This is a genomic window from Pseudomonas kermanshahensis, from assembly GCF_014269205.2.
Classification (GTDB): domain Bacteria; phylum Pseudomonadota; class Gammaproteobacteria; order Pseudomonadales; family Pseudomonadaceae; genus Aquipseudomonas; species Aquipseudomonas kermanshahensis.
In genome coordinates this window covers 4,621,392-4,735,497 of record NZ_JABWRY020000001.1, presented here as the reverse complement: position 1 = coordinate 4,735,497, position 114,106 = coordinate 4,621,392, and the positions used below count along the sequence as shown (strand labels likewise).

The 114,106-nt window shown below is 62.8% G+C and carries 102 protein-coding genes and 3 pseudogenes (2 of these 105 only partly in view); 55 read left to right on the top strand and 50 right to left on the bottom strand.

Annotated elements, in window-relative coordinates; genetic code table 11:
* The 3 genes from ftsA to lpxC form a co-directional block, all read left to right on the top strand.
* On the top strand, positions 1-344 hold the end of the coding sequence (gene ftsA / locus HU764_RS21195) for a cell division protein FtsA (RefSeq protein ID WP_027594020.1). The gene continues 919 nt to the left of window position 1, outside the view; only the last 344 of its 1,263 coding nucleotides appear in the window; the start codon falls outside the window, past its left edge; the stop codon is at positions 342-344.
* A 55-nt stretch (positions 345-399) separates the two neighbouring features.
* Entirely contained in the window at positions 400-1,596 is a 1,197-nt protein-coding gene (gene ftsZ / locus HU764_RS21190) for a cell division protein FtsZ (protein WP_003251871.1), read from the top strand.
* A 112-nt stretch (positions 1,597-1,708) separates the two neighbouring features.
* Positions 1,709-2,620 carry a UDP-3-O-acyl-N-acetylglucosamine deacetylase gene (gene lpxC / locus HU764_RS21185; protein ID WP_027594021.1) on the top strand — a complete coding sequence of 304 codons (912 nt, stop codon included), beginning with the start codon at positions 1,709-1,711 and terminating at the stop codon, positions 2,618-2,620.
* 52 nt (positions 2,621-2,672) lie between these two features.
* On the opposite strand, the gene HU764_RS21180 is transcribed toward lpxC, so the two are convergent.
* A complete protein-coding gene (locus HU764_RS21180; protein ID WP_027594022.1) occupies positions 2,673-3,128 on the bottom strand; it encodes a DUF721 domain-containing protein in 456 nt (151 codons plus the stop codon).
* A 308-nt stretch (positions 3,129-3,436) separates the two neighbouring features.
* Here HU764_RS21180 and secA point away from each other — a divergent pair, with 308 nt between their 5' ends.
* From secA to HU764_RS21160, 4 genes are all read left to right on the top strand, one after another.
* Positions 3,437-6,172 (top strand): preprotein translocase subunit SecA, encoded by a 2,736-nt coding sequence (gene secA / locus HU764_RS21175; protein ID WP_085273642.1) that lies wholly within the window; start codon positions 3,437-3,439, stop codon positions 6,170-6,172.
* 193 nt (positions 6,173-6,365) lie between these two features.
* Positions 6,366-7,583, top strand: a complete 1,218-nt coding sequence (gene argJ, locus HU764_RS21170) for a bifunctional glutamate N-acetyltransferase/amino-acid acetyltransferase ArgJ (protein ID WP_027594024.1) — start codon at positions 6,366-6,368, stop codon at positions 7,581-7,583.
* Positions 7,584-7,719: 136 nt separating this feature from the next.
* The gene (locus tag HU764_RS21165; RefSeq protein WP_186702507.1) at positions 7,720-8,352 is read left to right on the top strand and encodes a glutathione S-transferase family protein; all 633 of its coding nucleotides are present in this window, start codon (positions 7,720-7,722) and stop codon (positions 8,350-8,352) included.
* On the top strand, positions 8,349-9,293 hold the full coding sequence (locus HU764_RS21160; protein ID WP_186702508.1) for a Nudix family hydrolase: 945 nt from the start codon (positions 8,349-8,351) through the stop codon (positions 9,291-9,293). The genes HU764_RS21165 and HU764_RS21160 overlap by 4 nt, the downstream gene beginning before the upstream one ends.
* Positions 9,294-9,433: 140 nt before the next feature.
* On the opposite strand, the gene HU764_RS21155 is transcribed toward HU764_RS21160, so the two are convergent.
* Genes HU764_RS21155 through HU764_RS21145 form a run of 3 tightly spaced genes read right to left on the bottom strand, consistent with a single transcriptional unit; the run spans position 9,434 to position 12,989 of the window.
* Complete coding sequence (locus HU764_RS21155; protein WP_186677728.1) at positions 9,434-10,000, bottom strand: cob(I)yrinic acid a,c-diamide adenosyltransferase; 567 nt, start codon at positions 9,998-10,000, stop codon at positions 9,434-9,436.
* A 1-nt stretch (position 10,001) separates the two neighbouring features.
* Positions 10,002-12,032 carry an ATP-binding protein gene (locus tag HU764_RS21150; protein WP_186702580.1) on the bottom strand — a complete coding sequence of 677 codons (2,031 nt, stop codon included), beginning with the start codon at positions 12,030-12,032 and terminating at the stop codon, positions 10,002-10,004.
* A 39-nt stretch (positions 12,033-12,071) separates the two neighbouring features.
* Positions 12,072-12,989 carry a putative 2-dehydropantoate 2-reductase gene (locus HU764_RS21145; protein ID WP_186677725.1) on the bottom strand — a complete coding sequence of 306 codons (918 nt, stop codon included), beginning with the start codon at positions 12,987-12,989 and terminating at the stop codon, positions 12,072-12,074.
* 100 nt (positions 12,990-13,089) lie between these two features.
* On the opposite strand from HU764_RS21145, the gene HU764_RS21140 reads away from it, so the two are divergent.
* The 3 genes from HU764_RS21140 (at position 13,090) to HU764_RS21130 (ending at position 15,995) form a co-directional block, all read left to right on the top strand.
* On the top strand, positions 13,090-13,575 hold the full coding sequence (locus HU764_RS21140; protein WP_027594030.1) for a YajQ family cyclic di-GMP-binding protein: 486 nt from the start codon (positions 13,090-13,092) through the stop codon (positions 13,573-13,575).
* A 114-nt stretch (positions 13,576-13,689) separates the two neighbouring features.
* Positions 13,690-14,532: a mechanosensitive ion channel family protein gene (locus tag HU764_RS21135; RefSeq protein WP_027594031.1), complete on the top strand. Its 843-nt coding sequence runs from the start codon at positions 13,690-13,692 to the stop codon at positions 14,530-14,532.
* Positions 14,533-14,750: 218 nt separating this feature from the next.
* On the top strand, positions 14,751-15,995 hold the full coding sequence (locus HU764_RS21130) for an MFS transporter (protein ID WP_085273635.1): 1,245 nt from the start codon (positions 14,751-14,753) through the stop codon (positions 15,993-15,995).
* 147 nt (positions 15,996-16,142) lie between these two features.
* Here HU764_RS21130 and HU764_RS21125 read toward each other — a convergent pair whose 3' ends face one another.
* Complete coding sequence (locus tag HU764_RS21125; protein ID WP_186677718.1) at positions 16,143-17,690, bottom strand: AmpG family muropeptide MFS transporter; 1,548 nt, start codon at positions 17,688-17,690, stop codon at positions 16,143-16,145.
* Between the two features lie 43 nt (positions 17,691-17,733).
* Entirely contained in the window at positions 17,734-18,087 is a 354-nt protein-coding gene (locus HU764_RS21120; RefSeq protein ID WP_099430360.1) for an MGMT family protein, read from the bottom strand.
* A gap of 153 nt (positions 18,088-18,240) precedes the next feature.
* Here HU764_RS21120 and HU764_RS21115 point away from each other — a divergent pair, with 153 nt between their 5' ends.
* The 5 genes from HU764_RS21115 to groL all read left to right on the top strand — a co-directional run bounded on the left by HU764_RS21115 (position 18,241) and on the right by groL (position 22,953).
* A complete protein-coding gene (locus HU764_RS21115; RefSeq protein ID WP_027594035.1) occupies positions 18,241-19,251 on the top strand; it encodes a DUF481 domain-containing protein in 1,011 nt (336 codons plus the stop codon).
* A 210-nt stretch (positions 19,252-19,461) separates the two neighbouring features.
* Positions 19,462-20,193, top strand: a complete 732-nt coding sequence (locus tag HU764_RS21110; RefSeq protein WP_027594036.1) for a HugZ family pyridoxamine 5'-phosphate oxidase — start codon at positions 19,462-19,464, stop codon at positions 20,191-20,193.
* A 64-nt stretch (positions 20,194-20,257) separates the two neighbouring features.
* Positions 20,258-20,722, top strand: a complete 465-nt coding sequence (locus tag HU764_RS21105) for an FxsA family protein (RefSeq protein WP_027594037.1) — start codon at positions 20,258-20,260, stop codon at positions 20,720-20,722.
* Positions 20,723-20,967: 245 nt separating this feature from the next.
* Positions 20,968-21,261 (top strand): co-chaperone GroES, encoded by a 294-nt coding sequence (locus HU764_RS21100; RefSeq protein WP_012274036.1) that lies wholly within the window; start codon positions 20,968-20,970, stop codon positions 21,259-21,261.
* 48 nt (positions 21,262-21,309) lie between these two features.
* Entirely contained in the window at positions 21,310-22,953 is a 1,644-nt protein-coding gene (groL, locus tag HU764_RS21095) for a chaperonin GroEL (protein ID WP_085273632.1), read from the top strand.
* A 182-nt stretch (positions 22,954-23,135) separates the two neighbouring features.
* Here the strand turns inward: groL and HU764_RS21090 are convergent, their stop codons facing one another.
* The gene (locus HU764_RS21090) at positions 23,136-23,864 is read right to left on the bottom strand and encodes a phosphatase PAP2 family protein (protein WP_186677716.1); all 729 of its coding nucleotides are present in this window, start codon (positions 23,862-23,864) and stop codon (positions 23,136-23,138) included.
* Between the two features lie 181 nt (positions 23,865-24,045).
* Between HU764_RS21090 and colR the strand changes: the two genes are divergently transcribed.
* From colR to HU764_RS21065, 5 genes are all read left to right on the top strand, one after another.
* The gene (gene colR, locus HU764_RS21085; protein WP_003255215.1) at positions 24,046-24,729 is read left to right on the top strand and encodes a two-component system response regulator ColR; all 684 of its coding nucleotides are present in this window, start codon (positions 24,046-24,048) and stop codon (positions 24,727-24,729) included.
* The gene (locus HU764_RS21080) at positions 24,719-26,029 is read left to right on the top strand and encodes a sensor histidine kinase (RefSeq protein WP_186677699.1); all 1,311 of its coding nucleotides are present in this window, start codon (positions 24,719-24,721) and stop codon (positions 26,027-26,029) included. The genes colR and HU764_RS21080 overlap by 11 nt, the downstream gene beginning before the upstream one ends.
* Positions 26,030-26,136: 107 nt before the next feature.
* Complete coding sequence (locus tag HU764_RS21075; RefSeq protein ID WP_027594041.1) at positions 26,137-26,817, top strand: class I SAM-dependent methyltransferase; 681 nt, start codon at positions 26,137-26,139, stop codon at positions 26,815-26,817.
* A 6-nt stretch (positions 26,818-26,823) separates the two neighbouring features.
* Positions 26,824-27,525, top strand: coding sequence for a lipopolysaccharide kinase InaA family protein (locus HU764_RS21070; protein WP_027594042.1), 702 nt, complete (start codon positions 26,824-26,826; stop codon positions 27,523-27,525).
* Positions 27,522-27,749 carry a hypothetical protein gene (locus tag HU764_RS21065; protein ID WP_099455225.1) on the top strand — a complete coding sequence of 76 codons (228 nt, stop codon included), beginning with the start codon at positions 27,522-27,524 and terminating at the stop codon, positions 27,747-27,749. Before HU764_RS21070 ends, HU764_RS21065 begins: the two co-directional genes overlap by 4 nt.
* Positions 27,750-27,928: 179 nt before the next feature.
* Here HU764_RS21065 and HU764_RS21060 read toward each other — a convergent pair whose 3' ends face one another.
* The 9 genes from HU764_RS21060 to HU764_RS21020 all read right to left on the bottom strand — a co-directional run bounded on the left by HU764_RS21060 (position 27,929) and on the right by HU764_RS21020 (position 41,668).
* Entirely contained in the window at positions 27,929-30,985 is a 3,057-nt protein-coding gene (locus HU764_RS21060; RefSeq protein WP_186677688.1) for a multidrug efflux RND transporter permease subunit, read from the bottom strand.
* 12 nt (positions 30,986-30,997) lie between these two features.
* The gene (locus HU764_RS21055) at positions 30,998-32,176 is read right to left on the bottom strand and encodes an efflux RND transporter periplasmic adaptor subunit (protein WP_186702509.1); all 1,179 of its coding nucleotides are present in this window, start codon (positions 32,174-32,176) and stop codon (positions 30,998-31,000) included.
* Between the two features lie 270 nt (positions 32,177-32,446).
* The gene (locus HU764_RS21050; protein WP_186702510.1) at positions 32,447-33,544 is read right to left on the bottom strand and encodes a DUF1513 domain-containing protein; all 1,098 of its coding nucleotides are present in this window, start codon (positions 33,542-33,544) and stop codon (positions 32,447-32,449) included.
* A 2-nt stretch (positions 33,545-33,546) separates the two neighbouring features.
* Positions 33,547-34,611, bottom strand: a complete 1,065-nt coding sequence (locus tag HU764_RS21045) for an imelysin family protein (RefSeq protein ID WP_099430352.1) — start codon at positions 34,609-34,611, stop codon at positions 33,547-33,549.
* A 19-nt stretch (positions 34,612-34,630) separates the two neighbouring features.
* Positions 34,631-36,058 (bottom strand): di-heme oxidoreductase family protein, encoded by a 1,428-nt coding sequence (locus tag HU764_RS21040; RefSeq protein ID WP_186702511.1) that lies wholly within the window; start codon positions 36,056-36,058, stop codon positions 34,631-34,633.
* Between the two features lie 260 nt (positions 36,059-36,318).
* Complete coding sequence (locus HU764_RS21035) at positions 36,319-37,653, bottom strand: imelysin family protein (RefSeq protein ID WP_027594049.1); 1,335 nt, start codon at positions 37,651-37,653, stop codon at positions 36,319-36,321.
* A 147-nt stretch (positions 37,654-37,800) separates the two neighbouring features.
* Positions 37,801-39,852 (bottom strand): putative bifunctional diguanylate cyclase/phosphodiesterase, encoded by a 2,052-nt coding sequence (locus HU764_RS21030; RefSeq protein WP_027594050.1) that lies wholly within the window; start codon positions 39,850-39,852, stop codon positions 37,801-37,803.
* A gap of 266 nt (positions 39,853-40,118) precedes the next feature.
* Positions 40,119-40,715 (bottom strand): superoxide dismutase, encoded by a 597-nt coding sequence (locus HU764_RS21025; protein ID WP_027594051.1) that lies wholly within the window; start codon positions 40,713-40,715, stop codon positions 40,119-40,121.
* Between the two features lie 353 nt (positions 40,716-41,068).
* Entirely contained in the window at positions 41,069-41,668 is a 600-nt protein-coding gene (locus tag HU764_RS21020; protein WP_027594052.1) for a LysE/ArgO family amino acid transporter, read from the bottom strand.
* A gap of 97 nt (positions 41,669-41,765) precedes the next feature.
* Between HU764_RS21020 and HU764_RS21015 the strand changes: the two genes are divergently transcribed.
* The 3 genes from HU764_RS21015 to HU764_RS21005 all read left to right on the top strand — a co-directional run bounded on the left by HU764_RS21015 (position 41,766) and on the right by HU764_RS21005 (position 44,661).
* Positions 41,766-42,662, top strand: coding sequence for a LysR family transcriptional regulator ArgP (locus tag HU764_RS21015; RefSeq protein WP_172960427.1), 897 nt, complete (start codon positions 41,766-41,768; stop codon positions 42,660-42,662).
* A 49-nt stretch (positions 42,663-42,711) separates the two neighbouring features.
* Positions 42,712-43,716, top strand: coding sequence for an NAD-dependent epimerase/dehydratase family protein (locus HU764_RS21010; protein ID WP_186677680.1), 1,005 nt, complete (start codon positions 42,712-42,714; stop codon positions 43,714-43,716).
* A gap of 78 nt (positions 43,717-43,794) precedes the next feature.
* Positions 43,795-44,661: an ATPase gene (locus HU764_RS21005; protein WP_099455217.1), complete on the top strand. Its 867-nt coding sequence runs from the start codon at positions 43,795-43,797 to the stop codon at positions 44,659-44,661.
* A gap of 115 nt (positions 44,662-44,776) precedes the next feature.
* Here HU764_RS21005 and HU764_RS21000 read toward each other — a convergent pair whose 3' ends face one another.
* Positions 44,777-45,826 carry an alkene reductase gene (locus tag HU764_RS21000; protein ID WP_186702512.1) on the bottom strand — a complete coding sequence of 350 codons (1,050 nt, stop codon included), beginning with the start codon at positions 45,824-45,826 and terminating at the stop codon, positions 44,777-44,779.
* A 12-nt stretch (positions 45,827-45,838) separates the two neighbouring features.
* Positions 45,839-46,141 (bottom strand): ArsR/SmtB family transcription factor, encoded by a 303-nt coding sequence (locus HU764_RS20995; protein WP_099430348.1) that lies wholly within the window; start codon positions 46,139-46,141, stop codon positions 45,839-45,841.
* A 152-nt stretch (positions 46,142-46,293) separates the two neighbouring features.
* Here HU764_RS20995 and HU764_RS20990 point away from each other — a divergent pair, with 152 nt between their 5' ends.
* Positions 46,294-46,875, top strand: coding sequence for an acyl carrier protein phosphodiesterase (locus HU764_RS20990; protein WP_186702513.1), 582 nt, complete (start codon positions 46,294-46,296; stop codon positions 46,873-46,875).
* 132 nt (positions 46,876-47,007) lie between these two features.
* On the opposite strand, the gene HU764_RS20985 is transcribed toward HU764_RS20990, so the two are convergent.
* Together HU764_RS20985 and olsB are read right to left on the bottom strand one after the other, a co-directional pair.
* Positions 47,008-47,796, bottom strand: coding sequence for a lysophospholipid acyltransferase family protein (locus HU764_RS20985; protein WP_186702514.1), 789 nt, complete (start codon positions 47,794-47,796; stop codon positions 47,008-47,010).
* On the bottom strand, positions 47,796-48,551 hold the full coding sequence (gene olsB, locus HU764_RS20980; protein WP_186677671.1) for an L-ornithine N(alpha)-acyltransferase: 756 nt from the start codon (positions 48,549-48,551) through the stop codon (positions 47,796-47,798). The genes HU764_RS20985 and olsB overlap by 1 nt, the downstream gene beginning before the upstream one ends.
* A gap of 149 nt (positions 48,552-48,700) precedes the next feature.
* On the opposite strand from olsB, the gene HU764_RS20975 reads away from it, so the two are divergent.
* The 6 genes from HU764_RS20975 (at position 48,701) to HU764_RS20950 (ending at position 53,431) form a co-directional block, all read left to right on the top strand.
* Positions 48,701-49,588, top strand: coding sequence for an acyl-CoA dehydrogenase middle domain-containing protein (locus HU764_RS20975; RefSeq protein WP_099455213.1), 888 nt, complete (start codon positions 48,701-48,703; stop codon positions 49,586-49,588).
* Between the two features lie 71 nt (positions 49,589-49,659).
* Positions 49,660-50,712: a serine hydrolase domain-containing protein gene (locus HU764_RS20970; protein ID WP_186702515.1), complete on the top strand. Its 1,053-nt coding sequence runs from the start codon at positions 49,660-49,662 to the stop codon at positions 50,710-50,712.
* The gene (locus HU764_RS20965) at positions 50,709-51,017 is read left to right on the top strand and encodes a hypothetical protein (RefSeq protein WP_027594063.1); all 309 of its coding nucleotides are present in this window, start codon (positions 50,709-50,711) and stop codon (positions 51,015-51,017) included. Before HU764_RS20970 ends, HU764_RS20965 begins: the two co-directional genes overlap by 4 nt.
* Positions 51,018-51,060: 43 nt before the next feature.
* Positions 51,061-51,642 (top strand): YceI family protein, encoded by a 582-nt coding sequence (locus HU764_RS20960; RefSeq protein ID WP_027594064.1) that lies wholly within the window; start codon positions 51,061-51,063, stop codon positions 51,640-51,642.
* 1 nt (position 51,643) lies between these two features.
* Positions 51,644-52,801: a phospholipase D-like domain-containing protein gene (locus tag HU764_RS20955; protein ID WP_027594065.1), complete on the top strand. Its 1,158-nt coding sequence runs from the start codon at positions 51,644-51,646 to the stop codon at positions 52,799-52,801.
* Between the two features lie 48 nt (positions 52,802-52,849).
* Positions 52,850-53,431, top strand: coding sequence for a DJ-1/PfpI/YhbO family deglycase/protease (locus tag HU764_RS20950; RefSeq protein WP_172961378.1), 582 nt, complete (start codon positions 52,850-52,852; stop codon positions 53,429-53,431).
* Between the two features lie 124 nt (positions 53,432-53,555).
* Here HU764_RS20950 and HU764_RS20945 read toward each other — a convergent pair whose 3' ends face one another.
* The gene (locus HU764_RS20945; protein WP_027594067.1) at positions 53,556-53,954 is read right to left on the bottom strand and encodes a nuclear transport factor 2 family protein; all 399 of its coding nucleotides are present in this window, start codon (positions 53,952-53,954) and stop codon (positions 53,556-53,558) included.
* 115 nt (positions 53,955-54,069) lie between these two features.
* Here HU764_RS20945 and HU764_RS20940 point away from each other — a divergent pair, with 115 nt between their 5' ends.
* Entirely contained in the window at positions 54,070-54,660 is a 591-nt protein-coding gene (locus HU764_RS20940) for a GNAT family N-acetyltransferase (protein WP_027594068.1), read from the top strand.
* The gene (locus HU764_RS20935) at positions 54,657-55,529 is read left to right on the top strand and encodes a carbon-nitrogen hydrolase family protein (protein WP_186677667.1); all 873 of its coding nucleotides are present in this window, start codon (positions 54,657-54,659) and stop codon (positions 55,527-55,529) included. Before HU764_RS20940 ends, HU764_RS20935 begins: the two co-directional genes overlap by 4 nt.
* Before the next feature lie 229 nt (positions 55,530-55,758).
* Here HU764_RS20935 and HU764_RS20930 read toward each other — a convergent pair whose 3' ends face one another.
* On the bottom strand, positions 55,759-57,282 hold the full coding sequence (locus HU764_RS20930) for a fumarate hydratase (protein ID WP_027594070.1): 1,524 nt from the start codon (positions 57,280-57,282) through the stop codon (positions 55,759-55,761).
* Between the two features lie 249 nt (positions 57,283-57,531).
* Between HU764_RS20930 and HU764_RS20925 the strand changes: the two genes are divergently transcribed.
* On the top strand, positions 57,532-58,452 hold the full coding sequence (locus tag HU764_RS20925; RefSeq protein WP_186702516.1) for an iron-sulfur-binding ferredoxin reductase: 921 nt from the start codon (positions 57,532-57,534) through the stop codon (positions 58,450-58,452).
* Between the two features lie 74 nt (positions 58,453-58,526).
* Here HU764_RS20925 and HU764_RS20920 read toward each other — a convergent pair whose 3' ends face one another.
* On the bottom strand, positions 58,527-59,747 hold the full coding sequence (locus HU764_RS20920; RefSeq protein ID WP_186702517.1) for an NHL repeat-containing protein: 1,221 nt from the start codon (positions 59,745-59,747) through the stop codon (positions 58,527-58,529).
* 160 nt (positions 59,748-59,907) lie between these two features.
* Positions 59,908-61,359 carry a pyruvate kinase gene (pyk, locus tag HU764_RS20915; protein WP_027594073.1) on the bottom strand — a complete coding sequence of 484 codons (1,452 nt, stop codon included), beginning with the start codon at positions 61,357-61,359 and terminating at the stop codon, positions 59,908-59,910.
* 180 nt (positions 61,360-61,539) lie between these two features.
* Here pyk and HU764_RS20910 point away from each other — a divergent pair, with 180 nt between their 5' ends.
* The 3 genes from HU764_RS20910 to sbcB all read left to right on the top strand — a co-directional run bounded on the left by HU764_RS20910 (position 61,540) and on the right by sbcB (position 63,891).
* On the top strand, positions 61,540-61,926 hold the full coding sequence (locus tag HU764_RS20910) for a tetratricopeptide repeat protein (RefSeq protein ID WP_027594074.1): 387 nt from the start codon (positions 61,540-61,542) through the stop codon (positions 61,924-61,926).
* Between the two features lie 123 nt (positions 61,927-62,049).
* Positions 62,050-62,418, top strand: coding sequence for a PilZ domain-containing protein (locus tag HU764_RS20905; RefSeq protein ID WP_027594075.1), 369 nt, complete (start codon positions 62,050-62,052; stop codon positions 62,416-62,418).
* 36 nt (positions 62,419-62,454) lie between these two features.
* Positions 62,455-63,891 carry an exodeoxyribonuclease I gene (gene sbcB / locus HU764_RS20900; RefSeq protein ID WP_186702518.1) on the top strand — a complete coding sequence of 479 codons (1,437 nt, stop codon included), beginning with the start codon at positions 62,455-62,457 and terminating at the stop codon, positions 63,889-63,891.
* A gap of 73 nt (positions 63,892-63,964) precedes the next feature.
* Here sbcB and mvaT read toward each other — a convergent pair whose 3' ends face one another.
* Positions 63,965-64,342 (bottom strand): histone-like nucleoid-structuring protein MvaT, encoded by a 378-nt coding sequence (mvaT, locus tag HU764_RS20895; RefSeq protein WP_027594077.1) that lies wholly within the window; start codon positions 64,340-64,342, stop codon positions 63,965-63,967.
* A 283-nt stretch (positions 64,343-64,625) separates the two neighbouring features.
* On the opposite strand from mvaT, the gene purU reads away from it, so the two are divergent.
* Complete coding sequence (gene purU, locus HU764_RS20890; RefSeq protein WP_027594078.1) at positions 64,626-65,477, top strand: formyltetrahydrofolate deformylase; 852 nt, start codon at positions 64,626-64,628, stop codon at positions 65,475-65,477.
* A 299-nt stretch (positions 65,478-65,776) separates the two neighbouring features.
* Here the strand turns inward: purU and HU764_RS20885 are convergent, their stop codons facing one another.
* From HU764_RS20885 to HU764_RS28170, 5 genes and pseudogenes are all read right to left on the bottom strand, one after another.
* On the bottom strand, positions 65,777-66,769 hold the full coding sequence (locus HU764_RS20885) for a glucosaminyl phosphatidylglycerol flippase (protein ID WP_186702519.1): 993 nt from the start codon (positions 66,767-66,769) through the stop codon (positions 65,777-65,779).
* The gene (locus HU764_RS20880) at positions 66,766-67,530 is read right to left on the bottom strand and encodes an N-acetylglucosaminyl phosphatidylglycerol deacetylase (RefSeq protein ID WP_099430333.1); all 765 of its coding nucleotides are present in this window, start codon (positions 67,528-67,530) and stop codon (positions 66,766-66,768) included. Before HU764_RS20880 ends, HU764_RS20885 begins: the two co-directional genes overlap by 4 nt.
* Positions 67,523-68,644, bottom strand: a complete 1,122-nt coding sequence (locus HU764_RS20875) for an N-acetylglucosaminyl phosphatidylglycerol synthase (RefSeq protein WP_186677657.1) — start codon at positions 68,642-68,644, stop codon at positions 67,523-67,525. Before HU764_RS20875 ends, HU764_RS20880 begins: the two co-directional genes overlap by 8 nt.
* A gap of 234 nt (positions 68,645-68,878) precedes the next feature.
* Positions 68,879-69,475, bottom strand: a pseudogene (locus HU764_RS28175) (methyl-accepting chemotaxis protein); the annotation flags it as partial.
* 261 nt (positions 69,476-69,736) lie between these two features.
* Positions 69,737-70,609 (bottom strand): annotated as a pseudogene (locus HU764_RS28170) (HAMP domain-containing protein); the annotation flags it as partial.
* Between the two features lie 311 nt (positions 70,610-70,920).
* Here HU764_RS28170 and HU764_RS20865 point away from each other — a divergent pair.
* A complete protein-coding gene (locus HU764_RS20865) occupies positions 70,921-72,396 on the top strand; it encodes a helicase HerA-like domain-containing protein (RefSeq protein WP_186702521.1) in 1,476 nt (491 codons plus the stop codon).
* 164 nt (positions 72,397-72,560) lie between these two features.
* Here the strand turns inward: HU764_RS20865 and HU764_RS20860 are convergent, their stop codons facing one another.
* Positions 72,561-74,033: an inorganic phosphate transporter gene (locus HU764_RS20860; protein ID WP_027594084.1), complete on the bottom strand. Its 1,473-nt coding sequence runs from the start codon at positions 74,031-74,033 to the stop codon at positions 72,561-72,563.
* Positions 74,034-74,346: 313 nt separating this feature from the next.
* Positions 74,347-74,547, bottom strand: a complete 201-nt coding sequence (locus HU764_RS20855) for a hypothetical protein (RefSeq protein ID WP_027594085.1) — start codon at positions 74,545-74,547, stop codon at positions 74,347-74,349.
* 533 nt (positions 74,548-75,080) lie between these two features.
* Between HU764_RS20855 and pcaR the strand changes: the two genes are divergently transcribed.
* The 8 genes and pseudogenes from pcaR to pcaC all read left to right on the top strand — a co-directional run bounded on the left by pcaR (position 75,081) and on the right by pcaC (position 83,290).
* Complete coding sequence (pcaR, locus tag HU764_RS20850; protein WP_050580745.1) at positions 75,081-75,956, top strand: pca regulon transcriptional regulator PcaR; 876 nt, start codon at positions 75,081-75,083, stop codon at positions 75,954-75,956.
* Between the two features lie 333 nt (positions 75,957-76,289).
* Positions 76,290-77,636 (top strand): 4-hydroxybenzoate transporter PcaK, encoded by a 1,347-nt coding sequence (pcaK, locus tag HU764_RS20845; protein ID WP_099430330.1) that lies wholly within the window; start codon positions 76,290-76,292, stop codon positions 77,634-77,636.
* 197 nt (positions 77,637-77,833) lie between these two features.
* Positions 77,834-78,029, top strand: a pseudogene (locus HU764_RS27770) (CoA-transferase subunit beta); the annotation flags it as partial.
* 2 nt (positions 78,030-78,031) lie between these two features.
* On the top strand, positions 78,032-79,234 hold the full coding sequence (gene pcaF, locus HU764_RS20835) for a 3-oxoadipyl-CoA thiolase (RefSeq protein ID WP_099430329.1): 1,203 nt from the start codon (positions 78,032-78,034) through the stop codon (positions 79,232-79,234).
* A 186-nt stretch (positions 79,235-79,420) separates the two neighbouring features.
* On the top strand, positions 79,421-80,710 hold the full coding sequence (locus HU764_RS20830) for an MFS family transporter (protein WP_027594089.1): 1,290 nt from the start codon (positions 79,421-79,423) through the stop codon (positions 80,708-80,710).
* Positions 80,711-80,719: 9 nt separating this feature from the next.
* A complete protein-coding gene (locus HU764_RS20825) occupies positions 80,720-82,084 on the top strand; it encodes a 3-carboxy-cis,cis-muconate cycloisomerase (RefSeq protein ID WP_085273604.1) in 1,365 nt (454 codons plus the stop codon).
* 11 nt (positions 82,085-82,095) lie between these two features.
* The gene (gene pcaD / locus HU764_RS20820) at positions 82,096-82,887 is read left to right on the top strand and encodes a 3-oxoadipate enol-lactonase (RefSeq protein ID WP_027594091.1); all 792 of its coding nucleotides are present in this window, start codon (positions 82,096-82,098) and stop codon (positions 82,885-82,887) included.
* A 10-nt stretch (positions 82,888-82,897) separates the two neighbouring features.
* Positions 82,898-83,290, top strand: coding sequence for a 4-carboxymuconolactone decarboxylase (pcaC, locus tag HU764_RS20815; RefSeq protein ID WP_027594092.1), 393 nt, complete (start codon positions 82,898-82,900; stop codon positions 83,288-83,290).
* Between the two features lie 124 nt (positions 83,291-83,414).
* On the opposite strand, the gene HU764_RS20810 is transcribed toward pcaC, so the two are convergent.
* The 6 genes from HU764_RS20810 to ttgA form a co-directional block, all read right to left on the bottom strand.
* Positions 83,415-83,927, bottom strand: coding sequence for an Mpo1 family 2-hydroxy fatty acid dioxygenase (locus HU764_RS20810; protein ID WP_186702522.1), 513 nt, complete (start codon positions 83,925-83,927; stop codon positions 83,415-83,417).
* Positions 83,928-84,040: 113 nt separating this feature from the next.
* Positions 84,041-84,964 carry a LysR family transcriptional regulator gene (locus HU764_RS20805; RefSeq protein ID WP_099455199.1) on the bottom strand — a complete coding sequence of 308 codons (924 nt, stop codon included), beginning with the start codon at positions 84,962-84,964 and terminating at the stop codon, positions 84,041-84,043.
* A gap of 182 nt (positions 84,965-85,146) precedes the next feature.
* A complete protein-coding gene (locus HU764_RS20800; protein WP_186702523.1) occupies positions 85,147-86,400 on the bottom strand; it encodes an OprD family porin in 1,254 nt (417 codons plus the stop codon).
* Between the two features lie 269 nt (positions 86,401-86,669).
* Positions 86,670-88,124, bottom strand: coding sequence for an AdeC/AdeK/OprM family multidrug efflux complex outer membrane factor (locus HU764_RS20795; protein WP_186677646.1), 1,455 nt, complete (start codon positions 88,122-88,124; stop codon positions 86,670-86,672).
* Positions 88,121-91,273, bottom strand: a complete 3,153-nt coding sequence (ttgB, locus tag HU764_RS20790) for a multidrug efflux RND transporter permease subunit TtgB (protein ID WP_186677644.1) — start codon at positions 91,271-91,273, stop codon at positions 88,121-88,123. The genes HU764_RS20795 and ttgB overlap by 4 nt, the downstream gene beginning before the upstream one ends.
* Before the next feature lie 3 nt (positions 91,274-91,276).
* Entirely contained in the window at positions 91,277-92,431 is a 1,155-nt protein-coding gene (gene ttgA, locus HU764_RS20785; RefSeq protein WP_099455197.1) for a toluene efflux RND transporter periplasmic adaptor subunit TtgA, read from the bottom strand.
* 254 nt (positions 92,432-92,685) lie between these two features.
* On the opposite strand from ttgA, the gene ttgR reads away from it, so the two are divergent.
* Positions 92,686-93,318, top strand: coding sequence for an efflux transport transcriptional regulator TtgR (gene ttgR / locus HU764_RS20780; RefSeq protein ID WP_186702524.1), 633 nt, complete (start codon positions 92,686-92,688; stop codon positions 93,316-93,318).
* Positions 93,319-93,486: 168 nt separating this feature from the next.
* Here the strand turns inward: ttgR and HU764_RS20775 are convergent, their stop codons facing one another.
* Positions 93,487-94,938 (bottom strand): DHA2 family efflux MFS transporter permease subunit, encoded by a 1,452-nt coding sequence (locus HU764_RS20775; protein ID WP_186702525.1) that lies wholly within the window; start codon positions 94,936-94,938, stop codon positions 93,487-93,489.
* Between the two features lie 347 nt (positions 94,939-95,285).
* Between HU764_RS20775 and HU764_RS20770 the strand changes: the two genes are divergently transcribed.
* Positions 95,286-96,155, top strand: a complete 870-nt coding sequence (locus HU764_RS20770; RefSeq protein ID WP_027594101.1) for an isocitrate lyase/PEP mutase family protein — start codon at positions 95,286-95,288, stop codon at positions 96,153-96,155.
* Positions 96,156-96,174: 19 nt separating this feature from the next.
* Here the strand turns inward: HU764_RS20770 and HU764_RS20765 are convergent, their stop codons facing one another.
* Both HU764_RS20765 and HU764_RS20760 read right to left on the bottom strand, forming a co-directional pair.
* A complete protein-coding gene (locus HU764_RS20765) occupies positions 96,175-96,348 on the bottom strand; it encodes a hypothetical protein (RefSeq protein WP_186702526.1) in 174 nt (57 codons plus the stop codon).
* A 118-nt stretch (positions 96,349-96,466) separates the two neighbouring features.
* The gene (locus HU764_RS20760; protein WP_186702527.1) at positions 96,467-97,372 is read right to left on the bottom strand and encodes a LysR family transcriptional regulator; all 906 of its coding nucleotides are present in this window, start codon (positions 97,370-97,372) and stop codon (positions 96,467-96,469) included.
* A 104-nt stretch (positions 97,373-97,476) separates the two neighbouring features.
* On the opposite strand from HU764_RS20760, the gene HU764_RS20755 reads away from it, so the two are divergent.
* Positions 97,477-98,352, top strand: coding sequence for an MBL fold metallo-hydrolase (locus HU764_RS20755; protein ID WP_186677636.1), 876 nt, complete (start codon positions 97,477-97,479; stop codon positions 98,350-98,352).
* 27 nt (positions 98,353-98,379) lie between these two features.
* The gene (locus HU764_RS20750) at positions 98,380-98,994 is read left to right on the top strand and encodes an NAD(P)-dependent oxidoreductase (protein ID WP_027594104.1); all 615 of its coding nucleotides are present in this window, start codon (positions 98,380-98,382) and stop codon (positions 98,992-98,994) included.
* On the opposite strand, the gene HU764_RS20745 is transcribed toward HU764_RS20750, so the two are convergent.
* Positions 98,988-99,860, bottom strand: a complete 873-nt coding sequence (locus tag HU764_RS20745) for a LysR substrate-binding domain-containing protein (RefSeq protein WP_099430317.1) — start codon at positions 99,858-99,860, stop codon at positions 98,988-98,990. The two genes, HU764_RS20750 and HU764_RS20745, sit on opposite strands and share 7 nt — an antisense overlap.
* Positions 99,861-99,974: 114 nt before the next feature.
* Between HU764_RS20745 and HU764_RS20740 the strand changes: the two genes are divergently transcribed.
* Complete coding sequence (locus HU764_RS20740) at positions 99,975-101,612, top strand: 5-guanidino-2-oxopentanoate decarboxylase (RefSeq protein ID WP_186702528.1); 1,638 nt, start codon at positions 99,975-99,977, stop codon at positions 101,610-101,612.
* Between the two features lie 19 nt (positions 101,613-101,631).
* Here the strand turns inward: HU764_RS20740 and HU764_RS20735 are convergent, their stop codons facing one another.
* Positions 101,632-102,552: an AraC family transcriptional regulator gene (locus HU764_RS20735; protein ID WP_027594107.1), complete on the bottom strand. Its 921-nt coding sequence runs from the start codon at positions 102,550-102,552 to the stop codon at positions 101,632-101,634.
* Between the two features lie 199 nt (positions 102,553-102,751).
* Here HU764_RS20735 and HU764_RS20730 point away from each other — a divergent pair, with 199 nt between their 5' ends.
* Both HU764_RS20730 and HU764_RS20725 read left to right on the top strand, forming a co-directional pair.
* The gene (locus HU764_RS20730; protein ID WP_027594108.1) at positions 102,752-103,045 is read left to right on the top strand and encodes a putative quinol monooxygenase; all 294 of its coding nucleotides are present in this window, start codon (positions 102,752-102,754) and stop codon (positions 103,043-103,045) included.
* Positions 103,046-103,101: 56 nt separating this feature from the next.
* Entirely contained in the window at positions 103,102-103,335 is a 234-nt protein-coding gene (locus HU764_RS20725; RefSeq protein WP_027594109.1) for a hypothetical protein, read from the top strand.
* Here HU764_RS20725 and HU764_RS20720 read toward each other — a convergent pair whose 3' ends face one another.
* Both HU764_RS20720 and HU764_RS20715 read right to left on the bottom strand, forming a co-directional pair.
* Positions 103,336-103,947, bottom strand: a complete 612-nt coding sequence (locus HU764_RS20720) for a flavin reductase family protein (RefSeq protein WP_186702529.1) — start codon at positions 103,945-103,947, stop codon at positions 103,336-103,338.
* Between the two features lie 117 nt (positions 103,948-104,064).
* A complete protein-coding gene (locus HU764_RS20715; protein ID WP_099455190.1) occupies positions 104,065-104,391 on the bottom strand; it encodes a hypothetical protein in 327 nt (108 codons plus the stop codon).
* A gap of 339 nt (positions 104,392-104,730) precedes the next feature.
* Between HU764_RS20715 and HU764_RS20710 the strand changes: the two genes are divergently transcribed.
* The gene (locus HU764_RS20710; protein WP_186702530.1) at positions 104,731-105,483 is read left to right on the top strand and encodes a COG4705 family protein; all 753 of its coding nucleotides are present in this window, start codon (positions 104,731-104,733) and stop codon (positions 105,481-105,483) included.
* Here HU764_RS20710 and HU764_RS20705 read toward each other — a convergent pair.
* The 5 genes from HU764_RS20705 to bglX form a co-directional block, all read right to left on the bottom strand.
* Positions 105,462-106,601 carry a Fic family protein gene (locus tag HU764_RS20705; RefSeq protein ID WP_186702531.1) on the bottom strand — a complete coding sequence of 380 codons (1,140 nt, stop codon included), beginning with the start codon at positions 106,599-106,601 and terminating at the stop codon, positions 105,462-105,464. The genes HU764_RS20710 and HU764_RS20705 overlap by 22 nt on opposite strands.
* Before the next feature lie 111 nt (positions 106,602-106,712).
* Entirely contained in the window at positions 106,713-108,032 is a 1,320-nt protein-coding gene (locus tag HU764_RS20700) for an MFS transporter (RefSeq protein ID WP_085273593.1), read from the bottom strand.
* Between the two features lie 281 nt (positions 108,033-108,313).
* On the bottom strand, positions 108,314-109,639 hold the full coding sequence (locus tag HU764_RS20695; RefSeq protein WP_186702532.1) for a sigma-54-dependent transcriptional regulator: 1,326 nt from the start codon (positions 109,637-109,639) through the stop codon (positions 108,314-108,316).
* Positions 109,633-111,390: a sensor histidine kinase gene (locus tag HU764_RS20690; protein ID WP_186702533.1), complete on the bottom strand. Its 1,758-nt coding sequence runs from the start codon at positions 111,388-111,390 to the stop codon at positions 109,633-109,635. The genes HU764_RS20695 and HU764_RS20690 overlap by 7 nt, the downstream gene beginning before the upstream one ends.
* 128 nt (positions 111,391-111,518) lie before the next feature.
* A complete protein-coding gene (gene bglX, locus HU764_RS20685; RefSeq protein WP_027594116.1) occupies positions 111,519-113,810 on the bottom strand; it encodes a beta-glucosidase BglX in 2,292 nt (763 codons plus the stop codon).
* Positions 113,811-113,996: 186 nt separating this feature from the next.
* Here bglX and HU764_RS20680 point away from each other — a divergent pair, with 186 nt between their 5' ends.
* A protein-coding gene (locus tag HU764_RS20680) for a TPM domain-containing protein (protein WP_186702534.1) crosses the window boundary here: on the top strand, positions 113,997-114,106 show its 5' portion. It continues 508 nt past the right edge of the window; the window shows 110 of its 618 coding nt (coding positions 1-110); the start codon lies at positions 113,997-113,999; its stop codon lies beyond the right edge, outside the window.

Sequence of the window (114,106 nt, the reverse complement as noted above, 5' to 3'; positions counted from 1 at the left end):
TGATCCAGGCCGAACTGCGCCGTAGCGGCTACGAGGACCTGGTGCCGGCCGGCATCGTCCTGACCGGCGGCACCGCGAAGATGGAAGGCGCCGTTGAACTGGCCGAGGAAATCTTCCACATGCCGGTACGCCTGGGCGTACCGCACAGCGTTCGGGGGTTGAGCGACGTGGTGCGCAACCCGATCTATTCCACCGGCGTGGGCCTGCTCACCTACGGCCTGCTGAAGCAGTCCGAGGACATGGTCCTGACCGGTAACAGCAACAGCAGCAGCAACAGCTATGGCGATGAACCGAAGGCCCCAGTGCTTGAGCGCTTCAAGCGGTGGGTCCAGGGCAATTTCTAAGTTTCAAAGCAGTAGTGGTAGGCGCAACAACTAGAGAACTGTAAGGAGAGGGAAAATGTTCGAGCTCGTAGACAACGTCCCGCAAAGTCCGGTCATTAAAGTGATCGGCGTTGGCGGTGGTGGCGGCAACGCCGTCAACCACATGGTCAAAAGCAGCATCGAAGGCGTGGAATTCATCTGCGCCAACACGGATGCTCAGGCGCTGAAAAACATCGGCGCGCGCACCATCTTGCAATTGGGCACTGGCGTGACCAAAGGCCTGGGTGCAGGTGCCAATCCAGAAGTCGGCCGTCAGGCCGCGCTGGAAGACCGTGAGCGCATCGCCGAGGTGCTGCAGGGCACCAACATGGTGTTCATCACCACCGGCATGGGTGGCGGTACCGGTACCGGTGCAGCCCCGATCATCGCCGAAGTGGCGAAGGAAATGGGCATCCTCACCGTCGCCGTGGTGACCCGTCCGTTCCCGTTCGAAGGTCGCAAACGTATGCAGATCGCCGATGAAGGCATCCGCATGCTGGCCGAGAGCGTCGACTCGCTGATCACCATCCCTAACGAGAAGCTGCTGACCATCCTGGGCAAGGATGCCAGCCTGCTGTCCGCCTTTGCCAAGGCTGACGACGTGCTGGCCGGTGCCGTGCGCGGTATCTCCGACATCATCAAGCGCCCTGGCATGATCAACGTCGACTTCGCCGACGTGCGTACCGTGATGGGTGAGATGGGCATGGCGATGATGGGTACTGGCTGCGCCAGCGGCCCGAACCGTGCGCGTGAAGCCACCGAGGCGGCGATCCGCAACCCGTTGCTCGAAGACGTCAACCTGCAGGGCGCCCGCGGCATCCTGGTGAACATCACCGCCGGCCCTGACCTGTCGCTGGGTGAGTACTCCGACGTAGGTAGCATCATCGAAGCCTTCGCCTCTGACCACGCGATGGTCAAGGTCGGCACCGTGATCGACCCAGACATGCGCGATGAGCTGCACGTCACCGTGGTCGCCACTGGCCTGGGCGCACGCATCGAGAAGCCGGTCAAAGTGGTGGACAACACCCTGCAGACCGCTCAACAGGCATACGAGGCTTCCAACCCGGCACCGGTTCGCCAGGAGCAGCCTGCGGTCAACTACCGTGACCTGGAGCGCCCGACTGTAATGCGCAACCAGGCCCATGCAGGTGCCGCCGCGGCAGCTAAACTCAACCCTCAGGATGACCTGGACTACCTTGATATCCCGGCTTTCCTGCGTCGTCAGGCTGATTAATGGAATTTATCAGGGGTATAAAGGTGATTGGTATTCAGCAAAGGTCGGGTCTGTTATCATCCCCAGCCTTTGTTGATACCTGTTCGCAATTTGCGCTGAAGCGGCCAATGCCATGATTAAACAACGCACCCTGAAGAATACCATCCGTGCCACAGGTGTCGGTCTGCACTCCGGGGAGAAGGTATACCTGACCCTCAAGCCTGCACCTGTTGACACCGGCATCGTCTTCCGCCGCGCTGATCTCGACCCTGTGGTCGAAATCGCAGCGCGTGCGGCCAACGTTGGCGAGACAACCATGTCGACGACGTTGGTCAACGGTGACGTCAAGGTCGATACGGTCGAGCACCTGCTCTCCGCCATGGCGGGCCTGGGCATCGATAACGCCTACGTCGAGCTCTCCGCCTCGGAAGTGCCGATCATGGATGGCAGCGCCGGACCCTTTGTATTCCTGATTCAGTCTGCCGGCCTGGAAGAACAGGACGCAGCCAAGAAGTTCATCCGCATCCTGCGTGAGGTGACTGTGGAAGAAGGCGACAAGCGCGCTACCTTCCTGCCTTTCGACGGGTTCAAGGTGAGCTTCGAGATCGACTTCGATCACCCGGTCGTCAGCGGCCGGACCCAGAGCGCCAGTGTCGATTTTTCCAGCACGTCGTTCGTGAAAGAAGTCAGCCGTGCCCGCACCTTCGGTTTCATGCGGGACATCGAGTACCTGCGCAAGCATAACCTTGCGTTGGGCGGCAGTGTGGAAAACGCCATCGTGGTAGACGAGACAGGCGTGTTGAACGAAGACGGCCTTCGCTATGAAGACGAATTCGTGAAGCACAAGATTCTCGACGCCATCGGTGACCTCTACCTGCTGGGCAACAGCCTGATCGGCGAGTTCAAGGGCTACAAGTCCGGACACGCGCTGAACAACCAACTGTTGCGCAAGCTCATTGCTGAAACCGATGCCTGGGAAGTGGTCACTTTCGAAGATGCCAGCACGGCACCGATCTCGTACATGCGCCCTGTTGCGGCCGTGTAAGTTCGAACACTCTCTAGTTCATTAAGGCCACCTTCGGGTGGCCTTTTTTATTTCAGCCTTTATCCCGGGCGTGGCTGGCGAGACGTTCCAGGGCAGCGCGCAATTTCGGGTCGGCAATCCCCTCGGCGGTATCGCGAAGGCTTTCTGCGGCATTGCTCGACAGCGCTGCAGCATGCCCGCCACGCTTGGCAGGCACCAATGGCGGTTGCACCTTGTACAAGATGCGCCGCAGGTTGCCGAACGCTTCCATGGCCTGCAACTCACGCATAAGGCGCTTTTGCTGATAGCGCAAGCGAGTAGCCCAATGGCCGTCGGTAACCACCAGCAACAATACGCCATCACGCCACGATGCCACGTGGCAGTGCTCGCGGGCAGCCGGCTGCAGTTGGCTTTCCAGCAAGCGCTGCAGGTGTTCCAGGCGTTCGGCCTGGTTCAGCAGCAGGCGCAGCGGGCGCACCTGGCGCAGCAGGGCGGACGGTAGCTGGGCAGGGGAGGGTTTGTAGGCCATGGTGGTCGCAGGAGGTTACAAGAGCGGCAGTTTAACACCTCTGTTGCCTGTGCCGGCCTCTTCGCCGGTACAGACCACACAAGGTAAGACTCATTCTCGATACGTTTCATCTTGCTGAGCCTTGAACTCAGGGAAAATGACCCTATCTAAGAAACGCCCCTGCCAAAACGCTGTATCAGCATCGTGGAAATCCACCACTTTCCTCACCATCGTTTCCGGGTAGAATGCTCGTTCGCATGCGGCCTCAGGGCTGCACGGGCGACTCATGGGGCCGCCCTCCATCCCTACGTGTGGAAGATCCTGCCGATATGTTTGCGCCTTTGTTAAAGAAACTTTTTGGAAGCAAGAATGAGCGTGAAGTCAAACGCATGCTCAAGACGGTGACTATCGTCAATGCCTTCGAAGAGAAGATGGTGGCCCTGTCCGATGAGCAACTGCGGGGCAAGACCGCAGAGTTCAAGGAGCGCTTGGCCAAAGGCGAGACACTGGACCAATTGCTGCCCGAAGCCTTCGCTGTCGCCCGTGAGGCCGGCAAGCGCGTCATGGGCATGCGCCACTTCGACGTGCAGCTGATCGGCGGCATGACCCTGCACGAGGGCATGATCGCAGAAATGCGCACCGGTGAAGGCAAGACCTTGGTCGGTACCCTGGCCGTCTACCTCAACGCATTGTCCGGCAAAGGCGTGCACGTGGTCACCGTCAACGACTACCTGGCCCGCCGTGACGCCAACTGGATGCGCCCGCTGTACGAGTTCCTCGGCCTGTCCGTGGGCATCGTCTCGGCCTTCCAGCCGCCGGAAGAAAAGCGCGCTGCCTACGCCTCCGACATCACCTACGGCACCAACAACGAATTCGGTTTCGACTACCTGCGCGACAACATGGCGTTCAGCCAGGAAGAGAAGTTCCAGCGTGAACTCAACTTCGCGGTGATCGACGAAGTCGACTCGATCCTCATCGACGAAGCCCGTACCCCGCTGATCATCTCTGGCCAGGCCGAGGACAGCTCCAAGCTGTACATCGAGATCAACCGCCTGATCCCGCGCCTGACCCAGCACATCGAAGAAGTCGAAGGCCAGGTCACCCAGGAAGGCCACTTCACCATCGATGAGAAGAGCCGCCAGGTCGAACTCAACGAAGCCGGTCACCAGTTCATCGAAGAGATGCTCACCCAGGCTGGCCTGCTGGCCGAAGGCGAGAGCCTCTACTCGGCGCACAACCTGGGCCTGCTGACCCACGTCTACGCCGGCCTGCGCGCGCACAAACTGTTCCACCGTAACGTCGAGTACATCGTCCAGGATGGCCAAGTCCTGCTGATCGACGAGCACACCGGCCGTACCATGCCTGGCCGTCGCCTGTCCGAAGGCCTGCACCAGGCCATCGAGGCCAAAGAGAACCTGAACATTCAGGCCGAGAGCCAGACCCTGGCGTCGACCACCTTCCAGAACTACTTCCGTCTTTACACCAAGCTGTCCGGCATGACCGGTACCGCCGACACCGAAGCGTTCGAGTTCCAGTCGATCTACGGCCTGAACGTGATGGTGATCCCGCCGAACAAGCCGCTGGCGCGTAAGGATTTCAACGACCTGGTGTACCTGACCGCCGACGAGAAATACGCCGCGATCATTGCCGACATCAAAGAGAGCATGACCCAGGGCCGTCCGGTGCTGGTGGGTACCGCCACCATCGAGACCTCCGAGCACATGTCCAACCTTCTGCAGAAGGAAGGCATTGAGCACAAGGTCCTCAACGCCAAGTACCACGAGAAGGAAGCCGAGATCATCGCCCAGGCCGGTGCGCCAGGTGCGTTGACCATCGCCACCAACATGGCCGGCCGTGGTACCGACATTCTGCTGGGCGGTAACTGGGAGGCCGAAGTGGCCGTCCTGGACAACCCGACCCCTGAGCAGATCGCCCAGATCAAGGCCGACTGGCAGAAGCGTCACCAGCAGGTGATCGAGTCGGGTGGCCTGCATGTGATCGCCTCCGAGCGTCACGAATCGCGCCGTATCGACAACCAGCTGCGTGGTCGTTCCGGCCGTCAGGGTGACCCAGGCTCCAGCCGCTTCTACCTGTCGCTCGAAGACAGCCTAATGCGCATCTTCGCCTCTGACCGGGTGAAGAACTTCATGAAGGCGCTGGGCATGCAGTCTGGCGAGGCGATCGAGCATCGCATGGTCACCAACGCCATCGAAAAAGCCCAGCGCAAGGTCGAAGGCCGCAACTTCGACATCCGCAAGCAGTTGCTTGAATACGATGACGTGGCCAACGAGCAGCGCAAGGTGATCTACCACATGCGCAACAGCCTGCTGGCGGCCGAGAACATTGGCGACACCATTGCCGAGTTCCGCAAGGAAGTGCTGGACGCTACCATCAGCCAGCACATTCCGCCGCAATCGCTGCCCGAGCAGTGGGACGTGGCCGGCCTGGAAGCCTCGCTGTCGAGCGATTTCGCCATGAAGCTGCCGATCCAGCAATGGCTCGACGAGGACGACCACCTCTACGAAGAGACCCTGCGCGAGAAGCTGCTGAGCGAGATCACCAGCGCCTACACCGAGAAGGAAGACCAGGCCGGCATCGACGCCCTGCGTACCTTCGAGAAGCAGATTCTGCTGCGCGTGCTGGACGACCTGTGGAAAGACCACCTGTCGACCATGGACCACCTGCGCCACGGCATTCACCTGCGCGGTTATGCGCAGAAGAACCCGAAGCAGGAGTACAAGCGCGAGTCGTTCACCTTGTTCCAGGAGCTGCTCGAGTCGATCAAGCGCGACACCATCCGCGTGTTGTCGCACGTTCAGGTGCGCCGCGAAGACCCGATCGAAGAAGAAGCCCGCCTGCGCCGCGAAGCCGAAGAGCTGGCCAGCCGCATGCAGTTCCAGCATGCTGCCGCGCCAGGCCTTGAAAGCGAAGCGCTGAACGAGGAGGGCGCCGAAGTGGCCGTGGCCGCAGCACCGGTGCGCAACGACCAGAAGCTGGGCCGTAACGAGCCATGCTGGTGCGGTTCGGGCAAGAAGTTCAAGCATTGCCATGGGCAGATCGAGTGATCTGACCCAGTCGCAGTAACGTGACAAACGGGGCCGCTGTGCGGCCCATTCGCGGCACAAGGCCGCTCCCACAGGGACCGCACCGGCTCAGAAGTCTGTGCTGGCCCTGTGGGAGCGGCCTTGTGCCGCGAATGGGGCGCGAAGCGGCCCCGCTCTTCCATCATCATTTCACCGTTTTTCTAGGAGCGCTCTAATGGCTGTTGGTCTTGGTCCTTTGCCCACCCTGCACCCGGTTCCGGGTTTTGAACTCGGCATCGCTTCTGCCGGCATCAAGCGCCCTGGGCGCAAGGATGTGGTGGTCATGCGCTGTGCCGAAGGCTCCAGCGTCGCTGGCGTGTTCACCCTCAACGCCTTCTGCGCCGCACCGGTGATCCTCTCCAAGCAGCGTGTTCAGGGCACTGTGCGTTACCTGCTGACCAACACCGGCAACGCCAACGCCGGTACCGGTGCACCGGGCCTGGCCGCTGCTGAGCGCACCTGCGCCAAGCTCGCCGAGCTGACCGGCGTGCCGGCCGAGTCGGTACTGCCGTTCTCCACCGGCGTAATCGGCGAGCCGTTGCCGGTCGAGAAGATCGAAGGCGCCCTGCAGGCTGCCCTGGACAACCTGTCGGAAAACAACTGGGCTGAAGCCGCCACCGGCATCATGACCACCGACACCCTGCCCAAGGGTGCCAGCCGCCAGTTCCAGCACGATGGCGTGACCGTGACCGTGACTGGCATCAGCAAAGGCGCCGGCATGATCCGCCCGAACATGGCCACCATGCTCGGCTACATCGCCACTGACGCCAAGGTCGCACCCAAGGTGCTCAAGGACCTGATGCTCGACGGCGCCAACAAGTCGTTCAACCGCATCACCATCGATGGCGACACCTCGACCAACGACTGCTGCATGTTGATCGCCACCGGCAAGGCCAACCTGCCAGAAGTCACTGAAGCCAGCGGTGCGCTGTTCGAAGCCCTGAAAAAAGCGGTGTTCGACGTGTGCATGGAGGTGGCCCAGGCCATCGTCCGTGATGGCGAAGGCGCCACCAAGTTCGTCACGGTGCAGGTCAACGGAGGTGGTAACCACCAGGAATGCCTGGACGTCGGTTACGCCGTCGCTCACTCGCCGCTGATCAAGACCGCGCTGTTCGCCTCTGACCCCAACTGGGGCCGCATCTTGGCCGCCGTCGGCCGGGCGGGCGTGCCGGAGCTGGATGTCAGCCTGATCGATGTGTACCTGGACAACGTCTGCATTGCCAGCCAAGGCGGGCGCAGCCCGAGCTACACCGAAGCGCAAGGCTCTGCGGTCATGGCCCAGGAAGAGATCACCATCCGCATCGAACTGGGCCGTGGTGCCTGCAGCGAAACCATCTGGACCACCGACCTGTCCCACGAGTACGTGAAGATCAACGCCGAATACCGCACGTGATTCAATTGGGGCCGCTTTGCGGCCCTTCGCGGCACAAGGCCGCTCCTACACCGGTCTGCGCTGTGCCTGTAGGAGCGGCCTTGCGTCGCGAAGGGCTGCGAAGCAGCCGCAAAACCCCGACAAATGGAGCCGAACCATGAGCTATCACCTGATCATCGGCGACAAGCTGTATTCTTCCTGGTCGCTACGCGGCGCCCTGGCCCTCGAACTGGCCGGCGTTCCCTACGAAGAAACCCTGATCAAACTCAACCAGCCCGACACCCGTCAGCGCCTTCTCGCTTACTCTGCCACCGGCAAGGTGCCGCTGCTCAAGACCGAGCATGGCGTGATCGCCGACTCCCTGGCCATCGCCGAATACTTCAACGAACGCCACCCCCAAGCGCAGCTCTGGCCTGCCGACGTGGCCGCCCGTGCCCAAGCCCGTTCGGCCTGCGCGCAGATGCACAGCGGCTTCTTCGCCTTGCGCGGGGCGATGCCGTTCGACCTGTCCCGTGACCAGGCCCTTGAGTCTGTGCCGCTGGAGGTGCAAATCGACATCGACCGTATCGTCGCGCTGTGGTCCGAATGCCGCCTGGTCGCCAAGGACACGGGCCCATTCCTGTTCGGCAAGCCGACCCTGGTCGATGCCTACTTCGCCCCGGTGGCGGTGCGCTTGCGCAGCTACCGCGTCGAAGTCCCGGCAGAGGCAGCGGCTTACATCGAGACTATTTACCAGTGGCCGGCATTCAAAGCCTGGCAGCAGGCTGGCCTGGCGGAGCGCGAAGGGTGAAACGCATTCATGTAGCGGCAGCGGTAATCCGCGGTGCCGATGGCCGCATTCTGATTGCGCGGCGGGCAGATACCCAGCACCAGGGCGGCCTTTGGGAGTTCCCGGGTGGCAAGGTGGAAGAGGGCGAAAGCGTCGAAGCGGCGCTGGCCCGTGAGCTGCGCGAGGAACTGGGTATCGACGTGACCCGGTCGCGGGCGCTGATCAAGGTCAGCCATGACTATCCGGACAAACAGGTGCTGCTGGACGTTCGCGTTGTCGAAGCGTTCACCGGTGAACCCCATGGCGCCGAGGGCCAGCCTTTGGAGTGGGTGGCACCGCGCGACCTCGCGCAGTACGACTTCCCTGCCGCGAACAGGCCGATAGTTGCCGCTGCACGGCTGCCGGATCAGTACCTGATCACGCCGGAGGGCCTGGACGTGCCGCAGATGCTCAAAGGCATCCAGAAGGCCGTGGCCGACGGCACCCGGCTGATCCAGCTGCGAGCGCCGGACATGTACGACCCCAAGTATCGTGACGTGGCGGTGGATGCGGTCGGCCTGTGCGGTGGCAAGGCCCAGTTGATGCTCAAAGGGCCGCTGGAGTGGCTGGGCGACTTCCCGTCGGCCGGTTGGCACCTGACGGCCGCGCAGTTGCGCAAGTATGCCGCCAAGGGGCGACCGTTCCCTGAGCACCGCTGGTTGGCGGCGTCGTGCCACAGTACCGAAGAGCTGGCATTGGCGGAGCAGATGGGGGTCGATTTTGTCACCTTGTCGCCGGTGCAGGCGACCCAGACGCATCCTGAAGCGTTGCCTTTGGGGTGGGAAGCGGCGCAGCGGGCGATTGCAGGTTTCAGCCGGCCAGTGTTCTTGCTGGGTGGGGTAGGGCCGGGTGATCGTGAGCGGGCCTGGGAAGCGGGGGCGCAGGGCGTGGCCGGGATCCGGGCGTTCTGGCCTGAGGTCTGAGTCGCTTGTGATTGGGGCCGCGGTGCGGCCCATTCGCGGGCAAGCCCGCTCCCACAGGTAACTGCGCAGGCTCAGACCTTGTGAGGGCCCGGTGGGAGCGGGCTTGCCCGCGAATGGGCTGCGTAGCAGCCCCAGCACGCTCAGCCCTGAGGCTTCTCAGCAGGCTGCCACAATACCTCGGCAACCCCCTGCCGCCGCCCAATGATCCGCGCTGCCACAAACAACAGATCCGACAGCCGGTTGATATACGCCAACCCAGCACCCTCCAGCGGCTCCAGCGCATTCAACTGTTGACACCGCCGCTCCGCACTGCGCGCCAGGCACCGGCACACATGCGCCTGCGCCACCAACGCCGAACCACTGGGCAGGATGAAATTCTTCAACGGCCCCAGCTCTTCGTTCCACACGTCGATTGCCGCTTCCAGCCGCTCCACCTCGGCCTGGTTCAGCGCCTGGTAACTGGGCATTGCCAGCTCGCCGCCGAGGTCGAACAAGCGGTGCTGACAGGGCGCAAGCACATTGCCCACTTCGTCCAGCCCCTGCTCAGCCAGGCCGGCGAGCAGCACCCCTAACTGGCTGTTGAGGCTATCCACCTCGCCGATGGCTTCGATACGCGGGTGGTCCTTGGGCACCCGGCGGCCGTCGCCCAGGCCGGTTTCGCCTTTGTCGCCAGTGCGGGTGTAGATCTTCGACAGGCGGTAGCCCATGTCATGCCTCCGTGGTGTTTGGTGCCGTCGCTGCCGGCTGGCCGAGGGGCAGGCGCAAGGTGAAGCAGGTGCCCTGGCCGGGCGTGGACTGCACCTCCATCTGCCCCTTGTGGTTGTTGGTGATGATGAAATACGAAACCGAAAGGCCAAGGCCTGTGCCCTGGCCGATCTCCTTGGTGGTGAAGAACGGCTCGAAAGTGCGCTTGCGCACCGCTTCAGGCATGCCCACGCCGTTGTCCTCGACCTGGATCTCGGCCCAGGGTGGGTTGAGCCGGGTGCGCAGGGTGATGCGCCCGGGCTCGATGGGTTGCGGGCGCAGGTGGATGGCCTGGGCGGCATTTTTCAGCAGGTTGAGCAGTACTTGTTCCAGCTCGTTGGCGGTGCAAGGCACTGGCCCAAGGTTTGGGTCGAACTGGCGGACAATGGCCTGGCCCTTGAAGTCAAAGCCAATGGTGAGGTCGAAGTCGTTGCTGGCGATTTCCACAGCCTGGTCGATCAGTGCTGGCAGGTCGCAAGGCGCCAATTGGCGGTTGCTGCGGCGGCTGAAACTGAGCATGTGGGTGACGATTTTGGCCGCCCGAGCGCCGGCCTGTTGAATGCCGTCGAGCAGCTGCGGCACTTCGCGGCTTTCGAGGTAACGGTTGACGGTGGGCAGGTCGATGCCCAGCTCTTCGGCCTGCTCCTGGTTGCGCGGCAACTCCGGGGACAGGCGCCGACGGATATTCTGCACGTTATGCAGGATCGCCCCCAGCGGGTTGTTGATCTCGTGCGCCATGCCCGCGGCCAGGCCGCCCACTGAGAGCATCTTTTCCGATTGCACCATCATTTCTTCCAGTGACAGGCGCTGGGTAATGTCGTCGATGCGGATCACCACGCCGCGGCCGCCGCCGCCCATCAGCGGATAGAACGTCAGGGCGTAGTGGCGCAGGTCCTCGCCCTTGGGCCAGGTCACCCGCTCGATTTTCGCCACCCGGTGTTTCTCTACGGTTTCCTTGAGTTGCGGCAAAAACGGTTTGAGCGGCTCGAAAGCGATGAAAATCGGCTGGTTCAGCGCCTCGTCCAAGGGTGTTCCGGAGAGCACCGTGGCCTCGTGGTTCCACTGGGTGACGTAGAGCTGCTCGTCGAGGGCGATCAGTGCCGAGGGCATGGAGTCGATGATGCTGTTGAGGTAGTTCTGGAAGCCCGTGAGCTTTTTCTCGATCTTGCTGCGCACCTGGACTTCCAGCTCCAGCTTGCGGTTGGTGTGGCGGGTTTCTTCGGCCAGGCCCTGGGCCTGGTCATAGGCGGTCTGGAATTCGTCGCGGGTGCGCTTGAGCTGCTGCTCGCGGGCCTCGATGCGCGAGAGCATGGTGTTGAAGGCCTCGGCCAGGCTGCCGATTTCGTCATCGTTGCCGCGGCGGGCACGCAGGGCGTAGCTTTCTTCGCGGGTGACCTGGCGGCTGAGCTCTTCGAGCTGGTTGATCGGCTGGGTGATCAGGCGCTTGATCTGCCGCGCAACGACGATCCACAGCAGGATGCTGAACACCAGGATACCGAGGCTGGCACTGAGCGTGCCGGTGTAGAAGGCGGTCGGCAGTTCGCTGCTGGCCACCAGCAGCAGGTGGGCAGGTGGGTCGGCTTCGCGGGGGATGCGAATCAACTGCGTGCTGCGAAATTCCATCAGGCGCCAGCCGTCGATGTTGCGAAAGCGCTTGGGCAACGCCAGCGGTTCGCCGTGCTGCAGCTGCGCCAGCATGCGGCCGTCTCCGCCGTAGACGGCGGCGGCGCGCAGTGGCATGTAGCTGTCCAGCTCCTTGAGCAGGGCATTGGCGCTGTCTGCGCTGTCGCCGGCACGCGCCGACAGCTGCGGGTTGGCGATCAGCCGGCCGATGGTCTGCAGCGCCTGGGGCGCCATGCTCTCCTGGGTGATCCAGTAGGCGGCGCTGATGAAGGTCAGGTTGGCCACCAACAGAATGGTCACCAGCAGCACCAGCAGGGCCGCCAGCAGCTTTTGCCCGACCGGGAGGTTTTCCAGGCGTTGGCGCAGGGTCATGGGCAAGGCAGTGTCCGTATCCGGTTGAAAGGGCCAGCGTCAGGCGCTGGGCAAGCCGCGTGCCTGCAGGTTATCGACCAGTCGCTGGTGCAGGCGTTCCAGTTCCGGCAACGCCACGCCATGCCGCTCGGCGGCGCGGCACACATGGCCGAGCAGGTAGTGGACCTCGGTACGTCGGCCCGCGCGCACGTCCTGGTACATGGAAGAGTAGTTGGCGGCGGTGGCGAGGATCACCCGTTGCACTTCTTCGTCCAGGTCTTCGGCAGCCTGGGGTTGGCCACAGCGGCGCAGCAACTCAGCCAGCTCGTCGCACAGGGCGGTCACTTCGGCCAGGTGCTCCAGCAGGCCGCCATTGCGACACTCATGCAGCACGGTCAGCGGGTTGATCGCGCAATTGAGGGCCAGCTTGCGCCACAGCCGGGTGAGGATATCCACGGTCCATTCGGCCGGGATACCGGCATCGTGCAGGTCATCGAACCACGCCGGGATCCCGGGTTTGAGTGGGTCACCTAGCCAATTGAAGCCATGGCCGGCGAAGCGCACCTGCCAATCGCCCTCGCGGAACGCCCCTTCGGTGCTGGAGGCGAAGATGCAACGGGCATGGGGCACCTGGTCGGCGACCTCGTCCTGGCTGCCCAGGCCGTTCTGCAGCAGCACCAGCTCTGCACCTTCGGCCAGCCGCGGTGCCAGGCGCTTGATGGCCGGCGCCGCGTCGTACGCCTTGCAGGCCACCAGCAGGCGGTGAATAGGGCCATGGGCGTCGGCCGTTTCGGCGGGGATCGCGTAATGCCTGGAGGTGTCCTGCTCGAACAAGGTCAGGCCGCCCACACGTTGATAGGCCTGCAGCCGCTGCTCGTCGCGCAGGATCAAACGTACCGCCTTGCCGGCGCGCGCCAGGCGGCAAGCCCACAGGCTGCCCAGGCTACCCGCGCCGAGAATATGCCAGGTGCTGCTCATATGCGTTTCGCAACCCGTTATAATGAGCCCGCATTTTAACCATCTAACTCAGCGTGCTCCATCTTCAGGCCGAGCGCGCTTTTATTTTTGGAGAATACCCATGCCTTCGTTCGACGTGGTATCGGAACTGGACAAGCACGAAGTGCAGAACGCTGTAGACAACGCCGTCAAGGAACTCGATCGCCGTTTTGACCTCAAGGGCAAAGGCAGCTTCGAGTTCAAGGACAAGGAACAGACCGTGCTGCTGACCGCCGAGGCCGAATTCCAGCTCGAGGCGATGATCGAGATCCTGCGCGGTGCGCTGGTCAAGCGCAAGATCGATGTCAAATGCTTAGAAACCAAGGATGCCTATGCGTCCGGCAAAGAAATGAAACAGGAAGCCAAGTTCCGCGAAGGCATCGACAAAGAGCTGGCGAAGAAGATTGTCGCCCACATCAAGGATGCCAAGCTCAAGGTCCAGGCTTCCATCCAGGGTGAGCAGGTGCGTGTCACCGGCAAGAAGCGTGACGACCTGCAAGAAGCGATCGCTGCCCTGCGCGCCAAGGAATTCGACATGCCGCTGCAGTTCAACAACTTCCGCGATTGATCGAAGCGTCACCAGGAACCTCGATGGCGTAATGATGTCCATGGGGGCCGTGGCCGCGGAAATGCCCGCGGCCAGTTTTACCGTGCACATGCCGTTCGGCATCAGGAGATGAACATGGATTTGAACGCTGAAGTCGATCAGCTGGTCCGCCAATCCCAAGCCTGGGTTCCGTTGATCATGGAGTACGGCAGCCGCGTGTGCCTGGCGTTGCTGACCCTGGCCATCGGCTGGTGGGTCATCAACAAGGTCAGCGCGCGCTTGGGCAAGCTGGTTGGCCTGCGCAATGCCGACCTGGCATTGCAGGGGTTCATCAGCACCCTGGCCAATATCATCCTGAAGATCCTGCTGTTCGTCAGCGTGGCGTCGATGATCGGCATCGAGACCACCTCCTTCGTTGCCGCTATCGGTGCTGCCGGCCTGGCCATTGGCCTGGCGTTGCAGGGTAGCCTGGCGAACTTTGCCGGCGGTGTGTTGATCTTGATGTTCCGCCCGTTCCGCATCGGCGATTGGATCGAAGCGCAGGGTGTCAGCGGCACCGTGGACAGCATCCAGATTTTCCACACCGTGCTGCGCACCGGTGACAACAAGACGGTGATCATGCCTAACGGCAGCCTGTCCAACGGCATCATCACCAACACCAACCGCCAGCCGACCCGCAAAGTGGTGTTCGACGTGGGCGTGGATTACGAGGCCGACCTGCAAAAGGCGCGCAACGTGCTGCTGGAACTGGCGCAGGACCCGCGTGTGCTGGCCGACCCGGCACCGCAGGCGGTGATTTCGACGCTGGGCGACAGTTCGATCACCGTGTCGCTGCGTATCTGGACCAAGACGTCCGACTATTGGGATGTGATGTTCATGCTCAACGAGCATGCCCGTGACCGGTTGAAGGCCGAGGGCATCGATATTCCGTTTCCGCAGCGAGTGATTCGTGTGGTGCAGGAGACGGCTACCCAGTAACACCGCTGTTCAAATAAGCCGGGGCCGCTGTGCGCCCCATCGCCGGTAAGCCGGCTCCCACAGGTTCAGGTTGTCATCTAACTGTGTGGGAGCCGGCTTGCCGGCGATGGAACGTGCAGCGGCCCCGGCTTTTTCCACCTCATTACACTTGTTCACAGCTAAACCCCGCCACTTCTGGCATATAGCCTGACCCCACCTGCCTCTACCCGAAGCTCACCATGAAACCACTGCTGTACATCACCCCCCTCCGAGCCTTGCTGTTTGGCCTCACCCTGGCCCTGTTCGAATTGCTCACTTACCTGGCCAGCGACGCGGTCATGCCGGCCATGCCCGTGGTGGTCGACGACCTGAACGCCAGCCCCGAATACATCCCCCACGCCCTGAACCTGTACCTGCTCGGTGGCGTGGTCCTGCAGTGGCTGATCGGCCCCCTGGCCGACCGCTATGGCCGTCGCCCGTTGCTGTTGGGGGGTTGTGTGTTCTTTGGCGTGGCGTGCCTGGCGACCTTCTGGGTCCATGACATCGGCTTGTTCAACTTGCTGCGCCTGTTGCAGGGCATCGGCCTGGGCTTTGTGGTCACGGTCAGCTACCCGGCCTTGAACGAGGCGTTCAGCGAAGCGGACGCGGTGCGCATGATGGCCCTGCTGGCCAACATTGCCCTGCTGTCGCCGCTGCTCGGCCCGCTGGTGGGGACCTTGCTGCTGCAATGGCTGGACTGGCGTTGGCTGTTCGTGGCCTTTGCCATCGGCGCGGTGCTGGCGTGGGTGCTGCTGTACCGCTTGATGCCGGAAACACTCGGTGTGGAGCGGCGCGATGGTTCGCGGCTGCCGTTCACCCCAATCCACCTGCTGCCACTGTTGTCTGGCTACGGTCAGTTGCTGGCCAACCGCCGCTTCGTCGCCGGCAGCGCAGCCCTTGGCCTGGTCGGCTTGCCTTTGATTGGCTGGATTGGCCTGTCGCCGGTGCTGCTCATCCATGATGAGGGGCTGAGTACGATGGAATATGCCTTGTGGCAATTGCCGGTGTTCGGCGGGCTGATCATGGGCAACCTGATCATCAACCGCATTGCCGACCGTTACCCGCTGCCCGCCCTGGTGCGTGGCGCACTGTGGCCCTACCTGGCAGGCCTGTCGTTGATGGTGCTGGCGACTTGGTACTGGCCGACGGTGACCAGCGTGGTCGCTGGCATGTCGCTGTACGCGCTGGGGTTGGGTGTGGCCAACGCCGTGCTGTACCGCATGACGCTGTTCTCCAGCGAGCAAAGCAAGGGGCTGGTCTCGGCCATGCTGGGGATGATCACCATCGCCTTGTTGGGCCTGGGTGGGGCACTGCTGGCGATGATCGGGGCAGGTGCCAGCCTGCTGCACTTTGCCTTGGCAGCCAGCGTGGCGGGTGCGCTGGCGCTCTGGCCGTTGTGGTTCGTGGTGGGTGGCCGGCCTGGGGAAGGGGCGGTGGCTCAGTAGCTTGCCGGCGCCGGCCATGCGCAATTCCTGTAGGAGCAGCCTTGTGCTGCGAAGAGGCCGGTGACAGAACAGTGAATCTTCGCTGCTGTTACCGGCCTCTTCGCAGCACAAGGCTGCTCCTACAGTGAAACATGTAAAGAGAGGGGTTCAGGGCCGTTCGGCCGCTGGGTTCTCCTCGGGCACGGGCTTGCCGCGCCCGGCCTCCTGACGCCACTGCAGGGCGATCAGAATCAACGTCGGCACGCCCAGCAGGGCGGTGATCAGGAAGAAGTCGTGGTAACCGAACTTCTCCACCATAACCCCCGAATAGCCGCCAATCAGTCGAGGCAGTAACAGCATGATCGAGCTCAGCAGCGCGTACTGAGTGGCCGAGAACTTCAGGTTGGTCAGGCTCGACAGGTAGGCGACGAACGCCGAGGTGGCCATGCCGGAGCTGAAGTTGTCCAGCGAGATGGTGACCACCAGCATGTCCAGGTTCGGGCCCATGTCGGCCAGCATCAGGAACAGGATGTTGGTCGCCGCCGAGGCCGCGCCACCGATGAACAGGATTGGCATGATGCCGAAGCGCACGATCAACAGGCCGCCGACGCCGGCGCCGACCAAGGTCATGATCAGGCCGAAGATCTTGCTGACGCTGGCGATTTGGTCCTTGGTGAAGCCCATGTCGATGTAGAACACGTTGGCCATCACGCCCATGACCGTATCCGACATGCGATAGGTGGCAATCAGCCCAAGTAGCAGCAGCGCTTGCCAGCGGTAGCGGGCAATGAAGTCATTGACCGGGGTAAGCACCGGGGCAAGGCCACGACGGCCCATGGTCGACAGGCACGCCCAAGTCAGCATCGCGTACAGGATCAGGCGCAGGAAGGCGCGGTCTTCGAGCAGCAGGTCGAGGGGCGTCGCATCACCGAAGAACACGCTGGCCCAGTCGGTATTGAACAGCTGGGTGAAGCTGGCAGGCACCGACACCAGCAGCACGATCAACACGAACACCGACGCCAGCTGGTGCACCAGGCCGTAACGCGCCGCCGACAGCTGAGTACGCAGCGGCACCGGGGGTTCACGCATGACCAAGGTGGTGAACAGCGCCGGCAGCATCAACAGGGCGAACATGATGTAGGTGCCGGCCCAGGCCTTGTGCAGGTAGCTGAAACCGGTGGAGCCAAACCATTCGGCGAAGAACAGCGCACCGGCCGTGGCCAGCAGGGCCGCCACCCGGTAACCCGCCATGTAGCTGGCAGCCAGGGCAGCCTGGCGCTGGTCATCGGCAATCTCCAGGCGATAGGCATCGACGGCGATGTCCTGGGTCGCCGAGGCGAAGGCAACCAGAACCGCCAGGGCGATCAGCCACGACAGGTGCTGCTGTGGGTCGCACAGGCTCATGCCGACCAGCCCGACCACCACCAGTGCCTGCGACAGCAACAGCCACGAACGGCGGCGCCCCAGGCCGCCGAGCAGGGGCAGGCGCCATTGGTCGAGCAGCGGCGACCAGACCCATTTGAAGGCATAGGCCAGGCCGATCAGGCTCGCGTAACCAATGGTCTCACGGGCCACGCCAGCTTCGCGCAACCATACCGAAAGGGTCGAGAACACCAGCATGTAGGGCAGGCCGGCGGCAAAGCCGAGCAGCAGAAGTACCAGGGTTGACGGGCTGGCATAGGCAGCGAGCGCAGCGCGCCAGGTTTTACGGGGCATGGGCCAACATCTGCCTCAAGTTTGCGAATACAAAGCGCGCACTCTAACCGCTGTGCTCCATCGGGCGCCAGCCATGGCGTGTCATATCCACACGATTATTGGTCACATTTACGCCTTCTGCGCGCAGCCGCGCCCGTTGTTCGTCGCCAGAGGGCGTGCCTAAAGCCAGGCTCAGCCGCCCGCCAGCGCCCAGTACCCGATGCCAGGGCAGGCGAGTGTCGGGTGGTAGCTGCCCGAGGGTACGCCCAACCCAACGTGCCGCGCGGCCAAGGCCCGCCAGCTCGGCAAGCTGGCCGTAGCTGACCACCTTGCCTTCGGGCACTTGCCCAAGTACCGAATACAGGGCCGTTCGTCGGGCCTCTGGCGTTTCCAATGCGTGCGCGTATGCCTCGGACATCAGTGCCCCCGTGGCCTGTGGATGAAACCGGACCAATGGTGACGGTAAATGAGTGTTGAACTCAATCGCAGGCTCCCGGTCTGTCCTTGCTCTGGTTGTCGGTATCTGGATAATGCCCGGCTTTTTTCGTCGAATCGAACCTGTAGTCCGCTTATGTATTCTAGATCCTTGTTGTGCCTGCTAGCTGCTTCCCTGTGCGCCGCGCCTGCGGTTGCCGACACCGTGTGGATGAAAAACGGTGATCGTCTCAGTGGCAAGATCAAAGTCTTCGACGGTGGCAAGCTGCTGCTGGAGACCCCTTATGGCGGGTCTATCGCGCTGGACTGGAAAGCCGTCAAGACCTTGGAAAGCGACCAGGAACTGCTGGTCAAGCAGGACGCCTACAGCGGTGAGCGGGCCAAATCGCTGAAGGCCGCCGAAGACGGCAAGGTCACCCTGGCCAACGGCGAGGCGCCCAAGACCGTCGACCTGGCCAGCATCGAACAGATCATGAAGCCCAAGCCGGTGGTCGAAGACCTAGTCTGGAAAGGCAACGTCGATGTTGCCCTGGACTACAAGCGTGCCGAGAACGACACCGACGACTATGACGTGGGCTTCAAGACGACAGCACGTCATGGCCGCTGGCGGCACAACGCCGAGGGCGAATACAACCGCGAGAGCAAGGACGACGTCACCACCACCGATAACTGGAGTGCCGAGTACGCCCTCGACCGCTTCATTACCGAGAAGTGGTTCTGGCAGGGGCGCATGGAATACAAGCGCGACCACATCGAGGACCTGGCTCGCCAGCGTACCGTGGGTACAGGCCCGGGCTACCAGTTCTGGGACGACGAGCTGGGCGCGTTCTCGCTGGGCTCGCTGATCAACCGTACCGATTTCGAGTACCAGGACGGCGCCAAGGACAACTTCTATGCAGCGGCGGTCAAGTGGGACTACACCCGCTACCTGATCGGCAAGAACGTGCAGCTGTTCACCAATGGCGAAGTCGCCAAGCCGCTGGGCAACGTGGCCGACTACTCGCTGGATGCCGAGGTTGGCCTGCGCTACAAAGTCACCGAATGGGCCTCGCTCAACCTCAAGGCTGAGAAGGACATCATCAGCGGCACGCGTGACAGCGACCTGGACAAGACCCGCTACACGGCAGGCTTTGGCGTGACCTGGTAACTGTAGGAGCGGCCTTGCGTCGCGAAAGGGGCGCGAAGCGGCCCCGAAGATCTCAGCTTCAATGCAGAAATTGCCGGGGCCGCTTCGCAGCCCTTTCGCGACGCAAGGCCGCTCCTACACCGTCGGCATAATGGCGAAGCTGCCTGTGGCAGCGGCGGGTGATAATGCTTATCTTGTCACCCATCCAGTCCGCCGCCAGGAGCGCCCTTCGTGAGTAACAAAGCCATCCGCCCCGCCCGGGAACTGCTGCTCAAGGAATACCGCGGCGTGCTCTCGACCCATTCCAAGTCCATGCCTGGCTTCCCGTTTGGTTCCGTCGTGCCGTATTGCCTGGATGCACAGGGCAACCCGCTGATCCTCATCAGCCGCATCGCCCAGCACACCCACAACCTGCAAAAAGACCCTAAATGCTCGCTGCTGGTCGGTGAGCGTGAAGCCGAGGATGTGCAGGCGGTCGGCCGCCTGACGGTAATGGCCGAAGCACACAAGCTGGTGGATGAAGCTGCCATCGAGGCCGCTGCCGAGCGCTACTACCGGTACTTCCCCGACGCGGCCAATTACCACAAGGCCCACGATTTCGACTTCTGGGTGCTGCAGCCCGTGCGCCACCGCTACATCGGCGGCTTTGGCGCCATTCACTGGCTTGACCACGTGACCCTGGCCAACCCGTTCGCGGGCAAGGCCGAGGCGAGCATGATCGAACACATGAACAGCGATCACGCCAATGCCATCGCCCATTATGTCGAACTGACCGACCTGCCACGCACAGCCCCTGCGCTCATGGTCGGTGTCGACAGCGAAGGCATGCACCTGCGTATTGGTCAGGGCATCTACTGGCTGCCGTTCCCAAGTCTTTGCAATACGCCGACACAAGTTCGCGAAGCGTTGGTTTTACTGGCTCGCGCCGACCAGTGGCCGGTTGCTGCTGAAGTAGAGGGTTGAAATTGGGAGCGGTCGCATCCATCTGAGGTCTTATTGGAAGGTCTCTTCCGTCGAGGAATCTTTGATGCGTGCTTTTCTACTGTTGCTTCTGCTGTTTCCTGTGCTGGAGCTGTTCGTCTTCGTCAAGGTCAGTGCGGCCATCGGGTTTTTCCCGGCGCTGCTGCTGATCATCGCCGGTTCGGCGCTGGGTGTGCTGGTGATGCGCGTGGCCGGGCTGGCCACCGCACTGCGTGCCCGTGAAAGCCTGCAGCGCGGCGAACTGCCCGCTGAGGACATGTTCCAGGGGATGATGCTGGCGGTGGGTGGCGGCTTGCTGCTGCTGCCAGGTTTTATCAGCGACGTGCTGGGCCTGATCTGCCTGTTGCCATTCACCCGTCACCTGGCTGCGCGCAAGATGCGCCAGCGTGCCGAAGAGCAGGCCATGCGCCAGCGTGCGTTTCAGGATGATCCGTTCCAGGCGCAGCCGCCGCGTGATGCCGGCCACCGCCCCAACGTGATTGAGGGCGAGTACGAGCGCCGCGACAAGTGACATTCAGGGGCCGCATCGCGGCCCCTGTTCTTTTTCCGTTCAGCGCTGATTAAAAATTTTCCGTATCAAGCCTTGTAATTGCCTATGACGGCCTCATGTATGGGTCACCGCAAGGTTTCTGGTGGCGACACCAGACATAACTCAGGTGGTTCGCCCCGCGCGGGCCACCCCGGCAACGCCGGACCGCATCAACCCGCCGGTGTCGATACCGGCCGATGAAAACCACAATTTGGGAGAGATCGACAATGAAGCTTCGTCCTCTGCATGACCGCGTAGTCATCCGTCGCAGCGAAGAAGAATCGAAAACCGCTGGCGGTATCGTCCTGCCGGGTTCGGCCGCTGAAAAACCAAACCGCGGCGAAGTTGTCGCCGTTGGCACCGGCCGCATCCTGGAAAATGGCGAAGTACGCGCGCTGGCCGTGAAAGTGGGTGACAAAGTGGTTTTCGGCCCTTACTCGGGCAGCAACACCGTGAAAGTCGACGGCGAAGACCTGCTGGTAATGGCCGAGAACGAAATTCTCGCCGTTATCGAAGGCTGATTTCCCCGATTTCCCGTTATTCCAAAGAATTTCAAGGATTAAACGATCATGGCTGCTAAAGACGTAAAATTCGGCGATTCCGCCCGTAAAAAAATGCTGGTTGGTGTCAACGTTCTGGCTGACGCAGTAAAAGCGACCCTGGGCCCGAAAGGCCGCAACGTGGTCCTGGCCAAGAGCTTCGGCGCACCGACCATCACCAAGGACGGCGTTTCCGTTGCCAAAGAAATCGAGCTGAAAGACGCCTTCGAAAACATGGGCGCCCAGCTGGTCAAGGAAGTCGCTTCCAAGGCCAACGATGCAGCCGGTGACGGCACCACCACCGCTACCGTTCTGGCTCAAGCCATCGTCAACGAAGGCCTGAAAGCTGTCGCTGCCGGCATGAACCCGATGGACCTGAAGCGCGGTATCGACAAGGCCACCGCCGCTGTCGTCGCCGAGCTGAAAAACCTGTCCAAGCCATGCGCCGACTCCAAGGCCATTGCTCAGGTAGGCACCATCTCCGCCAACTCCGACAACTCCATCGGTGAAATCATCGCCGAAGCTATGGAAAAAGTCGGTAAAGAAGGCGTGATCACCGTTGAAGAAGGCTCGGGCCTGGAAAACGAACTGTCTGTCGTAGAAGGCATGCAGTTCGACCGTGGCTACCTGTCGCCGTACTTCGTCAACAAGCCGGACACCATGGTTGCCGAGCTGGAAGGCGCGCTGCTGCTGCTGGTCGACAAGAAGATCTCCAACATCCGTGAGCTGCTGCCAGTGCTGGAAGCCGTTGCCAAGGCCGGCCGCCCACTGCTGATCGTTGCTGAAGACGTTGAAGGCGAAGCGCTGGCTACCCTGGTCGTCAACAACATGCGCGGCATCGTCAAGGTTGCTGCGGTCAAGGCACCTGGCTTCGGCGACCGCCGCAAGGCCATGCTGCAGGACATCGCGGTCCTGACCGGCGGTACCGTTATCTCCGAAGAGATCGGCCTGTCCCTGGAAACCGCTACCCTGGAGCACCTGGGTAACGCCAAGCGCGTCATCCTGTCCAAGGAAAACACCACCATCATCGACGGCGCTGGCGTCGACGGTGACATCGAAGCACGCGTCAAGCAGATCCGTGCCCAGATCGAAGAGACTTCCTCGGACTACGACCGTGAGAAGCTGCAAGAGCGTCTGGCCAAACTGGCTGGCGGTGTTGCCGTGATCAAAGTCGGTGCTGGCACCGAAGTCGAAATGAAAGAGAAGAAAGCCCGCGTTGAAGACGCCCTGCACGCTACCCGTGCAGCCGTTGAAGAAGGCGTGGTGCCTGGCGGTGGTGTTGCCCTGGTTCGCGCCCTGAGCGCAATCGTTGACCTGAAAGGCGACAACGAAGACCAGAACGTCGGTATCGCACTGCTGCGTCGCGCTGTTGAAGCCCCGCTGCGTCAGATCACTGCCAACGCCGGCGACGAGCCAAGCGTTGTGGCCGACAAGGTCAAGCAGGGTTCGGGTAACTTCGGTTACAACGCTGCTACCGGCGAATACGGCGACATGATCGAGATGGGCATCCTGGACCCAGCTAAAGTGACCCGTTCGGCACTGCAAGCTGCTGCTTCGATTGGCGGTCTGATGATCACCACCGAAGCCATGATTGCTGATGCTCCGAGCGAAGCTCCAGCTGGCGGCGGCATGCCAGACATGGGCGGCATGGGTGGCATGGGCGGCATGATGTAAGCCAGCCTTACCCCTAGCGTCATAAAAAAGCCCCGGCTCGCGAGAGCCGGGGCTTTTTTTGTGCTTCGGTGGTGAACATTGGGGCTGCTTTGCAGCCCGTTCGCAGCGCAAGGCTGCTCCTACAGGTTGCTTTTTGTGGGAGCAGCCTTGTGCTGCGAATGGGCCGCGCAGCGGCCCCTCACTCAGGCAACACTGGCCTCCACAGCAGGCGCCTCAACCCGCCTGCGCCGGTACAGCACCAGGTAATACGACCCCAACCCGATCAACCAGCAGAACACCGCCGTCCACACGTTGTGCGACAAGAAGTGCGCCCCTTGCATCATCCGCCCGACCGACAGCACCGAACCGGCGACCAGCGCTACCCCCAACGCCACCCGTGCCAGGCGCGGGCGTCGGTCACGCAGCGCAAAGAACAACGCGAACAGGCAGAAGCCGGTCGCAGCATGCCCGCCCGGCCAGCACAGCCCCGGCTTGTCGGTGGCGGGGCGTGCCTCCAGCAGCTTGCTGTAGGTTTCCTTGCCGCCGAACTGGGTCAGGCTCCAGGGGCACTGCACCTGGGTGACCTTCTTCAGCGGTGTGACAAACGCCGTGGACAAGCCCAGCGCCAACACCAGGCAACCCAGCTCCCGGCGCCAACCGAACAAACGCTTCCAGAAGAAACTCACGGCAAAGGTCAGCAAGGCCAGCAGCCCCAGCAGGATCACCACCTGCTTGACCCCATCATGCAGTACGTTCTCCAGCACATAGCTGTGCCGGCCGATGAATTGCCCGGCAGCCGGGTCGAAGAACAGGTTGGCCACGTCCATGTCGACCGAGGTCAGCTCAAGCAGGATCAAGGCCACTGCCGTCACCAGAGGAATGCCCAGGTACAGCCAGAGATTGATCGGGCGAGGGCGGGTACGTTCGTGCATGACGACTCCAGGGCGCAAAAAAGATCGGGCATTATCGAGTGGGCGCTATCCTGTGTCCGTGAAGGATCGGTGAAAAAACTGTCAACTCCGGTGAATTTTCCCCAGGGGTGGCACAGTGCAGGCATTGGCCTTAAGCTGCGCCTGCCGCGCACCATAGCGAAGCGCCGCACAGGAGAACCCGATGCGCATTCTATTGGTTGAAGACAACCGCGATATTCTTGCCAACCTGGCCGATTACCTCGGCATGAAAGGCTACACCGTCGATTGCGCCCAGGACGGGTTGTCGGGCTTGCACCTGGCGGCCACCGAGCACTACGACCTGATCGTCCTCGACATCATGCTGCCCGGCATCGATGGCTATACCCTGTGCAAACGCCTGCGCGAAGACGCCCGGCGTGACACCCCGGTGATCATGCTCACCGCCCGCGATCAGCTGGACGACCGCCTGCAAGGCTTCCGCTCGGGTGCCGACGATTACCTGCTCAAGCCGTTTGCGCTGTCGGAGCTGGCCGCGCGCATCGAAGCGGTGCTGCGCCGTGCCCAGGGAGGTGGGCGTCGCACCTTGCAGGTCGCCGACCTGAGCTACGACCTCGACACCTTGGAAGTCACGCGCCAAGGCCGCCTGCTCAAACTCAACCCGGTCGGCCTCAAGCTGCTTGCCGTGTTGATGCAGAAAAGCCCACACGTGCTGCGACGCGAAGTACTGGAAGAAGCCCTGTGGGGCGACGACTGCCCTGACAGCGACAGCCTGCGCAGCCATGTGCACCAGTTGCGCCAGGTGATCGACAAACCGTTCGAAAAACCGCTGCTTCATACCGTCCATGGCGTCGGCTATCGCCTCGCCGAGGGCCGCGATGGAGTTTAAGCAAAGCCTTGCCCAGCGCATCATCATCGCCTTTGCGTTGATGAGCGCGCTGGTGGCCGGCGCCTTCGCCTTCGGCATCGTCGCCACGGTGCACCTGGTTGAAGAGCGGCTGATTTCCAGCGTGCTGGGCGGCGACCTGCAACGCCTGTTGCGCATGGACAGCGTCAGTGACTGGAGCCATCGGCCGCGTCCGGACCAGCTGTTCTACTTCAGTGGCGGGCGTGACGATTTCGAGTTGCCCAAAGACTTGCGCCACCTCGACAGGGGCTTCCACGAAGTGTTTCGCGACCAGCTGTCGTACCACGCGATGGTCGAGATCGTCGATGGCCGGCGCTACGTACTGCTGCAGGACCAGAGCGACTTCGAAGAGCGCGAGCGTGTGCTGTTCGCCGTTGTGGTCGTCGGCTTTGTGCTCAGCCTGGTGCTGGCCGTGATCCTGGGCTGGCTGGTGGCGCGCCGGGTGATGGCACCGGTGATCCGCCTGGCGCGTCAAGTGCGCCACCGCGACCAGCTACTCGGCCTGGCACCGCCGCTGGCACCCGATTACGCGGCCGACGAAGTGGGCCAGCTGGCTGTGGCCTTCGACGACACGCTGGGCCGCTTGCGCGACGCCTTGACCCGCGAGCGGCTGTTCACCAGCGACGTCAGCCACGAGCTGCGAACCCCGCTGATGGTGCTGGCCACGTCGTGTGAGCTGCTGCTGGAAAACCAGGCACTGGACCCGCGTGCACGTAGCCAGGTCGAGCGGGTGGCGCGGGCGACCGAAGAAATGCGCGAACTGGTCAAGACCTTCCTGATGCTTGCCCGCGCCCAACGCGATGAGGGTGCCGTGGCCTCCCAAGCGACCTTGCGCGAGGTTGCGGATGAACTCACTGGGGTTTGGCGCGAAACGATCGAGCAGAAGGGGCTCACGCTGTATTTCGACGGCCGTGTCAGCGCAAGCCCGGTGCTGTACAACGCGACGTTCCTGCAATCGGTGATGGGCAACCTGCTGCGCAACGCCGCGCACTACACCGACAGCGGTTACATTCGCCTGAGCCTGGAAGCGAATGGGTTCAGCGTCGAGGACAGTGGCGTGGGCATCCCCGAGGAGCAGCGCGAGGCGATGTTCAAACCCTTCGTGCGCGGCGCTGAGCGGCGTGGCGAAGGGCTGGGCTTGGGCTTGTCGCTGGTGCAGCGCATCTGTGACGACCAGGGGTGGCGCGTCACCCTGACCTCGACCTTGCCGCACGGCTGCCGCTTTCAGGTGGACCTGAGCCAAAGTGTGGAGAAGGGCAGCCCTTCGGGGTTGGTCGGGTAATTTTTGGTAATACCTCTCCAAAGAACTAACACTTTTTTCACATTGGCATAACCTGATTCCAACGCTTGCTTACCTAAGGTGAGCGCACTGGAGTCAGGAGATGCCCAATGCGTAGCCCCATCAAGCTTGAATTTTCCGAGAAATACGACAAAGACCACGCGCGCGAGTATTTTCTCAAGCATCAGGATGGCCTGGCCCGACGCCTTTCCCACAAGCGTGACGAGCAGTTGGCACGTCGCGCCTTGGCGTTGGCCGGTGAGCCGGGCCTGGTCCTTGACCTGCCCTGCGGTGCTGGGCGCTTCTGGCCGTTGCTGGCGGAAAAACCCAACCGAGTCATCATCGGCGCCGACAACTCCGAGGCGATGATCGAGACAGCCTGTGCCGCGCAACCGCCAGAGGTGGTCGCCCGGGTACGCCCCTTGCAGACTTCTGCGTTCGCCATTGACCTTCCTGACAATTCGGTCGACAGCATTTTCTGCATGCGGCTGTTCCATCACATCGGCGAAGCGGCCCACAGAAAGACAATTCTTTCGGAATTTCAAAGAGTTAGCCGTGATAGTGTGATTCTGTCGCTGTGGGTGGACGGCAACTTCAAAGCGTGGCGCCGGAAAAAGCTCGAACAGCGTCGCAGCGCCAAGGCCGAACAGGACAATTACCAGAATCGTTTCGTGTTACCAGCGGACACGGTCGAAGAAGAATTTGAGGCCGCCGGTTTCAGAATCCAGGAACGCTTGGACTTCCTGCCGTTCTATGCCATGTGGCGAGTCTATGTATTGCGTAAGGGGTAGTGTTTGATGGCTGTAGCCCAGAGTGGGGAGTCGCGGTTCGATTTTTACTGGCGCCAGCAGGGCGAATGGGTCGAGGAACCCAACCAGCGGCGTGGCGGCGAAAGTGGCGTGCAACGCCTCAACGATGCCAACGGCAAACTGCTGTATGCCAAGCGCCAGGTCGGGCACATTTACCGCAGCCTGCTGCACCCCTTTGGCCGGCCGACCGTTTTGCGTGAACTCGATGCCATCAACAGCTTCGAGCAATTGGGTGTACGTGTTCCGCACATCGTCTTTTGTGGTGCCGAGCGCGATGCCGATCATCAATGGCGCGCGCTGCTGGTCAGCGAAGCGCTGGATGGCTTTGTCGAGCTCGACACCTGGCATGCCGAAGGTGCCCGCGAGCGTTACCCTCAGGCGGTGCAAGAGCGCATGCTCAAGGACCTGGCGGATAACCTGGCGCGTATGCACCTGGGGCACTGGCAGCACGGCTGCCTGTACGGCAAGCATGTGTTCGTCAAGGTGATCGGCGAGGGCGAACAGGCCCGGGTCGAAGTCGCTTTGCTGGACCTTGAGAAGTGCCGGCGGCGCATCAGCTGCCAACGTGCGGCGGCGAATGACCTGCGTCAGCTGCGCCGCCACTCGTCGTTCACTGATGCGGAATGGCAGACATTGCTCTATTTTTACCAAATGGCGTTTGGCAGCGTTGTCAAAGGGTTAGGGCAATGAAACTAGAAATCGCTCGAGCTTTGTTCCTGGTGGCTGGATTGGCCGTGACCACCGTGGCGGTGGCTGCCTGGGAAGAGCCGAAGCCGACGGTGTTCAGCAAGGCCGAGATGGCTGACCAGTGCGCTTTGCCACGTGTGGCAAAGCCGCAGGAACAGGTCAAGCCGGACCAGGACCTGTTGCTGTTCCTGTTCGGTATGCGTCAGGGATTGCGGCCGTTCGGCTGAACCTGGGTGGTGCTTGAAAACCAGAGGCCCTGCATAGCGGGGCCTCTGGTTTTTTTGTTTGTGAGTGCCCTCGGCCAACTACGATTCCGGTAGGAGCAGCCTTGTGCTGCGAAGAGGCCGGTGAAAACACCCTGAATCTTCGCTGCTGCTACCGGCCTCTTCGCAGCACCAGGCTGCTCCTACCGGGCAATGTCAGCTGGCACAGGTGCCTTGGCCACCGTCTTGTGCGCCAGCAAGGTGTAGATGCAAGGCAGCACAAACAAGGTAAACAACGTCCCGATCGACATCCCGGTCGCAATCACCGTGCCGATATCGAACCGGCTCACTGCCCCTGCGCCGGTCGCCAGAATCAACGGCACCATGCCAAACACCATCGCCGCCGTGGTCATCAGTACCGGCCGCAGGCGGATGGCGGCCGCTTCCTCGATTGCCTCACGCACGCTCAGGCCTTTTTCTTCGCGCAACTGGTTGGCAAATTCGACGATCAGAATACCGTGCTTGGTGATCAGCCCGATCAGTGTCACCAGCCCGACCTGGGTATAGATGTTCATGCTGGAAATACCCAGGAACAGCGGCAACAGCGCCCCGCAGATCGACAACGGTACGGTCACCAGAATCACCAGCGGATCGCGGAAGCTTTCGAATTGCGCCGCCAGCACCAGGAAGATGATCGCCAGCGCCAGACCGAAGGTTACCCACAACGCGCTGCCTTCCTGAACATACTGGCGCGCCACCCCGGCATAGTCGAAGGCGAAGCCTTCCGGGGCTTCTTCGCGGGCGATGGCCTGCACGGTCTGCAGCGCTTCGCCCAGGCTGACCATGGGCACGCCTTGGATGATGGCCGAGTTCAACTGCTGGAACTGGTTGAGCTGGCGCGGGCGGGCGCGGTCGCTGAGGGTGATGAGGGTCGACAGTGGCAGCAATTGGCCCTGGTCGTTCTTCACGTAGTAGTTGTTGAGCCAGCCGGGGTTGTTGCGGTACGGCCGCTCGACCTGGGCAATCACCTTGTAGCTGCGGCCCTCCAGGGTGAAACGGTTGATTTCCCCCTCGCCCAGCAGGGTGGCCAAGGTGCCGCCCAGGGCGTCCATCGAGACGCCCATCTGTGCCGCTTTGGCCCGGTCGATGTCGACCACCACTTCCGGTTTGTCGAAGGCCAGGTCGATGTCGAGGAAGGCGAACTTGCCCGATGCCTGGGCGCGTGTCTTGATACGTTGGGCCACGTCCAGCAGGGCCGGGTAGTCCCCCGCGGTGTTGATCACGAACTGGAACGGCAGGCCCTCACCGGTACCGGGCAGCGACGGCAGGTTGAAGCCGAAGATCTGCAGGCCGCCGATTTCTTCAAGTTTGGCCTGCACCAGCGGCAGCAGCTCCATCTGCGTGCGCTCGCGCTCGTTCCAGGGCTTTAACAGGAAGCCGCCAATGCCGCTCTGCACACCGTTGAAACCGTTGATCTGAAACGACGAGTAATACTCGGGGAAGGCTTTGAACAGCGGCGTGAACTGGTCGGTGTAGGCGTTGAGATAGTCGAGGTTGGCCGGCTGCGGTGAACTGCTGATCATGAAGATCACCCCTTGGTCCTCGTTGGGCGCCAGCTCGTTCTGGGTGAATTTGAGCAGTACCGGGATCAGGCACAGGACAATCACGGCGAACACCAGCACCACCGGCCGGCTGTCCAGGGTGGCGTGCAGCAGGCGCTGGTAGCGCACCTTGAGGCGCTCGAACAGCAGGTCGAGGCGATGGGCAAGGCCCGAGGGGTTCTGTTCCTGGCGCAGCAACAGCGCGCACATCATCGGTGACAGGGTCAGGGCGACGACGCCGGAGATGATCACTGCACCGGCCAAGGTCAGGGCGAATTCTTTGAATAACGCGCCTGTGAGCCCGGTCAGGAAGCCGATGGGGGCATACACCGCGGCCAGGGTGATGGTCATCGACACCACCGGCATGGCGATTTCCCGTGCACCTTCCAGCGCCGCGTCGAACGGCGTCTTGCCTTCTTCCATGTGCCGGTGGATGTTCTCCACCACGACAATGGCATCGTCTACCACCAGGCCGATGGCCAGCACCATCGCCAACAGGGTCAGCAGGTTGAGCGAGTAGCCCATCATCTGCATGAAGAACAGCACGCCGATCATCGACAGCGGGATGGTCACCACCGGGATCAGCACCGAGCGCAACGCGCCGAGGAACAGGAATACCACGACGATGACGATCAGCACCGCTTCGCCGAGGGTCTTGATCACCTCGTCGATGGAGGCCTGGATGAACAACGTGGCGTCGTAGGCAATCGACACCTTCAACGCCGAGGGCAACTGGCTTTCGAGTTCCGGCATGATGCGCCGGACTTCCTTGATCACCTCCAGCGGGTTGGCGGCCGGTGTGGCCTTGATGCCGATGTAGACCGAAGGGATGCCGTCGAACGAACTGACCGTGTCGTAGTTTTCTGCACCCATTTCGACCCGTGCCACATCGCCCAGCAGCACCCGGCTGTCGCCGCTGGTCCTGACTGGCAGGGCAGCGAACGCTTCGGCAGACTTGAGCTCGGTGCTGGCATTGATGCTGGTGACCACGTACTCGCCTTTTACCTCACCGGCGGCCGAGAGGAAGTTGTAACGGCGCACGGCGTTGGTCACGTCGGTGGCCGAGAGGCCGTAGCCGGCCAGTTTCACCGGGTCGATCCAGATGCGCATGGCGAACACCTGGTTGCCGAGGATCTCCGCTTCGGCCATGCCCGGCAGGGTGGCCAGTTTGGGTTGGATCACTCGGGACAGGTAGTCGGTGATCTGCGGGTTGCTCATTTCCTTGCTGTAGAAGCTGATGTACATCAGCGCCGAGGCGTCGGCGGCCTCTTTGCTCAGCACCGGGTCTTCGGCGTCTTGCGGCAGCTTGTTGCGCACCTCGTTGGCCTTGGCCAGCAGTTCGGTGAACAAACGGTCACTGTCGGCGCCGACGCGCGCATAAATGGAGATGATCGAGAAGTTCTGCCGACTCACCGAGGTCATGTAGTCGATGCCTTCGGCGCTGGCCAGGCTCTGTTGCAGCGGCTGGGTGATGTAGCCCTGGATGGTCTCGGCGTTGGCACCGGGGTACGCGGTAGTCACCGTGATCAGGGCGTTTTCCATCTGCGGGTACTGGCGAATCTGCAGTTTGCTCCAGGCCTGAAAGCCCAGCAGCAGAATCAGCAGGCTGACGACGCTGGCCAGGACCGGGCGACGGATGAACGGGTCGGTGAACGCCATGCCTGCCTCCTGTCAGTCGTTGTGCGGGGTGCCTTGATCAGCCTTGCCTGGGTCAGGAGCACCTTGCTCAGGTATGAGCGCCTTGTCCTGGCTGATGCGGATCGCCGCGCCGGGTGTGAGCTTGAGTTGCCCAGCGGTGACCACCTGCTCGCCGGCCTGCAGGCCCTTGCTGACCACCACCACGCCGTCGCGGCGCTCGCCCGTCTGCACGGTGCGCTGCTCGGCGATGAGCGGGGGTTGGCCGTCGTCGGTTTTTTCCGGGTTGCCGTCCTTGTCCTTTTTCGGGGTGGCGACATACACCGAGTTGCCATAGAGGGTGTAGGTGATGGCGCTTTCCGGCACCACCACCCGCGGCTGTGGCGCGGGCAGCAGGATCAGCAGGTTGGCGAACATGCCAGGCAGCAGCTTGCCGTCAGGGTTGGCCAAGGTTGCGCGGGCCAGCAGGTTGCGAGTGCTTTCCTCGACCTTGGGGTTGATGGCGCTGAGGCTGGCGGTGAAGGTCTGGCCCGGGTAAGCGGCGACCTGCACCAGCACCTGCTGGCCTAGGCTCAGGTGCGGCAGGGCCTGCTCGGGCACGTTGAAGTCGACGTAGAGGCTGGACAGGTCTTGCAGGGTGGCGATCACCGTGCCAGCGGCCAGGTAGTCGCCGACATCCACCTGGCGAATGCCGATGGTGCCGCTGAAGGGCGCACTGATGCTTTTTTTGGTCTTCGAGGCCTTGAGCTGATCGACCACGGCCTGGTTGCGCCGGTACTGGGCGGTAAGGCGATCGTACTCGCCACGGGAGATGGCCGAGTCGCCGACCAGCTGGCTGCCGCGGCCGAAATCGACCTTGGCCAGCCCCAGGTCGGCCTGGGCGGTGCCGAGCAGGGCGGTTTCCTGTTCGTCATTGAGTTGCAGCAACAGTTGCCCGGCCTTGACCTTCTGCCCGGAGTCGAAGTGCAGGCTTTTGACGATGCCTTCCACCTCAAGGCTCAGCTCGACGCCTTGCAGGGCCTTGAGGCTGCCGACGGCGGGCAGCCGTTCTTGCCACTGGCGTTCTTCGGCCAGCGCTGCCGCCACGGTGATCGGCGGCTTGGGGGCTGTGAACACCTGGATCTGCTGGTAGATCGAGAAGGCCTTGTAGCCCCCCAGGGCCAACACGATCAGCAGAACGACGGCCAACATGATGAGCATGCGGCGGCGAAGCATAGGTCCGGTTCCTTGGAAGCGTGGTTGTTATTCGTTATGACACGACAACGGGCGATCCTGCCCACGTGTGGATGGGGGAAGTATTGACTGTTTTTTGTAAGTGGGGGAAAGGAATTGAACCGCTAATTTTACGCGGTCCCTGTAGGAGCGGCCTTGCGTCGCGAAAGGGCTGCGTAGCGGCCCCAGGATCTCAGCGTTAATGCAGAAATTGCTGGGGCCGCTACGCAGCCCTTTCGCGACGCAAGGCCGCTCCTACAAGGCCGGTGATAATCAGGCCAGGTGCAGGTGGTTGTCCCAGAACCCGGAAGGCAGGTCCATCGGTTGCCCGATCAGCTCAGCCTTGCGGCAATCGTAGAACCGGCAACGCCCCTGCCCGGAGGTCACGACAAAGCCATCCTTCACCGCGCCAACCCCGGCGCAATCTGGCATCGGCGCATCCAGCTTCACCGCGCCGCTGTCCAAGTCCCAGACGAACAACCGGTTGGCCCGCGGCGCCGTCAGCGCCACCAGCCGCAGGTCGCTGTGAATCGCCACGCTGGCGGTGTACTGGGCCATGGCCTGCAACTGCCGCTCCGGCACGGGGAAGGCCTTGAACGGCTCGCCCGGGCGCTTGATTGCCAGCAGCTCGGCGGTTTCGTCGGCGTCGCCCATGAATTGCTGGCAGGCGGCAATGGTGCCGTCGTCGCCAATTGCCAAGTGGCGCACGCTGTTCATTTGCTGGGCGAGGGTTTCTTTGCTCAGCAGGGTGCCGTCGCGCTGCATCAGGACCAGGCTTGGTTGCATGGCGTTGAGGTTCATCTCCACGCGGCTCTCGGCCTCGGTGCGGATGCCACCGTTGGCCACCACCAGGGTTTCCCCGTCCGGCAGCCAGGCCACTTCATGCGGGCCGATGCCGTGGGTCGACAGCTCGCCGCTGTGCACCAAGCGTTCGCCTTCGAAACGGTACACACCGAGCACGCCGCGACCCGGGTCGGTAGTGTCGTTCTCGGTGGTGTACAGCCATTCCCCGCCCTTGTGGATGACCGCATGGCCGTAGAAGTGGCGGTTGGGCTGCGAGACCACGGTTTGCAGCAGCCGCCCATCGCGCAGGTCGACCAGGTAGCTTTCGGTACCTGGGCGGCGGGCGACGAACAGGGCGATCGGCAGCGTTGGGTGGTTGATGATGGCATGGCAACGCTGGGCAACCGGGGTGCTGAACACCTGGGTGCCGTCCAGGCGGAACCCGACGGCGTAATGCTTGCCATCGCCGTCGTCGCGCGCCGAGAGCAGCAGGGGTTCGCTGCCTTTGTTGCGGAACAGGCTCCAGCCGCCCAGGGTGAGGGCGCTGAGCAGTACGCTACCGAGTTTGAGGGCCTGGCGTCGCAGCATGATCAGTCACCGTCGTTGGCATTGAAGCCCAGCTGGATGTTCAACGCCTTGGCCAGCTCGCCTTCGTGCAGGCGGTGGACAACGTTGAGGCTGTCGTAGATCTGGTTGAGGGTCTGCTTGCCGGCGTCGTCGGCCAGCAACTCGCCGAGGGTTTTCTGATTGTCGGCCAGCTGTTTGAGCGCGGTGGCGTAGGCGTCGTCGATCTTGTCTGCCAAGGCTTTCTGGTCGCTGCCCAACAGGCCACGCAAGCCTTTGTTGTCGACCCCGACCCAGACCGCCTGGGCGGCCTTGAGGCTGGCCTCCAGGCTTTTGAGCGAAGCGTGGCTGCGCCAGGCTTCGGCCTGCAGCGGCTGGGCAATGCCCTTGCTCTGGCGGCCCATGGGGGCGCCAAGCTTCTTCTTCAGGGTATCCAGGGCGGTGACCTGGGCGCGCAGCAGGTCGGCGATGGCCTCGTGGGAATCGGCGTAGCGCTGGTTGGGGAACTTGGTCATCTGCGAGAGCATGCCGTCGGTGCTGTTCCAGCCCTTGAGGATCTCTTCGGCCAAGGCCTTCTGGTGCTCGGCGATGGCCACCAGCAGTGGGCAGTAGCGGGCTTTCTGCTCTGCCGTGGCAACGTCTGGCTTGCTGTCGAAGAGGATGTACTCGTAAGCCGACAGGCCGCGCACCACGACGCTGGCCTTGCCCAGGGCAGCGGCGTCGACGGGTTTGTCACCGTTGACCAACTGCTCGACCTGGCGGCCGACCAGGTTCTTCTTGTCGGGCCAGAACTGCACCTGCCAGGCGCGGTTGCCTTCGGCCAACGGGCCGACCAGCAACGGTTGCAGCTCGGCCCAGGCTTTTTGCGCAGTGAGGAAGTCGGCGCGGGCGGTGTCCAGGTTCGCCTTGCCTTCGCAATAGGCCAGGGCGCTGACGGCCAGCTGGCGATCGGCTTCGACCCAACGGCTGTAGGTCGGCAGGATCACCTGCTTGGCGATGGCGGCGGAGGTCACGGCTTGCGGGTCCTGCGGCGAGCAGGCACCGAGGGCGAGTGCGGCGAGGCTGGTGAACAACAGTTTGGGTCGGAACATGCCCGGCTCCTTGCGCGTTTTAAAGTGAGTTCAGGAAAGCCAGCAGCGCAGCACGCTGCTCGGCATTGAAGGTGAGGACGAAATTACGTGCCGCTTCGGCTTCGCCACCGTGCCAGAGCACGGCTTCGAGCAAGTTGCGGGCGCGGCCGTCGTGCAGGAACTGGCTGTGGCCACTGACCGTTTCACTCAGGCCGATGCCCCACAGCGGCGGGGTGCGCCAGTCCTGGCCATTGGCCGCGAATTCGGTACGTTCATCGGCCAGGCCCGGCCCCATGTCATGCAACAGCAGGTCGCTGTAGGGGCGGATCACCTGGCCGGCCAGCTCAGGTTCGGTCGCGTTTGCGGCGGTGGTGAACTGCGGGGTGTGACAGCCCTGGCAACCGGCCTGGAAGAACAGGTTCTTGCCTGCCAGCACCTGCGGCGCACCCACGTCACGACGGGCAGGCACACCCAGGTTGCGGGTATAGAAGGTGACCAGGCGCAGGATGTTGTCGCTGACTTCCTTTTCGCCCCCCATGCCATCGCCATTGGGCGCGGCCAGGCAGTCGACTTGCGCTGCGGTGCAGTCGTCCTTGGGTTGCAGGGTGGAGGTCAGGCCCATGTCGCCGGCAAACGCATGGACGTTCTGCTGGTTGACGTTGGGTTGCCCGGCTTTCCAGCCGAAGCGGCCCACCACGGTCTTGCCCTGGGCATCATCCCAGACCCGGTTGGCTCGCCCGCGGATGCCGTCGCGGTTGCGGTCGTCCGGGTCTTCGTTGGCGAGGATGTCGGCTTCGGGGATGGCTTCGAGCAGGCCGAGGCCGATCATCGGCGGCGCAACGCGGGCCGAGAAGCGGGTGTCAGGGTGCATTGCCCCGTAGCCCAGCTGGGTGATCTGCAAGCTGGGGCGACGCAGTTCGACCTGGTGGCCGTCCTTGAACGTGACGGCCTGGTTGGCGTAGGTCACGCGGACCTTGCCCTCCGGCGCCACGCCGGGGATAGCCATGTCCTGCAACTGGGTGCCGTACACGGGCTCGGGGACCACGCCCAGGCGCTCTACCACCTTGGCCAGGTAAGGCTGGTCGGGGATCGACAGGCGCACCAGCATCGACACCGCGTTGCTGTCATCGAGCTCGGGTGGGTGACCGCGGCCATCGCGCACGTGGCAGTTCTGGCAGGCATTGGTGTTGAACAGCGGGCCGAGGCCATCACGCGCGGTGGTGGTGGACGGGGCGATCACCCAGGGGTTGCGGAAAAAACTGTTGCCGACGGCGAAGTCCAGGCGCCGCTCGGGCGAAAGGTTGGCCGAGGGCAGGGAATAGGCATTGCGATCGCTGCGCTGCACCGTCGCCTTGCCACCCGACAGCGCTTCGCCGGGCTCTGCCTGGGTGAAACGCGGGGCGTCGTCACAGGCGGCGAGGGCAAAGGCCAGCAGCAGGGGAGAGAGTCTGAACAGCGACGAGGACATCAAGGATCCTGGGCGTGAGCGAAAAACCGGCGTGCAAGCTTAGCAAAGTGGGGATGTTTGAATAAGAGCAATTTGCAATTGCTGGATGAAATCAGTGTCAGCTACATCTGTTGCCTGTGCCGGCCTCTTCGCGGGTAAACCCGCTCCCACACAGATCTCAGGAATCATGCCGTCCTGGTGGGAGCGGGCTTGCCCGCGAAAGGGCCAGAAGCAAAAAAGGCGACCCTAAGGTCGCCTTTTCCAGAACCGCTACAGCCGAATCAGAACTCGTGATCCGCAGTATCCGGGTTCAGGTTGGCGATGCCCAGCTTGCCTGCAGCCTGTTCGATCGCGCCGGTCTGCTTGACCAGCGAGGCGATGGCGTCACGCACGACCTGGTTGCCAGCGGCGTTGTCGGCAGCGATCAGTTGGTCGTAGTGCTCGCCTTTCAGGGCATGGTCGACGATCACCTGGATCTTCGCTTCGGTGGCTTCCAGGTCGGCCTTCAGGGTGGCGTCGGTAGCCGGGTCAACCTTGGCCACCAGCGACGACAGGCTCGGGCCGGTCAGTTTGGTGCCATCCGGGCGGGTGTACTCGCCCAGGTAGACGTTGCGGATACCCTTGGCGTCGTAGAAGTGCGAGTAGTGGGTGTTGTCGCTGAAGCAGTCTTGCTCGTCTTCAGGCGAGTTGGCTTCCAGCGAGACCTTCATGCGCTCGCCCGCCAGTTCGCCCAGCGACAGGCTGCCCATGCCGAACAGCATCTTGCGCAGGCCGTCGTTGACCGGCTCGGCTTCCAGGGTGGCGCGGTAGTTGTCGGCAACGTTCGGTGCCCAGTTGCCGACCATCTCTTCGAGGTCCTTGACCAGCAGGTCGGTGGCCGCCTTCAGGTAGGCACGACGGCGGTCGTTGTGGCCGCCAGTGGCGCCGTTGCCTTCCAGGTAGTCGGAAGCAGGGCGGTTGCCGGCACCTGGGCCGGTGCCGTTCAGGTCCTGGCCCCAGAGCAGGAATTCGATGGCGTGGTAGCCGGTGGCGACGTTGGCTTCGGAACCGCCCAGCTCGTTCAGGCTGGCCAGCTTCTCTGGGGTGATGTCCTTGACGTCGACCTTCTCTTCGCCGACCTGGATCTCGGTGTTGGCGATGATGTTGGCGCTGGCCGCCGGGTTGCCCAGGGCGTGCTCGTAGCTCTTGTCGACGTAGTCGATCAGGCCTTCGTCCAGGGGCCAGGCGTTAACTTGGCCTTCCCAGTCGTCGATGATGGTGTTGCCAAAGCGGAAGGCTTCGCTCTGCAGGTAAGGTACGCGCGAGGCGGCCCAGGCGTCCTTGGCGGCTTTCAGGGTTTCGTCGTTGGGCTTGGCCAGGAACGCGTCGACAGCCGTCTGCAGGGCCTTGGCGGTGCTCAGCGAGTCGCTGTACACGGCGAAGACCATGTCGGCGTAATGCTTGACCACGGCCTTGCCGGCCGCTTCATCGACAGCCCCAGGCGCGGCGGCGGTGGTGCTGGCGGCAGCAGGCGCTTGAGCTTGCGGAGCAGCGGCCTTGTCATCCTTTTCGCCACATCCGGCGAGCGCGATGGCGATGGCCAGCAGACTGGCGGAGGCCAGAGGCATTCGAATCATTGTTGGTTTCCCTGCGTCGTGTGGTTGGACCGTGCGCCATGGCACGCGAAACCGCAACATCATGCGAAAGATTTGCATTTGCTGTAAAGAGGCGAGCGCGCAATTCATGTAAATGCCCGTCACGGCCTGTAACCGGGGCCGCCAGGGCTACAGCATGGACACCTGATTGCGCTGTGCCTGCTTGAGGTAACTGGTCAGCTCGCGGGCCGACAGTGGCTTGCTGTAGTGGTAGCCCTGACCCTCGTGGCAACCCTGGGCGATGATGTAGGTCTCCTGCTCGGCGGTTTCCACGCCTTCAGCGATAACCTGCATGCCCAGGCTTTTGCCCAGTTGGATGATGGCGCGCACGATGGTGGCGTCGTCATCGTCGTCGAGCAGGTCCTGGACGAAGCTCTTGTCGATCTTGATCTTGTCCAGCGGCAACGACTTCAGGTAGCTGAGCGACGAGTAGCCGGTACCGAAGTCGTCAATGGCGATCAGTGCCCCGGAGCGGCGCAGGCTGAGCAGGTGCTGGGCGGCGGTGCTGATGTCTTCCATCAGGCCGGTCTCGGTCACTTCCAGCTCCAGGCTGCGCGGCGGCAGGCGGTAGGCCTGCAGCAGGTTGTTGACCACGCGCGGCAGTTCGCTGTGGTGCAACTGCACGGTCGACAGGTTGACCGCCATGCGCAGGTCGCTGAAGCCCAGGTCGTGCCATTCGCGCAGCTGCCGGCAGGCCTGGTCGAGTACCCATTCGCCGATGGTGATGATGTTGCCGTTCTGCTCGGCCAGCGGGATGAACTGGTCGGGCGGGACCATGCCCAGCTCCGGGTGTTGCCAACGCAGCAGGGCCTCGACGCCAACCACGCGGTGGTCGCGGTAGCTGATCTGCGGCTGATACACCAGGTACAGCTGATTGCGCGGCAGGGCTTCGCGCAGGTCTTTTTCCAGCTCGCGGCGGCGGCGCATCTCACTGTCGACGCTGGCGATGTAGAACTGGTAACGGTTGCGTGAGCGGGCCTTGGCCAGGGTCATGGTCTGTTCGGCTTTTTGCAGCAGCTTCTCGGTGCTGTCGCCGTCTTCGGGGAACAGGGTGATGCCGATGGTGGCACGCAGGCGGATCTGCTGATGGTCGAGGTCGAAGGGCACCTCCAGGTCATCGAGGATGCTCTGGGCCAGCTCGGCAGCCTCATAGGGCTGCTCGATGTTGGCCTGAACCAGGGCGAACTGGTCGCCACCCAACCGCGCCAGCGCCCCCAGGCGGCCACTGTGGGCGCGCAGGCGGTCGGCCAGGGCCAGCAGCAACTGGTCACCGACCTGGTAGCTGAACTGCTCGTTGATGCCCTTGAAATCGTCCAGGCCTACGCACAGCACTGCGACGCGATGCTGCAGGCGGCCGCCATCGACAAGGATCTTGTCCAGCTGTTGCTGCAGTTGCTGGCGGTTGGGCAGGCCGGTGAGGAAGTCGTATTGGGCCATGCGTTGCAGGCTGTTCTCGGCCTCGTGGCGCAGGTGGGTATTGCGCTCGATGGAGGCGAGCAGCTGGTTGGCCGTGTTCACCCACAGGCCCAGTTCGTTTTTCTCGTGGCCCTTGAGCAGCGGGATCTGGTGCTGGCTGGGGCGATCGGGGTTGATCTGGGTAAGGTGCTCGATGATTTTCGACAGTGGCTTGGTCAGCAGCCAGTGGTAGACCAGGTACAACACCAGGCCCATGGCCAGGGCGCGCAGCACGCCGGAGATGAAGATGATCACGGCGTTGATCAAAAAATCTTCGCCGTACGACGAGGTGTCGAGGGTGATGCTCAGGTCACCGTAGTATTCGCTGTAGGGGCCGCGGCCGACCAGTTGGGTGGTGTAGGTGCGTTCCTGGCCGAGGATCAGGTCGGTCAGCCAGCGCATGGACATGTCCTGCAGCGGGCGGGACTTTTCGGCCAGCATGGTTTCGTTGGGGTGGCCGATGGACGCCATGCGCACCGATTCGTCCTGGAACAGGCCTTCCATCACCTGCATGCCCATCTCCCGGTCAAGGCTGTACACCGCCTGGGTAGAGGGGTCACGGAACATGTCGAGGATGCGCTGGGCATCGTTGTCGACAGCCTGGCGGGTCTTGTAGGTGTCGTAGACGATTTGCGCACAACTGAGCACGACGCCCACTGCGAGCGCCGACAGCAGCACGACCCTGAGCAACTTGACCGACAAGCTGTTCCGCAATTCCAGCTTCAATGGGGTTTCCTTAATCCATGCGCATGGCATCATTTTGCCATCAATGAAACCAATACACTATCGGCCGGTGTGCCACGGACACAGCGCGAGAAGCGGGGTTGTCCTGGGCAGTATATCGGTCGCCTGGCCCTGCAACTTGAGTGCGCTGTATCAAGTTTCCAGAGGTTTGATGTTAGCGTGCAATCCGTGCTGAGCAAGAGGCTGTTACAGGCCCATAAAAAAACCCGGCACCAAGGCCGGGTTCTTCGTTCAAGGCTGGATATGCATCAGGCCTTGAAGGTCTTGCCTTCGAACTGTTCGGCAACGAAAGCCCAGTTGACCAGGTTCCAGAACGCCTCGACATACTTCGGACGCACGTTGCGGTAGTCGATGTAGTAGGCGTGTTCCCAGACGTCGCAGGTCAGCAGCGGGGTGTCGCCATTGGTCAGCGGGTTGCCGGCGCCGATGGTGCTGGCCAGGGCCAGGGAACCGTCAGCTTTCTTCACCAGCCAGCCCCAGCCGGAGCCGAAGGTGCCGACGGAAGTCTTGGTGAACTCTTCCTTGAACTTGTCGAAGGAACCGAAAGCGGCGTTGATGGCTTCGGCCAGGGCACCGGTCGGTTGACCACCGGCGTTAGGCGCCAGGCAGTTCCAGTAGAAGGTGTGGTTCCAGACTTGAGCGGCGTTGTTGAAGATACCGCCCGAAGAGGTCTTGACGATCTCTTCCAGGGTCTTGCCTTCGAATTCGGTGCCTGGGACCAGGTTGTTCAGGTTCACGACATAGGTGTTGTGGTGCTTGTCGTGGTGATACTCCAGGGTTTCCTTGGAGATGTGCGGCTGCAGGGCATCGTGGGCGTACGGCAGCGGCGGCAATTCAAAAGCCATGGTGGATCTCCTGATTCAGGTCTATTTGCGGTTTGCGCAAGGCCGATCACGGGCGGCCCGATCAACGTCGGCGAGTTTGTACTCTTTGCGACGCGAGGGCTGGATCATAGCACCGGGCCCGGCGCATAACCACGCAACAAAGATAGGGAATAGAGGTTCCAGAGCGGTTGGCCGGTGCCGACCAGTGGTGTTTGTCGCGGTGTTTGTATCGCCTGGAAGATCGAGCGCCGCCTGCGCGGCGCTTCGCAGCACAAGGCTGCTCCTACATTTTTCGGGCCAATTATTCCTGAGGCTAACGCGTGCAATGCCACGGGCCTCAGGCGCTGAAACTGCTGTGCCAAACACGTCCCCATTCAGCTAAAAATCAGCTGCGCCGCCACCGCGAACATCATCACCGCCACCATCAGGTCGAGCATCCGCCAGGTCGCTGGCCGCGCCAGCCACGGTGCCAGCCAGGCCGCACCGATCGCCAAGGTCGAGAACCACAGCAGCGAAGCACTGGCCGCCCCCGCCACATAGGCCCCGGGCACTGTCTGCTGGGCACCGAGCGAGCCGATCAGCAGCACGGTGTCGAGGTACACATGGGGGTTGAGCAAGGTCACGGCCAGTGCACTGAGCAATACCGCCCGGCGCGAGCGCATGCCCTGGCCTTGCTGGTGCTGCAGGCTCTGCTTGGAGCAGGCGCTGCGCAGCGCCTTGGCGCCGTACCAGAGCAGGAACACCGCGCCGCCCCAACGGGCGATGGCCAGCAGGGTCGGGTTGTGCGCCAGTACCGTGGCCAGGCCGAACACCCCGGCAGCGACCAGCAGGGCGTCGCAGACGATGCACAGGGCCGCCACCGGCAGGTGGTGCTCGCGGCGCAGGCTTTGCGCGAGGACGAAGGCGTTCTGTGCGCCGATGGCCATGATCAGGCCGAAGGCCACCAGCATGCCGTTCAGATAGCTTTGCCACATGGCGGTGTACTCCAGAAAATGAGCCATAAACGATGCTGGCTATTGTGGTGATTGGCGCTGTATAAGAAAAACAAATAAAGCTGATCAGGCATTAGGGATATCGATGTTCGACTACAAGCTGCTGGCCGCCCTTGCGGCGGTGATCGAGCAAGGCGGCTTCGAGCGTGCAGCGCAGGTACTGGGGCTGTCGCAATCGGCCATTTCCCAGCGCATCAAGCTGCTCGAAGCACGGGTTGGCCAGCCGGTGCTGGTGCGGGCCACGCCCCCGAGCCCGACCGAGGTCGGGCGCCAGTTGCTCAACCATGTGCAGCAGGTGCGTCTGCTAGAGCGCGACCTGCAACGCCAGGTGCCTGCGCTGGACGAGGAGGGCATGCCGGAGCGTTTGCGGATTGCCCTTAACGCCGACAGCCTGGCCACCTGGTGGGCGGGCGCGGTCGGCCGGTTCTGTGCCGAACAGAACGTGCTCACCGACCTGGTGGTGGAGGACCAGGAAGTTGGCCTTAAACGCATGCGTGCCGGTGAAGTGGCGGCCTGCCTGTGTGGCAGCGAACGGCCAGTGGCTGGCGCGCGCAGCCTGCCGCTGGGCGCGATGCGCTACCGTGCACTGGCCAGCCCGGTGTTCATGGCGCGGCATTTCCCCCGTGGGTTCGAGGTCAAGCGCTTGGCACGCACGCCCGCGATCGTGTACGGCCCGGACGACTTCCTGCAACACCGCTACCTGGCATCGCTGGGTATCGAGGACGGCTTCCTGCACCACTTGTGCCCCTCGTCCGAAGGGTTCCTGCGCATGACCGAGGCGGGGTTGGGCTGGGGGCTGGTGCCTGAATTGCAGGCGCGCGAGCAACTGTCCAGCGGGCAATTGGTAGAAATATGCGCCGATACTCCCATCGATGTGCCGCTGTACTGGCATCATTGGCGCAATGGCGGGCAACTGCTCGCGCAACTGACCGATCACCTGCGGCACACGGCACGGCAATGGCTGGTGCCCTTGTAGCCACGGCCGGCGTCAGTTGCATCTGAAATCTGGCAAGGCGGAGTCTTACATGCGAATTCTGGTCACCGGCGCGAGCGGCTTCATCGGCGGGCGCTTTGCGCGCGTTGCCCTGGAGCAGGGCCTGGACGTGCGGGTCAGCGGCCGACGTGCCGAAGGTGTCGAGCACCTGGTCAAGCGCGGCGCGCAGTTCATCCCCGGCGACCTGGGCGATGCCGAGCTGGCCCGGCGCCTGTGCCAGGGCGTCGAAGCGGTGGTGCACTGCGCAGGCGCGGTGGGCAACTGGGGGCGCTACCAGGATTTTCACCAGGGCAACGTGGTGGTCACCGAAAACGTGGTCGAGGGTTGCCTGAAGGAGCATGTGCGGCGCCTGGTGCATCTGTCGTCGCCGTCGATCTACTTCAATGGCCGTTCGCGCCTGGACATCCGTGAGGACCAGGTGCCGCGCCGTTTTCACGATCACTATGCGCTGACCAAGCACCTGGCCGAGCAGAAGGTGTTCGGTGCCCAGGAGTTCGGCCTGGAAGTGCTGGCGCTGCGCCCGCGCTTCGTTACTGGGGCTGGCGATGCCAGTATTTTCCCGCGGCTGATGCAGATGCAACGCAAGGGCCGCGTGGCGATCATCGGCAACGGCCTGAACAAGGTCGACTTCACCAGCGTGCACAACCTCAACGAGGCGTTGCTCAGTGCCCTGTTCGCCGACGACCGCGCCCTGGGCCAAGCCTACAACATCAGCAATGGCCACCCGTTGCCACTGTGGGATGTGGTCAACTACGTGATGCGCCAGATGCACTTGCCGCAAGTGACCCGGTACCGCTCCTACGGCCTGGCCTACAGCCTGGCGGCGCTCAACGAAGCGGCGTGCATGCTCTGGCCGGGGCGGCCGCAGCCCACCTTGTCGCGCATGGGCATGCAGGTGATGAGCCGCGATTTCACCCTGGATATCAGCCGCGCACGGCAGTACCTGGACTACCAGCCCAAGGTCAGCCTGTGGACGGCCCTCGACGAATTCTGCGGTTGGTGGAAGCACCAGCCCGAAGGCCTGAAAATCGGCTGATGCAACGATGGTCATCAACACGCCGCGCGAGCGGTTTATACTCGTGCCTCTTTGCGACTACCGCGGTTGAATGTACTCATGCGTAAGCCTGCTCACGACGATTACGATGATGTGCCTACCCTGAGGGCCGGCACGCCCGACGATGATGAACTGATACCCGCGCACGTGATGCGCAGCCGGCAGAAAGCCGAGCGGGGGGCCAGTACGGCACCTTTGTGGGCGCTGTTGGTGGCGTCACTGATTGCCTTGGCGGGGTTGGGCTGGTGGAGCTTCCAGCAGATCTCGCTGATGGAGCAGCAACTGGTCGCGACCCAAGAAAGCTTCGCCCGTATCAGTGAAGAGGCGGCCGGGCGACTGCAGGCGATCAGCGGCAAGGTGGAGGCCAGTGAGTCTTCGGTCAATACCGGCAGCGAGGCCTTGAAGTTGCAAATTCGTCAGTTGCAGCAAGGCGTGGCCGGGCAGACCGGCGACCTGGGCAAGCGCCTGGAGCAGGTGCTGGCCGATACCCGTGAACAACAGAAGGCTGTGACCGAGCTGCAAACCCAGTTGCAGGCACAGTTGAAGCTGGTGAATGGCGAGCTGACGGCGTTGAAGTCGGGCCAGGTCGATGGCGGCAAGCTGGATGCCCAGTTCAAGGCGTTGAGCAATGACGTGGCAGCGTTGAAGGCCGCGCAGGCGGACGGTGGCAAGCTGGATGACCAGCTCAAGAGCCTGAGCAACGAAGTGGCAGCGCTGAAAAAGCAGGGTAACCCGAGCGCGGCGATCCAGAGCCTGGAGCAGGACATGCTGGTGTTGAAGAGCCAGGTCGACAATCGCCCGGCGGCGTCGTCGGGCGGTGCCTCGGTGCAGGAGTTCGATGCCTTCCGCGGGCAGACCACCCGCAGCATCAACACGCTGCAGAGCCAGATCCAGAACCTGCAGCAGCAGATCAAAGCGCGCCCCTGAAGACCCCGCGTGCCCTGTAGGAGCAGCCTTGTGCTGCGAAGAGGCCAGTGCAGGCATAACCGTTACGTGCAAGCCTGCGCCGGCCTCTTCGCAGCACAAGGCTGCGTCTACCCGATCACATCCGTGGGTAGTCGATATACCCCACCGGCCCCTTGCTATAGAAGGTTTCCGGGTGTGCCTGGTTCAAGGGCGCATCCGCTGCCAGGCGCGCTGGCAGGTCGGGGTTGGCAATGAACGGCACACCGAACGCCACGGCATCCGCCTTGCCAGTGGCCAGCGCGGCATTGGCAGTGGCCTTGGTGAAGCGCTCGTTGACGATGTACGGGCCACCAAAGGCCTCTTTGATCAGCGTGCCGATGCTGTCGTCGGCTTCCTTCTCGCGTGAGCAGATGAAGGCGATGCCGCGCTTGCCCAGTTCGCGTGCCACGTAGGTGAAGGTTTCGGCACGGTCAGCGTCGCCCATGTCGTGTGAATCGGCACGCGGCGCCAGGTGCACGCCTACGCGGTTGGCCCCCCACACTTCAATGGCGGCGTCAGTGACTTCCAGCAGCAAGCGTGCGCGGTTTTCCAGCGAGCCACCGTAACGGTCGGTGCGCCGGTTGGTGCTGCTTTGCAGGAACTGGTCGAGCAGGTAGCCATTGGCACCGTGGATTTCCACACCATCGAAACCTGCGGCCTTGGCGTTTTCGGCGCCGCTGCGGTAGGCCTCGATGATGTCGCCGATCTCTTCGGTTTCCAGCGCCCGCGGGGTTGGGTAGTCGCTGAGCGGGCGCACCAGGCTGACGTGGCCCTTGGGCTGAATCGCGCTGGGGGCCACCGGCAGTTCGCCGTTCAGGTAGCTGGGGTGGGAAATGCGGCCCACATGCCACAGTTGCAGGAAGATGCGCCCGCCTGCGCCATGCACGGCCTTGGTGACATTGTTCCAGCCACGCACCTGTTCGTCGTTCCAGATGCCTGGGGTGTCTGGGTAGCCGACCCCCATCGCCGTGACCGACGTCGCCTCGCTGAGGATCAGCCCGGCGCTGGCGCGTTGCACGTAGTACTCGGCCATCAGTGCGTTGGGCACCCGGCCTTCATCGGCGCGGCAGCGGGTCAGCGGGGCCATGATGATGCGGTTGGGCAGTTGCAGGTCGCCCAGCGTGATAGGGTCGAAGAGCGTAGTCATGCGGTTTCCTTTTCAGAGCGCTTGGCTCAACTGTTCGAGGAAGGCCTGAATGGTCTCCTCATTGCGTTTGAAGAAGTGCCATTGGCCGATCTTCTGGCTGCTGATCAGGCCGGCGCGCTGCAAGATGGCCAGGTGAGCAGAAACGGTCGACTGCGACAGGCCGCAGCGTTGGTCGATCTGCCCGGCACAGACACCGTGTTCGGTGCTGTGGTGCTGGTCAGGAAACTGCGTTGCCGGGTCCTTCAGCCAGTCGAGGATTTCTCGCCGGACCGGGTGGGCCAGGGCTTTTATTATGTCGTCTAGATCGAGGGGCATTGGGGTGTGGCTCATGGTGAAGCGTTCGATTGCGATAGGGGGAATGTAAATCGGTATTTCGCGATATACAAATATGAAGAGGTTCTGAGCTGAGCACCAATCGCTATATCGCGTTATAACGATATAGGCGTTGGCGGTGCTAGACTGACGCCATGAACTACCTCGCACACTTGCACCTCGGCGGCCCCGCGCCGCAGCAATTGCTCGGCAGCCTGTATGGCGATTTCGTCAAGGGCTCGCTGGAAGGGCGCTTTCCTCCGGCGCTGGAAGCCGCTATCCGCCTGCATCGGCATATCGACAGCTACACCGACCGTCACCCGCTGGTGCTGGCCGCGCTGGCACGGTTCCCTGTGCAGCGGCGGCGGTTTGCCGGCATTGTCCTGGATGTGTTTTTCGATCATTGCCTGGCGCGGCATTGGGCCGACTATGCCCAGCAGCCGTTGGCGCAGTTCACCGGTGATTTCTATCGGGTGCTGCTGGCGGAGCCTGAGTTGCCCGGGCGCCTGGCGCGCATTGCACCGTTCATGGCGGCCGATGACTGGCTGGGGGCGTATGGCGATTTTGCGACCCTGGAGCAGGTGTTCAACGGCATTGCGCGGCGGTTGTCGCGGCCCGAGGGGATGGCTGGCGTGATGCCTGAGTTGGAGCGGTTGTATGAGCCATTGATGGCGGACTTTCGCGAGTTTTATCCGCAGTTGCAGGCGTTTGCGGCGGCGCGGATGCCTGGCAGCTGATTTTATTCGCCTGTTCCGGCCCTATCGCCGGCAAGCCAGCTCCCACAGGTTGAGCAACAGCTTCAAGGCCTGTGGAGTGCCTGTGGGAGCTGGCTTGCCGGCGATAAGGCCAGTACTGACAGCACATAAAATCTAGGCAGCCCGCGCCTGCCGCCGTGGCACTGCTTCAACCTCTTCAACCCCGAACAGCGCCATGTGAATCGCCTGCTGCGCCTGCAACGCCAGCACCGCCCGTTCCTTGCCCACGCTGCCGACAGGTGGCAGCAGGTTAATGCACACCTCGCCCCGTGGCTGGGCAAACAGGCGCATCAGGTGCGACACCAGGTCATCATCGCCAATGAACGGCGCAATCGGGTCTATCTGGCCATCACGCAAATACTGGATAGCCACCGGCTGCACCGCCACGCCGCGGTCGATGGCACCTGCCAGCAGGCGGCCATGGAAGGTGCGCAAGGTGCGACCGCTGGTCGTGGTGCCTTCAGGGAATATCAGCAGCGGCCGGGCCAGCCCCAGTTGCCCGGCGATCTGTTCGCGCAGGCGCTGGCTGTCACCCCCGCCACGGCGAATGAACAGCGTGCCGGCTTTTTCCGCTAGCCAACCTGCCACCGGCCAATGACGCACCTCGGCCTTGGACAGGAACGACAGCGGCAGCAGCATGCCGAGCAGGGGGATATCGGTCCACGAGACATGGTTGCTGACCCACAGCATCGGCTGTTTGGGCAGTTCGCCTAACACCCTGACCTCAAAGGGCAAGGCTGTGACCAGGCGTTTCATGAACCAGCAGCTCCAGCGTTGCCGGCGCTCGATCGAAGCCGTCAAGCCTACGCGTTCGCCAAGGGCGATCACGCTGGCCATCAGCAGGCCGAGCAGCAGCACCAGCATAAGCCGTGTGAGGCGGGCGAGTACCCGCAGCTTCGGCATCAGACCGCCGCCTTGAAGTGGCGGGCGTAACGTGGGCAGAGGTCGTCGCGCTTGAGCAGGATGAACACGTCGGCGACCTGGAAATCTTCGTCCCAGCAGGGCTCGCCGCAAATCTTCGCACCCAGGCGCATGTAGGCCTTGAGCAGCGGTGGCATTTCGGCGATGACATTGTTTGGCAGGGCCAGGTTCGGCAGCGGGTTTTTAGGCTCGGCGCGCAGGTGCTCGTTGCACAGGTAGCGTTCGCGCAGGCGCTGCATGACCGCATGGGCCTGCACGCCACCGTCCTGCATGGGGATGCTGGCGCACCCCATCAGGTAGCTGTAGCGCCCTTCGTTGAGCACTTCGGCCAACTCGCCCCAGAGCACGGCGATGGTGCCGCCGTTGCGGTATTCGGCGGCCACGCAGGTGCGGCCCAGTTCAAGAATCGGCCCTTGCAACTGCAACAGGCCGTGCAGGCTGAACTCTTCTTCGCTGTAGAAACGGCCAAGGCTGCTGGCAGCCTGGTGGTCGAGCAGCCGGGTGGTGGCGACCAGTTCGCCGGTGCTCAGGTCGCGCACGCCGATGTGGCGGCAGTGCGGGTCATAGTCATCCATGTCCAGACCGTGTTCGGCACCCTTGAGCTTGGCCTTGAATTCTGCGCTGAACACTTTGTAGCGCAAGGCCTGGGCTTCCTGCAGGGCCGTGGCGCCGACCAGGCGTTCGGCTTGCAGACGGCGTTCAGTGCTGTTGTCGCCGGTGTGAGCGATCCGAGTCATTACGAGTCTCCATAAGCCAGCCATGAAGGGTTGCGGCCGGTCGGCTTTGTTGTGCAAAGTCAGCCTAGGTAGACGGGGTGTCACCCCTGTGAATCTTTGGTGATGCTTGCGTGACACCCACCCTCAACCCCCGCAAGGAGCTGCGTCCGATGGCCTGGCTACAACGACTCAACGACCCGCTGCGCCAACCTGTGGCCGGCACCCTGGGCGAAACCTACGCCGCGCTGCTTGAGCGCCTTGGCCAGGTCGCCCCGTTCGAACTGGCGGTGCTCGGCGGGCGCGCGATGGCCACGCCGGGCCTGGCCTTTCTCGTCGGCTACCAGGCCGCCTTACGCGTGCTCTGGCCCAGCGCGCCGGCCAGCCTCGGCGCCCTGTGCGCCACCGAGCGGCGCAGCGTGCGGCCGGCGGACATGCGCACGCGTGTCGACGGGTTGCGCCTGACCGGCAGCAAGGATTTCGTCACCGCCGGGCTTGAGGCGGAATGGTTGCTGGTGGCGGCGCGCAGTGAAGCGGCAGGCGAGGCACCACGCTTGAACCTGGCGGTGGTGTACCCGGGCGAACCGGGGGTGACGTTGGAGGCGTTGCCGACCTTGCCGCTGATGCCCGAAGTTGGCCATGGCCGGTTGCACCTGGAGCAGGCGGCGTGCGAATTGCTGGCCGGAGATGGCTGGGATGCCTACGTCAAACCGTTTCGTTCGCTCGAGGACTTGTACGTACTTGCCGGTATGACGGCCTGGCTGTATGGCGTCGGCCAGGAGTGTGCGTGGCCGCAGGCGTTGCGCTTGCGCCTGCTGAGCGTATTGGCCGGGTGTGCAGAAGGCAGCCGTCAGTGTGCGGACAGTGTGGGTTGCCATTTGTTGCTGGCGGGGTTGTTTGCGCAGTTTCAGGCGCTGCGCGCTGATATTGATGAGGCGTTGCTGGCTGGGCCCAAGCAGTGGGCGCAATTGTGGCAGCGTGATCAAGGGGTGATGGCGCTGGCTGCGGCCGCGCGGGAGAAGCGCCTGGCCAAGGCCTGGGCGGCTGCAGGATTGTCATGAAACGCCGGCAGACTCGGGTGAACATTTGAATGTTGGGGTTGCAACGCAGCCCCCTACTGTGTGAGCTCAAGATGGAAAAGGCCCTGCTGGCCCTGCTGTGGCTTGTCATGTCCTCGGCCCGCGCCGAACACTGGCCAGCCCCCGACTGGCAAACCGACCCTGCCCCCCTCGACTGGCAAGCCGTCGACGCCTACGCCTTCCCCGCTGACCGCAGCATCCACACCAATGCCCTGCTGATCATCCGCGACGGCCGCATTCTCTATGAACGCTACACCCACCCCACAAACGCCCATACCGCGCACCTCACTTGGTCCGTGAGCAAGAGCGTGCTGGCCACGGTGTTGGGTGTTGCCCAAGGCGAAGGCCGCTTCCAACTGCAGGACCCGGTCGCCCGCTTCTATCCACCCATGCAAGCCCACCCGGACGTGCGCCTGGCCGACCTGCTGCACTGGGCCAGCGGCCTGGACTGGCAGGAAGACTACGAGTACGCCCCGTTAAACTCCTCCGTGGTGGCCATGCTCTACACCCGCGGCCGTGGGGACATGGCGGCCTACACAGCGGCGCGGCCAGCGGCCCGCACACCAGGGCAGCATTTTTTGTATTCCAGCGGTGACAGCAACCTGCTGGCTGCAGCATTACGCGGCATGCTCGATTCCGGGCAGTACCCCGACTACCCCTGGCAGGCGCTGTTCACGCCGCTGGGCATCCACAGCGCGGTGTGGGAGCGCGATGCTGCCGATACCTATGTCGGCTCTTCGTACCTGTACCTCACTGCCCGCGACCTGGCGCGCATTGGCCTGCTGATGCAGCGCGAGGGGCGCTGGGGTGATCGGCAGCTGCTGCCTGAAACCTGGGTGGCCTTCAATCGCACACCCTTTGCACAGGCCGAGCCAGTGCCGGGTGAAGCCAACCCGGGTGGGCACTGGTGGCTCAACGATGCGCAGGCTTGGCCGGATGCCCCCGCGGACACCTACGCCGCGCTGGGCCATTGGGGCCAGGCGCTGTACGTGTTGCCTAAGCAAAAACTGGTGGTTGTCCGCTATGCCGATGACCGCGACGGCACCTACCAGCATGACCAACTGCTCAAGCGTGTGTTGGCGGCGCTGGCCGGGGAGGGCGCATGAGGCGTGCACTGCGGGTGCTTGTGGCGCTGCTTGCCGTGTCGCTGGGCTGGAGCGCGTGGCAGGCGCGCCAGGCGCTGGCGGATTTCCCGGGCATTCTTTCGGCCTATTCGGCCAAGGAGTATTGCTCGTGCCGCTTCGTCATGGGGTTCGACCCGGCCTACTGCCGCGCCTACGTGAAACAGTGGCTGCCGCTGAGCCTGCTTGAAGAAAGCAGCGAGCAACGGCGCGTTACCGCTGAAGGCCTGGGCCGGCGTAACCAGGCTGCATGGCAGGGCGTGCGCGAGGGCTGCCGCTTGCTGCCATGATGGCGGGCGGGTAAGGTTGCGGTCTTGTTTCACGAGATCTGTCATGTTCAAGTTGCCCCGTCTCCTGCCCGTATTATTGCTGGCCCTATGCCTTCCCGCCCATGCCAACTGGCACCTCGATGGCGAGTCATCACGCCTGTCGTTCATTACCGGCAAAAACGGTGATACGGCGGAAGTTCATCGCTTTCTGGTGCTGCATGGCACGGTGGACCGCAAGGGTGCGGCTGGCCTGCGTATCGAAATGGATTCGGTCAGCAGTGGCATCCCGCTGCGCGACGAGCGCATGCGCGACGGCCTGTTCGAGGTCGAGCGGTTCGCCGAGGCCACGGTGAAGGCACAGCTGGACCTGCGGCCGATCAACGACCTGGCCAACGGTGCGCAGATCGAACTGCGCCTACCACTGACAGTGACGCTGCATGGCCAGTCCCACAGCTACAACGCCTTGCTGCTGGCCACACGCCTGGACGAGCGGCGCTTCCAGGTGGTGACCCTGGAGCCCTTGGTACTGCGCGCCGAGGATTTTGGCCTGGTGCCGGGGCTGGAGAGCTTGCGCAAGTTCGCTGGGCTCAAGTCCATCAACCCATCGGTACCGGTTAATGCGGTGCTGATCTTTACCGCCCGCTGACATGCCGGGGCCGGTCTTCCCCTGGCGGGATGGCAACCAGTTCGAACTGCTGATCGACGGCCCCGAGTTCTTTCCACGCATGCTCCAGGCGATCACGCGTGCCGAGTTCCAGGTCGACCTCGAACTGTATCTGGTCGAAGCGGGCGCGTGCGCCGATGCGGTGGTCGACGCGCTGGCACACGCTGCCCGGCGCGGTGTGCGGGTGCGCTGCCTGTTCGATGACTATGGTTCGCTGGCCTTCAACAGCGCCTTGCGCCAACGGCTGCTTGAGGCCGGCGTGTACCTGCGCTGGTACAACCGCCTGCGCTGGAAGCGTGGCCTGCGTAACCTCTACCGCGATCACCGCAAGCTGCTGCTGGTGGACGAGCGCTGGGCGGCGGTGGGCGGCACGGGTGTCACCGATGAATTCTGGACGCCGGGCACCGCTACCAGCGAATGGCATGAGGTGATGGTGCAAATAGAAGGCCCTGTGGTCACCGACTGGCAACTGCTGTTCGACCGCCAATGGCACGCCAACAACCGCCGCACCGCCTGGCGGCCGGCTGAAGGCTTTGGCTTGCCACGTCTGCCCAAGGTGCCGGCACAAGGGCAGGGCATGGGCCGGGTAGCCTATGCCGACGCCCGTCAGCATCAGGACATCCTGCATGCGTTGGTGCGTGCGCTGAACAGCGGCAAGCAGCGGGTATGGCTGGCCACGCCGTATTTTCTGCCGACCTGGAGCGTGCGCCGCTCGTTGCGCCGCGCAGCCAGCAAGGGCCTGGACGTGCGCCTGTTGCTGACCGGGCCGCGTACCGACCACCCGTCGGTGCGCTATGCCGGGCATCGCTATTACCCCCGTCTGTTGCGCGCCGGGGTGAAGATATTCGAGTACCAGCCGTGTTTCCTGCACCTGAAAATGGCCGTGGTGGATGACTGGGTCAGCGTCGGCTCGTGCAACTTTGACCACTGGAACCTGCGCTTCAACCTCGAGGCCAACATCGAGGCCCTCGACCCGCCGCTGACCGCTGCCGTGGTGGCCAGTTTCGAGCGTGATTTCGCCTTGAGCGAAGAAGTCGACCTCGCTCACTGGCATGCCCGGCCACTGTGGCGGCGGGTGAAACAGCGGGTGTGGGGGTGGCTGGACCGGCTGGTGGTCAACGTACTCGACCGCCGTGACTAAGAGCGACTATCGTGCAGTGACTGTTCACAGGCAATGGAAGGAGTGGATGTGATGACGGCGAAGAAGATTCTCATGCTGGTGGGCGATTACGTCGAAGATTACGAGGCGATGGTGCCGTTCCAGGCCCTGAGCATGGTGGGCCATACGGTGCACGCCGTGTGCCCCGAGAAGCTCGCGGGCCAGACCGTGCGCACTGCCATCCATGACTTTGAGGGTGAGCAGACTTACAGCGAAAAGCCGGGGCATAACTTTGCCCTGAACTACGACTTTGTGCGCGTGCGTGCCGAAAGCTATGACGCCCTGCTGATCCCCGGCGGCCGTGCCCCTGAATACCTGCGCTTGGATGACAAAGTGCTGGACTTGGTCAGGGCGTTCAACGAGGCGGGCAAGCCGATTGCCGCAGTGTGCCATGGGGCTCAGTTGCTGGCAGCGGCTGGCGTGTTGGAAGGGCGCGAGTGCAGTGCCTACCCGGCGTGTGCACCGGAGGTGCGCTTGGCGGGCGGCACGTTCATCGATATCGCGGTGGACCAGGCGCATGTGGATGGCAACCTGGTGACTGCGCCGGCGTGGCCTGCGCACCCGGCCTGGCTGGCGGCATTTTTGAAGGTGTTGGGGACGCGTATTCTCTGAGCCGGCCCATTCGCGGGCAAGCCCGCCCCCACAGGGTAGCTGCTGTTCTTCAGTTCAGTGGAGCACCGGTGGGAGCGGGCTTGCCCGCGAAAGGGCCAGTACAGGGAGCACAGTGCGAACAGCCTTAACCGACCTGCTCAACCCAGTCATTGAGGTTGTAGTAGTTGGTTACCCGGGCAATCTTGCCGCAGTGAATATAGAAGAACGCCCCCGCTGACAGCACATACGTCTGCCCATTGGCCGCAGGTAGCCCTTCATCATCGGCGAGGTATTCGCCATGCACTGTGAACTCCGCCGCCGCCCGGCTGCCGTCGGCATTCTGCATCACCACGATATCGGCCAGGCGCTCGCGGTAGCAGCGGTTCATCTTGTCCATGAACGCGGCAAACCTGGCCTTGCCCATCTGCCGCTCGCCCTGGTTGATGTCGTGGATCACGTCCTCGCTGAGCAGGGCGAGAAAGCCTGGCATGTCACCGGCATTGAAGGCTGCGTAGTATGCATTTACCAGTTCGGTAGCGGTCATGGAACAATACCTGTCGTGTAGGGAAAAGGCGGAGCGTGGGTTCGGATGATAGGGTTTCCCCTCAAGCCCGGCTTAGCCGAGCGCGTCATCCACATCGACAAAACGACCGCCAAGCATGGAAATACGCCTGTTGCACGGCGCCGCTATCGCGCCTTACATCGATGACCTCGCTCGCCTGCGCCTGACCGTGTTCCGCGAGTTCCCTTACCTTTACGACGGCACGCCGGAGTATGAGGCCGACTACCTCTCTACCTACGCCCGCTCTGGGCGCAGCCTGGTGGTGCTGGCGCTGGACGCCGGCAGGGTGGTGGGTGCCGCCACCGGCCTGCCCCTGGTGGACGTTGCCGCCGAGTTCCAGCAACCGTTCCTGGCCCAAGGGCGTGACCCTGCCAGCGTGTACTACTTCGGTGAATCGGTCGTGTTGCCGGAGTACCGGGGCCAAGGCCTGGGCGTGCGCTTCTTTATCGAACGCGAGTCCTATGCCCACAAGCTCGCCGAGTTCGACTATTGCGCCTTCTGTGCTGTCGAGCGCCCAGGCGTGCACCCCCGGCGGCCGGCCGATTACAAACCCTTGCAAGGGTTTTGGCGCAATCGAGGCTTTTTGCACGACCCCTCTTTGCGCACCACCTATGGCTGGCGCGACCTGGATGAGCAGGAAACATCTGAAAAGATCATGTCGTTCTGGCTCAAGGAACTGCCGATATGATCCGTCTGGCGGCCTGCCAGTACGCCATCGAACTGCACAAGACCTGGGATGCTTACGTCGACCACCTGCAGCGCCTGTGCGCCGAAGCCGTGCAAGATGGCGCCCAGTTGCTGCTGTTGCCGGAGTACGCGGGCCTGGTGCTCAGCGGGCTTCTACGCGAGGAGCAGCGGGGTGACCTGAAGGGTTCCATCGCCGGTATCCAGCCGTTGATCGAACCCTGGAAGGCCTTGTGCGAGCGCATTGCCCGGCGCTGGGGTATCTATCTGCAACCCGGCAGCCTGCCAGTGCAGGACAGCGATGGCCGCTATCGCAACCGCGCCTGGCTGTTTGGCCCCGACGGTGTGCTGGGTTATCAGGACAAACTGATCATGACCCGCTTCGAGCGCGAGCAATGGGACATCGCGCCGGGCGAGGGGCTGAAGGTATTCGAGACCAAGCTTGGCAAGCTGGGCATTCTGATCTGCTACGACAACGAGTTTCCGATGCTGGCCCGGCACTTGGCCGAAGCGGGTGCCGACCTGATTCTGGCCCCCAGTTGCACCGACACCGAAGCCGGTTACAACCGGGTGCGTATCGGCGCCCAGGCAAGGGCGCTGGAAAACCAGATTGCCGTGCTGCAGAGCCCGACGGTAGGGCTGGCGCCGTGGTCACCAGCGCTGGATGAGAACATTGGGCGTGCGGGGTTGTTCGTACCGCCGGACCATGGGATGCCCGCGGATGGCGTGGTGGCGCTGAGTGATCAGCTCAACCCGGTCGGCAGCCAGTGGCTGATGTGTGAGGTAGACCTTGAGGCCGTACGGCGGGTGAGGCAGGAGGGGCAGGTGTTTACCCGGCGCGACTGGCCAGAGCAGTTCGGGCGGATGCTGTAAATGAAAACGCCCAGCGGATGCCGTAATGCTGTTCACTTAAGAATGCCGGGGCCGCTCTGCGGCCCATCGCGGCACAAGGCCGCTCCCACACCGACCGCGTTATCCCCCTATTTACAGGGCATGCGCGAACATTGTGGGAGCGGCCTTGTGCCGCGATGGGCCGCAAAGCGGCCCTAAGTGAACAGCATTACGGCGGATGCCGGGCGTTTTCGATCAGGCCAGAGGTGAATTACTTCACTTCAACAGCCAGGCTTTCGGCAATCTTGCTCTGCCACAGCGCAGGGCCGGTGATGTGCACCGATTCACCGTTGCTGTCCACCGCGACGGTGACTGGCATGTCTTTCACGTCGAACTCGTAGATCGCTTCCATGCCCAGCTCGGCGAAGGCCAGGACCTTCGACTTGCGGATCGCCTGGGCTACCAGGTAAGCGGCGCCGCCGACGGCCATCAGGTACACGGCCTTGTTGTCCTTGATCGCTTCGATGGCAGTCGGGCCACGCTCGGACTTGCCGATCATGCCCAGCAGGCCAGTTTGCTCGAGGATCTGGCGGGTGAACTTGTCCATGCGGGTAGCGGTGGTCGGGCCGGCAGGGCCAACCACTTCGTCACCGACCGGGTCGACTGGGCCGACGTAGTAGATGAAGCGGCCTTTGAGGTCCACTGGCAGTTCTTCGCCACGGTTGAGCATCTCGACCATGCGCTTGTGCGCAGCGTCGCGGCCGGTGAGCATCTTGCCGTTGAGCAGGATGGTCTCGCCTGGCTTCCAGCTGGCGACTTCTTCCGGGGTGATGTCGTCGAGGTTGACGCGGCGGGCGCTTGGGCCGGCTTCCCAGACGATTTCTGGGTAGGCGTCCAGCGACGGCGCTTCCAGCTCGGCTGGGCCGGAGCCATCGAGCACGAAGTGCGCGTGACGGGTGGCGGCGCAGTTCGGGATCATGCACACCGGCAGCGAGGCCGCGTGGGTCGGGTAGTCCATGATCTTGACGTCGAGCACAGTGGTCAGGCCGCCCAGGCCCTGGGCACCGATGCCCAGCTGGTTGACCTTCTCGAACAGCTCCAGGCGGATCTCTTCGATGCGGTTTTGCGGGCCACGGGCTTTCAGCTCATGGATGTCGATGGACTCCATCAACACTTCCTTGGCCATGACCGCGGCTTTTTCGGCGGTACCGCCGATGCCGATGCCGAGCATGCCAGGTGGGCACCAGCCAGCGCCCATGGTCGGAACGGTCTTCAGCACCCAGTCGACGATCGAGTCGGACGGGTTGAGCATGGCCATCTTCGACTTGTTTTCCGAGCCGCCGCCTTTGGCTGCGACATCGACTTCGACCTTGTCGCCAGGGACGATCGAGTAGTGGATGACAGCCGGGGTGTTGTCCTTGGTGTTCTTGCGGGCACCGGCCGGGTCGGCCAGGATCGAGGCGCGCAGGACGTTCTCAGGCAGGTTGTAGGCGCGACGCACACCTTCGTTGATCATGTCGTCGACGCTCAGGGTGGCGCCGTCCCAGCGCACGTCCATACCGACGCGCACGAACACGGTGACGATACCGGTGTCCTGGCAGATCGGGCGGTGGCCGGTGGCGCACATGCGCGAGTTGATCAGGATCTGGGCGATGGAGTCGCGCGCGGCAGGCGACTCTTCACGCAGGTAGGCCTCGTGCATCGCCTGGATGAAATCGACGGGGTGGTAGTACGAGATGAATTGCAGGGCGTCGGCGACGCTCTGAATCAGGTCGTCTTGCTTGATCACGGTCATGCAGCGCGCTCCTCTTAAAGACGGGAACATTCGTAAAGGCCCTTCGACACTGCACACCTGTGTGTCGAAACGCCTGGCAAGGCGTCGGCAGGTCAGGCCGACGTAAAAAGGCGCGGCAGTATAGCGCGCCTCACCGTGCGAAACACCTGCGTGTGGTCTGGACCATGGTCGGCAGGGTGGCGGGCATCCTTTTTGCTGCCAATCGCGGCTTGCCTTAGAGTGACGATGTGTACCCGGAGAATCATGACCATGCCTGAACTCTGTGTGGGCGAGCGCCGCTGGACGGTGCCCACCGGCAGCAACCTGCTCGATGCCTTGAACGCGGCGGGCTTGAATGTGCCCTACAGCTGCCGCGCAGGCAGTTGCCACGCCTGCCTGGTGCATTGCCTGGACGGGCAACCGGCAGATGCCTTGCCCGAGGCTTTGGCGCTGGACAAGCACGCACAGGGCTGGCGCCTGGCGTGCCAGTGCCGGGTGGTGGATGACCTGCGCGTGGCGGTGTTCGACCCGCTGCTCGAAGGCATGCCCGCAACGGTGTGCGCACTGGACTGGTTTGGCGATGTGTTGCGCTTGCGCCTGCGGCCCGAGCGGGCGCTGCGCTACCACGCCGGCCAGCATCTGGTGCTGTGGAACGGTGCGGTCGCGCGGCCATATTCCTTGGCAAGCCTGCCGGGTGAGGATGATTTTCTCGAGTTTCATGTCGACTGCCGGCGGCCAGGGGCGTTTTGTGACAGCGCTCGGGGCTTGCGGATTGGCGATGAGCTGCGCCTGGGCGAGCTGAGGGGCGGGGCGTTGCACTACGACCTGGACTGGCAGGAGCGTCCACTCTGGTTTTTGGCGGCGGGCACCGGGCTTGCGCCTTTGTGGGGCATCTTGCGTGAGGCTGTGCGGCAGGGGCATCGCGGCGAGATTCGGGTGCTGCATGTGGCGCGGGACAGCGCCGGGCATTACCTGGCTGGAGCGATGCAGGGTATGGCAGGTGTGACCGTCGACCTGGTGCTGGCGGAGCAGATGGAGGAAGCGCTGGCGGGGTTGCGGATGGTGTCACGACAGACGGTGGCACTCGTATGCGGGGCGCCCGCGAGTGTCGAGCGTTTCGCCCGGCGCCTGTTCGTTGCAGGGGTGCCGAGAGGCCAGGTGTACGCGGATGCCTTTGTTGAACACGTCTGAACCCTTGAACCAAGCACCTTGGTCAACCGCGTGCGGTTCGCGATTGACCACTTGCCATGTGCCGGTGCTGATTGTCAGGGCGCTGTGAGGCAACGTAGCAGGAAACCTTTGCGGATCCAGCCTTGCTCGTCTTCCTCATTGTCCTCGCCGGTCACCAATGTGTTGCCGTCTGGCTGCAGCTCGCTGCTTGAGGCCATGTCCATGCTCTTCCCTAGAGAGAACGACAGCCAGCCATTGTCCTGAAAACCGCTGTCCGGTTGGCCGTTGGTCAAGTACCTGCCGACTAATAGATCAGATTGAATCCCGCCGGTGTCGCCTACGGTGATGATGGCCTGATCGTTGAAGACGGCGACTGTTTTCCAGTAACCACCGATGTCCAGTGAGGTAGTGGTGAAGCCCGACAACGGTTGGCCCTGATCATCGAAAGCGGCGATCACGCCTTTTTGAGGGACTTCGCCGCCGGCACAGACGATGGTGTTCGAAGCGAGTTTGGCAACCGAGAAAAAGTTGGCATGAGTAGTCAGCTCGGCGAAGGCAAAGCCTTCGTTACCGAATGTCGAGTCATAGTCACCGCTACTGTGCAGCCGGATGACACAGGCTAAGTCGAGATCAGCAGTCATGACTGACCCGCCCAGGAGAATGAATTCACCGTCCAGAAGCATCGCGGTCGTGTAAGTAAGGTATCCCCTGGGAGGAGTAAGCTGCTTGTAACCGGTGCCGTTGAAGGTCGTATCCAAGGCGCCGTCGGCATTGAACCGCATGATCATGGAGTGGGTATTGCCGAACGTAAATAGGAGGTAAACCTTGTCGTTCGCCGCGCGTGTCTGCACCTGCGGTAGCCCCTCAGCGACTTCAATAACGCGGGGTGTGGTTTGGTCGTGCACCTCAAGGTCTGTGGGCGTCTTGATCACAACATGGCCATCCTCGCCGAATGACGTGTCTAGCAAGCCGCTGCTGCTGAATCGAGCCAGAGCGGGTTGTAGGCCATTATGCAATCCGATCATGAGGATTTTGCCGTCTGAGAGCAGGTGAAGACGGCTGCCAACGGCGGATAACGGGGGAGCGAACTTGCCTTCGGTCAGCCCGTTGTTTTTACCAAAGTGTTGATCGAGTTTGCCTGTGTTATCCACACGGAAAATGACGTAATTGCCGCCCACACTCGTGCCAACGCAAATTCTGCCGTTCTGGTTATCTGGGATTGAAGACGCAACTTGCTGAATCGACCGGTGTGGACGAGCGACGCCGTAGGCGCCGTAGTCAGGATCCAGCACGTTCTGTTTGCGAGTTGTGCTCATTGCTTTTCACCTTTCGTGTTGAACAGTGTGAAGGCGTTGCGTCACTCAACGATCGCAGGCTGGGCGCCACGACGAAACTGGCAAAAATGCTAGGTAGCGGACATGAAAAAGCCCCGTGAGTGAACTCACGGGGCTTTTTGACTACGGGTGTGTAAGGCAATCAGACCAGCGGATCACCGACATGCAGGATCTTCATGCCGTTGGTGCCACCGATGGTGTGGTAGCTGTCGCCCTTGGTCAGGATCACCCAGTCACCTTGTTGCACCAAACCACGCTTGAGCAGTTCGTCGACCGCCGCCTGGCTCACCTTGTCGGCCGGCAGCGAAGCCGGGTCGAAGGCAATCGGGTAGACACCGCGGAACATCGAGACGCGAGCCTGGGTAGCGCGGTGCGGCGACAGGGCGAAGATCGGCACGTGCGAACGCAGGCGCGACATGATCAGTGGGGTGTAGCCACTCTCGGTGAGGGCGATGATCGCCTTGACGCCCGGGAAGTGGTTGGCGGTGTACATGGCCGCCAGGGCGATGCTTTCGTCGCAACGCTCGAAGGTAGTGTGCAGGCGGTGGCTGGACTTCTGGTTGGTCGGGTGCTTCTCGGCACCCTGGCAGATTCGCGCCATGGCCTGGACGGCTTCGATCGGGTAAGCGCCGGCGGCACTTTCGGCCGACAGCATCACCGCATCGGTGTTGTCCAGCACGGCGTTGGCCACGTCGGACACTTCGGCGCGGGTCGGCATCGGGTTCTGGATCATCGACTCCATCATCTGGGTCGCTACGATCACCGCTTTGTTGTTGCGGCGGGCGTGCTGGATGATCTTCTTCTGGATGCCGATCAGCTCGGCGTCGCCAATTTCCACACCCAGGTCGCCACGGGCAACCATGACGGCGTCGGAGGCGGCGATCAGCTTGTCGAGGGTTTCGTCGTCGGCAACGGCTTCGGCACGCTCGATCTTGGCCACCAGCCAGGCGCTGCCGCCGGCCTCGTCACGCAGCTTGCGGGCATATTCCATGTCGCTGGCGTCACGGGGGAACGATACGGCCAGGTAGTCCAAGTCCATTTCCGCGGCCAGCTTGATGTCGGCCTTGTCTTTTTCGGTCAGGGCCGGTGCGGTCAGGCCGCCACCTTTGCGGTTGATGCCTTTGTGGTCCGACAGCGGGCCACCGATGATCACTACGCAGTGCAGTGCATCAGCAGTGGCGGTCTCGACGCGCATGACCACACGGCCGTCGTCGAGCAGCAGTTCGTCACCGACGCCGCAGTCCTTGACCAGGTCGGGATAGTCGATACCGACGATGTCCTGGTTGCCTTCGGTCAGCGGGTGGGCGGTGGAGAAGGTGAACTTGTCACCGATCTTCAGTTCGATGCGCTTGTTGCTGAACTTGGCGATGCGGATCTTCGGACCTTGCAGGTCGCCCAGCAATGCGACGTGGCGACCGTTCTTGGCCGCGATTTCACGGATCAGGCGAGCGCGCGCCTTGTGCTCGTCCGGCGTGCCGTGGGAGAAGTTCAGACGTGCCACGTCCAGGCCGGCAAGGATCAGTTGTTCGATCACTTCCGGCGAGTTGCTGGCGGGGCCAAGGGTGGCGACGATTTTGGTACGGCGGATGGTCATGCACAGACTCCTATAGTGAAGCGCAGCGAAAGGCTACTCCTGAATCTCGCTGTAGTCATTGTTCCGTTGCACTACCTGCGACCAAGGCAGGGTAGCGTTTGAACGGTCAGGCCATCCTCGCAAAAGGGTGTGAAGATTTATGGGCAAAGGCCGATACACTGGCATCAAAGGAGACCCCTCATGCGAGCCCTGATCGTTTTAGCCTTGGCGGCCAGCGCCGTCGGCTGCACCCGCTGGTCGATGGACCACCACTTGAACAATGCCTACCGTGCGTACGACCGCGGTGATTGCCAGCGGGTGATGCTGGAGCTTTCGCAGGTCGACCGCACCAGCCGCGCGCGACCGTTCGTCCACCCCGAGGTGTCGCTGCTGCGCGGCCAGTGCCTGGAACGCCAGAAGCTGTTCGTGGACGCTGCGCAGACCTACGAGTACATGATCCGGGCCTACCCGGGCAACGAATACGCCTACCGCGCCCAGGCCCGGCTGCAGACCCTCGAGAAGCTTGGCCATTACCGTGGCGCTGAGGCTGCCGTGGCCAACCCGGTGCAGACCCCCCCTTGGCGTTAACACCAAGGTGTGATTTATTTCACGGGATTAACCGCGCGCGCTGCGCTAATCTGTAACTCAGTTGTTACAACAACCGCCAGTACCGCGCATTCCTGGCACCGGGTACGGACTGCACTTGTGATCATCTTCAACAAGCGGCATATCGAACGCCATCAGTTGCCCTGCGTTCTCAAGGTCTTCAACCGTTTTACCGATCAGCCGATCGGCCAGCTGGGTAATGCCTCAGTAGACGGTTTGATGCTCATCAGCCAACTGCCGGTGCTGGTCGGGCCGGATTACGAGCTGCAATTGCGTTTGCCGTTGGCCGGTGGCGGGTATCAGTTCATCAACCTCACCGCCAGTTGCCTGTGGTGCCGCGAAGACCAGACGCCCGGCCATTACGACTCCGGCTTCATGTTGCTGCAGGCGCCCCGCGAGTACGACGAGTTCGTTCGCTCTCTGCACGACTATTTCAGTTTCCGCCCCGCCAACGCTTCCGCTAGAGCCGAGTAGGCTAGAATCGGGTCGACCTCGATACAGGACGACCCCGTGAGCTCCAGCATTTTCTGGCACGACTACGAAACCACTGGCATCAACCCGCGCTGCGACCGGCCGCTGCAGGTGGCCGGTGTGCGCACCGACTTCGACCTCAACGAAATCGAAGAACCGATCAGCCTCTATTGCCGCCCCTCGGACGACATCCTGCCGCACCCGGCTGCTTGCCTGGTCACCGGCATCACCCCGCAACAACTGGAAACCCAAGGGCTGTGCGAAGCCGAATTCATGACCCGGGTGCACGCGCAACTGGCGCGCCCAGGCACCTGTGGCGCTGGCTACAACACCCTGCGCTTTGACGATGAAGTGACGCGCTACAGCCTTTACCGCAACTTTTTCGACCCTTACGCCCGTGAGTGGCAGGGCGGCAACAGCCGCTGGGACCTGATCGACATCGTGCGCACGGCCTATGCCTTGCGCCCTGAAGGCATCGAGTGGCCGCAGCAGGATGGCCGTACCAGCCTGCGCCTGGAGCTGCTCAGCAAAGCCAATGGCATCGACCATGGCCACGCCCACGAGGCACTTTCCGACGTGCGGGCCACGATTGCCCTGGCGCGCTTGATCCGGCAGAAACAGCCGAAATTGTATGAGTGGCTGTTTCAGCTACGCAGTAAACAAAAAGTGATGGAACAGGTCCGTTTGTTGCAGCCGCTGGTACATATTTCGGGGCGTTTTTCGGCGGCCCGTAATTACCTGGGCGTGGTGCTGCCGCTGGCGTGGCACCCGCGCAATCGCAATGCCCTGATTGTCTGCGACCTGCATCAGGAAACCCTACCGTTATTGCGGGAAAGTCCTGAAGTTCTTCGTCAGCGCTTGTATACCCGCCACGAAGAATTGGCCGAGGGCGAATTACCCGTTCCGCTTAAATTGGTGCAGATCAATCGTTGCCCAGTGCTGGCGCCACTCTCGGTATTGCGCCCGGTCGATCAACAACGGTTGGGCATCGACTTGACGTTGTTACAATCGCGTGGCGAACAGCTGGCCAATCAACAAGCACACTGGCAAGACAAGCTGGAACACATCTACGGCAAGGATGATTTCACGCCGAGTGAAGATCCTGAACAACAGTTGTATGACGGTTTTCTGGGCGACCGTGATCGGCGTTTGTGTGAGCAAGTTCGCACGCTGGAACCCGCGCAATTGGGCCAGGGGCACTGGATGTTCGATGACCCGCGCATGCCTGAACTGTTGTTCCGTTATCGGGCTCGCAACTTCCCTGAGACCTTGAACAGTGAAGAGCGTCAGCGTTGGTATGGCTTCTGTCAGCAACGCCTGAGCGACCCGCAGTGGGGCGCGCCGAATACCCTGGGTGATTTCGAGCAGGCGCGGCAGCGTGCCTGGGAAGGCGCCGACGAGGCGGGCCGGCGGGTACTGGATGCGTGGCAGGAACACGCGCGAAAAGTGCAGGCACAATTTGCAATTGCGCAGTGAATGGAAAAACAAAAACGCCGGCATTGAGCCGGCGTTTTTTTGTTGCGCTAAGCAACGTTGAGCGTGCGGACAATCAGTCCAGCAGGGTCGCCCAGCTTTCAACCACGTCACCACCCCACTTGGCTTTCCATTCTTTCAGGGTTTTGTGGTTGCCGCCTTTGGTTTCGATCACTTCACCATTGTGCGGGTTCTTGTATTGCTTGACCTTGCGCGCACGCTTAGTGGCGGTAGGCTTGACCGCGCCGCGAGGCGCTTTGCTCAGTTTCGACTCTGGGTCGAGAAGGGCAATCACATCACGCAGCGACTTGGAGTACTCGCCCATCAGCGTGCGCAGTTTGCCTTCGAACTCCAGCTCTTGCTTCAGCTTGTCGTCTTGCGAGAGGTTGGCCAGGCGGGCTTGAAGTTCCTTGATGGCTTCTTCGGTGGCGCGGTACTCGTTAATCAGGGACATGGAGAGTTCCTTTAATGCGTGTTCAGAAATGTGTGGGCCAATAATAGACAGGCGATACTCGCAAGTAAACATACAAATGGGCCATTAACTGTTAATTAAGCTGTCACAACATTTCTCTGCGTGAACAAAAATTTACATTAGCCCTGCGTTTTGTCATGCCGCTGAACAGGGCCACGTCTTGTGTGCCTGGCGGTGTGCACAACGCACGCGGTGCGATCCATACTGCGTTTTTCCTGGCGGGCCGCTAGAATGAGCGCCTTTGCGAAGTTCTGGAGTCTCATTCATGCGCACCTATCGTCTGGTGATCGCCTGCCCCGACCGTGTTGGCATCGTGGCGAAAGTCAGTAATTTCCTGGCCTTGTACAATGGCTGGATCAACGAAGCCAGCCACCACTCCGATGAACAGAGTGGTTGGTTCTTCATGCGTCATGAAATCCGTGCCGAATCCCTGCCATTCGGTATCGAGGCATTCCGCGAGGCGTTCGCGCCCATCGCCGAAGAGTTCTCCATGACCTGGCGTGTGACCGACTCGGCGCAAAAAAAGCGCGTGGTGTTGATGGCCAGCCGCGAATCCCACTGCCTGGCCGACCTGCTGCACCGCTGGCACACCGATGAGCTGGATTGCGATATCCCGTGCGTTATCTCCAACCACAACGACCTGCGCAGCATGGTCGAGTGGCACGGCATTCCGTTCTTCCATGTACCGGTCGACCCCAAGGACAAGGCGCCAGCCTTCGCCGAAGTGTCGCGCCTGGTCCAGGAACACGCGGCCGACGTGGTAGTGCTGGCTCGCTACATGCAAATCCTGCCGCCGCAGCTGTGCCAGGACTACGCTGAAAAAGTGATCAACATCCACCACAGCTTCCTGCCATCCTTCGTCGGTGCCAAGCCGTACCATCAAGCGGCCCTGCGCGGCGTGAAGCTGATCGGTGCGACGTGCCACTACGTGACCGAAGAGCTGGATGCCGGCCCGATCATCGAGCAGGACGTGGTACGTGTCAGCCATGCCGACAGTATCGAAGACATGGTCCGCTTCGGCCGTGATGTCGAGAAGATGGTGCTGGCCCGCGGCCTGCGTTATCACCTGGAAGACCGCGTGCTGGTGCACGGCAACAAGACCGTGGTGTTCGACTGATACCGAGCCGGCCTGCTTCGCAGCCCATCGCCGGCACAACCACCACAAGACAGTTGCTCCCACCCGAACTGTGTAGCCTCCAAGGCTAGCGCCGCACCTGTGGGAGTCGGCTTGCCGGCGATGGGGCGCAAAGCGCCCCCTCAATCGCGAGGAAACGCTCATGCCAGATCCACGTGACAAAGCTGGCGCCTCACCACCGCCAACCCTCGGCGAGGGCTGTCTGGCCCGCTATGACCCCGAGGCCTTGAGTGACGCCGACGGCACCGACTTCCCCGGAGCAGCCGAACTCTGGCGGCAACTCAACCCGCCTGACGGCGCCAACGCTCCAGCAGCGGGCGTGCCAGCAAACAAGCGAACACCGGCCCACCCGCCAGCAGATAAAAGTAGTAAGTGACCGCGCGCCAGATAACGATCGCTGCGGCCGCTGTCGAACTGCCCACCAAGGGTGTGAGCAGGCTTGCCGAGGTCAATTCGGCGGCACCTGCGCCACCCGGCAACAGGCTGAACTGGCCGGCGCTGAGCGAGAGCATCTGCACCAGGAAGCTGGGGATCCACGCCAGCTCCACGCCCAGCCCCTTCAGCACCAGGTACAGCACGCTGTAGCGCAGGCCCCAATGCGCGCAGGTCAGGGTGAATACCAGTGCCAGCGTGCGCTTGGGCAGGCGCCAGGTTTGTGCCAGGGCGTCGATGAAGTGCAGCAGCTTGCGCGCCCAGCGGCGTTTACGCCCCGCAGACATCCCCAGGCGCTGTAACAGGCGACCGTTCAAGCGCATCAGCCCGCGCCGGTAGCGCAGCAGCCCCAGCACTACGACCAATGCCGCACACAGCAACAGTGCGCTGCCCAGCAACATGCTTTGCTGGCTGTGCCCCAGGCGGTGGAACAACGCATAGCCGGCGATCGCCAGCATCGCGCAGAAGAAAAACAGCAAGTCGTTCAACTGGTCCATGGCGAATACCGCGCCACTGCGCGCCGGGCCAATGCGGTCGCGCGCCAGCAGGGCCATGAGGGTCAGCGGGCCGCCGCTGCCGCCAGGGGTGGTACAGATGGCGAACTCGGTGGCCATGACCACGCCGAGGCTGCGCAGGTAACGCAGTTGTGCGCCTTGCTGGCCGAGCAGCAGGCGCAGGCGAATGGCGTTGATCACCCAGCACAGCACGATCATGCCCAGTAGCATGAGTAACAGGCCGGGGTCGAAGCGTTGCAGGCGGGGCAGCAGTTCGCTGCCGCCCAGCAGCGTCGGTACCAACACCGCGCCCAGCAGGGCCAGGCCTAGCCAGCCCAGGCGATTCATGCGCTGGCCTGGCGGTCCAGCCAGGCAGATTTGGTCAACGGCTCGCGGCCCTCTGCCAGCAGCGCCTGCAGGGTGTGTAGCCAGTAGTCGCGTGATACGCGGTGGCGCATGTCCACCGGGTGCAGGCCGAGACGCAGGGTCTGCGCGCCACGCCAGCGTTGGCATTGCCAGTCGCAAAGCACCTTCGACACCCTTCGGCGCCAGGCGCTGCGTGCGCTCCACACCAGGCCGGGGGCCTCGATGGCGGTGAACTCAGGCAGGCGGTACAGGTGCTGCGGTGTGCTGGTGTAGCGCAGCGGCAACTGGCGCAGGGCCTGGCGCGTGCCTTCGCTCATCAGCCAGGCGGGGGCCACGAAGCCGGCCACCGGCCAGGCTTGCCGCTCGAACACCGCTAGGCCCTGTTCCAGGCGTGCTAGCGCCTGACGTTGATCCAGCCCGTAGAATTCGCCTTCATGGGTATAGATGCGGCGCATGAAAAACGCCCCGGGGCTGCGCGGTGGCGCGCCGTCGTCGGCGTGGTAGTAGCCATGCAACGCCAGCTCATCACCCAGTGCCAGGCGTCGGTCGAGCAGGCGGCAGAACGTGGGCGAGCGGTGCAGGGGGTTGCGGTGGTGAAAGTCTGGCACCACCAGCCAGGTCATGGGCACACCGCCAATCTTGTCGACGGCTTCGACGAAGGGTTGGTAGTCGGGCCAGGTCTCGGGCGCGATGTCGTGCAGCACCAGCATCAGGCTGCGTGCTGCGCTGCCGGTTTCAGCCATGGGCTCGCGCCCGCGGTTGGTGGCCGAGCACGGCCTGGTAATGCTGCAGCAGGCCGGCGACCACGTTGTCCCATGAATAGTGTTGCTCGACATGGCGGCGGGCTTGGGTGCCGAGGGTACGCACGCCCTCTTCGAACACCTGGCGCACCGCCTGCGCCATGGCTGCCCCGTCATTGGCCTGGCACAGCCGCCCGCATTGTTCGTTGACGATCTCGCCAAAGGCACCGGCACGCACCGCCACCACTGGCGTCGCGCTGGCCATGGCTTCGAGAATGACCAGGCCAAAGGTTTCCTGGTCGCCGGCATGCACCAGCAGGTCGGCACTGGCCATCAGCCTGGCGACCTCCTGCGGCGGGCAGAAGTGGTCGATCACGCTGACGTTCTGCGGCACATTCGCAGGCATGTTGGAGCCCACTAGCAACAGGTGGTAGGGCCGGCCCAGGCGCTGCATGCAGTTGAGCAGAACCGGCAGGTTCTTTTCCCGCGAGCCACGGCCGGCGTAGATCAGCAGGCGGCTGGTGTCGGCAATCCCAAGTTCCGCGCGCAGGTGCGGGTCGCGGTGGTCGGGATTGAAGGTGGCCAGGTCTACACCCAGGCGCTGCACATGCACATCGCGTATGCCCAGCCGGCGCAATTTGTCGGCCATCACCTGGCTGGGGGCCAGAACCCGGTCGAAGTTGCCGTACAGCTTGCTGACGTAGGCTTCGACATTGGGCGTGAACCAATTGCCCATGCGGTTGCTCACCAGCAGCGGCAGGTCGGAATGGTAGAAGCCAATCACCGGCACATCCAGCTGGCGGCGTGCCTCCAAGGCAGCCCAGGCGGTCAGGTACGGGTCGCCGACTTCGATCAGGTCGGGTTTGAGGCTGCGCAGCACATTGCACCAGGGCGCCAGGCGCACCGGGAAGCGGTAGCCATTGCCAAAGGGCAGGGGTGGGGCCGGCACCTGGTAGATGCCATCGGTGTGTTGCGCGCTGGCGCCGGGGATCAACAAGCTGTGGCGCACGCCTTGGATGGCATCGAGGCGGCGGTGTTTGGCATCAAGATAGGTACGTACGCCACCACTGGCGGGGGCGTAGAACATGGTGATGTCGGCAATGTGCACGATCAGCATCCCTCCGGGATCGTCTTCGGGTCTGTCATCCGGCCGTAATGGACCGGCGATGACGCGCCTAAAGGTTGACCTACCAGAAGGATAGTTTGTTCGATCGAGGTTGGGCTGGTTGCTGCGGGCTTGTAGGCGCAGCCTTGTGCTACGAAGAGGTCGGCACGGACGCTACAGCTTTGTGGGCTGAGCTGGCCTCTTCGCAGCGCAAGGCTGCTCCTACAGGGGGCTATTGAACCGTCATTAGATGCGGAAGCTGCCCACCAGGTGTTTCAGGCGCGAAGCCTGTTGCTCCAGGTCCGAACACGCGCGCAGGGTGGCCTGCAGGTTTTCGACACCTTCCTGGTTGAGCATGTTGATCTCGTTGATGTCCATGTTGATCGCCTCGACCACGGCCGTCTGCTCTTCGGTGGCGGTGGCCACCGACTGGTTCATGCCGTCGATCTCGCCGATACGCACCGTCACGCTGTCCAGCCGCTCGCCGGCCTGGTTGGCGATTTGCACGCTGTCCTGGCTGTGGCGCTGGCTCTGGCCCATGGTATCGACCGACTCGCGGGCACCGACCTGCAGCTCTTCGATCATGGTCTGCACCTGTTGTGCCGATTCTTGGGTGCGGTGTGCCAGGTTGCGCACCTCGTCGGCGACCACGGCAAAGCCACGCCCGGCTTCACCGGCGCGGGCGGCTTCGATCGCCGCGTTCAAGGCCAGCAGGTTGGTCTGCTGGGAGATGCTGGTGATGACTTCGAGAATCTGGCCAATGTTGACGGTCTTGCTGTTGAGCGTCTCGATGTGCGCACTGGAGGTGACGATCAGGTCGGACAGGCGGTTCATCGCGGCGATATTGCGCTCGACCACCTGCTGGCCCTCTTCGGCCAGCAGCCGTGCGGAGCTGGCGTGTTGCGAGGCCTGGGCGGCATTGCCGGCGATTTCCTGTGCCGCGGCGCCCAGTTCGTTGATGGCGGCGGCGACGCTGTTGGTGCGGTTGGATTGCTCATCCGAGTTGGTCATCGACGAGTTCGAGGCGCTGATCACGCGCAGGGCCACTTCATTGACCTGCTCGGTGGCCGAGGACACTTCGCGGATGGAACCGTGGATACGCTCGACGAAGCGGTTGAAGGCGCTGCCGAGCAGGCCGAATTCGTCGTGGTTGTGGATGCGCAGACGCTTGGTCAGGTCGCCTTCGCCTTCGGCGATGTCTTCCATGGCGCGGGTCATGGTCAGCAACGGTTGCATCAGCACGCGAATCAGCAAGCCGAGCAGGCCGATGATGATGACCACCGCGACCAGCGTGGCGATCACCGCCGAGGTGCGGAAGGTGCTGAGCATGGAGAAGGCTTTGTCCTTGTCCACCGACAGGCCGATGTACCAGTTGGCCGAAGGCAGGCCTTTGATCGGGGTGAAGGTGAGCAGGCGGGTCTCGCCCTGGGCCTGAACTTCTGTCAGCTCACCGGACAGTTTCGGCGTGTGCTGAGGGAACAGGTCTGACAGCGATTTCATCACCAGGCTCTGGTCCGGGTGTACCAGGATTTTACCTTGGTCGTTGACCAGGAAGGCGTAGCCCATGCCGCCGAAGTTCAGCGAGTTGATGATCTGCACCAAGCCGTCGAGGGCCAGGTCGCCGCCGACCACGCCAACGCTGTTGGAGACCTTGCTGAGGATGCCGATGACCATCTTGTTGGTGGTCATGTCGATGTACGGTTCGGTCAACGTTGCGCCAGAGGCGTTCATGCCGTCCTTGTACCAGGGGCGGGTGCGTGGGTCATAACCCTCAGGCATCTTGGCGTCCGGGCGCACGCTGAAACTGCCATCGACCTTGCCCAGGTACACCGTGAGGAAGCTTGTGATCAGCGCATTCTGCCCCATCAGGGTTTCAGCGTCGTTGGGGGCCTGGGCAATGTTCTGTGCCAGGTTCTCCACTAGCTTTATACGGCCTTCGAACAGGTGGCGGATATTGGTCGAAGTCGACTCGCCCATTTCAGTCAGATAATTCTCCAGATCCTCTCTGATGGCATTACGCTGGAGATAATCGTTATAGAGGGTGAACAGGCTGAAGGCGAGTATCACGATCAGTGAGGCCGCCAAGAGAATCTTGTGGCTGAAACGAAGGCTTTTGCTCATGGAGTAATCGGTTCCGCTAAGGTTTTATCGGGCGTTCGCACGAATACATCTGCAAGACAGTGCAACATCCCGGGAAGTCCTAGTTGGGTTGTTACTGTGTTCTAGGCGAATATCACCTCGAGGTATCGGCCGATACGCGGCAAAGCTTGAGAAGAGGATGAAAGAAGATGTCGGATTCTTCGCAAATAGTTGTAGGGGCGGGCCTTGATGGTCAGCCTGTCAATCAAGCCATGCGCCTCGCCAACCGTCACGGCCTGGTGGCCGGCGCCACGGGCACCGGCAAGACGGTCACCTTGCAGCACCTAGCCGAGGTGTTCAGTGATGCGGGCGTGGCAGTGTTCGCGGCCGATGTAAAAGGCGACCTGTGCGGCCTGGGTGCGGCGGGCGCACCGCAGGGCAAGGTGGCCGAACGCATTGCCGGCATGTCTTGGTTGGGGCATACGCCGCAGGCTTATCCGGTAAGCCTGTGGGATATCGCCGGGCAGTCCGGCCACCCCTTGCGCACGACCCTCAGCGAAATGGGGCCGCTGCTGCTGGGCAACCTGCTGGAACTGACCGACAGCCAGCAGGCAGCCTTGTATGCCGCATTCAAGGTGGCCGACCGTGAAGGCCTGCTGTTGCTCGACCTCAAGGACCTCAAGGCGCTGCTGGCGCACCTGAAGGACAACCCGCAGATGCTGGGTGAAGACAGCGCGCTGATGACCAGTGCCTCCACCCAGGCCTTGCTGCGTCGCCTGGCGACCCTGGAGCAGCAAGGTGCCGAGGCGCTGTTCGGTGAGCCCGCGTTGCAACTCGAAGACTTGCTGCGGCTCGGCAGTGACGGCCGTGGGCGCATCCACCTGCTCGATGCCAGCCGGCTGGTGCATGAAGCGCCGAAGGTGTATGCAACCTTCCTGCTGTGGCTGTTGGCGGAGTTGTTCGAACAGTTGCCAGAGCGCGGCGATGCCGACAAGCCAGTTCTGGCGCTGTTCTTCGATGAAGCGCACTTGCTGTTCAATGGCACGCCCAAGGCGTTGCAGGACCGCCTGGAGCAGGTGGTTCGGCTGATTCGCTCCAAGGGCGTGGGGGTCTATTTCGTGACCCAGTCGCCAGGTGATCTACCCGATGCGGTGCTGGCCCAACTGGGTTTGCGCATCCAGCATGGTTTGCGTGCGTTCACCGCAAAAGAGCAGAAGTCGCTGCGGGCCGTGGCCGATGGTTTCCGCCCCAACCCCGCATTCGACAGCCTGGCGGTGCTGACCGAGCTGGGTATTGGTGAAGCGTTGGTCGGTACGCTGGAAGAGAAGGGCACCCCCGCCATGGTGCAGCGGGTGCTGATCGCGCCGCCGCAGTCGCGTATCGGGCCATTGAGTGCGGCTGAGCGCACTGCATTGATTACCTCGTCACCGCTGGCCGGGCGTTATGACAAGCCGGTGGACCGTGAATCGGCTTATGAAATGCTCACTCAGCGCAAAGGTGAGCCTGTCGAGCCAGCGCCAGTGCCGAAGGCCGATGAAGAGAGCTTTGCCGACAAGGCTGGCGATTTTTTGCAGAGTGCAGCGGGGCAGGCGATCAAGTCCGCCGTGCGGCAGGCGGCCAATCAGTTGGGTCGGCAATTGGTGCGCGGGCTGATGGGGTCGTTGTTGGGGGGCAAGAAGCGCTAGCAGCGCCACGCACTGTAGGAGCAGCCTTGTGCTGCGAAGAGGCCGGTACAGCCTATGAAGCTGTAGTGCCTTTGCCGACGTTTTCGCAGCGCAAGGCTGCTCCTACAGAGGCGCGGTAATATGAAAAAGGCGCCCGAAGGCGCCTTTTTCTACAGCGGTGTCGCTCAGCCGATCGCCTTGGACGCCAGCCAGAACAGGCCAGCTGCCAAGCCCATCGAGGCAGGCAGGGTCAGGATCCAGGCCAGCAGGATGGTCTTCACGGTGCCGCCTTGCAGGCCGCTCTTGTTGGCGACCATGGTACCGGCCACGCCGGACGACAACACGTGGGTGGTCGATACCGGCAGGCTGAACACGTTGGCCATGCCGATGGCACAGGCCGCTGTGATCTGCGCCGACATGCCCTGGGCGTAGGTCATGCCCTGCTTGCCGATCTTCTCGCCAACGGTCAGGACCACGCGCTTCCAGCCGACCATGGTACCCAGGCCCAAGGCCAGGGCAACGGCCACGATCACCCAGAACGGTGCGTATTCGGTGGTGGCGGTGAGGTCTTTGCGCAGCTTCTCAAGGTCTGCCTTTTCACGGGCATCCAGGCCTGGCAGCTTGCCGACCTTTTTCGCCGTGTCATCCAGGCAGAGCAGGTAGCGGCGAACTTCCACGCGCTTCTCGGCATCCAGGGTGTGGTAGTCGGTCACGCCCTTGAGCGAGGCCTGCAGTGCGGCGATGGTCGGCTCGGTCTGCTGCGGGTTGCAACTGAACTGTTCCGGCAGGTCGCTCGCCTTGGCCTTGCCCAACGCCAGGAACTCACCCAGGGTGGCGGCATTGCGCTCGTAGAACTGGCTCATGTGCAGGGTGGCGTCGCGGGTGCGTTCGATCTGGTAGGTGGTGCTGTTCAGGTCGAGCACGAACTTGGCCGGCACGATACCGATCAGCACCAGCATGATCAGGCCAATGCCTTTCTGGCCATCGTTGGAACCGTGCACGAAGCTTACGCCCATGGCCGAAATCACCAGTACCAGGCGGTTCCAGAACGGCGGGTGCTTCTTGTCGTCGAGCTTGCGGCGCTGTTCAGGCGTCTTGTGCATCTTGGACAGCGGGCGCCACCATTTAAGGCCGATCAGCACCAGCGCAGCGACCGCGAAACCGGCCATGGGCGAGACCACCAGCGACATGGCGATGTCGATCGCCTTCTGCCAGTTGACGCCATCGCCCAGCGGGATGTCGTTGATCAGGGCGTTGGCCAGGCCAACACCGAGGATCGAGCCGATCAGCGTGTGCGAGCTGGAAGCCGGGATACCGAAGTACCAGGTGCCCAGGTTCCAGGTGATGGCCGCAGCCAACAGCGAGAAGACCATGGCCAGGCCGTGTCCGGTGTTCACATTGATCAGCAGCTCTACCGGCAGCAGGTGAACGATGGCATAGGCCACCCCGACACCACCGAGCAGAACGCCGAGGAAGTTGAACACGCCGGAGAAGAACACGGCGAGGTGCGGCGGCATGGCTTTGGTATAGATGACGGTAGCTACCGCGTTGGCGGTGTCATGAAAGCCATTGATGAACTCGAAGGCGAGTACGAAGGTCAAGGCGAGCAGGAGGCTCACCAACACCCAGGCATCCAGTCCGCTGAATAAATCGATCATGAAGGTTGTCTGGCGGTCTTAGGGGGGCGGGATTATGCCAGAAAATATTGGCAATCGATGCACCTGCTACAGACCAATAGCACGCACTGTGACGCAGCCTTCACGTGCTTGCCAACGCTTGCATGAACAGTAGCGTCCGCAAAAAAGCGTGAAATATTTAAAAAATCGGCAAATGTCTGGGAAATAGTCGACGCTTGACTGATTCAAACGGTCGTATGAAATTTGTGTAATTCCATTTCATCATCGACCTCTGGGTAAAGATCGACCGCGCCCGGGCAGGCCGGGCGACGACGCGGAAGGCGGAACGTTGCGCTTATGGCTTGTCGCTGCGCAGTTCCTTTTCCATTTTTTCCAGTTCCTGGTTGAACGCCTGGTCACGCACGCTGGCGCGCTTGCGCCACGGTTTGCGTTCAGGGTCCGGTTGAGCGGCGTAAGTGGTCACTTCACCACCGTAAACATCCTTGTAACGTTCAGCCTGGCGCTCGAGTTCTGCGCGCAGTTCATCTTTCGTCACAGTAGTACCTGAGTAAGTTGAATTAAGACTGTTGTTTTAGCTGTACAGCATGCCCCTGCGCATACAAAGGATGCCACAGGGAAAGCAGAGGGGGTGCCATACAGAACCTGCACATGCGTGGGTTGCCCGTAAGTGCTGGAGACAGCGGTGTGTTCCATTACCACAGCAACAAGGCGTACAACCCAATCGATTATAGCAACCGATAATTCTTCGAACAGGGATATTTACCAAAGCCTGACATGCCCGTCGAAGTAGTTGGGCTCAATGGGTAACGCGTCACACCGCGCGTATAACTTTGAAAGGCGCGAGCGGTAAAAGTTCGTCGGCCAGCCGTGGCGAATGCAGAAAGTAAAACGGCCTCGCACAAGGCGAGGCCGTTGCCTGGGACTTCTACGGTGGGTACCTGACCAGTCTCTCCAAAGAAGCCACAAAGTGGCATGAGAAAGGTATAAGCAAAAGTGTCAGCGGTCAATTGCGATTATCGGCCGTTCGTTCGATAATCGCACGAACCAGCGTTTTTTTTGAGGTGAGCGATGAGCGACGAAACAGCGGCCAACGAATCTGCCAACCCAGAGTCGGCACGCCCTGCCGCACCCGCCCTGGCGCCGCCGATCGTGGCATCGCCGGCCAAGCGTATTCAGGCGTTTACTGGCGACCCGGATTTCATGACCTCCCTCGCGCGTGGGCTGGCGGTTATCCAGGCGTTTCAGGAGCGCAAGCGCCACCTGACCATCGCCCAGATCAGCCACCGCACCGAAATCCCTCGCGCAGCCGTGCGCCGTTGCCTGCATACCTTGATCAAGCTGGGCTACGCGACGACTGACGGGCGCACGTATTCACTGCTGCCCAAGGTGCTGACCCTGGGCCATGCCTACCTGTCGTCGACGCCGTTGGCGATTTCTGCGCAGCCGTACCTGGACCGCATCAGTGACCAACTGCACGAGGCGGCCAACATGGCCACCCTCGAAGGTGACGACATCCTTTATATAGCCCGATCGGCGACCGTGGAGCGGTTGATCTCGGTCGACCTGTCGGTAGGCGGGCGCTTGCCGGCCTACTGCACGTCGATGGGGCGCATTCTGCTGGCGGCGATGGACGACACCAGCCTGCGCGAGTACCTCGACCGGGCTGACCTCAAGCCGCGTACCAGCCGCACCTTGCACGATGCCGAATCGTTGTTTGCCTGCATTCAGCAGGTGCGAGCCCAGGGCTGGTGCGTGGTGGACCAGGAACTGGAGCAAGGGCTGCGTTCTATCGCCGTGCCGATTTATGACGCTTCGGGGCAGGTGCTGGCTGCCTTGAACGTCAGCACCCACGTCGGGCGTGTGACGCGCAGCGAACTGGAGCAGCGCTTCTTGCCGATCCTGCTGGCGGCCAGCCGGGACCTTTGCCATCAATTGTTCGGGTGATGCCACGCAAGGGAGGGCCGCTGAGCGCCCTTCCTGCCCCATTATCGAGCACGGACGCCTTTCCTGTTCGATAAACGCACAATGTCGTGCTCAGTGAATTGCGTCGTCCCGGTAGGCTGATTAATGTCTCTCGCAACGGTCGGCTTTGCCGACCGAACAAGAAAAACATGTGAGGCACATACCATGACTACTGTCCCATCGCTGCCGCGGCCGCACCCGCTCGCAGCACTGTTGTATCCAGGCTGACGCAGCCCGCCATCCTCCTATTATCAACCCCTGTACTTGCGCGCTGAGTGCAGTGGCATGGCCGTGCCCTAATTCTGGATAACAACAATGAACCAACCGCAAACCAACGTCGGCAAATGCCTCGACGTCCAGTCGTTCATCAACGACCAGCCGCTGTCCCGCTATCAATGGCGCGTCGTGCTGCTGTGTTTTCTGATCGTTTTCCTCGATGGCCTGGACACTGCCGCCATGGGCTTCATCGCCCCGGCCTTGTCGCAGGAGTGGGGCATCGACCGCGCCAGCCTCGGCCCGGTCATGAGTGCCGCGTTGATCGGCATGGTGTTCGGCGCACTGGGCTCAGGCCCACTGGCCGACCGTTTCGGGCGTAAAGGCGTGCTGGTGGCTGCCGTGCTGGTGTTCGGCGGCTTCAGCCTGGCCTCGGCCTACGCGACCAATGTCGACCAGTTGTTGGTCCTGCGCTTCCTCACCGGGCTTGGCCTGGGTGCGGGTATGCCGAATGCGACGACGCTGCTGTCCGAGTACACCCCTGAGCGGCTCAAATCGCTGCTGGTGACCAGCATGTTCTGCGGCTTCAACCTGGGCATGGCGGGCGGTGGGTTTATCTCTGCGAAGATGATCCCGGCGTATGGCTGGCATAGCCTGCTGGTGATCGGTGGCGTGCTGCCGCTGTTGCTGGCGGTGGTGCTGCTGGTCTGGTTGCCGGAGTCAGCACGCTTCCTGGTAGTGCGTAATCGCGGTACGGATAAAGTGCGCAAAACCCTGGCGCCGATTGCGCCGCAGGTAGTGGCCCAGGCGGCCAGCTTCAGCGTGCCGGAGCAAAAGGCGGTGGCGGCGCGCAACGTATTTGCGGTCATCTTCTCCGGCACCTACGGCCTGGGCACGATGTTGCTGTGGCTGACTTACTTCATGGGCTTGGTGATTGTCTACCTGTTGACCAGCTGGCTGCCGACCCTGATGCGTGACAGCGGGGCCAGCATGGAGCAGGCGGCGTTCATTGGCGCACTGTTCCAGTTTGGCGGCGTGCTGAGCGCAGTCGGGGTGGGCTGGGCCATGGACCGCTTCAACCCGCACAAGGTCATCGGCATTTTCTACCTGCTGGCCGGGGTGTTTGCCTACGCGGTGGGGCAGAGCCTGGGCAACATCACCCTGCTCGCCACCCTGGTGCTGGTCGCTGGCATGTGCGTTAACGGTGCGCAGTCGGCCATGCCGTCGCTGGCTGCCCGCTTCTACCCAACCCAAGGGCGTGCCACGGGCGTTTCGTGGATGCTGGGCATCGGCCGCTTTGGTGCGATCCTCGGCGCCTGGAGTGGTGCGACGCTGCTGGGCCTGGGCTGGAATTTCGAACAGGTGCTGACAGCGCTGCTGGTGCCGGCGGCATTGGCGACGGTGGGTGTGGTCGTGAAAGGACTGGTCAGCCACGCGGACGCGACCTGAGTGCCGAAGGGGGCCGCTTTGCGGCCCATTCGCAGCACAAGGCTGCTCCTACAGCGGGGCAATGCCGGCAGCAGAGGAAATACATAAATGGTTCGATAATCGCACATAAGGTCGATTATCGGATTGTAAGGGACCTACCAGTCTCCTTAATCTGAACGCACTGATGAACCCTGACCGGGAGTCTCCAAAGCGAGCCGGCACCCCATGAATTCGCTGTCGCTGCGGTTCATTCGGGGGCCAACCTGCGAGCAGATCGTTGCGGCCATCCGCTGGGCGATCCGCTTTGCCGGCGACGTGCAGACCACCACCGAATCCACCCGAATCGAGATGTCCGCCTTGCGCGACCTCGAAGCCCATACCGCCGCGGCCCATGGCCAGATGGCAGGAGAAGCCAAATGCGCGACGTATTCATCTGTGACGCCATCCGCACCCCGATCGGCCGCTTCGGCGGCGCCCTGGCCGGCGTGCGCGCCGATGACCTGGCGGCAGTGCCGCTGAAGGCGCTGATCGAGCGTAACCCTTCGGTGCAGTGGGATCAGGTCGACGAAGTGTTCTTCGGCTGTGCCAACCAGGCCGGTGAAGACAACCGCAACGTGGCGCGCATGGCGCTGCTGCTGGCGGGCCTGCCTGAGAGCATTCCTGGCGTGACCCTGAACCGCCTGTGCGCATCGGGCATGGATGCCATCGGCACGGCGTTCCGCGCGATCGCCAGTGGCGAAATGGAATTGGCCATCGCCGGTGGCGTTGAGTCGATGTCGCGTGCACCCTTCGTGATGGGCAAGGCCGAAAGCGGCTACTCGCGCAACATGAAGCTTGAAGACACCACCATCGGCTGGCGTTTCATCAACCCGCTGATGAAGAGCCAGTACGGCGTCGATTCGATGCCGGAAACCGCTGATAACGTCGCTGACGATTACCAGGTGTCCCGCGCCGACCAAGATGCATTCGCGCTGCGCAGCCAGCAAAAGGCCGCCGCGGCCCAGGCAGCCGGCTTCTTCGCCGAAGAGATCGTGCCAGTGCGCATTGCCCACAAGAAGGGCGAAACTATCGTCGAGCGTGATGAACACCTGCGCCCGGAAACCACCCTGGAAGCATTGACCAAGCTCAAGCCGGTCAATGGCCCGGACAAGACCGTCACCGCAGGCAACGCGTCGGGTGTCAACGACGGTGCCGCGGCACTGATCCTGGCCTCGGCGGAAGCGGTGAAGAAACACGGCCTGACCCCACGTGCCCGGGTACTGGGCATGGCCAGCGGCGGCGTGGCTCCTCGGGTCATGGGTATTGGCCCGGTGCCAGCGGTGCGCAAGCTGACCGAGCGCCTGGGTGTGGCGATGAGCGACTTCGACGTGATCGAGCTGAACGAAGCGTTCGCCAGCCAAGGCCTGGCCGTGCTGCGTGAGCTGGGTGTGGCCGATGATGCGCCGCAGGTGAACCCCAATGGTGGCGCGATTGCCCTGGGCCACCCGCTGGGCATGAGTGGCGCGCGCCTGGTGCTGACGGCGTTGCATCAGTTGGAGAAGAGCGGCGGGCGTAAAGGCCTGGCGACCATGTGTGTGGGGGTAGGCCAAGGTTTGGCGTTGGCCATCGAGCGGGTTTGATCAGGCTCGGCCTCTTCGCGGGTAAACCCGCTCCCACAGGGATCCACGCAATCCTCTGTGGGAGCGGGTTTACCCGCGAAGAGGCCGGATCTATGAGACACAAGGCTAATGGCCGGCCGCGCAGCGGAACGAGTGTGTTACTAGGTATGTCTAGACTTACCTAGGACCCTCCAGGAGTAAAACTTCATGACCTCAACCTATTACACCGGCGAAGAACGCAGCAAGCGTATCTTCGCGATCGTCGGTGCCTCTTCAGGCAACCTGGTGGAATGGTTCGACTTCTACGTCTACGCCTTCTGCGCGATCTACTTCGCCCCGGCCTTCTTCCCCTCCGACGACCCCACTGTGCAGTTGCTCAACACCGCCGGTGTGTTCGCAGCGGGCTTCCTGATGCGCCCCATTGGTGGCTGGATCTTTGGCCGCCTGGCCGACCGCCATGGCCGCAAGAATTCCCTGATGATCTCGGTGCTGATGATGTGCGCCGGGTCCTTGATGATTGCCTGCCTGCCGACCTACGGCAGCATTGGTACCTGGGCGCCGGCGCTGCTATTGCTCGCCCGCTTGATCCAAGGCCTGTCGGTAGGTGGCGAGTACGGCACCACGGCGACCTACATGAGTGAAGTGGCACTGCGCGGCCAGCGCGGTTTCTTCGCCTCGTTCCAATACGTGACCCTGATCGGCGGCCAGTTACTGGCGGTGCTGGTGGTGGTCATCCTGCAGCAGTTGCTGACCGAGGACGAACTGCGTGCCTGGGGCTGGCGTATTCCGTTCGTGGTCGGTGCCGTGGCCGCGCTGATCTCGCTGATGCTGCGTCGCTCGCTGCACGAAACCAGCAACGCCGAAACCCGCAATGACAAAGACGCCGGCTCGATCAGCGGCTTGTTCCGCAATCACGCCGCGGCGTTCATCACCGTGCTGGGGTACACCGCCGGCGGTTCGCTGATCTTCTACACCTTCACCACCTACATGCAGAAGTACCTGGTCAACACGGCCGGGATGAACGCCAAGAGTGCCAGCTATGTGATGACGGGGGCGCTGTTCCTGTTCATGATCTTGCAGCCGTTCTTCGGCATGCTGTCCGACCGTATCGGCCGGCGTAACTCGATGCTGCTGTTCGGCGCCTTGGGCACGCTGTTCACCGTGCCCCTGTTGATGGCGCTGAAGACCGTGACCAGCCCGTTCCTGGCGTTCGTGCTGATCAGCCTGGCCTTGTGTATCGTCAGTTTCTACACCTCGATCAGCGGCCTGGTAAAAGCGGAGATGTTCCCGCCGCAGGTGCGCGCACTGGGTGTGGGCCTTGCGTATGCGGTGGCCAACGCCATGTTCGGCGGGTCGGCTGAATACGTGGCCTTGGGCCTGAAGACCCTGGGCATGGAAAACACCTTCTACTGGTACGTGACGGCCATGATGGCGGTGGCCTTCTTGTTCAGCCTGCGCCTGCCGAAGCAGGCGGCGTACCTGCACCATGACGATTAAGGACCTGCAATGACGTACCGTGCGGACAACCAGCTGTTCGATGCCTACTTCACCGCGCCGGCCATGCGCGAGATTTTCTCAGACCGTGGCCGCCTGCAGGGCATGCTCGATTTCGAAGCCGCCCTGGCCCGCGCCGAAGCGGCCGCCGGGCTGGTGCCGCACAGTGCGGTGGCGGCCATTGAGGCGGCCTGCAAGGCTGAGCGTTACGACGCTGGCGCCCTGGCCGATGCCATTGCCAGTGCTGGCAACTCGGCGATCCCGTTGGTGAAGGCGCTGGGCAAAGTGATCGCCAGCGGCGTGCCCGAGGCCGAGCGCTACGTGCACCTGGGCGCCACCAGCCAGGACGCCATGGATACCGGGCTGGTACTGCAACTGCGCGATGCCCTCGACCTGATCGAGGCAGACCTCGCTCAACTGGCCGATACCCTGGCGCGCCAGGCCTTGCAACATGCCGACACCCCGATGGTGGGGCGTACCTGGCTGCAACACGCCACGCCGGTCACCTTGGGCATGAAGCTGGCCGGTGTGCTGGGCGCGCTGACCCGTCATCGCCAGCGGCTTCAGGAGCTGCGCCCGCGCCTGCTGTGCTTGCAGTTCGGTGGTGCGTCCGGCAGCCTGGCTGCGTTGGGCAGCAAAGCCATGCCGGTGGCCGAGGGCCTGGCCGAGCAGCTCAAGCTGCACTTGCCCGAGCAACCCTGGCACACCCAGCGCGACCGGCTGGTGGAATTTGCCTCGGTGCTGGGCCTGATCGCCGGTAGCCTCGGCAAGTTTGGCCGCGATGTCAGCTTGCTGATGCAGACCGAGGCGGGGGAGGTGTTCGAGCCTTCCGCGCCAGGTAAAGGTGGTTCGTCGACCATGCCGCACAAACGCAACCCAGTGGGTGCCGCCGTGCTGATCGGTGCCGCTACCCGCGTACCGGGCCTGTTGTCGACCTTGTTCGCTGCCATGCCTCAAGAACATGAACGCAGCCTTGGCCTGTGGCATGCCGAGTGGGAAACCCTGCCGGATATCTGCTGCCTGGTTTCTGGCGCCCTGCGCCAGGCCCAGGTGATTGCCGAAGGCATGCAGGTCGATGCCGAACGTATGCGCCGCAACCTCGACCTGACCCAGGGGCTGGTGCTGGCCGAGGCGGTCAGCATTGTCCTGGCTCAGCGCCTGGGCCGTGACCGTGCTCATCATTTGCTCGAGCAGTGCTGCCAGCGCGCCGTCGCCGAACAGCGCCACCTGCGTGCCGTGCTGGGTGACGAGCCGCAGGTCAGTGCCGAGTTGTCGGCAGAAGAACTCGATCGCTTGCTCGACCCTGCCCATTACCTTGGCCAGGCCCGCGTCTGGGTGGCGCGCGCCGTGGCCGAACATCAACGTTTCACTGCCTGAAGGAGACTGCTGTGGCGCATTTGCAACTGGCCGATGGCGTACTGAACTATCAAATCGATGGCCCGGCGGATGCTCCGGTGCTGGTCTTGTCCAACTCCCTCGGCACCGACCTGGGCATGTGGGACACGCAGATCCCCGTGTGGAGCGAGCACTTCCGTGTGCTGCGTTATGACACCCGCGGCCACGGCGATTCGCTGGTGACCGCCGGCCCGTACAGCATCGAGCAACTGGGCCGCGACGTCGTGGCCTTGCTCGACGCCCTGGACATCAACAAGGCGCACTTCGTCGGCCTGTCGATGGGCGGCCTGATCGGCCAGTGGCTGGGCATCAACGCCGGCGAACGCCTGGCCAGCCTGACCCTGTGCAACACCGCCGCCAAGATTGGCAGCGATGAGGTCTGGAACCCGCGTATCGACACCGTGCTCAAGGGCGGCCAACAGGCCATGGTCGAGCTGCGCGACGCGTCCATTGCCCGCTGGTTCACCCCGGCCTTCGCCCAGGCGCAGCCCGAGCAGGCCCAGCGTATCTGCCAGATGCTCGCGCAGACCCAGCCTGAGGGCTATGCGGCCAACTGCGCTGCGGTACGCGACGCCGACTACCGCGAGCAGGTTCAGCGTATCCAAGTGCCGACGCTGATCGTTGCCGGTACTGAAGACGTGGTGACCACGCCGGAACATGGCCGTTTCATGCAGGCGGCTATCAAGGGTGCCGAGTATGTCGATTTCCCGGCAGCGCACCTGTCCAACGTCGAGATTGGCGAGCGCTTCAGCCGCCGTGTACTCGACTTCCTGCTGGCCCACTGAGGACGACGCCATGGATGAGAAACAACGCTACGACGCGGGCATGCAAGTGCGCCGCGCGGTGCTGGGCGATGCCCACGTGGACCGCAGCCTGGAGAAGCTCAACGACTTCAATGGCGAGTTTCAGGAAATGATCACTCGCCATGCCTGGGGTGATATCTGGACCCGCCCCGGCCTGCCGCGCCATACCCGCAGCCTGATCACCATCGCCATGCTGATCGGCATGAACCGCAACGACGAGCTCAAGCTGCACTTGCGCGCCGCTGCCAACAATGGCGTGACCCGTGACGAGATCAAGGAAGTGCTGATGCAGAGCGCGATCTATTGCGGTATTCCGGCAGCCAATGCCACCTTCCACCTGGCGGAGTCGGTGTGGGATGAGCTGGGGGTTGAGTCGCGCGCTTGATCCTTGCGGCCTTTGTAGGAGCGGCCTAGCGTCGCGATCGGGCCGCAAAGCGGCCCCAACAGTATTTGCGGTATCACTGAAACCTGGGGCCGCTACGCGGCCCGATCGCGACGCAAGGCCGCTCCTACATCGACCTCAGTGTTACCGGCCCGGCGTTGGCTTCCACGGCCCGCTTCAGCGCGGGGCACAACCCCAGCATGAATGCAGCTTCGGCCACCACGAACAGCGGCCCGATGATCAGCCCGCTGATGTCGTCGACGAACGCCGGCTTGCGGCCCTCGTAGTAGTGGCCGACGAACTGGATGATCCAGCCCAGCACAAATGCCCCCAGCCCAGCCCCCAGCCACAGCCCGGTGCTTTGCACCGCCAGTACCTGGCCAACCCACAGGCACAGCCCCAGCAGCAGGCCCATGACCAGCCCGAAGCGCAGGTCCAGGCGCAGGTAGAACCACACCGAGGCGGCGGCCGCCAGCAGGGCAGGTGACAGCCAGATGCCTGCAATGTCCCAGCCTGGGCGTGACAGCAGAATGGTCACGGCCAGCACGATCAGTGGAATGCCGATGAAATGGGTGGCGATGTTGCGCGGGTCGCGGTGGTAATTGGCGTACTGGCTCAGGTGCTCTTCGAGGTTTTTCATTATTGTGCCTCCCTGGTTTGCCTGATCGGGTTTTACTGCCTGTGCCGGTCCCTTCGCGGGCACAGGCAACCTATATTGCTCAGGATAGCCTGCAGCCCACCAGCATCATCACTTCAGCGAATGGCAGCACTCCGCAGGGGCGCATCCAGCCCCACCAGCGTCTCGATCATCGCCCGCGCCGCCGGTGACAACCGGTAGCCGCTGCGGCTGACCACGCCGCAGCGCACGCTGAGCACTTCCAGTGCGGGCGGCAGGTTGCGCCAGTGCAGGCGCACCAGGCGGCCGGCCGCCAGGTCTTCGGCAACGGCTTCTTCGCTGGCGGTACCGATTGCATTACTGGCCTGCACGACACTGCGCAGCACCGCCAGGTGTTCGGTCTGCAGGTGTGGGGTGAAGTCGCTGCGCCCGCTCAGGTTGGCCAGACGCTTGCGCACACCGGGCGCGAGCAGGGCGCTGGCCAGCGGGTAGGTGAACAGGTCGTTGGTCGACAGGCTGTCCTTGGCCAGCAACGGGTGGCCGGGGCGGCAGAAGAACAGGCCAGGGCGTGGCGAAAGCGGCTCGGTATGGAAGTTGGGGTCGGCCTCGAACGGGCGGATGTCGTCGACGAAGAATTCGATCTGCTCACGGCGCAGTGCCTGGCCGAGGCGCTCGGCATTGTCCACCAGCAGCGAGGTACGAATACCCGGGTGGCTGTCGATGAAGTGGCGCAAGGCATCGGGGACCAGGCGAACAGCCAGGGCCGGGCCGCTGCCGAAGTGCAACTCGCCAGCGTCGAGCTTGGTCATCTGTAGCACTTCGTTGCTCAACTGCGCGGCACCTTGCACGAGGCGGCGTGCGTGCTGCAGCACCACCAAGCCTTCGGGGGTGGGTGGCAGTGCCTTGCTGGCGCGGTCTACCAGGGCGCAGCCGAATGTCTGCTCCAGGCCCTGGATGGCGCGGCTGAATGCAGGTTGGGTGATGCCCATGGCTTCAGCGGCGCGGACAAAACTGCGGTATTCGTTGAGGGCGATGAAGTAGCGCAGTTGACGGAGGTCCATGTCGCGGCTCTGGGGCGGGGATCAGGGCTCGATTTAAGCTGTTACAGCTTATGTCGTCAATGAAGGTTTGTTTAGGTTGTTATGCGATAAAGTTATTTATGCATCAAGTCATCCGGCCTCTTCGCGGGTAAACCCGCTCCCACCCTGTAGGAGCGGGTTTACCCGCGAAGAGGCCTGTGAAATTACAGAAGGTTCAGCGGGTAGCTCACGATCAAGCGGTTCTCATCGAACGCGTTGGTGCTGAAGTCCCGGCGCATGGTCGAGTTGCGCCACTTCAACGAAAGGTCCTTGAAGCTGCCCGACTGCACCACATAAGCCAGCTCTGTTTCTCGCGCCCACTCCTTGCCGTCGTCAACGCCACCTGCAGTCACGTTGTCACCCTTGATATAGCGGTTCATCAGGGTAAGCCCCGGTACCCCGACAGTGGCGAAGTTGAAGTCATGGCGCACCTGCCACGAGCGTTCCTTGGCGTTGTCGAAGCTTGAGTTGTAGCTGTCGTTGGCCAAGGTGCCGCCGCTGGTGCCGTTGACGCGCATCCAGGCGTCATCGCCGCTGACCTTCTGCAGGCCGACGAAGAAGGTATGGCCCTGGTAGCGAGCCGAGAGCAGCGCCGAGGCGGTGCGGTTGTCCAGGTCGCCGGCGCGCTCGGCACCGTCTTCCTTGCCGGTGAAGTAACCGAGGTTGGCGCCCAGGGTCCAGTCGCCCAGTGGCTGGCTGTGGACCAGGTTGAGGTACTGCTGGCGGTAGATGTCCTTGAGCTGGGCATCCCACAGGGCAATCGTTGTGCGCTTGTCGTTGAAGGTGTATTCACCGCCGCCGAAGTTGAAGCGGTCGGACGTGAAAGCACCGCGGCCATTGAGCGACATGTCTTCCATGCTGGCGTCGTTACGCGGGCTGTTGGCGCGGAACTGGCCGGCGTACAGGGTCAGGCCGTCGATCTCCTTGGAGGTCAGCTGGCCGCCGCGGAAGGTTTGTGGCAGCGAGCGACCATCGTCGGAGCGCAGGATCGGCAGCACCGGCATCCATTCGCCGACCTTCAATTCGGTCTGCGAGAGCTTGGCTTTCAAGGCCACGCCCAGGCGGCCGAAATCATCGGCGGGGCGGCCATCGTCGTGCACCGGCAGCAGGTGGGTGTTGGTGGTGCCTTTACCGCCATCGAGCTTGACCGAGTACAGGCCCAGTACGTCCATGCCGAAACCGACGGTGCCCTGGGTAAAACCGGAGCGGGCGTCGAGGATGAAGCTTTGGGTCCATTCTTCGGCCTTGGCCTGCGGGTGTGCCGGGTCGACGAAATTGCGGTTGATGTAGAAGTTGCGCAGGTTGAGGGTGGCCTTGCCGTCTTCGATGAAGCCACCGTCGGCGGCGAACACGGGGAGGGTGCAGGACATGGCCAACAGGCCTGGCAGCAGCTGGCGTGCGGGGTACGAAATGCTCATCTGTCGTGGATCTCTTGTTTTTATTGGCGAACCGTTGCATTGCAGGATGCGGCCTGCAAGCACGGGTCTTTTGATGAACGTGGGCAACGTTGCGTGAGCGGATGGTGCGGGGTAGGGAAGGGGCGAGGCAATTCGTCGCAGACGGTATGGGGCGATTATCGAACGGAATGTTCCAGTTGGTTAATTGTTTTCATGTGCCGGCCTCTTCGCGGGCAACCGAAAACAAAAAGCCCACCGCGAAGGTGGGCTTGATGCTGCTAGCGGATCATTCAGCTTTTCGGTGTTTGAACCGAAGCTTGCTGATTGGCCTGACCGGTCTTCTCGTACCAGCCACCGCCGAGCGCCTTGTACAGGTTGACCTCGCTGGTCAGCTGCGACAGGCGATCACCGATCAGTGCCTGCTGGGCGCTGAATAGGTTGCGTTGGGCGTCGAGGAAGGTCAGGTTGCTGTCGATACCGATACGGTAGCGACGCTCCGCCAGGCGGTAGTAATCCTGGTTGGCCTGCACCAGGTCACGTTGTGCCTGCAACTGCTCTTCGAAGGTCTTGCGCGCCGCCAGGCCATCGGAGACTTCCTGGAAGGCGGTCTGGATGGTCTTTTCGTACTTGGCGACATTGATGTCCTTCTGGATCTTCGAGTAGTCCAGGCTCGCCTTCAGGCTACCGGCGTTGAAGATCGGCAGGTTGATCTGCGGCTGGAACAGCCAGGTGCCCGACCCCCCCTTGAACAGGCCGCCCATGTCCGGGCTCAGGGTACCGGCATTGGCGGTCAGGCTGATGCTCGGGAAGAACGCTGCGCGGGCCGCGCCGATGTTGGCGTTGGCGGCCTTGAGCAGGTGCTCGGCTTCCTGGATGTCCGGGCGACGCTGGAGGATGTCCGACGGCAGGCCAGCCGGTACTTCGGCCAACTGGTCGGCATTGAGCTCCAGTGGCGCAGGCAGGTCGGCCGGTACGCCGGTACCCAGCAGCACGGTCAGGCTGTTGAGGTCCTGTGCCACCAGGCGCTGGTACTGCGAGTACTTGACCCGCGCGCCTTCCACGGCGGTGCGTGCCTGGCTGAGGTCGAGGGCGGAGGCCACCCCGACTTCATTGCTGCGACGGGTCAGGTTGTAGCTTTCCTGGTAGGTCTTCAGCGTTTCTTCGGTCAGTTTGAACAGCGCCTGATCCGCCTGCCAGGTGTAGTAGGCGTTGGCCACGCTGGCCACCAGGGCGATCTGCGTGGAGCGCCGCGCCTGCTCGCTGGACAGGTAGGTTTCCAGGGCCTGCTCGCTCAGGCTGCGCACCCGGCCGAACAGGTCGAGTTCATAGGCGCTGACGCCGAGGGTGGCCGAGTACTGGCTGGTGATATCGGCTTGGCCGGTCTGCGACATATTCGCCGGTACCCGCTGGCGGCTGCCGCTGCCGGTGGCCGAAACGGCCGGGAACAGGTCGGCCCGCTGGATGCGGTACTGCGCACGGTAGGCGTCGATGTTCAACGCCGCGACACGCAGGTCGCGGTTGTTGACCAGCGAGGTCTGGATCAGCTGCTGCAGGGCCGGGTCGTGGAAGAACTGGCGCCAGCCCTGTTCGGCGGCGGCAACGTCTGCCGCTTCGGTCGGCGAGTACGCAGGGCCTTGCGGCCACTGCGCTGCCACCGGCGCTTCCGGGGTCTGGTAATCAGGGATCAGCGAGCAGCCGCCAAGAATCAAAGCGGTTACCGCCAGGGACAACAAAGACTTGGTCATTGCCCAGCCTCATAACGTGGAGTTTCAGGGGTGGCGTCTTTTTCCGGCTGTTTGCTGCCGAACAGCGACGACACTGCGACGAAGAATAGCGGTACCCAGAAGATTGCCAACACGGTGGCGCTGATCATGCCGCCGATCACGCCGGTGCCGATGGCGTGCTGGCTGCCGGCGCCAGCGCCGCTGGCGATGGTCAACGGTACCACGCCAAGGATGAACGCCAGCGAGGTCATGATGATCGGGCGCAGACGCATGCGGCACGCCTCGATCGCGGCGTCGTACAGGCTGCGGCCCTGCTCGTGCAGTTCTTTGGCGAACTCGACGATCAGGATCGCGTTCTTCGCCGCCAAGCCGATGGTGGTCAACAGGCCGACCAGGAAGTACACGTCGTTGGACAACCCGCGCAGGCTAGTGGCGATCAGTGCACCGATGATCCCCAGCGGTACGACCAGCACGACGGCGATCGGGATCGACCAGCTTTCGTACAGGGCTGCCAGGCACAGGAACACGAACAGGACCGAGAGGGCGAACAGTGCCGGCATCTGCGAGCCGGAGAGTTTTTCCTCGTAGGACATGCCGGTCCAGGAGAAGCCGATACCGCTTGGCAGTTCGCCAGCGATACGCTCAACCTCGGCCATGGCCTCACCGGTACTGTAGCCAGGCGCTGGCGCACCGAGGATTTCCATCGCCTCGACGCCGTTGTAGCGGGACAGCTTCGGCGAACCGTAGGTCCATTCACCTTTGGCGAAGGAGGAGAACGGCACCATCTCGCCTTTGCCGTTGCGCACATACCACTTCTGCAGGTCTTCTGGGCTCATCCGGGCGTTCGGTTCGCCTTGGATGTACACCTTCTTGACCCGGCCACGGTCGATGAAGTCGTTGACGTAGCTGGCACCCAGGGCAATCGACAGGGTGTTGTTGATGTCGGCAATGGTCACGCCCAAGGCGCTGGCACGTTCGTCATCGATGGTCAGCTGGTACTGCGGCTCATCGTTCAGGCCGTTCGGGCGCACGGCGCTGAGCACCTTGCTCTGCGCGGCTTTTGCCAGGAACTGGTTGCGTGCTTCCATGAGTTTGGCATGGCCGACACCGCCGCGGTCTTGGAGGAACACGTCGAAGCCGGTGGCGTTACCCAGTTCGAGTACGGCAGGCGGGGCGAAGGCGAATACCATCGCATCGCGGAAGGTGAAGAAGTGCTGCTGGGCACGCTGGGCCAGGGCGAACACGCTGTTCTCCTTGGAGCGCTCATCCCACGGCTTGAGCATGATGAAGGCCATGCCCGAGCTTTGACCGCGGCCGGCGAAGTTGAAGCCGTTGACGGTGAACACCGACGACACGGTATCGGCTTCGTCCTTGAGCAGGTACTCACGCATCTGGTCGACCACCGCCTGGGTGCGTTCAGCACTGGAGCCTGCCGGGGTCTGCACCTGGGCAAACAGCACGCCCTGGTCTTCTTCAGGCAGGAACGCCGTCGGGATGCGGGCGAACAGCCAGATCATGCCGACCACGATCAGCGCGTAGGCCAGCAGGAATGGCACCTTGTTGCGCAGGATGGTACCGACGCTGCGCTCGTAGCCGTTTACGCTGCGGTCGAAGTTACGGTTGAACCAGCCGAAGAAACCACCCTTGGCCACATGGTGCTCGCCCTTTTTCAGCGGCTTGAGCATGGTGGCGCACAGTGCAGGGGTGAAGATCAGCGCCACCAGCACCGAGAGGCCCATGGCCGAGACGATGGTGATGGAGAACTGCCGATAGATCACACCGGTGGAGCCGCCGAAGAAGGCCATTGGCAGCAGTACCGCCGACAGCACCAGGGCGATACCCACCAGGGCTCCCTGGATCTGCTCCATGGAGCGCTTGGTCGCTTCCTTGGGTGGCAACCCCTCTTCGGACATTACCCGCTCGACGTTTTCCACCACGACGATGGCGTCGTCCACCAGCAAGCCGATGGCCAGGACCATGGCGAACATGGTCAGGGTGTTGATGCTGAAGCCCGCAGCGGCAAGGATGCCGAAAGTACCCAGCAATACCACCGGTACGGTCATGGTGGTGATGATGGTGGCGCGGAAGTTCTGCAGGAACAGGTACATCACCAGGAACACCAGGACCACGGCTTCGATCAGGGTGTGGATTACCCCGCTGATCGATTCGGTGACCACCGGCGTGGTGTCATACGGGAACACGGCCTTCACGCCAGGCGGGAAGAACGGCTCGAGGTCGCTGATGGTCTGGCGCAGGGCCTTGGCGGTGTCCAGGGCGTTGGCACCGGTGGCCAGCTTGACCGCCAGGCCCGACGCCGGCTTGCCGTTGAACTGGGCGCTGACGGCGTAGTTCTCGCCACCCAGGCCTACTTCGGCGACATCGCCCAGGCGTACTTGGGAACCGTCGCTGTTAACCTTGAGCAGAATCTTCTCGAACTGCTCGGCGGTTTGCAGGCGGGTCTTGCCGATGATGGTGGCGTTGAGCTGGGTACCCGGCAAGGCCGGCAGGCCGCCAAGTTGGCCGGAGGACACCTGCACGTTCTGCGCGGCGACTGCGGTCTTGACGTCGACTGGGGTCAGCTGGAACTTGTTCAGCTTGGCCGGATCGAGCCAGATACGCATGGCGTACTGCGCACCGAACACCTGGAAGTCACCCACGCCGGCAGTCCGCGAAATCGGGTCCTGCATGTTCGAGACGATGTAGTTGGCCAAGTCGTCCTTGGTCATGCTGCCATCTTCGGACACCAGGCCGATCACCAGCAGGAAGTTTTTAACCGCCTTGGTGACGCGGATACCTTGTTGCTGCACTTCTTGCGGCAACAGCGGCGTAGCCAGGTTCAGCTTGTTCTGAACCTGTACCTGCGCGGTGTCGGCGTTGGTGCCTTGCTCGAAGGTAGCGGTGATGGTCATGCTGCCGTCGGAGTTACTTTCCGAAGACACATAACGCAGGTTGTCGATACCGTTGAGCTGCTGCTCGATGACCTGTACCACGGTGTCCTGCACCGTCTGCGCCGAGGCGCCCGGGTAGGTCACGGCGATGGCGATGGCCGGTGGCGCGATGCTCGGGTACTGGTTGATCGGCAACTTCAGGATCGACAGTGCCCCGACCAGCATGATCACCAAGGCGATCACCCAGGCGAAGATCGGGCGATCGATAAAGAACTTCGACATGGTTTACTCCGCTTTGGCGTCTGCTTTCGCCGCGTTGGCCTGATCAGGGCTGGCCGGCTTGTTGACGTTGGTGGCTTCGCTGACCTTAACCTCGACGCCTGGGCGCACGTATTGCAGGCCTTCGGTGATCAGGCGGTCGCCTGGGTTCAAGCCTTCCTCGATCAGCCAGTCGCTGCCCAGGGTGCGGCTGGCCTTGAGCTGACGCAGTTCGACCTTGTTTTCCTGGTTGACCACCAGTGCGGTCGGCGCGCCCTTGAGGTCGCGGGTCACGCCCTGCTGTGGGGCCAGGATGGCGTTGGCGTTGACCCCGGCGCGCAGGCGGGCATGGACGAACATGCCAGGCAGCAGGGTGTGGTCGGGGTTCGGGAAGATCGCGCGCAGGGTCACCGAGCCGGTGGTCTCGTCGACCGCGACTTCGGAGAATTCCAGGCGACCCTGCTGCTTGAACAGGCTGCCGTCTTCGAGCACCAGTTGCACTGAGGCGGCGTTGTCGCCGGCCTTTTGCAGCTGGCCGCTTTCCAGGTCACGGCGCAGCTTGAGCAGCTCGGCGGTGGACTGGGTGACGTCAACGTAGATCGGGTCGAGTTGCTGGATGGTCGCCATGGCGTTGGTCTGGCCATTGCTCACCAGTGCGCCCTCGGTGAACGTGGAACGGCCGATGCGGCCGCTGATCGGTGCCAGGACCTTGGTGTAGCGCAGGTCGATCTGGGCGCTTTTCAGTGCTGCCTCGGCCTGCAATCGTTTGGCATTGGCGTCGTCGTATTCCTGTTTGGAGACGGCTTGTTCATCGATCAGCTGCTTGTACCGCTCGGCCAGCGAGCGGGTCGCCTGCAGGTTGGCCTGGGCATTGGCCAGGTTGGCTTCATAGACGGCAGGGTCGATCTGGTAGAGCTGCTGGCCTTCCTTGACGTCGCTGCCTTCTTTGAAGAGGCGCTTGAGGATGATGCCATTGACCTGTGGGCGCACTTCGGCGACGCGATAGGACGTGGTACGCCCCGGCAATTCCGAGGTCAGGGTGAAGGCTTGTGGTTGGAGGGTCACGACGCCGACCTGAGGAGCCTGCGCGGCAGGCGCTGCTTCTTCTTTCTTGCAGCCACTGAGCAGTGTTGCCAGGGCGACGGCGGAAACCAGAGCGGTAACGGCTGGCTTGAATTGCATGAGGATCCTCGGGGCGCTGGAGCAGGAGACGCTCAAGAGTAATGGAAGAGTCTTGTCAGAAAAATGCTATCGGGTGGATAAATAGCTTGCTAAGGAATATACTTACATTCATGGTTGTTTGTAAATACCGCTGGGTAGTACTTGGCTACTGCCGCAGCCCTTGATTAGCCCATCCGGGAGGCGCCCTGCAGAGGCGACCCCGGCGGTTTCCCCGTGTGCGCCGCGCGCTCGGGCCCAGATGAGGTTGTACTGCCATGGTCCGTAGAACCAAAGAAGAAGCCCAGGAAACCCGCGCCCAGATTATCGAGGCGGCGGAAAAGGCCTTCTACAAGCGCGGGGTTGCGCGAACCACCTTGGCTGACATCGCCGAATTGGCGGGCGTGACCCGAGGTGCGATCTACTGGCACTTCAGTAACAAAGCTGAACTGGTGCAGGCGTTGCTTGACAGCCTGCACGAAACCCATGACCACCTTGCGCGTGCGAGCGAAAGCGAGGATGAACTGGACCCGCTTGGTTGCATGCGCAAGCTGCTGTTGCAGGTGTTCAACGAGCTGGTGCTCGATGCCCGAACCCGGCGTATCAATGAGATTCTGCATCACAAGTGCGAGTTCACCGATGACATGTGTGAAATTCGCCAGCAGCGCCAGAGCACGGTGCTGGATTGCCACAAGGGCATTACCCTGGCGCTTGCCAATGCAGTGCGCCGGGGCCAGTTGCCTGCCGAGCTGGATGCCGAGCGCGCGGCGGTGGCCATGTTTGCCTATGTCGATGGCCTGATCGGGCGCTGGTTATTGCTGCCAGACAGTTTCGATCTGCTGCGTGACGTCGAAAAATGGGTCGACACTGGGCTGGATATGCTGCGCTTGAGCCCGGCTCTGCGCAAATGACTCTTTGTTAAGGATTGTGAGGGAGTGTTTCCTCATTGTATTAACGGGGGATTAAAAGCGGGGGCCGCGCTGCGGCCCATCGCAGGCAAGCCAGCTCCCACAGGCGTGGCGCTGTACTTGTAGGAGCGCCTTGTGTCGCGAAAGGGCCGCAACGCGGCCCCAGCAGGCTCAACGCCCACGCAATTGCCGGTCCGGCAACGCCAACGCCACCACCAGCCCCAGCAGGGCGATCACGCCACTGCCCATCAGCAAATGCCTGAACGTCTCCAGCAACCGCGCTTGGGTCTGCGGGTCTGCCTCGCCAGCCTTCAGGCTCCCCAGCAATGGATTGCCCAGCAACTCGAACCCACCTTGGTGCAGCAACGCCAGCAGTAGGCTGGACATGCACGCCACACCCATGGCGCCGCCGAGTGAGCGGAACAGGTTAGTGGTACTGGTAGCCACGCCGATGTCCTTGATGTCCACGGCGCTCTGCGTGCCCACCAGCGAAGTCGGAAACTGCAGCCCGCAGGCAATGCCGGTCAGCAGCATGAACACGGCACTGAGCAGGGCCGACTGCGGCGGTGTGATCGCCATGGCGAAGATGGCCACCGGCATCAACAGTGCACCGGCGAGAATTTGCGGCTTGTAGCGCCCAGTGAGGCTGGTCATGCGGCCCCCGGTAAAGGCGCCCATCGGCAGGCCCATCGCCAGTGGCAGCAGGTGCAATGCCGCGCTGTCGGCGCCTGCCCCGGTGATGCCTTGGTAGCGCAAGGGCATCAGCATGGTCAGGGAAATCGACTGGAAACTGGCGAAAAAGATCACGCCCCAGCACAGCACCGCGACGCGGTTGCCGAACAGGCCGAGGGGCAGCAGGGGCTCCTGGCAGCGCCGCTCGTGGGCAATGAACAGCATCAGGCCAAGCACCGCGCAGGCGAACAGCGTCAGCACCGGCGGCGCTGTCCAGGCGTGCCCTTGGCCAACCAGGGTAATGCCCAGCAGCAGGCTGCCCAGGCCAAGAATCAGTAGCACCGCGCCCAGGTAGTCCACCTGGGCCTCGCGCCGCTTCACCGGCATGTCGCCGAGCGCCCGGTGGATCGCCCACAATGCGACCAGCCCCAGCGGCAGGTTGATCCAGAACACCCAGCGCCACGACAGGTACTCGGTCAGCCAGCCACCGAGCACCGGCCCGGCGACGCTGGCCACGGCGTACATACTGCTGAAGTAGCCCTGGTAACGCCCGCGTTCGCGGGGCGGCACGAAGTCACCGATGATCGCCTGGCTGACCGACACCATGCCGCCCGCGCCAACCCCTTGCAGCACGCGCGCCAGCACCAGTTGCTGCATGTCCTGGGCCAGGGCGCAGGCAATCGACGCCAGGGTGAACAGCGAGATGCCGGTCAGGATCATCCGCCGCCGGCCGTACAGGTCGCCCAGCTTGCCGTAGATCGGCACCGCCACGGTCATCGCCACCATGTAGCCAGAGATCACCCAGGCAAGCAGGCCGACATCGTTGAACTGGGCCGAGATGGCCGGCAACGAGACGGCGACAATGGTTTGGTCCAGCGCACCGAGGAAGATGGCCAGCATCAGGGCGGTGAGCACGTTGCGCAGCACGGTCGGGGGCAGGGCGGCAGTCACGGGGTTACCTTGGCAATGGGCTTGAGGCCGATGAATTGTAACCTGACTTAGGTAGCTTCCTATGTACTATCTGCATCCCCTATGCAAGATCGGCATTGGCGCATTCATCCAGTGAGGCATGGCTGCGTGATATCGTGGCTAGACCGCAGGGGCTGTAATCCGTGGCCTGCACCAGCTTGGTGCAGCTATTTGCCGCAGGGTTTTCGTGCCGCTGTATCCCACACCTTTTATTCCTCTGCCTGCATGTCGAGCATGACCGCCCAGATGGCGACGGTTGGAACAGGTCAGGTAGACCCGATTCAGGGGTCGGTAGCAACCGTTCAATTTCACGTTATTGCGGAGTGATCATGCCCAGGGCTTCCCACCAAGATTTGCGTTTTGCCTTCCGCGAGCTGCTCGCTTCAGGTTCCTGCTACCACACAGCGTCGGTGTTCGACCCGATGTCGGCGCGCATTGCCGCCGACCTGGGCTTTGAAGTCGGCATTCTTGGCGGTTCGGTGGCTTCGCTGCAGGTACTGGCTGCGCCGGATTTTGCCCTGATCACCTTGAGCGAGTTCGTCGAGCAGGCCACGCGCATTGGCCGCGTGGCGCAACTGCCGGTGCTCGCCGATGCCGACCACGGCTACGGTAACGCTTTGAATGTCATGCGCACGGTCATTGAACTGGAGCGTGCCGGTGTGGCGGCGCTGACCATCGAAGATACCCTGCTGCCGGCCCAGTTCGGGCGCAAGTCCACCGACTTGATTCCGGTTGAGGAAGGCGTCGGCAAGATTCGCGCTGCGCTTGAAGCACGGGTCGATTCGTCGCTGTCTATCATCGCCCGCACCAACGCCGGTGTACTGACCACCGAAGAAATCATCGTGCGTACCCAGAGCTACCAGAAGGCTGGGGCCGACGGTATCTGCATGGTCGGGGTGAAGGATTTCGAGCAGCTCGAGCAAATCGCCGAGCACCTGACCGTGCCCTTGATGCTGGTGACCTACGCCAACCCCAACCTGCGCGATGATGAGCGCCTGGCGCGCCTGGGCGTGCGCATCGTGGTCGATGGCCACGCCGCGTACTTCGCCGCCATAAAGGCTACTTATGACTGCCTGCGCCTGCAGCGCGGCCAGCAGAACAAGTCCGAGAACCTCAGCGCCACCGAACTCTCGCACACCTACACCCAACCCGAGGATTACATTCGCTGGGCCAAGGAGTACATGAGCGTCGAGGAGTGACCGGCAGGGCGCCGTCAGCTCAGCGCACGGCGCTCAAGGTGGCGCTTTGTGGCACGCAGTGTTCGTGCTGACAATGGGCGGCCGCGCTGGGTTGGTTGCGCAGCAGCTCAACCCGCCAGCAGGCCGACCCGTACAGCCCGGCGATGGCAAACAGCGCCATGACCAGCGCGAACCTTCTTGTTTTGATGCCCATGGTGCTCACCTCCTGTTACAACGTCAGGTGATACCTCTAAGCGTAGGCCAGTAGTCGCAACCTTGCGCTGCGAAGAGGCCCATGGCGGCGCCGGCCCTTTCGCAGCACAAGGCTGCTCCTACACGTCCTGATCCCATTCCGGTTCGTCCTTGAACCGCTGCGCGAGAAAATCCAGCATGCTGCGCAAGGTCGCCGGCATGTGCTTGCGCGAGGTATAGACCGCATTCAGGTTGAGTTCGCGTGGCCGTGCTTCGGGCAGCAGGCGCACCAGTTCGCCCGTGCGCAGGGCGGCGGCAGCCTGGTAGGTCGGCAACATGGCGATGCCGGCACCGGCCAGTGCCGCCTTTTGCAGGGTCATCGCCTCATTCGCACTGATGTTGCCCTCGACCGGGACGGCAACGGCTTGGCCCTGCACCTCGAAATGCCAGAGGTGATGGCCGAAGTAGGCATGGGTCAGGCAGTTGTGCCCGCTCAATTCCTCGATCCGCTGCGGCGTGCCGTGCTCACGCAGGTAGGCCGGTGCCGCGCACACCACCGAACGGCACACGGTCAGACGCCGGGCGATCAGGTTCGGGTCCAGGTCGTTGCTGGTGCGGATGGCCAGGTCGATGCGCTCGTCCACCAGGTTGACCGTGCGATCGAGCATCTGCAGCTCGACCTTCACCCCGGGGTAGCGCCGTACATATGCGGCCACGGCATCCACCAGTTGAGCCTGCCCGAATGACGTACTGACGCTGATGCGCAGCGCGCCGCGAGGGGCGTCGTCCGGTTGGCGCACGGCCACCTGCAGGTCACCGGCGAGTTCCAGCAGTTGGCGGCAGCGTGGCAGTGTTTCCTGGCCGGCGGCGGTCAGGCTCAACTTGCGCGTGGTGCGCTGCATCAGCCGCGCACCGACCCAATCCTCCAGTTCCGCCAGGTAGCGTGAAACCACTGGCCTGGACAGTTGCAGGTGGTCCGCTGCCGCCGATTGGCTGCCCAGGTCGATGACAGTGACAAAAACGCGCATCGCGTTGAGACGGTCCATGATTTGCCCGATTTTAGAAACAAACTATGTTTTAGCATCGCATTTTTTGTCATGGATCGGGCAACTAAGCTGGTGAGCATTCTTCTTCAAGACGGACCGTTGCGATGTCGCTATTCACTCCCTTGCGTGGCCTGATGCTGGCCTGTGTTGCGCTGACCGGCCAGGCGCTGGCTGCCGAACCTTTGCAGTTGGACGTCTACAACCCTGGCCACGAGGCGATTTTCCCGGTCAGTTCGGTGATTGTCAGTGGCGAAAAGGACGCCGTGCTGGTCGATGCCCAGTTCGGCAAGGCCCAGGCCGAACAGGTGGTCGAGCGCCTGCGTGCCGGTGGCAAGCGGCTGACAACCATCTACATCAGCCATGGCGACCCGGACTACTACTTCGGCCTCGACACACTGACCCAGGCTTTCCCACAGGCCAAGGTCGTCGCCTCTGCGGCTACCGTCGCGCATATTCGCCAGACCATGGACGCGAAGCTGGCCTACTGGGGCCCGCAAATGGGCGCGGATAAACCGGCTCGCCTGGTCGTGCCTGAGGTGCTCGACGGCCATCGCCTGACCCTGGAGGGCCAGGCGCTCGACGTGGTCGGCCTGGACGGCCCGCAACCTGATCGCAGCTTTGTCTGGATTCCGTCGATCAAGGCGGTGGTCGGTGGGGTGGTGGTATCGGAACACATCCATGTGTGGATGGCCGATACCCAGTCGGCCACGTCGCATGCCGACTGGCTGGGCACGCTCAAACGGATCGAGCAGCTGGCACCGCGCACCGTGGTCCCCGGCCATTACCTTGGCCAAAGCAGCCGTTCGCTCGCGGCCGTGCGCTTCACGGCGGACTACATTCAGGCATTCGATGCCGAAACCGCCAAGGCAAAAGACGCCGCTGCGTTGGTGGCTGCGATGAAAAAACGCTACCCGGACCTGGCCGACGAGAGCTCGCTGGAGCTCGGCGCCAAGGTCGCCAAGGGCGAGATGAAGTGGTAATTCCGTTCAACTGATGGAGTGTTTCTCATGAGCAAGATCGCAATCATTGGCGCCACCGGCCGTGCCGGCAGCCAGTTGCTGGAAGAAGCCCTGCGCCGTGGCCACAGTGTGGTGGCCATTGCCCGCGACCCGTCGCAGCTGCAGGGACGTGAGGGGGTGACCGTCAAGGCACTCGATGCCAAGGACAGCGCAGCGCTGCAAGCGGCTGTCGCCGGTGTGGACGCGGTGTTGAGTGCTGCGCATTTCTCGACGATCGAAGCGCACGCCATCATCGAGCCGGTCAAGCGTGCCGGGGTCAAGCGCCTGCTGGTGGTGGGCGGGGCGGGTAGCCTGCTGTTGCCTTCGGGGCACCGGGTGATCGACAGCCCGGACTTCCCCGAGGCCTACAAGGCCGAAGCGAGCGCGGGTGTGCGTTTTCTTGAGGTACTGCGCCAAGAGCCGAACCTGGACTGGACCTTCCTGTCACCGTCGGCGGAGTTTGTCGAAGGCGAACGCAGCGGGCACTACACGCTAGGCAAGGATCATCTGCTGATCGGTGCCGATGGCAAGAGCTGGATCACCTTTGCCGACTACGCGATTGCCATGCTCGATGAGCTGGAGAAACCCGCGCATTCGCGGGCGCGGTTCACCGTCGGTTATTGAGCCACTGCCTGCAGCCAGTCCAGCAACTCGACCAGCCCGGCTGGCTGTTGCCTGGCCTGGCTGACCAGGTAATAGCCTTTTCCGGTCGTCACCTTCAGGGCAAACGGCATGCACAGCCGCTTGCTGCGCAGGTCATCGCCGATCAGCGACCAGTCGCCGATGGCCACTCCGGTGCCCTGGGATGCCATGGCCATCGCCATGTCCAGCGTTTCGAAATGCTGCTTTGGCCCCTGTACATCGAACGTGGCCCCGGCCGCCTGCAGCCATAAACGCCAGTCATGCTCGTCACGCGAGGGGTGCAGGAGCATGTGGCGCATCAAGTCGTCGATATTGGCCAACGGCAACGGGCCTTGCAGCAGGGAAGGGGCGCACACTGGCGTCAGTTGCTCGTCGAACAGCTTGCGCACCTGCAAGCCCTGGTTCGGCGCGCTGCCATACACCACCGCCGCATCAAAGCCTTCGCGGGCAAAATCCACCCCATGCTGCACCGTGGTAGTCAGCTCTACTGGCACATCCGGGCGCAGCGCCTGCCATTCCATCAGGCGCGGCAGCAGCCAGCGCATCACGCAGGTTGGCGCCTTGAGTTGCAATGTGGCGCTATGCCCGCCGACTTCCCGCACGCCTTGTTCGATCAGGGCAAACACCTGTTGCACCCTGGGCAGCCAGTCCTGGCCTTCACGGGTCAGGCTCAGGCCACGGGCCTGGCGCTGGAACAGGGCGTAACCGAGGTGCGCTTCAAGCGCGGCGATCTGCCGGCTCACGGCACCTTGGGTGATGTGCAACTGCTGCCCCGCACGGGTGAAATTGCAGTGCTGGGCAGTCACCAGGAAGGTGTGCAAGGCGGGCAGGGGAGGAAGGCGTTTCATTGCACTGAGCCATGATTTGAAGACATGGCTAGTATGTGTTTTTTTGCATTGTGGCGATAGCGCTGCCTTGGGTCCAATAAGCGCAGTTTTCAACAAGACTCAAGGTAAACACACATGGCAACCTGCGGCGAAGTACTGGTCAAACTCCTTGAAGGCTATGGTGTGGACCATGTCTTCGGCATTCCAGGCGTGCATACCGTTGAGCTCTATCGCGGCCTGGCAACGTCCTCCATTCGTCATATCACCCCGCGCCACGAGCAAGGTGCCGGCTTCATGGCCGACGGCTACGCACGCACGCGCGGCAAACCCGGTGTGTGCTTCATCATCACCGGCCCAGGGATGACCAATATCACCACCGCCATGGGCCAGGCCTATGCCGATTCGATCCCGATGCTGGTGATTTCCAGCGTGCAATCGCGCGATCAGCTGGGCGGCGGCCGCGGCAAGCTGCACGAACTGCCCAACCAATCTGCACTGGTGTCGGGTGTGGCAGCCTTCTCCCAAACCCTGATGAGCGCAGACGACCTGCCCGAGGTACTGGCCCGGGCCTTTGCCGTGTTCGACGGTGCTCGCCCGCGCCCGGTGCATATCGAGATTCCGCTGGACGTACTGGTCGAGCCGGCCGATCACCTGTTGCCGGCCCGCCCGGTCCGCAGCAGCCGGGCAGGTGCCGCGCCGCAGGCCGTGGCGCAGATGGCCGAGCGCCTAGCCCAGGCGAAGCGCCCGTTGATCCTGGCCGGCGGCGGTGCATTGAACGCTGGCGCTTCGCTGGCACGCTTGGCAGAGCAGCTTCAGGCACCGGTGGCATTGACCATCAACGCCAAGGGCTTGCTGGCTTCCAATCATCCTTTGCAAATCGGCTCGACTCAGTCGCTGCCGGCTACCCGTGCGCTGGTGGCCGAAGCGGATGTGGTGTTGGCCATCGGTACCGAGCTGGCCGAAACCGACTATGACGTGACCTTCAAGGGCGGCTTCGAGATCCCGGGCAGCTTGCTGCGGATCGACATCGACCCGGACCAGACGGTGCGCAACTATCTGCCTGAGCTGGCGCTGGTCGCTGACGCCGACCTGGCCGCCGAGGCACTGTGCGTTGCCTTGCAACAGCAGCCGCTGCCGGCGCGTGAAAATACCTGGGGGCCAGCACGCGTCACGCAGCTGCGCCAATCGCTGGCGGGCGGCTGGGACCAGCCGACCCTGAGCCAGACCCGCCTGCTGACCAGTATCCTCCAGACACTGCCCAACGCCATTCTGGTCGGGGATTCGACCCAGCCGGTGTACTCCGGCAACCTCACGCTGGACATGGATGAGCCTCGCCGCTGGTTCAATGCCTCGACCGGCTACGGCACCTTGGGCTATGCACTGCCGGCGGCGATGGGCGCTTGGCTGGGCAGCGCCGCGCAGATCGCCGAGCGCGCGCCGTCGGTTTGCCTGATTGGCGATGGTGGCATGCAGTTCACCCTGCCGGAGCTGGCCAGTGCAGTCGAGGCGCAGGTGCCGCTGATCGTGCTGCTGTGGAACAACCAGGGTTACGAAGAAATCAAGAAGTACATGGTCAACCGCGCCATCGAGCCGGTCGGGGTGGATATCCATACCCCTGACTTCATCGGCGTGGCCAGGGCGTTGGGCGCTGACGCGGAGCATGTGAGTGATGTCGCGCAGTTGCAGGCGGCACTGGGGCGTGCGGTGGAGCGCAAAGGGCCGACGTTGATTCAGGTTGATCAGAATCAGTGGCAGGCGGCCGTTGCAGGTTAACTGAAACGGCCGGTAACCCTTACCCCGCTGTGGCGCGCAACCGCGCCACATCGCGGATCGGTGGTGCGCCATACAGCCGGCTGTACTCGCGGCTGAATTGCGAAGGGCTTTCATACCCCACACGATAGCCCGCCACCGCTGCCTCAAGCCCGTCATTGAGCATCAGCCGCCGGGCCTCCTGCAGGCGCAATTGCTTCTGGTACTGCAGCGGGCTCATCGACGTCACGGCCTTGAACCGATGGTGCAAGGTCGAGGTGCTAAGGTTGACCTCACGGGCCAGGTCCTCGATGCGCAACGGCTGCTGGAAGTTCTGGTTGAGCCAGGTGATGGCCTGGCATACCCGATGGGTCTGGCTGTTGGCCAAGGCGATTTCATACAGCCGATAACCCTGCGGCCCACGCAGCAGGCGGTAAAGGATTTCGCGGCGGATCAGCGGCGCCAGCATGGCAATGTCCCGCGGCGAATCCAGCAGGCGGATCAAGCGCAGCAGCGCATCCAGCAACGCTGCATCGGTCTTCTCCACATACAAGCCACGGCCAGAAGGCAGGCTGGGCACCAACATCGGCCCGCTTTCGGCAATCAGCTGGCTGATCTCGGCCGGGTCCAGGTCCAGCCGCAGGCCCAGGCTTGGGTTTTCCGGGCTGGCATCAAGCTTCACGCCGCTCAGTGGCAAGGTCACCGACACCACCATGTAGTGCAGCGGGTCGTAGACGTACTGTTCGTCACCCAGGAACAGGCTCTTGCTGCCATGGGCAAGGACGCACAAGGCCGGCTGCGCCAAGGTGGGCACCGAGCGGACACTCTCCCGATAGCTGACCAGGTACAGGTCGTCGATGGCCGAGGCGCTGCCGGGTGGGTCGCCGGCATGCCGGCGGATCAGCTCGGCCAGCTCCTGGCGTTGCACTTCCAGGGTCGGTTCGATGGACGTGGGGGTGGTCATGGTGGCTTCCTCTACTGACTGACGCAGCATAGGTTTGGGCAATGGCGGGCGCTAGTCGAAAGCTGCACGGCGATTGCCTGATCCTGCCGCGGTGCAGGATCAGGCAATCGCCCGGCAGTAATAGCCTAACGCGTCGCGCGGGCCTGCCTCTAACCTTGGCAGCCTGGTTTTTCGTCCGCCTGCTCAAGGAGATCGTGCAATGACCCTACGACAACCGGTCACCCACTTGGCGTTCATCCGTGCCAGCAGCGGTCGTTCGGCGGAGCTAGGCGCGCGCCTGCGCGATCTGCTCGAACCCTCGTTGCGTACACCGGGGTGCCTGAGCTTCACGGTCCAGCGCTCGCAGGCCGACGCCGACCTTTGGCTGCTCAGCGGCAGTTGGCGTGATCAGCAGGCGATGAGCGGCTACTTCGCTTCGCCAACCCTGGAGGTATTCGGTGAGCTGGTGCAGGCGCAAGTGGTCAGCAGCCTGGACCTGCATACCTTCGATTGATTGCTGATGGGCACAGGTTAAAATGTCGCCCTTCGATCAACTACCCAGAGCGCAGCATGGCACGTAGAGAATTCCCGCAGTTCGAAGCCGTTTCGGCGATGGTCCCGGTGGAAGGTGGTGGCTACAACGCCGCCATCGCGGTGAAGGCGCTGGGCATGGGCGGGGCGCCGCGCTTTCACAAGGTACTGGACGGCCAGGTGTTCAAGGGCGCCATGGCGGCCGATGAGGCCGCCTGCGCCGAGCTGGAACGCCTGCAGGGCGTCACTGAAGAGGGCGAGCTGATCTGGTGATCAGTTGCCCACTTGCGGCCTGGCCATCTTGAACAGGTTGCCCAGTTCGAAATAGTCCGCCGGGCCGCCGCCACGCAGGATCGGTTCGGCGGCGGTGGTGTCGTAGATACCGTTTTTCAGCAGGTGCTCGGCAATGTGCACCGCCACCACTTCACCGAGGATCAGCCAGCTGGGCACCGACTCCTGGTCTGCCCGTTTCAGCTGGACGATCTGGCTCACCTTGCACTCGAACGCCACCGGGGTTTCGCCCACCCGTGGCACTTTGACGACGCGTGACGGCGCTGCTGTCAAACCGCTGAGTTCGAATTCATTGACGTCTGCCGCTACCGCCGCGCAGCTCTGGTTCATCGCCTCGGCCAACGGCCGGGTCGCCAGGTTCCAGACGAACTCGCCGGTCTGCTCGATGTTGTTCAGGCTGTCTTTGCGCCCGACGCTGCAGAAACCGATGATCGGTGGGATGTAGTTGAAGGCGTTGAAGAAGCTGTAGGGCGCCAGGTTCAGGCGGCCTTCGCGGTCGTGGGACGAGATCCAGCCGATTGGGCGGGGGCCGACGATGGCGTTGAAGGGGTCGTGGGGCAGGCCGTGGCCTTTGGCGGGTTCGTAGTAATACATCGGTGCTGGGCTTGCTGGCCCTACCTCTTGGGGGACGAGGCGCTAGTGTGCCAAGCCTTTGCCCGGCTGGAAATGATCAAGCCCGGCCGAAGCCGGGCTGGTTGCACGCATCAGGGGTTAGCTGATGCGGTGGGCGTTGGTGCGGTCGAAGCCGTCTTCTGCAAAACGCTGGCCGCCGGTGCGGTCGAAGCCATCTTCTGCAAAACGTTGAGCGCCAGTGCGGTCGTAGCCGTCTTCGGCGAAGCGCTGGGCGCCGGTGCGGTCGTAGCCATCTTCAGCGAAGCGTTGGCCGCCTGTGCGGTCGAAACCGTCTTCAGCGTACGCGGCGGATTGGCTCTGTACCGCTGCGAAGGTGTGGGCGCTGGTGCGGTCGAAGCCGTCTTCGGCGAAGGCGCCAGTGGCGATTACCGAGAGGGCCAGGGTGAGGATCAGTTTGTTTTTCATGGTCGTTGCTCCAGGGGTGCGAGAGGTTGTTTGTTTCTATGGGTTTAATCCTACGCCGATAAAATTGATAAAAAAGCGCAAAAAATAGCGTCTAGTTATCGATTATATCGATGTGTATGCCCGTGTCAGCGATGAGCCCTCCAGTGGGCTGAGGGGAACGTTGCAGGGTATGGGTCAGCGTTTCGCCAGCCATTGCAGGATGACGACGTCGAATTAATGCGGCGTTAAGGACGAAAATAAGCCTGCAGGCGGTAATGAACGCTTTTTTCATACGCCATAAACCGATTTTTCAGTCTTTGTTCAGCACCATCGCCGCACTTAAAACCGGAGCGGCAAGCAATGAATAAACTCCCGCAAATCACCTTGGCCTTCTGGGTCATGAAGATCTGCGCAACGACCCTGGGCGAGACGGCGGGCGATTTGCTGTCGATGACTCTGAATATCGGCTACGCGCTGAGCTCGCTGATGTTGATCAGCGTGTTTCTGCTGACCCTGCTCGGCCAGCTCTACTCACGGCGCTACCACCCGATGCTCTATTGGCTGGTGATTCTTTCCACCAGTACGGCCGGCACCACCATGTCCGACTTCATGGACCGCACGCTGGGCTTGGGCTACGCCGCAGGCTCGTCGATTCTGATCGGCATCTTGCTGCTGACCTTCCTGGTGTGGCGCCTGAGTGGTAACCCCTTGGACGTCACCGGTATCAAGAACCGCGCGGGCGAGTTGTTCTATTGGGTGGCGATTCTGTTCTCGAACACCTTGGGCACCGCCTTGGGCGATTACCTGGCGGATGATTCTGGGCTCGGCTTTGCCGGTGGTGCCTTGCTGGTGGGCAGTGCCATCGCGCTGGTGGTTGTGGCGCGTTACTGGACACGCATCCCGGGCGTGGTGCTGTTCTGGGTCGCGTTCGTCCTGACCCGCCCGTTCGGCGCCACCCTGGGCGACGTCCTGACCAAGCCACACGAGAAGGGTGGGCTGGACTTCGGCACGGTCGGCTCATCGGCAGTGCTGGCCGGTGTGCTGCTGGTACTGGTGCTGATGGCGACCTATTACCAACGGCGCGAGCCGCGTCAGGTGCTGGAGATGTCCTGAGTATTGATGCGATAACGGGTACTGCGGCCCCCGCCCGGCAGACGGGCCAGGCAAGCCTTGTCGAGCAGGTCGGTGAGGTGGCGGGTTGCAGTGGCCTTGGAGACTTTCGCAACGGCCTGGTACTGCGCGGCATTGATACCTTCTTCGAAGCCGCGTGGGCCCCCGTCGAGCAGCCGGTTGAGCACCTTGACCTGTTCGGGTAAAAGGCCATCCGCCCGATGCACATGCCAGAACCTGGCTTTGGTGAGTATCCAGTCGATGTTCAGCAACGCCTGCTCGAGGCTGCGCAGCAGGGTTTCAAGGAACCAGGTCAGCCACCGGGTAATGTCGAGGCCGTCCTTCTGGCTGCTCTCCAGTATCTGGTAGTAGCCAGCCCGGTCTTCCAGGATGCTGGCAGACAGGGCGTAGAAGCGGATTGCCTGCTGCTCGGCCTGGGCCAGCGCCAAGTCGGTGATGGCGCGGGTCAGGCGGCCATTGCCATCGTCGAACGGGTGCAAGGTGACGAACCAGAAATGGGCGACACCTGCGCGTAGAAGGGGGTCTAGGTGAGTGGCATGGCGGCTGCTGGCAAACCAATCGAGAAAAGCTGCAACCTGCTCTTCAAGGCCATCACGGGGCGGAGCCTGAAAGTGCACCGTGGGCTTGTCGAGGCGACCGGAGATCACCTGCAGGGTTGTCTCGTCACGCAGTTGGCCCACCAGAACTGCTTTGCTCAGGCCATCTTCCGCCGCTGGGAACAACCAGTGATGCCAGGTGAGCAGGCGCTGCAAGGTCAGCGGTTGGTCGTACCCGCGTGTCGCATCCAGCATCAATTCAGCCAGCCCTTCGCTCCGCGCAGTAGTCGCGCCTTGCTCATGGATGCCCAGCCGTCGAGCGAGGGACGAGCGCACCGAACCCACGTTCAGCTGTTCACCCTCGATCGCCGACGACGTGACAATGTTCTGCAGCAGTGTGTCGAGGATGTTCTCGCACTCGCTCAGCGCATCGATGGAGCCGATCTTGCCCAGCAGGCGTCCTTGCATCTCGACGCAACTGCGTAGCAATGGGGCAAGGGCGTCGCTTTGCCACTGGAAATGGGGCCAGTCGGATTGCTGCCATATCCATAGTGGGCTGTTCATGATCGCTCCAACTTATCGGTGAGCCGAATAGGGCCGTTAATCGGCTCACGCCATAAAAAAGGGGCGCCCCGTGCAACGGAGCGCCCCTTTTTCATATCTGCCGGATCAGTATCAGTCGGTGGTGATGCGCGAATGATGCTTGGTGTCTTTCATGGTCGCGTACACCAGCAGCGAGCAGGCGATGCAGCCGGTGACGTACCAGTAGAAGCCGGTTTCCATGCCATTGCTCTTGAACCACAGGGCGACGTATTCGGCGGTGCCGCCGAAGATGGACACGGTCAGGGCGTATGGCAGGCCAACGCCCAGGGCGCGGATTTCAGTCGGGAACAGTTCGGCTTTGACCACTGCGTTGATCGAGGTGTAGCCACTGACGATGATCAGCGCCGCCATGATCAGGAAGAACGCGCCCCACCAGGTTTGCACGGTGTGCAAGGTGCTCAGGATCGGCACAGTGAACAGCGTGCCGAGTACACCGAAGGCGATCAGGATCGGGCGCCGGCCGATCTTGTCGGACAGGCCGCCGATCACCGGCTGCAGGCACATGAACAGGAACAGCGTGGCGGCCGAGATGGTGGTCGAGTCGCTGATGCTCATGCCCACGGTGTTGACCAGGTACTTTTGCATGTAGGTGGTGTAGGTGTAGAAGGCCAGAGTGCCGCCCATGGTCAGGCCGACCACGGTCATCAGCTCTTTGGGATGACGCATCAGGGTGCGCATCAGGCTTTCTTTGGACTTTTCCTTCTTGGTGAAGGAGGCGGTCTCTTCCATGCCGCGACGCAGGTACAGCGCAACCACCGCGCACAGCGCGCCGATCACGAAGGGAACACGCCAGCCCCAGGCATACAGCTGCTCGGTGGTGAGCGTCTGTTGCAGGATGATCAGCACCGCCAGGGCGATGAGCTGGCCAGAAATCAGGGTCACGTACTGGAAGCTGGAGAAGAACCCACGGCGCTCCTTGCTGGCCATCTCGCTGAGGTAAGTGGCCGAGGTGCCGTATTCACCGCCCACCGACAGGCCCTGCAGCAAGCGTGCGAAGACCAGCAGGATCGGCGCGGCGACGCCGATGGTTTCATAGCCGGGGGTCAGGGCGATGAGCAGCGAGCCCCCGCACATCAGCAGGACCGAGGCCATCAGCGCGGCCTTGCGGCCTTTGCGGTCGGCATACAGGCCCATCAGCCAGCCACCGATTGGGCGCATGAGGAAGCCCACGGCGAAGATCGCGGCGGTGTTGAGCAGTTGTGCGGTGGTGTCGCCAGCGGGGAAGAAGGCTTTGGCGAAGTACAGCGAGAATGCGGCGTAGACGTACCAGTCGTACCATTCGACCATGTTGCCGATGGACCCACTGAAGATCGACTTCAAACGGCTGGCGGTGGTTTTTTCTGCGGCCGGCGCGACGGCCGCCCCGGTTGGCAGGGAGGTGGCGTTATCCATCAGGGATACCTTCTCGTTGTTTTTGTGGAGCGCGCCGGAGCGCTGCTTACCACGGTGATTGCAGAAGGTGTGCCAAATGGGTGCGAGGTGATTCATTTGAGGGCGCTGCACCCCGTTCGCAGGCAAGTCCGGCTGCACCAAGCCCACTGCGCATGCGGGCTTGGTGGGAGTGGGCTTGCCCGCGAAAGGCCGCAAGGCAGCCCCATGCAGGTAAAGCGTTGGCGTCATGGATGAGCGGATTTCCGCTCATTTAGCGCGGATGGTAAGCAGAAATTCGCCTATTACAGGAAGTCTTCGCGCACCAACCCGTGCCGCTGCATTTTCTCGTTCAGCGTACGCCGCGGCAGTTGCAAAGCCTCCATCACCCCCTTGATCTCCCCTTTGCTCTGTCGCAACGCCGCCCGCAAGCACTGCGCTTCAAACGCCTCCATCTGCTCGCCCAGCGACTGCCCGGCCGGTGCCACTTCTATGTTCGGCGAGCCCAGCCCCAGCGAATGCCGCTCTGCCGCGTTGGCCAACTCGCGCACGTTGCCCGGCCAGTCGTGGGAAAGCAGCTGTGCCAACTGGCTGCCGCTGAGCGGCGGCGCTGTTCTGCCCAGTTTTTCAGCGCCAGCACGGGCAAAGTGCTCGAACAGCAAGGGAATGTCCTCTCGTCGCTCTCGCAAGGGGGCCAAGCGCAGCTCGGCAACGTTCAAGCGATAGGCGAGGTCTTCGCGAAAGCGCCCTGCGCGGGCTTCTTCCAGCAGGTCCGGTTTGGTCGCGGCGATGATGCGCAAGTCGACGCTGATGCTCTGGTTGGCGCCCAGGCGTTCGAGCTTCTGTTCCTGGATCACCCGTAGCAGTTTTGCCTGCTGGGCCAGGGGCATGCTCTCGATCTCGTCAAGAAACACCGTGCCCCCGTTGGCATACTCAAGCTTGCCGATCCGCTTGCCCTGGGCGCCGGTGAAGGCGCCGCTCTCATGGCCAAACAGCTCGGCTTCGAACAGTGATTCAGGGATTGCCGCGCAGTTGAGGGCCACGAAGGGTTTGCCCGCACGCGGGCCGAAGTCGTGCAGGCAGCGGGCCACGCGCTCCTTGCCACTGCCGGTTTCGCCGCGGATCAGCACATTGACCGGCAGGCCGGCCAGCTCCAGCACCTGCCGGCGCAGCTGTTGCAGGCCCTGGGACATGCCCAGCAAGGTGTTTTCGAGGCGTGACTTGAGGTCGGCCTGCTCGTGCAGCCGGCGGTTTTCCAGCACCAGCTGGCGCTTTTCCAGGGCGCGACGCAGGCTGCCCAGCAGGTGCTGCGGTGTGAAGGGTTTTTCGAGGAAGTCGTAGGCCCCCTTGCGCATGGCGTCCACCGCCATCGGCACATCGCCATGGCCAGTCAGCAGGATCACCGGCAGGTCGGGGTCCTCTGCCTGCAAGCGCTCGAGCAGTTGCAGGCCATCCATGCCCGGCATGCGTACATCGCTGATGATCACGCCGGCAAAATGCTGTGGCAATTGCGCCAGGCAATCCTCGGCCCGGGCGAACAGTTGCACGCTGAAGCCGGACAGGCTCAGCCATTGCTCGACCGCCGTGCGGATACTGGCTTCATCATCGACGACGATCACTGAATTCAACATACAGGCTCCACGTCACGGGGCAGGGTAAGGCTCAGGCGGGCGCCGCCTGGCAGGTTCTCGGCCTGCAGTTGGCCGCCGGCTTCGTGGACGATGCCATAGGAAATGGCCAGGCCAAGGCCCAGCCCTTCGCCCACGGGTTTAGTGGTGAAGAAGGGGTCGAAGACCTTGGCCAGGTGTTCTTCGGCAATACCGCCTCCTGAATCGAGCACGCTCAGCCGCCATTGGTCGTGATCCAGCTCGATGCGGATCTCCAGGCGTTTGTAGCGCTTGTCGGCCATGGCGTCGAGGGCATTGCGCAGCAGGTTGATCAGCACTTGCTCCAGGCGGATGGCGTCCCCGCGCACCCAGGCTGGGCGTGCCAGGTACAGCGCGACCTCGACGCCCTCGCTGCGAATACGGGTATCCAGCAGGTGCAGGGCCTGGTCGACCACGCCGGCCAGGTCCAGGCGCTCGCGCAGCCCGACCGGGCTGTTGCGGGCAAAGGTCTTCAGGTGGCTGGTGAGCGCGGCCATGCGCGTGAGCATCTGTTCCAGGGGTTCAAGGGCCTTGCGCGCTTCGTCGTAGCGGCCATGGTCGAGCAGCAGGCGCAGGGTTTCCAACTGCATGCGCTGGGTGGTCAGCGGCTGGTTGATCTCGTGGGCCATGGCCGCCGACATCTGCCCGAGGGCGGCCAGCTTGGCTGATTGCACCAGGCCTTCTTGCGCTGTGCGCAGTTCACGGGTGCGTTCTTCGACCTGGCGCTTGAGTGCTTCGCGGCTGCGCTGGCGCAAGCGTGCCAGGCGCAGGCGCTGGCTGACGAACAGCGCCGCGAAGACCAGGCTCAGCCACACGGCCGCAGCGCCAAGGGCGGCGTTGCGGCCGTCGGCGGCGACCTGCGGTTTGCGCAACAGGTGCAAGGTCCAGTCTTCACCTTGCAGCGGCAGGCGTTCCCATAGGTACTCGGCGACGCCCTCCGGGCCTTGCACGCGGGCCAGGTGGCTATTGTCGGCAAAACGGGTCAGTACCTGATGCTGCAGGGGCACCAGCGGTTGTTTGTCGTACTGGCGGGTCTCAGCCAGTTCTGCACGGTCAGCGCCGCTCAACGGCTGCAGCTCGCGGTAGCGCCAGCCGTCCTGGTTGGCGATGAAGGTGATGCCACGCGCATCGCTGACCAGCAGGATATCGTTGCCTTGGCGCCATTCACGTTCCAGCTCGGGGAATTCGAGCTTGACCACCATGGCACCGAGGAAGCGGCCATGCTCATCATTCACCGCGCTGGCCAGGAAGTAGCCTGGCACGCCACTGGTCACACCCACCGCGTAGAAGCGGCCGCTGCCTTGGCTGCGGGTCTGTTTGAAATAGGGGCGAAAGCCGTAATTGGAGCCCACGTAGCTACTCGGCAGCCGCCAGTTACTGGCCGCGATGGCCAGCCCGGTGCGGTCGAGCAGTTCGAGGGTAGACGAGTTGGCTGCACCGTTGATGCGTTCGAGCTTGCGGTTCAGGGCGTCTTGTACCGGCTCGCTGACCGGGCCGCGCAGGGCTGAGATCAGTTCCGGGTCGAGTGCCAGCACGGCGGGCAGGGCGCGGTAGCGTTCGATCAGGGTATGCAGGGCGTTGGCGTACAGGCCCAGTTGCTGGCTGGCGCGCTGGGCGTCGTCTGCCATGGCCTGGCGCTTGGCCTGGTGCATGGCCCAGCCGGCGCTGAGCGCGGTGCCGAACAGGATGAACAGGACGATCAGCCCCAGACGCAGGGCGCGAAAGGAAAACGGCATGGGGCGGATCCGAAAGATGAGGAATTCAGTGCCGGCCCTATCGCTAGCAAGCCAGCTCCCACAGGTATTGCAAAGCCCCTGTGGGAGCCGGCTTGCCGGCGATAGGGCCAGTACCGGCGTTCAACCGCTTACAACAACTCGAAACTCTTCTGCTGCACCGCCTCGGAATCCAGCCCTACCTGGACATTGAACTCCCCAGGCTCTGCAACCCGCTGCAGTTGGCCATTGTAGAACTTCAGGTCTTCCTCACTGATGCTGAAGGTCAAGGTTCGCGACTCGCCCGCCTTGAGCATCAGTTTCTGGAAGTTCTTCAGCTCTTTGACCGGGCGGCTCATGGAGGCCGAGACATCCTGCAGATACAGCTGCACCACGGTCTCGCCGTCACGCTTGCCGGTGTTCTTCACCGTGACCTTGGCCTCCAGCGTAGCGCCACGCTTGAGGTCCTTGCTCGACAGGGCCAGGCCCGACAATTCGAAGCTGCTGTAGCTCAAGCCATAACCAAACGGATACAGCGGCCCGTTGGGCTCTTCGAAGTACTGCGAGGTGTAGTTGCCGGGCTTGCCGGGTGTGAACGGCCGGCCAATACGCGTGTGGTTGTAGTACATCGGAATCTGCCCGACCGAACGCGGGAAGGTGATGGCCAGCTTGCCGGACGGGTTGTAGTCGCCGAACAGCACGTCAGCGATGGCATTGCCGCCTTCGGTGCCGCTGAACCAGGTTTCCAGCAGGGCGTCGGCCTGCTCGCGTTCCCAGGCGATCGACAGCGGGCGGCCATTCATCAGCACCAGTACCAGCGGCTTGCCGGTGGCTTTCAGGGCCTTGATCAGTTCGCGCTGGCTGGCCGGAATTTCCAGGGTGGTACGGCTCGACGACTCGTGAGACATGCCACGCGACTCGCCGACCACCGCGACCACCACGTCGGACTGCTGCGCGGCCTTGACCGCTTCATCGATCAATACCGCGGCAGGGCGCAGGTCGTTGACGATTTCCGGGGCGTCGAAGTTGAGGAAGTTCAGGTAGTCGAACATCGCCTTGTCGCCGGTGACGTTGGAACCCTTGGCGTAGACCAGCTTGGCCTTGCCTTCCACGGCGCGGCGCAGGCCTTCGCGAACGGTCACCGAATGCACCGGTTTGCCGTCGGCCGCCCAGCTGCCCATCATGTCGATGGGCGCATCGGCCAATGGGCCGACCAAGGCGATGGTACCGGCCTTCTTCAGTGGCAGGGTCTGGTTGCGGTTTTCCAGCAGGACCAGGCTGCGGCGGGCCACGTCACGCGCGGCATCGCGGTGCAGGCGGTCGTTGCCGTAGTAGTCCTTGAGGTCGGTTTCGGCTTTGCCGATCCGCACGTACGGGTCTTTGAACAGGCCCATGTCGTACTTGGCGCCAAGCACTTCGCGCACCGCCTGGTCCAGTTCGCCCTGGGTTACTTCACCGTCCTTGAGCAGCCCTGGCAGCTCTTCGCCATACAGGGTGTCGTTCATGCTCATGTCGATACCGGCCTTGATCGCCAGTTTGGCCGCTTCACGGCCGTCACGGGCAACCCCGTGGCGGATCAGTTCCTGGATGGCGCCGTGGTCACTGATGGTCACACCTTTGAAGCCCCACTCCTTGCGCAGCAGGTCGTTCATCAACCAGGTGTTGGAGGTGGCCGGCACGCCGTTGATCGAGTTCAACGCCACCATGACCCCGCCAGCACCGGCATCGAGCGCGGCGCGGTAGGGCGGCAGGTAGTCGTTGTACATTTTCGTCAGGCTCATATCGACCGTGTTGTAGTCGCGGCCGCCCTCCACCGCGCCATACAGGGCAAAGTGCTTGACGATGGCCATGATGCTGTCGGGGTTGGCCGGGCTGCTGCCCTGGAACGAGCGGACCATCACCTGGCCGATTCGCGAGGTCAGGTAGGTGTCTTCACCAAAGCCTTCACTGGTGCGGCCCCAGCGCGGGTCGCGGGCGATGTCGACCATCGGCGCGAAGGTCATGTCCAGGGCGTCGGCAGCGGCCTCGATGGCCGCAGTGCGGCCGACCTTGGCAATCGCGTCCATGTCCCAGGTCGCGGCCATGCCCAGGCCGATCGGGAAAATGGTGCGCTCGCCGTGAATAGTGTCGTAGGCGAAGAACATCGGAATCTTCAGGCGGCTGCGCATGGCGGCGTCCTGCATCGGCCGGTTCTCGGGCGCGGTGCGCGAGTTGAAGGTGCCACCGATGCGGCCTGCGGCGATTTCTTCGCGGATTTGCTCGTGGGTCATCTCCGGGCCGATGCTGATCAGGCGCAGCTGACCGATTTTTTCGGCCTCGGTCATCTGGCTGATCAGGTGATCGATGAACGCCTGCTTGTCCTGCAGGGGCGGAGCGGTAGGGGCGGCGAGGGCCGCCTGACTGACAAGGCCCATGGCCAGGCCCAGCAAAGACAGTTTCATCATCAATTCCGTTGTGGGGCCTCTGCCGTATCCACCGTGATACGCGCGCGGCCGAAGTTTTCAGGCGGCTATTGTTGTACAGTTCGGGGGCGATTCTTCCAGCGGCGGATTATGCCTGAATATGTCGGCGGCCGATGGCACCCTGAATGCCTGGACAACAACAATAAGAACGATCGAGAGACCGCTGGCATGACCCCCCTCAACGAATACGATCAACGTCAGATCGCCGAAGCCATTGCCCGTGCCGAACGGCGTACCGATGCCGAACTGGTAACGGTGCTGGCCCGCCGTGCCGACGA

Coding starts and splice junctions, on each gene's coding strand:
- HU764_RS21180 (WP_027594022.1), bottom strand. CDS start 3,128: ATGGCCTACAAACCCTCCCCTGCCCAGCTACCGTCCGCCCTGCTGCGC.
- purU (WP_027594078.1), top strand. CDS start 64,626: ATGCGCACCTATCGTCTGGTGATCGCCTGCCCCGACCGTGTTGGCATC.
- HU764_RS21005 (WP_099455217.1), top strand. CDS start 43,795: ATGCGTAAGCCTGCTCACGACGATTACGATGATGTGCCTACCCTGAGG.
- HU764_RS20710 (WP_186702530.1), top strand. CDS start 104,731: ATGAATAAACTCCCGCAAATCACCTTGGCCTTCTGGGTCATGAAGATC.
- ttgB (WP_186677644.1), bottom strand. CDS start 91,273: ATGTCGAAGTTCTTTATCGATCGCCCGATCTTCGCCTGGGTGATCGCC.
- HU764_RS20825 (WP_085273604.1), top strand. CDS start 80,720: ATGACGTACCGTGCGGACAACCAGCTGTTCGATGCCTACTTCACCGCG.
- HU764_RS20765 (WP_186702526.1), bottom strand. CDS start 96,348: ATGGGCATCAAAACAAGAAGGTTCGCGCTGGTCATGGCGCTGTTTGCC.
- HU764_RS20805 (WP_099455199.1), bottom strand. CDS start 84,964: ATGGACCTCCGTCAACTGCGCTACTTCATCGCCCTCAACGAATACCGC.
- HU764_RS20970 (WP_186702515.1), top strand. CDS start 49,660: ATGGAAAAGGCCCTGCTGGCCCTGCTGTGGCTTGTCATGTCCTCGGCC.
- HU764_RS21040 (WP_186702511.1), bottom strand. CDS start 36,058: ATGTCCTCGTCGCTGTTCAGACTCTCTCCCCTGCTGCTGGCCTTTGCC.
- HU764_RS21045 (WP_099430352.1), bottom strand. CDS start 34,611: ATGTTCCGACCCAAACTGTTGTTCACCAGCCTCGCCGCACTCGCCCTC.
- ttgR (WP_186702524.1), top strand. CDS start 92,686: ATGGTCCGTAGAACCAAAGAAGAAGCCCAGGAAACCCGCGCCCAGATT.
- HU764_RS21020 (WP_027594052.1), bottom strand. CDS start 41,668: ATGTGGCAAAGCTATCTGAACGGCATGCTGGTGGCCTTCGGCCTGATC.
- HU764_RS20690 (WP_186702533.1), bottom strand. CDS start 111,390: ATGCCGTTTTCCTTTCGCGCCCTGCGTCTGGGGCTGATCGTCCTGTTC.
- pcaF (WP_099430329.1), top strand. CDS start 78,032: ATGCGCGACGTATTCATCTGTGACGCCATCCGCACCCCGATCGGCCGC.
- HU764_RS20750 (WP_027594104.1), top strand. CDS start 98,380: ATGAGCAAGATCGCAATCATTGGCGCCACCGGCCGTGCCGGCAGCCAG.
- HU764_RS20800 (WP_186702523.1), bottom strand. CDS start 86,400: ATGAGCATTTCGTACCCCGCACGCCAGCTGCTGCCAGGCCTGTTGGCC.
- HU764_RS20885 (WP_186702519.1), bottom strand. CDS start 66,769: ATGAATCGCCTGGGCTGGCTAGGCCTGGCCCTGCTGGGCGCGGTGTTG.
- HU764_RS21025 (WP_027594051.1), bottom strand. CDS start 40,715: ATGGCTTTTGAATTGCCGCCGCTGCCGTACGCCCACGATGCCCTGCAG.
- pyk (WP_027594073.1), bottom strand. CDS start 61,359: ATGACCATCCGCCGTACCAAAATCGTCGCCACCCTTGGCCCCGCCAGC.
- HU764_RS21105 (WP_027594037.1), top strand. CDS start 20,258: ATGCGTGCTTTTCTACTGTTGCTTCTGCTGTTTCCTGTGCTGGAGCTG.
- HU764_RS20755 (WP_186677636.1), top strand. CDS start 97,477: ATGTCGCTATTCACTCCCTTGCGTGGCCTGATGCTGGCCTGTGTTGCG.
- HU764_RS20810 (WP_186702522.1), bottom strand. CDS start 83,927: ATGAAAAACCTCGAAGAGCACCTGAGCCAGTACGCCAATTACCACCGC.
- HU764_RS21120 (WP_099430360.1), bottom strand. CDS start 18,087: ATGTCCGAGGCATACGCGCACGCATTGGAAACGCCAGAGGCCCGACGA.
- HU764_RS21165 (WP_186702507.1), top strand. CDS start 7,720: ATGAGCTATCACCTGATCATCGGCGACAAGCTGTATTCTTCCTGGTCG.
- HU764_RS20995 (WP_099430348.1), bottom strand. CDS start 46,141: ATGCCCCTCGATCTAGACGACATAATAAAAGCCCTGGCCCACCCGGTC.
- HU764_RS21055 (WP_186702509.1), bottom strand. CDS start 32,176: ATGCTTCGCCGCCGCATGCTCATCATGTTGGCCGTCGTTCTGCTGATC.
- pcaK (WP_099430330.1), top strand. CDS start 76,290: ATGAACCAACCGCAAACCAACGTCGGCAAATGCCTCGACGTCCAGTCG.
- HU764_RS20725 (WP_027594109.1), top strand. CDS start 103,102: ATGGCACGTAGAGAATTCCCGCAGTTCGAAGCCGTTTCGGCGATGGTC.
- pcaC (WP_027594092.1), top strand. CDS start 82,898: ATGGATGAGAAACAACGCTACGACGCGGGCATGCAAGTGCGCCGCGCG.
- HU764_RS21125 (WP_186677718.1), bottom strand. CDS start 17,690: ATGCCCCGTAAAACCTGGCGCGCTGCGCTCGCTGCCTATGCCAGCCCG.
- bglX (WP_027594116.1), bottom strand. CDS start 113,810: ATGATGAAACTGTCTTTGCTGGGCCTGGCCATGGGCCTTGTCAGTCAG.
- HU764_RS20865 (WP_186702521.1), top strand. CDS start 70,921: ATGTCGGATTCTTCGCAAATAGTTGTAGGGGCGGGCCTTGATGGTCAG.
- HU764_RS21070 (WP_027594042.1), top strand. CDS start 26,824: ATGGCTGTAGCCCAGAGTGGGGAGTCGCGGTTCGATTTTTACTGGCGC.
- HU764_RS20830 (WP_027594089.1), top strand. CDS start 79,421: ATGACCTCAACCTATTACACCGGCGAAGAACGCAGCAAGCGTATCTTC.
- HU764_RS20695 (WP_186702532.1), bottom strand. CDS start 109,639: ATGTTGAATTCAGTGATCGTCGTCGATGATGAAGCCAGTATCCGCACG.
- HU764_RS21065 (WP_099455225.1), top strand. CDS start 27,522: ATGAAACTAGAAATCGCTCGAGCTTTGTTCCTGGTGGCTGGATTGGCC.
- HU764_RS20740 (WP_186702528.1), top strand. CDS start 99,975: ATGGCAACCTGCGGCGAAGTACTGGTCAAACTCCTTGAAGGCTATGGT.
- HU764_RS20730 (WP_027594108.1), top strand. CDS start 102,752: ATGACCCTACGACAACCGGTCACCCACTTGGCGTTCATCCGTGCCAGC.
- HU764_RS20715 (WP_099455190.1), bottom strand. CDS start 104,391: ATGAAAAACAAACTGATCCTCACCCTGGCCCTCTCGGTAATCGCCACT.
- groL (WP_085273632.1), top strand. CDS start 21,310: ATGGCTGCTAAAGACGTAAAATTCGGCGATTCCGCCCGTAAAAAAATG.
- HU764_RS20955 (WP_027594065.1), top strand. CDS start 51,644: ATGCCGGGGCCGGTCTTCCCCTGGCGGGATGGCAACCAGTTCGAACTG.
- HU764_RS20990 (WP_186702513.1), top strand. CDS start 46,294: ATGAACTACCTCGCACACTTGCACCTCGGCGGCCCCGCGCCGCAGCAA.
- HU764_RS21150 (WP_186702580.1), bottom strand. CDS start 12,032: ATGACCCTGCGCCAACGCCTGGAAAACCTCCCGGTCGGGCAAAAGCTG.
- HU764_RS20745 (WP_099430317.1), bottom strand. CDS start 99,860: ATGAAACGCCTTCCTCCCCTGCCCGCCTTGCACACCTTCCTGGTGACT.
- HU764_RS21090 (WP_186677716.1), bottom strand. CDS start 23,864: ATGCACGAACGTACCCGCCCTCGCCCGATCAATCTCTGGCTGTACCTG.
- HU764_RS21075 (WP_027594041.1), top strand. CDS start 26,137: ATGCGTAGCCCCATCAAGCTTGAATTTTCCGAGAAATACGACAAAGAC.
- secA (WP_085273642.1), top strand. CDS start 3,437: ATGTTTGCGCCTTTGTTAAAGAAACTTTTTGGAAGCAAGAATGAGCGT.
- HU764_RS20925 (WP_186702516.1), top strand. CDS start 57,532: ATGCCTGAACTCTGTGTGGGCGAGCGCCGCTGGACGGTGCCCACCGGC.
- HU764_RS20985 (WP_186702514.1), bottom strand. CDS start 47,796: ATGCCGAAGCTGCGGGTACTCGCCCGCCTCACACGGCTTATGCTGGTG.
- pcaR (WP_050580745.1), top strand. CDS start 75,081: ATGAGCGACGAAACAGCGGCCAACGAATCTGCCAACCCAGAGTCGGCA.
- HU764_RS20975 (WP_099455213.1), top strand. CDS start 48,701: ATGGCCTGGCTACAACGACTCAACGACCCGCTGCGCCAACCTGTGGCC.
- HU764_RS20770 (WP_027594101.1), top strand. CDS start 95,286: ATGCCCAGGGCTTCCCACCAAGATTTGCGTTTTGCCTTCCGCGAGCTG.
- HU764_RS20735 (WP_027594107.1), bottom strand. CDS start 102,552: ATGACCACCCCCACGTCCATCGAACCGACCCTGGAAGTGCAACGCCAG.
- HU764_RS20875 (WP_186677657.1), bottom strand. CDS start 68,644: ATGCTGATCGTGCACATTGCCGACATCACCATGTTCTACGCCCCCGCC.
- HU764_RS21000 (WP_186702512.1), bottom strand. CDS start 45,826: ATGACTACGCTCTTCGACCCTATCACGCTGGGCGACCTGCAACTGCCC.
- HU764_RS21130 (WP_085273635.1), top strand. CDS start 14,751: ATGAAACCACTGCTGTACATCACCCCCCTCCGAGCCTTGCTGTTTGGC.
- HU764_RS21060 (WP_186677688.1), bottom strand. CDS start 30,985: ATGGCGTTCACCGACCCGTTCATCCGTCGCCCGGTCCTGGCCAGCGTC.
- mvaT (WP_027594077.1), bottom strand. CDS start 64,342: ATGTCCCTGATTAACGAGTACCGCGCCACCGAAGAAGCCATCAAGGAA.
- lpxC (WP_027594021.1), top strand. CDS start 1,709: ATGATTAAACAACGCACCCTGAAGAATACCATCCGTGCCACAGGTGTC.
- HU764_RS20860 (WP_027594084.1), bottom strand. CDS start 74,033: ATGATCGATTTATTCAGCGGACTGGATGCCTGGGTGTTGGTGAGCCTC.
- HU764_RS20700 (WP_085273593.1), bottom strand. CDS start 108,032: ATGGATAACGCCACCTCCCTGCCAACCGGGGCGGCCGTCGCGCCGGCC.
- HU764_RS21080 (WP_186677699.1), top strand. CDS start 24,719: ATGGAGTTTAAGCAAAGCCTTGCCCAGCGCATCATCATCGCCTTTGCG.
- olsB (WP_186677671.1), bottom strand. CDS start 48,551: ATGACTCGGATCGCTCACACCGGCGACAACAGCACTGAACGCCGTCTG.
- HU764_RS21145 (WP_186677725.1), bottom strand. CDS start 12,989: ATGAGCAGCACCTGGCATATTCTCGGCGCGGGTAGCCTGGGCAGCCTG.
- argJ (WP_027594024.1), top strand. CDS start 6,366: ATGGCTGTTGGTCTTGGTCCTTTGCCCACCCTGCACCCGGTTCCGGGT.
- HU764_RS20910 (WP_027594074.1), top strand. CDS start 61,540: ATGCGAGCCCTGATCGTTTTAGCCTTGGCGGCCAGCGCCGTCGGCTGC.
- ttgA (WP_099455197.1), bottom strand. CDS start 92,431: ATGCAATTCAAGCCAGCCGTTACCGCTCTGGTTTCCGCCGTCGCCCTG.
- HU764_RS21050 (WP_186702510.1), bottom strand. CDS start 33,544: ATGCTGCGACGCCAGGCCCTCAAACTCGGTAGCGTACTGCTCAGCGCC.
- HU764_RS21140 (WP_027594030.1), top strand. CDS start 13,090: ATGCCTTCGTTCGACGTGGTATCGGAACTGGACAAGCACGAAGTGCAG.
- HU764_RS20720 (WP_186702529.1), bottom strand. CDS start 103,947: ATGTATTACTACGAACCCGCCAAAGGCCACGGCCTGCCCCACGACCCC.
- colR (WP_003255215.1), top strand. CDS start 24,046: ATGCGCATTCTATTGGTTGAAGACAACCGCGATATTCTTGCCAACCTG.
- HU764_RS20760 (WP_186702527.1), bottom strand. CDS start 97,372: ATGGACCGTCTCAACGCGATGCGCGTTTTTGTCACTGTCATCGACCTG.
- HU764_RS20930 (WP_027594070.1), bottom strand. CDS start 57,282: ATGACCGTGATCAAGCAAGACGACCTGATTCAGAGCGTCGCCGACGCC.
- ftsZ (WP_003251871.1), top strand. CDS start 400: ATGTTCGAGCTCGTAGACAACGTCCCGCAAAGTCCGGTCATTAAAGTG.
- HU764_RS21115 (WP_027594035.1), top strand. CDS start 18,241: ATGTATTCTAGATCCTTGTTGTGCCTGCTAGCTGCTTCCCTGTGCGCC.
- HU764_RS20935 (WP_186677667.1), top strand. CDS start 54,657: ATGATCCGTCTGGCGGCCTGCCAGTACGCCATCGAACTGCACAAGACC.
- HU764_RS21155 (WP_186677728.1), bottom strand. CDS start 10,000: ATGGGCTACCGCCTGTCGAAGATCTACACCCGCACTGGCGACAAAGGC.
- HU764_RS21010 (WP_186677680.1), top strand. CDS start 42,712: ATGCGAATTCTGGTCACCGGCGCGAGCGGCTTCATCGGCGGGCGCTTT.
- HU764_RS20940 (WP_027594068.1), top strand. CDS start 54,070: ATGGAAATACGCCTGTTGCACGGCGCCGCTATCGCGCCTTACATCGAT.
- HU764_RS20920 (WP_186702517.1), bottom strand. CDS start 59,747: ATGAGCACAACTCGCAAACAGAACGTGCTGGATCCTGACTACGGCGCC.
- HU764_RS21135 (WP_027594031.1), top strand. CDS start 13,690: ATGGATTTGAACGCTGAAGTCGATCAGCTGGTCCGCCAATCCCAAGCC.
- HU764_RS21100 (WP_012274036.1), top strand. CDS start 20,968: ATGAAGCTTCGTCCTCTGCATGACCGCGTAGTCATCCGTCGCAGCGAA.
- HU764_RS20945 (WP_027594067.1), bottom strand. CDS start 53,954: ATGACCGCTACCGAACTGGTAAATGCATACTACGCAGCCTTCAATGCC.
- HU764_RS20880 (WP_099430333.1), bottom strand. CDS start 67,530: ATGGCTGAAACCGGCAGCGCAGCACGCAGCCTGATGCTGGTGCTGCAC.
- HU764_RS20705 (WP_186702531.1), bottom strand. CDS start 106,601: ATGAACAGCCCACTATGGATATGGCAGCAATCCGACTGGCCCCATTTC.
- HU764_RS21035 (WP_027594049.1), bottom strand. CDS start 37,653: ATGATTCGAATGCCTCTGGCCTCCGCCAGTCTGCTGGCCATCGCCATC.
- HU764_RS20965 (WP_027594063.1), top strand. CDS start 50,709: ATGAGGCGTGCACTGCGGGTGCTTGTGGCGCTGCTTGCCGTGTCGCTG.
- HU764_RS20795 (WP_186677646.1), bottom strand. CDS start 88,124: ATGACCAAGTCTTTGTTGTCCCTGGCGGTAACCGCTTTGATTCTTGGC.
- HU764_RS20960 (WP_027594064.1), top strand. CDS start 51,061: ATGTTCAAGTTGCCCCGTCTCCTGCCCGTATTATTGCTGGCCCTATGC.